The sequence below is a fragment of the Hymenobacter daeguensis genome (assembly GCF_054780555.1).
Map to the genome: position 1 here is coordinate 57672 of NZ_BAAGWC010000012.1, position 99619 is coordinate 157290.

A 99619-nucleotide genomic window follows, 5' to 3' on the forward strand; every position below is an offset into this window, starting at 1 on the left:
CAAGCGCACCCGCATGGGCTGGACGCAGCCGGTGCCGCAGGTCATCAAGGACTTCGTGAACCTGGACAAGGAGCACGTCGACTTCTTCCAGGCCACTTCGGGCAAAGCCATGCTGATGGCCGTGGAGCGCCCCGACGGCATGGGCGGCCAGGACATCTTCGTGAGCTTCCCGGTGCCCGAGCAAACCAACACCTGGAGCAAGCCCAAAAGCCTCGGCCCGAACGTAAACACGGCCAAATCGGACTTCGCGCCCTTCCTGGCCGCCGATGAGAAGACGCTCTACTTCGCCAGCGAAGGCCGGGGCGGCTACGGCAAGTCGGACATTTTCTACACCAAGCGCCTCGACGATACCTGGACCAACTGGAGCCCGCCCCGCAACCTGGGCCCGGTGGTGAACTCGCCCGACTTCGACGCCTACTACACCATCTCGGCCGCCGGCCAGGATGCTTACCTGGTGTCGTCGCGCAACGGCGTGGATGGCTCCAAGGACATTTTCCGCATCTCGCTGGCTCCCGCCTTCCAGCCCGAAGTGGTGACGCTGGTAACCGGCCGTGTGCTCGACGTGAACACCGGCAAGCCCATCCGGGCCATCATTCACTACGAAAACCTGCTCACCGGCGAGGAAATCGGCGTGACCGAAACCGACCCGGCCGACGGCTCCTACACCATTGTGCTGCCCAGCGGCGTGCAATATGGCTACCGCGCCGAAGCCAAAGGATACATCGCCGAAAACGCCAACCTCGACGTGACGGCCAAGGACAAGTATTCGGAGGAGAAAAAAGACCTGTTTCTGGTGCCCTTCAACGTGGGCCAGACGGTGAAGATGAACAACATCTTCTTCCCCCAGAGCAAGTACTACCTCAACACCAGCTCCTATCCGGAGCTGCTGCGCCTCATCCGCATCCTGAAGGACTACCCCACGGTGGAAATCAAGCTCTCGGGCCACACCGACAACCAGGGCGACCCGGCGCTGAACCTGAAGCTGAGCCAGGACCGCGTGAACGAAGTGAAGAAATACCTCGTCACTCACGGCATCAAGGGTGAGCGCATCACCACCGAAGGCTTCGGCGGCACCAAGCCCATTGCCAGCAACGACCAGGAAGAAACCCGCTCCAAAAACCGCCGGGTAGAATTCACCATCACGAAGAAATAGGCGACCCGCCGCTCATGCAAAAGGCCCCGCATCCAGCTGGATGCGGGGCCTTTTGATTGGTTGCCCGTCAGGCTGAGCGCCGCGAAGGGCCTTGGCACGTTGGCGGCGCTCAGCCTGACGGGCGTTTGCCTACTTCTCTGCCTTCGGCTGGCTCACGAAGGCGGCCAGCTTTCCTTCCGAGCTTTCCAGGCCCACGATTTCCATCAGCTCCTGGAAATACTCGGCCACCTGCTGGCGGTCCTGCACACTGTTGGTGAGCGGGGCCACGCGGGCCAGGCCCTTGTCGATGCACTGCAGGTATGCCTCTTTGGTCGGATTGTTATTGGTGACCTGCAAAAAGTCGTTGGTCGAAATCACGAGGTAGCGGTTCAGGTCGGGGCGCACTTCGGCGTGGGCTTTGGCCTTCACCTTGCTCGTCTTGGCCACCTCCGCCTTGGTCAGGTCCATGAGGTCGGCCAGCTGGCTGGATGCCTTGGCCGGCACCTGCATCTTCGTTGCCTGCGCGTGCCCCGCAAGCGCGGCACAGCTCAAAAATCCAAGTAGTAATAACTTCTTCATAGCAAAGCCAGACATGTTATGTATTGATTGTGAAAATATTACTAAAGCCGCACGTTGCTTTTCCCGCTTCAGAACTAACCCCGAAGTTAGCACTTCAGGCCGTGCCGATGCTACTTAGCAGCGCACTTTTTTGATTTGCACTTCGCTCAAAGCGAATTCGTTGCCTCTTTTCAGCGCATTTTGCCCCGTCATTTCCACCAAAAAGCCGCCCCGCTTACGATAAAGCAGGGCGGCTTTGGGGGGAGGTGCGGCTTCGCTAACGCGGCCTAGTAGGCGCGGGCGAAGTAGGCGCGGCGCGGGCTGGGCTTGCCCGTCACCATGCAGATGCCTTCCTCGTCGGGCTCGGCCAGGGCCAGGCAGCGCACGGTGGCCTTGGTTTCTTCCTTGATGCGCTCCTCGGTTTCGGACGTGCCGTCGTAGTGGGCCAGCAGGAAACCGGGCTCCTCGTCCAGCATCCGCTTAAACTCGTCGTAGCTGTCGACGCGGGTGGTGTGCGTGTCGCGGAAATTGCGGGCCTTGTTGTAGATGTTGGTTTGAATATCAACCAGCAGCTGGTCCACACTTTCCACAATGTTGGCCAGCGGCAGGCTCATTTTCTCTTTGGTGTCGCGGCGCACCACTTCCACGGTGCCGGCATCGAGGTCGCGGGCGCCGATGGCCAGGCGCACGGGCACGCCCTTCAGCTCCCACTCGGCAAACTTGAAGCCGGGGCGCTCGGTATCGCGGGCGTCCAGCTTCACCGAGATGCCCCGGGCAATCAGGCCCATCTGAATGGGCTTGATGCGCTCCAGCAGGGCATCCAGCTCGCCGGTTTTGTACACGGGCACGATGACGCACTGAATGGGAGCCAGCTTGGGCGGCAGCACGAGCCCTTCGTCGTCGGAGTGGGCCATTACGAGGGCGCCCATCAGGCGGGTGCTCACGCCCCAGCTGGTGCCCCACACGTGCTCGCGCACGCCTTCCTTGTTGGCAAACTGCACGTCGAAGGCCTTGGCGAAGTTCTGGCCCAGGAAGTGGCTGGTGCCGGCCTGCAGGGCCTTGCCGTCCTGCATCAGGGCTTCGATGCAATAGGTATCCTCGGCCCCGGCGAACCGCTCGTTGGGGGTTTTCACGCCTTTCACCACGGGCAGGGCCATGTGCTCCTCGGCAAACTCGGCGTACACGTCGAGCATCTGGCGGGTTTCGGCCACGGCCTCCTCGGCGGTGGCGTGGGCGGTGTGGCCTTCCTGCCACAGAAACTCGGCGGTGCGCAGAAACAGGCGGGTCCGCATTTCCCAGCGCACCACGTTGGCCCACTGGTTGATGAGCAGCGGCAGGTCGCGGTAGCTCTGCACCCAGTTTTTGTAGGTGCTCCAGATAATGGCTTCGGAGGTGGGGCGCACCACCAGCTCTTCTTCCAGCTTGGCGTTGGGGTCCACGCGCAGCTTGCCCGGCTTGTCGGGGTCGGTCTGAAGGCGGTAGTGCGTGACCACGGCGCACTCTTTGGCGAAGCCCTCAGCGTTTTTTTCTTCGGCTTCGAACAGGCTCTTGGGCACGAAGAGCGGGAAGTAGGCATTTTCGTGGCCGGTGCGCTTGAACATATCGTCCAGCTGGCGCTGCATTTTTTCCCAAATGGCGTAGCCGTAGGGCTTGATGACCATGCAGCCGCGCACGGCCGAATTTTCGGCCAGGCCGGCGCGCTTCACTAACTCATTGTACCAGAGGGAATAATCTTCCTGGCGGGTAGGCAACTTTTTGCTCATGGGAGGCATCTATGGGGTAATTGGAAAAGTTCCCAACTCTGGTACAGGATTTGACTTCGTCCAGGGGCACCGTTTCGGGTTCAAATTACGTTACTAATGCGCGGACCTCGTATGCAAAGCGCAGTTGACCCCTGGCGGCATCTGGTAGCTGGTTTCTGGCCGGCTCCGATTAAACCACCGCTGATTATTAGCCTCTTCATCCCGCTTCCACCGTATAGTTCGTTACTTTTACAATAGGCTACCCACCCATACCTTTTTTCCGTCATGAAAAACCTGCTCACCGCTTGTTTGCCCGCTTTTGCCCTGCTTGCGCTGGGCGGCTGCGCGGGCACGTCGGCCCTCACTTCTTCGGAAGACGACGGGGTTTATTATTCCTCCAAAGACCGCACCTCGCTGGTGGTCAGCCAGGCGCCCGCGGCAGCCCCGGCCACCACCGATGAAGCCGCCAACCCCGACTATAACGGCAACACCACCGGCACTACTGCCCGCCAAAACAGCCAAGGCAGCAGCTCCGACCAGTATTACGACAATACCTACACCTACATGCGCGGCGTGCCGAGCTACACCTCGGCCCCCTACTACGGGCCGGGCGTGAGCTACTACACCCCGTATAGCCCCTATACGAGCCTGAGCTATGGCAGCGGCTGGGGCTGGGGCGGTGGGGCCTGCGGATTTTCGCCATACGCCTACGGCGGCTACGACCCGTTTTACAGCTCTTTTTATAGCCCGTACGGCTATGGCTACGGCTCGGGCATAAGCCTCAGCTTTGGTTTTGGTCGGTCGTGGGGCTATGGTGGCTATGGCTACGGCGGCTATGGCTACAGCCCTTACGGCTACGGCTATGGCAGCTTCTACGACCCTTACTACTACAATAGCCGCTTCTACGGCGGCTACTATGGCGGTGGGGGATACTACGGCAGCAGCTATTACGGCAGCGGCTACTACGGTGGCAACAGCTACTACGGTGGCGGCTACAGCGACAACGGCCGCGGCCGCACCTACGGGCACCGCACCGACCGCACCTCGGAAGGCCGCACGATGTCGGGCAGTGGCGGGGTAACCGGTACGGGCACCTCGGGCACTACGGGCGGGGGCCGGGTGCGCGCCGAGCGCATGGCTCCCGATGGCGGTACTCCGCAGTCGATGCCCTACGGCATGGCCGAAGGTGGCCGGGTACGCTCCAATGGCGTGACCACGAAGCCCGATGCGGCAATGGACCAGGCGGCCGGCGCATACAGCAACCGCCCCCGGCGGATGGATGCCACCGTGCAGCCCCAGTACAGCAACATGACTCCCGCTACGGCCTCGCCCGATGCCAAGCTGGTGGAAGGCCAGACGGCGCGCGATGAGAGCCGCGGCCGCTGGCGCAATGCCACCCCCGCCGATGCCCAGCCCCAGAGCACGCCCGGCCAGATGCAGCAGGCCACCAGCCAGCCGCAGGAAGGCCGGCGGCGTGGCGGCTTCTTCCAGAACGTGTTTGGCGAACCCGTCAACAACGGCGGCCAGGGCCAGGCCACCGATGCCTCACAGACGCGCCAGCGCACCTACGACCAGCCGCGCCAGCAAACCTACAGCCAGCCTCAGCGCAGCTACGAGCAACCCCAGCGCACGTATGAGCAGCCCCAGCAACGCTCCTACGAGCAGCCGCAGCGCTCCTACAGTCAGCCTTCGTACTCGGCTCCGTCGTATGGCGGCGGAGGGGGCGGTGGTGGGGGCGGCGGCGGTGGCCACAGCCGTGGCCGTGGCAACTAGCCAGCAGCCTTCTTTTTACGGAAAAACCCCTCGAATGAGCCGGCCCGACGGCCGGCTCTTTTTCTTCCCCATCCCATGAAAAAACGGATTATTCGGCTTAGCCTGGCCCTGGTAGTGGGGCAGGCCGGCCACGCCTTTGCCCAGGGTGCCAGCGACGCGCTGCAGTATTCGCGGCTGCAGTTTGGTGGCCCGGCCCGTACGCAGGGCATTGCCGGGGCCAACGTGGCCCTGGGGGCCGACTTTGGCAACCTGACCAGCAACCCCGCCGGCCTGGGGCTATACCAGAAATCGGAAGCCCACATCACGCCCGGCATTGGCCTGGGGCAGAGCGATGCGCGCATCGACGGCAACTCGGCGGCCGCGGTGAACGAAACCAAGAACAGCTTCCACCTGGGCAGCGTCGGCCTGGTGTTTGCCACCCGCCGGCCCGACGATGACCAGAGCAGCAACTGGCGCGGCGGGGCCTTTGCGATGGGCTTTAGCCGGGTGGCCGACTTCAATACCGCCTCACGCTACCAGGGCTCGGTGGCCAGCAATCAGTCTTACCTGACCTCGCTGGGCGGCACGGCCGGGTTCGATTACTACATCAACATCCACCGGCAGGGCGATTCCGGCAACTACAATACGGTGGATTATGGCCTGGACGGGCTGGCCTATGGGGCTTACCTGACGGATGTTCGACGCACCCGCATTCCCGGCAGCACCGACTCCACCACCACCATTTCGCCACGGGTGCAGCGCGGGGCCATTGGCCAGTCGGAATACGTGACCTCGAAAGGGTCGATTTCGCAGTTTGACCTGGGCTACGGGGCCAGCTACCGCGACCGGCTGTACCTAGGCTTTGGCCTGGGCATTGTGAGCTCGAACAACACGGTGGTGAAGGATTTCACCGAGACCGAAACTGACCCCACCACGCACCTCGGCAGCTATACGCTGCACGAGGACTCCAAAACCACCGGCACTGGCATCAACGCCCGTATCGGGGCCATTTTGCGGGCCACGGATGCGCTGCGGATTGGCGCCTCCATTCAGACGCCGACCTACATGCGGATGGCCAATACGTATAATGCCACCATCACCACCACGTTCAACGCCCAGGGCAACGATGCGGTGCCGGCCTCTTTGCCGATAGGGACTTCGTCGGTCGATGCGCTGCCCAACGACTACGACTATGCCATCACCACGCCGCTCCGGGCCAACGGCGGGGTGGCCTACACGCTGGGCAAGCACGGGTTTGTGACGGGCGATGTGGAGTACGTGGGCTACCGCCAGGCCCGCCTGCACAGCACGCCCGATGCCGCCAACGGCGACAGCTACTCGTTCACGTCGCAGAATCTCGACATTAAGAGCCTGTACAGGAACACCGTCAACCTGCGGTTTGGGGCCGAGGGGCGCTTCGATGTGTTTCGGGTGCGGCTGGGCTACGCCCGCTACGGCGACCCCTACTACGCCGATACCAACAACGAGCGGGTGCAGAACTTTTACACCGCCGGGGCCGGCATCCGTCAGGGCAATTTCTTCCTCGATGCGGCCGTGGTGTACACCACTTTCGACCGCACGTACACGCCCTACTCGCTGGCTGGCCAGGAGCCCCTCATCAAAGTGAACAACACCCGCTACACCACGGCCGTGACGGCGGGGGTGACGTTCTAATCGACCGCTGCCAAGCCACAAAAAAGGGCCGCTCCATTTCGGGGCGGCCCTTTTCGTTGTGTATCCAGGGGGTTATTTCTGCACCTTCACCAGACAGGTAATGCGCGGGTTGCTGCCGAACACGAGGTCCGAAACCAGCAGCAGGCCGGTGTAATTCTGATTGTTTTCAACCACCCGAAAGGCGATGACCTGGCCTTTGGCCAGCGGCGTCGTGCTGAGCGAGCTGTAGGCTAAGCCCCCGGCAAAGGCCTGCTCGAAGGCCTGGGTGGTGGCGGCATTGGCAAAGTCGGTGTCGCTGAGGTTGGTCGCGTGCAGCTGGGTGGCGTGGCGGTTGTCCACGGGCCAGGTGGCGGAGTTGAGGCGCAGATTGGCGGGGTTGGTTTCGGCCGGAGCGGCCAGGATAACCGTGGTGGTGTTTTTGGCCACGCAAATCAGGTCCACCAGCAGCTGGTTGCTTTGCAGGTCTGGGCTCTTCTCGTTGTTGATGAGGGCGTACTTGGGCAGCAGCAGGCCCGTGCGCAGGTTCAGAAACACGAGAGCCCCATCGCGCACCTGCGCCGAGTCGGCCGTGCGGGTGCTGCGGCGTATCACGGGGCGCAGCCGGGCCGTGTAGCTGTGGTACACCAGGGCCGAATCCCGGTTGCGCGCCGTGAGCCGCAGCACGCGCGCGGCCGTCGCCTGGTTATCGTCGGTGGCCGTGTACTGCCAGCGCTCGGTGCCGGAAGTGGTGCGGGCGCTGAATTTATTGTTGAACAAAAATGCGCCGCCGCGGGGCACGCCGTTGCCCGTAGCTACGCGGCTGTTGGCAATCACCGAATCGGCATACACCAGTTCGTCGTCGTTCGGGGTGGTGGTGGGGTCGTAGCTGGTGATGGGCAGCGGGTAGAGGAAGGGGTAGCGCGTGGGCTCGTACTTCACCGTAATGCGCATGTGCGTCAGGCTGACATCGTTGCCCTCGGCATAGGCCCGGGTAATGAGGGTATCGCTCACGCCCACCACCCGGTTGCCGGAAATGAGGCCGGTGGCCCCGATGAGGTCGAGGCGGACGGGCATTGCCGTTTTAGAGCAGGCCACCAGCAGCGCCGGCAGGCAGAATAACAGGAGGCGAAAACGCATGATGCAAAGGTAACGGCGGGCAGGGCCTGCAACCGTGCTCCGGGCAGATGTTACCTTTAACGTTCGATTGCCCCCCTTATTTCGCCCCTGCTCTCTCTTATGCGTTTTCGCTTCATTGTTTTGGCGGCCCTGCTGGCTGCCAATGGCCCGGCCCTGGTGCCAAGCCTCACGCCCACCCGCGCCCTGGCGCAGCAAAAGCTGCCGCTCACGCTGGAAGATATCTGGACCAAGCCAACCTTCCGCACGGCCAGCGTGCCGGGCTTCGACTGGATGAACGACGGCCGCTACTACGCGGCCCTGGAAAATGGCAGCCTGGTGCAGCACGAAGTGACCACCGGCAAAGCCGTGCAAACCCTGGTGACCGCCGCCGAGCTGCAGCTGGCCGGCGCGCCGCTCAACGTGGACGGCTATTCCTTCAACGCCAACGAGCAGAAAATCCTGTTCACGACCGGCACCGAGCCCATTTACCGCCGCAGCGCCCGCGCCAGCTACTACGTGTTCGACCGCGGCAGCAAGAAGCTGGTGCCGCTGAGCGCCGGCGGCAAGCAGGGCTACGCCACCTTCTCGCCCGATGGCCAGCGCGTGGCCTTCACCCGCGACAACAACGTGTACGTGACCGACCTGGCCACGATGAAGGAAACGGCCATCACCGCCAATGGCGTGAAGAACAACCTCATCAACGGCTCGGCCGACTGGGTGTACGAGGAGGAGTTTGGCTTTGCGCAGGGCTTTTTCTGGTCGCCGGATAGCAAGCAGATTGCCTTCTACACCTTCGACGAAAGCCAGGTGCCGGAGTACGACATGCAGGAATGGGGCGGCCTCTACCCCCGGGAATACCGCTTCAAATACCCCAAAGCCGGCGAGAATAACTCGGTGGTGAGCGTGAGCAGCTACGACGTGGCCAGCGGCAAAACCACCCGGCTGGACGTGGGCCCGAACCCCGACCAGTACATCCCGCGCGTGATGTGGACGCAGGTGCCCAACACGCTCAGCATTCAGCGACTGAACCGCTTGCAGAACAAGCTGGAAATCCTGCACGGCGACGTGAACACCGGCAAAACCCAGGTGGTGCTGACAGACACGAACCCGGCCTACGTCGAAATCAACGACGACCTGAAGTACCTGGCCGGTGGCAAGCAGTTCATCTTCACCAGCGAGAAGGACGGCTACCAGCACATTTACCTGCACGAGATGAGCGGCAAGCAAGTGCGCCAGCTCACGAAGGGCACTTGGGAAATTTCGGCCATCAACGGCTTCGACGCCAAAACCGGCAACATCTACTACACCAGCACCGAAGGCTCGGCCCTGCAGCGCCACCTCTACCGCATCAACCTGAGCGGCAAGGGCAAGCAGCGCATCAGCGAGGCCGGCAACGGCACCGACGTGGTGAACATGAGCCCCGACACCCAGTATTTCCTCAACACGCATTCCTCGGCCGGGGTGCCGCCGGTGGTGAGCCTGCGCGAAGGCAGCAGCGGCAAGCTGGTGAAAACCTTGGAAGACAACGCCAAGCTCAAGCAAACCTTGACGCAATACGACCTGGGCAAGCACGAGTTTTTCACCTTTAAAAACTCTGATGGCATCGAGCTGAATGCCTGGATGATTAAGCCCAGCAACTTCGACCCGGCCAAGAAATATCCGGTGCTGATGCACGTGTACGGCGGCCCTAGCTTCGGCACCAGCAGCACCCAGACGGTGCTGGACAATGCCGGCGGCGGCACGGCCTTCACCAACTACCTCTGGCACCAGCTGCTGGCCGAGAAAGGCTACATCGTGGTGTCGGTGGAAAACCGGGGCACCTCGGGCCGGGGCTCGGCCTTCCGCAAGGCCACCTACGCCAACCTGGGCAAGTTCGAAACCATCGACCAGGCCGACGGGGCCAAGTACCTCGCCACCCTGCCCTACGTGGACAAGGCCCGCATCGGCATCTGGGGCTGGAGCTACGGCGGCTACATGACCTCGCTGGCCATGACCAAGAACGCCGACCTTTTCAAGATGGGCATTGCCGTGGCTCCGGTCACGAACTGGCGCTACTACGACTCGGTGTACACGGAGCGCTACCTCAAAACGCCCCAGGAAAACCCCGGCGGCTACGACGACAACTCGCCCGTGCAGTTTGCCCAGAACCTGCGCGGCAGGTTCCTGCTGGTGCACGGCACCGGCGACGACAACGTGCACTTCCAGAACTCCATCGCCTTCGTCGATGCCCTCATCAAGGCCAACAAGGACTACCAGACGCTGTATTACCCCAACCGCAACCACGGCATCAGTGGCGGCAACACGCGCCTGCACCTCTACCGCCAGATGACGAATTTCGTGACACAAAACCTGTAGCGCGTAACCCGCCCCCCCAAAAAAGCCCTCTCTGCACGCGCAGAGAGGGCTTTTTTGCGGGTGCTGCCAAATAGGTGGGCCGCTCCTACAGCTTCAGCAGGCGCCGGGTGAGGCTGCGGCCGGTGGTGCGCACCTGCAGCAGATACACGCCAGCGGGCAGGGCGGGCAGGCTCAGCTGCTGAGTGGTGCCAGCGGAGGCGGGCGCGGTCAGCAGCAATTGGCCACTCAGGCTGCGTATTTCCAGGGCCGTGGCCGGCTCGGTCAGGTTTTCGAGGGTCACCTGCACCACGTCGGCCACGGGGTTGGGCGCGAGGCTGAGGCCGGCAGCGCCAGGGCGGCTGGCCAACACCACCGGCGAGTACGTGGCCGTGCCGTCGGCATCAACCTGCCGCAGGCGGTAGTAGCCCGGGCCGGCCAGCGGCTTGCTGTCGGTGGCCTCGTAGTCGGTGGCAGTGGCGGAGCTGCCCTGTGCCTTGACGGTCAGCAACGGCGCAAACTCGCGGCCATTGGCGCTCCGCTCGACGGCGAAATAGGCGCTGTTTTTCTCCGAGGCCGTGGACCAGCGCAGCGCCACGCGGCCAGCGGCAGCCGTGGCGGCAAAGCGGGTGAGCTGCACCGGCAGCGGCACGGCCGAGCAGATGGTGCCGGCCGTGCCCACGGTGCCGCTCTGCACATCGAAGCCGCCGCCCTGGGCCGGCGTGGTGCTCGAATCGCAGAAGTTCAGCCGGTTGGCGGAGGTATTGCCGCCGAACGTGCCGCTGTTCACCGAGGCCCCCGTCACGGTGAAGCTGCCGCGTAGCGGCGCGGCCGGCCCGCTGATGGCACCGCTGTTGGTGAAGGAGCCCGTGGTGGCCACGGTGCCGCTGTTGAACACGGTGCCGCTGTTGGTGAAGGACGACGACACGTTTACCTGGCCGGGGCGGTTGTTGGTGAGGCCCCCCGTGTTGGTCGATGTCTGGTAGGTCGTCACGTTCAGCGTGGCCTGGTTGGTGATGCCGCCCTTGTTATCAACCCCCGCCGGCAGGCTGAGCGTGCCCGCCAGGTTGCTGATGCTGGAGCCGGCCGGCAGCACAAACGACGACTTGCTGATGGTGAGTGAGCCACTGTTCTGAAACGCCGTGTTGCCGTTAATCACCATCGAGTTGCCCAGAGTGGTAGTGCCGCCGGCCAGGGTATTGAAGGCATTGGGGCCGGTGGTGGGAAAGCCCACGTCCAGGCTCCAGCTGCCGCTGTTGTTCACGGTCAGGGAGCTTTCGTTCACGGGTACGCCTTTCCAGGTATTCGCCGTCGTGTTCGAATGGTTGATGGTCAGCGGGCCGCCCACGCTGACCTGCGTGTTGTTCCATACTCCGCTATTCGTGATGGTTGTTGCTGAAGCCGTTAGCTGGCCAAACCCCACGGCGCCCCAGGTTCCCGAGTTCGTAATATTGGCGGGGCCATTCACGGTAAAGCCACCGAGCGCCGCATTCCAGGTGCCCTGGTTATTCACCGTGAATCCGGCAAGCGTGCCCAGGGCCAGGCTTGCGCCCCAGGTCTGGGCACTGGCATTGGCAATGCTCAGGTTGCCCGCAAAATTGGTGCCTACCTGCCCGGTCCAGGTGCCGGAGTTGGTCAGCGCGAAAGCCTGGCTGGTCAGGCCCGCTTTGCCGTAAAACGTCACGTTATTAACCGAGCCGGTATTGGTAAACGTCAAATTATCCCACGCCTCCAGTTGGGTGTTGCTGCCCCAGGTGCCGGCATTGTTCACGGTCAGGGGAGCCGTAATCCGGCCGCTGCCATTATAGAAGTTCCCGCTCCAGGTAGCGCCGCTGTTGTTATTGATGGCAGCAATCGCGCTGATGGTATTCTGACTGCCGGATATCGTACCGCTGTTGTTGATTGTCAGGTTTGCCCCGGCACTGCTGATGATGCCCGTCAGGTTGCTGCCGCTGCTGTTCGTAATGGTGCAATTGGTTGCGCTGGCCGCCACGCTCAGCGTGCCGCTATACGTGTTGCCGCTGAAAATCACTGTACAGTTCTGGCCCGTAATGGTAATGTTCTGGCTGTAGTTGTTCGCCGTGATGCAAACCACCGCGTTGTTGGCCGCGATGGTCGGCAGCGTGGTTCCGTTGCTGGCCGCGCTATTGGTGCAGGTTTGTGCCTGCGCCGTGCTTGCGGCCAATGCTCCAGCTATCAGCAATGCCACCCAGGCAGCGCCGTAACCCGGCAGTTTGCGAAGAATTTTTGAAAGCGTAAATGGTTTTTTCACAGAAAAAGGGCAGGTATGTTACAAGCTTTTGCCAAAGGGTCCATCTTCAGCAATAATTCTATCAACAGCCAAAAGCAGCCGCCGCAAATTTACAGGCTAACCGCCTGACTATATGGCATCACCTCGAATTAATGACGACTTTTAATCGTCTGCTCCCCTCGAATGCCGCATTGCCGGCACCACACCAGCGCCGGGCCACCGGCGGCCCGGCAGCCCGCCTTTTCGTGCCCGCCAAACCACTTGGGTGGGCCCAGCCCCGCAGCCCGCAATGGCAACGGCCCGAAGGCGCGGCACGGCCAGACTGCCGTTGCCGGCGTCATCCTGTCTGATACTGCCGTTGCCGACGATGCCGGCCGGGCCACCCGGAAAACCAGTTGAAAACAGACTCCCCTTACGCTACCGTCCAGGTACCGCGCACCATGCGCGCCTTCCCAAACATATCGGGCAGCACCTTAACGCCGGTGAAGCCCTGCGCGGCCAGCAGCGCGGCCGTTTCCTTGCCCAGTGCTTCGTTAATCTCGAGGTAGATGCTGCCACCGGGCTTCAATAGCTCCGGTCCCACTTCGGCCAGGCGGCGGTAAAAGAGCAGCGGGTCTTCATCGGGCACGAACAGGGCCGTGGCGGGCTCCCAGGCCAGCACGTTGTCGCGCATTTCGGGCCGCTCGCTTTCGCGCACGTAGGGCGGGTTGCTCACCAGCACATCAAGCGTGCCGGGGGCAATGCCTGTGGGCAGGCCCGCGAGAATATCGACCTGTTCGAAGGCCACTTCCGGCGCAAACCGGGCTGCGTTGCGCCGCGCCACGGCCAGCGCCTCGGCCGAGATATCCACGGCCAGCACCTGCGCGGCGGGCAGCAGCCGCGCCAGCGCCAGCGCCAGGCAGCCCGAGCCGGTGCCCACGTCGAGCACTGACAGCGCCGCGGTGGCGGCCTGCTCCTGCTTGATGAGGTGCACCAGCTCTTCGGTTTCGGGGCGCGGAATGAGGGTGGCGGGCGTTACTTCCAGCTCCATGTCGGCGAAGTAGGCGGTGCCCAGCACGTACTGCACCGGCTCGTGGGCCAGCAGGCGCGCCAGCAGCGGCGCCAGGGCTGCCTCGGCCCCTTCGGCAATGGGCTGCTGGGCCTCCATCATCCGCTCCAGGGCATCCATTTGCAGCAGCTGCTCCACAACCAGCGCCGCAATGGCCTTAGCCTCAGGCTCGGGGTAGAGGGGGCGCAGCGCCGCGACAACCGAGGTGGTAAATTGGCGTACGTTCATCGGTGCAAATGTAGGTCAGCGGCCCAGCCGAAGCTGGTTAATTACCTTCACGCTCATGAAAAACGATGATGCGCTGTTCATGCGCCGGGCGCTCGACCTGGCCCTTCTCGGCACCGGCTACGTGCGGCCCAATCCATTGGTAGGCTGCGTGGTCACGCACGAAGGCCGCATCATCGGCGAGGGCTGGCACCAGCAGTACGGCGGCCCCCACGCCGAGGTAAACGCCCTGGCGGCGGTAGAGGACCAGGCATTATTAAAAAAATCGCGCGTGTACGTGACGCTGGAGCCCTGCGCCCACCACGGCAAAACGCCGCCCTGCGCCGACCTGCTCATCGCCAAAGGGGTGCCCGAAGTCGTGATTTGCAACGAAGACCCGTTTCCGCTGGTGGCCGGGCGCGGCATCGATAAGCTGAAGGCCGCCGGGGTGCAGGTCGAAACCGGGCTGCTGGCCGAAGAAGGCCGCTGGCTGAACCGGCGCTTCTTCACGTTTCACGAAAAGAAACGGCCTTACCTGGTGCTGAAATGGGCCGAAACGGCCGATGGCTTTTTGGCCGGGCGCTACTTTCAGCCGGTGCAAATCAGTGGGCCGCAGGCCAATATGCTCACCCACCGCTGGCGCACCGAGGAGCAGGGCATTCTGGTGGGCACCCGCACGGCCCTGCACGACAACCCGCGCCTGAGCGCCCGCGAGTGGCCCGGCCAGCAGCCCACCCGCCTAGTCATCGACAAGAACCTGAGCCTGCCGCCCACCCACAACCTGCTCGACGGCTCGCAGCCCACCCTCATCTACACCTACCGCCAGCCCTACCACAAGGCCAACCTCGACCTCGTGCACCTTTCGGAAGCCGACGACCTGCTGCCCCAGGTGCTGGCCGACTTGTACCAGCGCAATGTGCAGTCGGTGCTGGTGGAAGGCGGCCCCACGGTGCTCAATGCGCTGATAAGCGCCGGGCTGTGGGATGAAATCCGCATTTTCCGCTCGCCCATGAAGCTGGGCCAGGGCATTGCCGCCCCACGGCCGGGCTTCGGCGGCCTGCGCGAGCGCACGGCCGTGGGCCCCGACGAGCTGTTCTGGTACGTGAATGCGTAACTTGGCGGCCGTTCCGCCTCTCTTTCCGTGTGCGTATGGATGCCCAAGCGCTGCTTTCCAGAATCCTCGCCTCCCGCCAGCCGGACGACGTTTTTAGCCGCGCCAATTTCCGGAAAGAGTACCTCGCCTACCTCAAGCTGCTGCACCCCGACGTGTGCCACCTGCCCGGCGCCACCGACGCCGTGGCCCGCCTCAACGCCTATGTGGAGCAACTGGAAGCCGCCCTGCGCCTCACCGACGATGCCGGCCCGCTGCGCGTGCTGCCCAACCAGCAGGTGCGCTTCGACGGCGACCCGGCTCTGCTGCGCCAGTCGCAGGCCAACTACGAGCGCCTGATGGCCCTGCGCGCCCCGGCCGACCAGCATTTTCACAAGTATTTACCCGGCAGCCTGGCCTGGGATGGGCCCAGCCTGCTGGCCACCACGCCCGCCCGGGTGGTACCGCTGGCCGGGCTGGTGCTGCCGCCCCACCACGTGGCCTGGGTGCTGAGCCGCCTGCTGGAGTTGGTGGCCTGGCTGCACCAGAGCGGCTTTTGCCACGCCGGCCTCAACCCCGAGGCGCTGGCGCTGGTGCCCGAAACGCACGGGCTGGTGTGCCTCTCGTTCTACCACCTGGCGCGGCTGAACGGGCCGCTGAGCACGGTTTCGGGCAAGTACCGGCTATGGTACCCCGACGCGGTATTTGCCGAAAAGCGCGCCCTGCCGGGCATCGATTTGGCCCTGGCCCAGCGCACGGCCGTATGCCTGCTGGGCGATGCCTCGGGCAATGGCGTGCGCCTGCGCGCCACCGTGGACGAGCGGCTGGTGGACTTCCTGCTGACGCCCCGGCACAATGCCTACACGGCCTTCACCGATTACCGCAAATTGCTGCAACAGCTTTATCCCAAACGCGAATTTCACCCTTTAAATCTTTAAGCTCATGGGTTACTCCAGATGGTCGGACGATGCGTATGACTTCCTCAAAGACACCCGAGTGGGGGCCAGCGCGGACGATATTTTCACCAACAACCGCACCGGCCGCGCCAGCGACCAGATGCTGCCCCGGGGCGTGAAATTCCGCGAAAGCCGCGACTCCGACATTCACCCCGAGTCGCTGGCCATTGCCGTCTTTCTGGACGAAACCGGCAGCATGGGCCGCATCCCGGAAGTGCTGGTGCGCGAGAAGCTGGGCCCGCTCATGAACACGCTCATCGACCACGGCGTGCCGCATCCGCAGATTCTGTTCGGCGGCATCGGCGACCATCATTCCGACAGCTACCCGCTGCAGGTGGGCCAGTTCGAGAGCGGCACCGCCGAGCTCGACCAGTGGCTGACCGGCATTTACCTGGAAGGCAACGGCGGCGGCCAGAGCCGCGAATCGTACACGCTGGCCTGGCTGTTTGCGGCCCGCCACACCTCGTGCGACTGCTTCGAGAAGCGCGGCCAGAAGGGCTTTCTGTTCACCATCGGCGACGAGGCGGCCTGGGACGTGCTGCAGGCCAACGCCCTCAAGGCCCTCATGGGCTACCCCGAAGCCCAGGACCTGACCGACGCGCAGCTGCTCGAAGAGGTGCAGCGCACCTACCACGTTTTCCACATTCATGTGAACGAGGGCAGCTACCGCAACGACACCAGCATTCTGGGCTACTGGAAGAAGATGCTGAATGAGCGCCTCATCGTGCTCGACGATTACAACGCCATTGCCGAAACCATTGCCACCGCCGTGGCCCTGGTGCACGGCGTGGAGCTGAAGGACATTCTGGCCTCGTTCGATAAGCGCACGGCCGGCACCGTGCAGCACGCGCTGGTGCACGTCACGCAGGGCCTCGCTACGACCGATAAGAAAAGCGGCGGCTGGCTCAGCGGCATTTTCAAGCTGTAAACATTACGCTAGGATAAAGGACCGTCATGCAGAGCGCAGCGAAGCATCTTTACCGCGCAAGTAACTGACTTTACTACCGCGGTAAAGATGCTGCGCTGCGCTCTGCATGACGACCTATAATCACCCATTCGTGACGAAAGAGGCACACATTGTGGTCGGCCTGGGGTTTGGCGACGAGGGCAAGGGCCTGGCCACGGACTGGCTCTGCGGCCGGGCGCTGGCGCGGGGCCGCCGGCCGCTGGTGGTGCGCTTCAACGGCGGCCACCAGGCCGGCCACACCGTGACCACGGCCGCCGGCCAGCGCCACGTATTCTCCAACTTCGGGGCCGGCACCCTGCGCGGCGTGCCCACCTACTGGTCGCGCTACTGCACGTTTTCGCCCGGCTCGGTGCTGAAGGAATACGCCGCCCTGCAAGCGGCCGGCGCGCAGCCGCGCCTGCTGGTGGATGCGCTGTGCCCCGTGACCACGCACTACGACATGCTCTACAACCGCGCCCTCGAAACCACGCGCGGCGCGGCCCGCCACGGCAGCTGCGGCCTGGGCTTCGGGGCCACCATTGAGCGGCACGAGCAGACGCCGCTACGCCTCTACGCGCAGGACTTGCGGTTTCCCACCGTATTCGGCCACAAGCTGCGCCAGATTCGGGAGCACTACCGCGTAAAGATTAAAGACGAAACCAGCATCGATTTCGACCAGCTCGACCATGAGGCCGAGGACCGGCGTTTCGCAGGTTATGCGGAACAACTAGGCAGGCTAAATGCGCAGAAGACTGTCCAAATAGTAAACGAAGCTAACGTTTTCGACCCGGCATCGCCCTGGCAAACCTACGTTTTTGAAGGTGCGCAAGGCATTTTGCTGGACATGGATTTTGGCCTGTTTCCGCACGTCACGCGCAGCCGCACCACCAGCGCCAACGCACTGGCCTTGCTGCGCCGCACGCAGCCGGCCCTCGCCGCCCAGGCCGAGGTGCACTACATCACCCGCGCCTACCACACCCGCCACGGCGCCGGCCCGCTGCCCCACGAAGCCGCCATTGCCCTCATCAACACAGCCGCCGAAACCAACCAGCTCAACGACTACCAGGGCAGTTTCCGCACCGGCCCGCTGTCCATCGAGCTGCTCAACTATGCCCTGGCGTGCGATGCCAGTGCTTCTGCGGGCCTGTCAAAGCATTTGCTCGTCACCTGCCTCGACCAGCTGCCCGACGGCCTGCTGCCCTGCTGGCACAACGGACAACTGCAAAAAATCCCGCCGGCAGCATTAGCCGGGCTACTCGAAACCGAGTTTACCAGCTGTCGGTTTAGCACCAGCAGCGCCAGCGCCGGGCTGGATTAGCCGCACCGCCCCTCACTCATCAAGTTCCCTCTCCTCATGGCCGAAACCCTCGCCCTCGACACCACGCTCACCAAAGCCGCGCAATACCAGCAGCTGCTGCCCCAAATCGAAGCCCTCACCACCGGCGAGCCCGACCTCACCGCCAACCTCGCCAACACGGCCGCCGCGCTGCGCCAGGCTTTCGGCTTTTTCTGGGTGGGCTTCTACGTGGTGAAGGGCGATGAGCTGGTGCTCGGCCCGTTCCAAGGCCCCATTGCCTGCACCCGCATCCGGCACGGCAAGGGCGTGTGCGGCGCCAGCTGGGCGCGGGCCGAAACGATTCTCGTACCCGACGTGGAAGCCTTCCCCGGCCACATTGCGTGCAGCTCCGAGTCGAAATCGGAAATTGTAGTGCCCATCCTGAAGAACGGCCAGGTGGTGGCCGTGCTCGATGTGGACAGCGACCAGCTCGACGATTTCGACCAAGACGACCAGGCCGCGCTGGAGCAGTTGATGCAGCTGGCCGCCACCTGGTTTTAGGCCGAAGCCGCCGCCGTACCATGCGTCATCCGTTAATGACATGTTGCTTCGCCCTGTTGGTTAGCACCTTGGCAGGCTGCCATTTAACGCATCCCCAAAGCCCTGATTTCAAGCATCAGAATGACCAGCTGTTTGATGCACAAACGCAGAAACTAGCCGCCGATGATGTCAGGCTGAGCACGGAAGTCTTCACTGCGAATGACTCGACCCGCAGGTACCTATCCCTGCTAATACTTAACCCCACTAACCTTCCAACGCCGCCCGATAGCCTCAACCTCTGCCTGAAGAATTTAGCGCGGCTGCTGGTTGCCGATTTGAGAAACCCGCGCGACTATGACGCCGTCACCGTGCGCGTTCAGACCGACCGCAACTACCTGCTTGCCTCAACGAGTGAAGCCCGGAACTTTGAGTATCCGCTTGCGGAGCTGCAATAAGGCAGACTGCACCACCCGCTACGATACCTTCAGCTGGCAAATCACGGTTTCGCCGCCTTTCACTTTCTGGCCCAGCTCTACCTTCACTTCCGTGTCGAGCGGCACGAACACATCGACGCGCGAGCCGAACTTGATGAAGCCGAACTCCTCGCCCTGGCTCACTTCGTCGCCCTCGTTCACGTACCACACAATGCGGCGGGCCATGGCCCCGGCAATCTGCCGGAAAAGCACCAGCGGGCCGGCATCGGACTCGACCACCACCGTGGTGCGCTCGTTCTGGGTGCTGCTTTTGGGGTGCCAGGCCACCAGGTAGTTGCCGGGGTGGTACTTGAAATATTTCACCAGGCCCGAAATGGGGTTGCGGGTGACGTGCACGTTGATGGGCGACATGAAGATGCTGATTTGCTTGCGCTCATCCTCAAAATACTCGGGCTCAAACACGTTCTCGATAACCACCACCTTGCCGTCGGCGGGGGCCAGCAGCAGGTCTTCGTGGGTGAACATGTGCCGGAACGGGCTCCGGAAAAATTGTAGAATCAGCAAAAAGATGATAACCGTGGCCCCGGCAAACAGCCGGTTCACGAGGTCAGCCCCTTTGTTGAATTGGAATACGAGCAGATTGAGCGCCAGCAAAATGAGCAGCGTAACAAACAGGATGCGTCGTCCTTCTTTATGAATCTTCATATACGGCGAATCGAAGCAGGTTTTAGTAAACTCTGTTTCAAATAAAAAAGCTAGGTGGCAGCGTTAAAACGGGCTTGCGCGGGCAAAGGTCGGCACAGAAATCAGAAAGGCACGAACCGAGCGGCCCGTGCCTTTCCAGAAAGCAATTACGGAAGAACGCGCAAAAGATATGCGCCTTCCGGAAAATCTGTTGAAATTCTGATTGTGGCTTAGAAGCCGCCGCGGAATTTGTAGGTCTGGGCCACTTTGTCGATGCTCACCACGTAGGCCGCGATGCGCATCGGAATGTTGTATTTCTGGCTCGTGGCGTACACTTTGTTGAAGGCATCGGTCATGATGCGGTCGGCGCGCTCGGTCACCATTTCCTCGGTCCACTTGAAGCCCTGCTTGTTCTGCACCCACTCGAAGTACGACACCGTGACGCCGCCCGAGTTGGCCAGAATGTCCGGCACCACCATGATGCCCTTTTCGTTGATAATCGGGTCGGCCGAGGCCGACGTGGGGCCGTTGGCCCCCTCCACGATGAGCCTGGCTTTGATATCGCCGGCGTTGTGCTCGGTAATGACGTCCTCCACGGCGGCGGGCACCAGCACTTCCACGTTGGTCGTCAGCAGGTCGTCGGCGTTTTCCATCAGCGTGGCGCCGGTGAAGCCGTCGAGGCGGCCGTTGTGGGCATTCTTGTAGGCAATGGCCTCGTCGATGTTGATGCCATTCTCATTCCAATAGGCGCCCGACACGTCGCTCACCGCCTTGATTTTCACCCCTTTCTCGCTCAGCAGCTTGGCTGCCCACGAGCCCACGTTGCCGAAGCCCTGCACGGCGGCCGAAACCTCCGTGGGCTTCAGGCCCAGCTTGCTCAGCGCGGCCAGCGCCGACACCATTACGCCGCGGCCGGTGGCCTCGGTGCGGCCCAGCGAGCCGCCCATCACCAGGGGCTTGCCCGTCACCACGGCGGGCGAGGTCATGCCCACGGTTTTGGAGAATTCGTCCATCAGCCAGGCCATTTCGCGGGGGCCGGTGCCCATGTCGGGGGCCGGAATGTCGCGGTCGGGGCCGAAAACGTCTTTCAGGGCCAGCGTGTAGGCACGGGTGAGGCGCTCCAGCTCGCCGGGGCTCATGGTGGTGGGGTCGCAGATGATGCCGCCCTTGGCCCCGCCGTAGGGAATGTCCACCACGGCGCACTTCCAGGTCATCCAGGCCGCCAGGGCCTTCACCTCGTCGATGTGCACGTGCTTATCGTAGCGGATGCCGCCTTTTGAGGGGCCGAGGATGGTGTTGTGAATCACGCGGTAGCCTTCGAACACGCGAAGCTTGCCGTTGTCCATCGTCACGGGCAGGTTCACAATCACCTGCTTGTCGGGCGCCTTGAGGACGTTGTAGGTTTCATCATCGAGGCCGAGGATTTCGGCCGCGATGTTGAAGCGCGACATCATGGATTCGAGCGGATTTTCGCGGTCCATCAGCGGGGCCGGCTCTTTATAAACGGTGTGGGTTGCCATTCGGGATGGGGGTTGGTTGGGAATCTGTTGGGTGGGATTAGTGGGTACGATTCAGGGCCGCAAAGGTATTGCTTTTGTGAAGAAGAGGAATAATATAGCTGCAAACGTTTGGGGAAGTTTCTTGGACTATCCGCCGAACATTTTGGCTTTCGGGTGGCGCGCACCGGCAGCCGGCAGTCGGTTCCTCCACCCGCAATGACAGACGCACCTATCCGGCCAGCAATTGCAGCAGCGCCAGCACCGGCAGCACCAGCAAAAACGCATCGAACCTATCGAGCAGCCCGCCGTGGCCCGGCATGATGCTGCCCGAGTCCTTCACCCCCACGCTGCGCTTTAGCATAGACTCCGCTAGGTCGCCCAGCGGCGCAAATACCGCCACCACCCCGGCCGCCACCAGGCGGTGCGTGAGCGGCATATCGGGCAGCATAAAACCGATGGCCCAGCCTACCACCAGCGTCATCAGGAAGCCACCGGCCCAGCCTTCCCAGGTTTTGCCGGGCGAGATTTTGGGGGCCAGCTTGTGCTTGCCGAAGGTGCGACCCACGGCGTAGGCACCAATGTCGGAAGCCCAGATGAGGAAAAGCAGGGCGAAGACGCGGCGGTAGTCGTAGCCACCCGGATGAAAGGCAAGTACAATCAGTGCTGTCATTGGCACACTGATGTAGAGCAGTCCAGTTAAAGTAGCCCCAACGTTGGCAAAAGGCTGGCTGTATTTAGGCCATAAAATCATTTCCCGAACCATGAGCAGCACTGTTACAACAGTAAGCAGGCACCCAGGTACTGCAAACAGATTTAGCCAAGTTTGCGACTGCCAAAAAGATGAGGTGATGTGTTGAGCAAGTTTATTTCCCTCGGGAGAGCCGTCTGTTTTCGCCAACGATAGAATGCTGTCACCCATCATGTAATAAGTTGCGAATAGAATGAATCCAAACAGAATCAAACTTGCCCCCACCCCAAGCCACGTTGCCGGCGCGTAGCCGCCCGCCCGCATCATGCGGTAAAACTCCCACAGCATCACGGCCTGCACGAAGGCGAAGAACAGCCCGAACGTCCAGGGGCTGAACCAGACGCTGCCCAGCAGCAGCGCGGCCCCGATGACGCCCCAGATGACACGCAGGCGCAGGTTGCTGGGGCCGGATTTCTCGGCGGGGGTTTCGGGAGTGGTGGGAGTAGTCGGAAGCGTAGAGTCGGCCAATGCGGAAAGGGTGTTGAGACGCGACACTTCGCGTCTTGGCGTTAGAGGTTGTTTCGGGCAGTTACGGTTGTTTCAGCGCGTCGTTCAACGAGAAGACGCGAAGGGTCGCGTCTCTACGCCGTGCGCTTCACCCCGTCGCTGCTGAGGGTGAGCATTTCGGTGGGCGGCGTGGGGGCTGTGAGGCGCTGGTGCAGAAAGTAGAGCAGGCCGATGGAAAGCACAGCCGACGGAACGGCCAGCGTCCAGGGCAGCGCCTCGTTGGAATCGGGGTCGAAGCCCCAGCCGAACTGGCCGCGCTGGGTGAGGAAAAGGATGAACAGCTGAAAGGCATTCTGGGTGAAGTGCGCCGCCATGCTCACCAGAATGTTGCCGCTCCAGAGGTACAGGTACCCCAGCACCAGCCCCAGCACAAAGCGCGGCACAAACCCAAAAAACTGAAAGTGAATAGCCGAAAACAGCGCCGCGCCCAGCCACACGCCCACGTGCGGCGAAAACCAGCGCACCAGGTTTTTCTGAATCACGCCCCGAAACACCAGTTCCTCGCTCACGGCCGGCACGAGGGCAATAACCAGCACGCCCACCGCAAACCGCCCGGCCGAATTGAACCGCGTGAGGAATTTGGTGAGGCCGGCCAGCCGGTCCTCACTGTCCCGCGCCCACGCCTCAAAATCGTGCAGCGCCGCCGGAAAGTGCGCCCCCGCATTCCAGGCAATGAGCGTGGACATAAAGGGCAGCGTGACGATGATAAGCAGCGCCGTCACGAGCAGCCACCAGGCCGCCCCCAGCCGGCGCGGGCTGAAATACTCGGCCCAGCCGTAGCCCAGCGCCGAGGCCAGCAGCAGCGCCCCGCCGGCAAGAGCCGTGAGCATGATGATGCCCTGATAAAAATTGAAGAAACCCCAGGCCGACGGAAACTGCGTGGGCCGGGCCGTGGCGGCCGGCACGTCGGCAATGGTCATGCCGAACAGCGGCTGGCCCAGCAGACCCACAAGGAACAAGCCCACGCAGAAGCCCGCGCCCATTGTCACCAGCAGCAGCAGTATCTGGAGGCCGGGGTGCAGCGTGCGGGGCAGGAAACCTTTCATGGCGGGGTGCTAGTTGGGAAGGGCGTAAATTTACCGCAGTTTTTAACTTAGGGCTGTCTGTCATCCTGAGCGGAGCGAAGGACCTTGTCACGCTGGAACGGTTTGCCGTAAATCTAACGGCACAAACGCGACAAGGTCCTTCGCTCTGCTCAGGATGGCAGCTTGCCTCACCAGTTTATCCCTATTTCCCGTGGTCAACATAGGTCCCAACATCTCGCTGCCCGATTTCCCGCTCCTGCTCGCGCCCATGGAAGACGTGAGCGACCCGCCCTTCCGCGCCGTGTGCAAGGCCAACGGCGCCGACCTGATGTACACCGAATTCATCTCCTCGGAGGGCCTGATTCGGGCCGCCGCCAAAAGCCGCAAGAAGCTGGATATCTTTGATTACGAGCGCCCCATCGGCATTCAGCTGTTCGGCTCTGATGTGGAAACGATGGGCGAGTGCGCGGCCATCAGCACCGAGGCCGGGCCCGATTTGATTGACATCAACTACGGCTGCCCCGTGAAGCAGGTGGCCTGCCGCGGCGCCGGCGCGGCCCTGCTCCAGGACATCCCTAAAATGGTGGCCATGACGGCCTCGGTAGTGAAGCACACCCACCTGCCCGTGACCGTGAAAACCCGCCTGGGCTGGGACGAGGGCACCAAAAACGTGGAGGAAGTGGCCGAGCGCCTGCAGGACGTGGGCATTGCCGCCCTCACGGTGCACGGCCGCACCCGCGCCCAGCTCTACAAGGGCGAGGCCGACTGGCGCCTCATTGCCAGCATCAAAAACAACCCGCGCATCAAAATCCCCATCTTCGGCAACGGCGACATCGACTCGCCCCAGAAGGCCGTGGAGTATAAAAACCGCTACGGCGTGGACGGCGTGATGATAGGCCGGGCCAGCATCGGCTACCCCTGGATTTTCCGGGAGGTGAAGCACTTCGTGAAGACGGGGGAACTGCTCGCGGCGCCCACGCTGGAGGAGCGGGTGGCCGCCTGCCAGATGCACTTTGACCGCAGCATTGAGTGGAAAGGGCCGAAAGTGGGCATCTTCGAGATGCGCCGCCACTACGCCCACTACTTCCGCGGGCTGGAAGGCGCGAAAGCCTGGCGCACCAGCTTGGTGAACGCCGAAACCCCCGCCGACGTGCTGGAAATTCTGGCCGAGATTGCCAGCAGCGACGCCGTGCTGGTGGGGTAAGGAAGTAGCGCGAACTTTGTAGTTCGCGTCCCTGCGCCGTTTGCCGCAATTACACTTTAACGATTGTCGTTCGGAGACGCGAACTACAAAGTTCGCGCTACTACATGATTCCGATTTACGAAAAGAAAACCCGCGTTAAAATCCTGGTGGCGGTGCTGGCGCTGCTCATTGGGGCCGCCACGGTGGTGTACACCAACCTGTTGGTGCAGCGGGTGTCGGAGCGGGAGCAGCAGCAGATTCGGCTCTACGCCAGGGCCCAGGAGTTCATTGTGAACTCGGAAACCGAAACCAATCCGTTTGTTTTCGACGAAATCATCAACGGCAACACCACCATTCCGGTCATCCTCAGCAGCGATGGCAAGGACATCATCGCGGCCAAAAACATTGAGATGCCGCCGCACCTGCCCGAGGCCGACTCGATGGCCTGGCTGGCGCGCGAGCTGCTGCTGATGAAGGAAAAGCATCCGCCCATCGTGGTGAAGTTCGGGGCCGAGCAGGTAAACTACATCTTCTATCGCGACTCGCCGCTGCTGCGGCAGCTGCGCACCTACCCGCTGGTGCAGATTGTGGTGATTGGCTGCCTGGCCGTCATTGCCTACTTCGCGTTCAGCTCCTCGCGCCGGGCCGAGCAAAACCGCGTGTGGGTGGGCCTGGCCAAGGAAACCGCCCACCAGCTGGGCACGCCGCTCAGCAGCCTGGTGGGCTGGCAAAACTACCTGCGTGACTCGGACCGATTTAAAAATGAGCCCATTGTGGACGAGCTGGGCAAGGACATCCGGCGCCTGGAAATCATCACGGAGCGGTTCAGCAACATCGGCTCGGTGCCGGTGCTGAAGGACGAAAACCTGCTCCAGACCACCCGCAACGCCATCGAATACCTGCAAAGCCGGGTGTCGAAAAAGGTGAAGTTCACCATCGAAACCGACCTGCCGCTCGACACGCCGGCCCGCATCAACGTGCCGCTGTTCGACTGGGTGGTGGAAAACATCTGCAAAAACGCGGTGGATGCCATGGAAGGGCGCGGCTCCATCACGCTGCACCTGCGCCGCGTGCGCACCCGCCGCAGCTGGTACCGGCGCGGCGCGCCCGCCCGCCAGGTGGCCGTCGACATCACCGACACCGGCAAAGGCATTCCCAAAAACAAGCTCGAAAGCGTGTTCATGCCCGGCTTCACCACCAAGAAGCGTGGCTGGGGCCTGGGCCTGGCGCTGGCCAAGCGCATCATCGAGAACTACCACGAGGGCAAGCTCTTCGTGAAATGGAGCGAGCTGGGTCGCGGCACCACGTTCCGGGTGGTGCTGAACCAGTAGCGTGGACCTCACCCCCGGCCCCTTTCCCCAGGAGAGGGGAGCCTTACCACCGTTTGCTGACGCCTGGCCCCCCTCTCTTGGGGAGCGGGCCGAGGGTGAGGTTAGCGCCTACCGATTCGTAATCTCTACATACGCCTTACCCGTCACGGGCTGGCCGTTGTGCGTGCCTTTCACGCGGCACATTCCTTCCCAGTAATACATGGTGAAGGCGTGGAAGAACCGTAGCGCCAGCTCCTGCTGCGGCACCAGCGGCTCCACGGTGAGGTCGTAGCCCTGGCCGGGCACCTGCACGCGCCAGGTGGCGGGGTACTTTTTCTTCGAGGCTGGGCTGGTCCAGTACGTGAGCGGCGTGAGCGTGAAGTCGGGCCCGGAGAGGTGCAGGTCGGAGCCGGTGGCGCGGCTGAAGGTGCCGTTGTTGAGGCTCTGGCCGGTGGCGGAGTTGCGCAGGGTGTTGAGCATGAACTCCTCGCGGGGCTCATCGAGCTGAATGCTGAGCCAGTCCCAGCCCACGTTCTTGTCCACGATGCTGGTGCAGTTCCACTGCCGGTCGTACCACAGCTCGCCGGTCACGGGGTGGGCCCGGCCGTCTATTGTGAGGGTGCCCGTAGTGGCCAGGCGCGGGTAGGAATAGTAGCCGGCCACGATGCCGTTGCCGTAGTTTTCGTAGCCGGTGCCGCTGTGTAGCACCACGGGCCGCGTGGGCCGGGTAGTGAGGTCGAGGGCGTAGCCGGCGTTGGCTTTGCCGGTGAGGGCGGCCTGCAGGTGGTAGGCTCCCTCCTGCCCGTCGAGCTTCCAGACCTGGCCGCGCTGCTGCTGGCGAAGGCGCACGGGCAGCGAGTCGGTGAGCAGGCGCGGCAGCGGGCCCAGCTTGTAGTCGTAGTGAAACTGCTGGTTCTGCGGGTCGGTCAGGGCCACGTTCACCATTTGCCAGTCCTGCTTGCCATCCTTCAGGTTGAAGTGGAAGAAAACGTACTCCACGCCGTACTGGTGGCCGGTGGCCTCGTCGCGGAGGTGGCCGGTGAGGTACCACCACTCCAGCGAGTTTTTGGGGTGCGCGGCCTCCTCGTGGGGCAGCTCGGCGCGGGTGGCCGGGGGGTTGAAGCGGGTGGTGGGATGGGGCGTAGCGCAGGCGGTGGCCAGCAGCAGCAGCATTGCAAAACGAAACACTTTCATACCCTTCCACAAGGTTTTTGGGGAGGGAAAGGTTTGGGCATGGCGTGCGGGCGCTAACGAAATTTCCCCATTGCATGAATGCGCCGTCTTCTCAGGCGGGTCTTCAGCTGAAGCCGGTATTGCTGGTTGCTCGCCAGGTCGACATCGGCTCCGGCGTACTGATAATACAGGTGCAGCGGCGCAAAACGCATAATGGCCAGCGAGGCATATTCGCCCAGAATATCCTTCTCTATCACAAACTGAAAGGCACCGTCCTCGTTCGTGGTGGCAGACATTTCCACCTCCGAGCCGCTCAAATCCACTTCGATTCCGCTCACCGGTGCGCCATGAGCGTTACACACAATGCCGGCTATCACGAACGGGTGCGCCGCCGGGCTGGGCGCTGTTGGCGGGACCAGGGCCGGCGAATCGTTGGGCGCCTTCGCTGCGGCCGCCGGGCCCGGCAGCACTACGTTTTTCGGCACCGGCCCGCCCCAATACGCAGGCGGCGCCGGCTGCCCCTGCGCCCTGGGAGCCAGCAGGGAGCTGAAGCCCAGCAGCGCCACGGTGGCCCCCAGCCAGCGCCGCCAGCCAGTCATCGGCTCGGCGGCGGGCAGCGGCCGGCCGGTCTGGCTCGGCCGGAAGCGCCCGCAGGCCACGCTTGGGTAGCGGCGCAAAAACGCCACCACTTCCGCATCGGTCATGCGGGTGAAGTCCACCACCGTTTCCTGGCAGCGGGCGCAGTGCCGACCGGTGGCAACCGGAGTCATGGCCGCCCAGCTTTCATGGCAGGCGCTGGGGATGTTGATGGTTGCGTGACGCATGGGCCAGAAGCTTTGTCCAACAGGTTTTAGCCCTTCGGCGGCGGTACCGGCGCTTCCGGCATCCGGATTTTGCCCATCACTTGGCCCCGGTTGGGGACGGAGGCCAGCTGCACCACCAGCGGCGCGGGCGCGGGCGTGGCGTGGAGGTCGATGGTGACGGTCTGCTCCTGGAAATCAAACGGGTTGCCGAGGAATTTCAGTGTCACCTTGCCGCCGGCAATGGGAGCCCAGGTGCGGGGCATCGTCAGCTCGAAGTTGCCTTTTTCGTCGGTAGTGGTGCCGTACTGGGTGTCGTTGATGAGCACCCGCACGTCGCCGGCCGGCGTGCCATTGGCCTTGTCCATCACCCGGCCCCGGATGATGACCTGCCGGGCCTCAGGCGCGGCGGCATCGGTAGCGGCCGAGGCCGAGGCCTGCGTGGGCGGCGTTTGAGGTGGTTTGGTAGCGCACGACGTGGCCGAATGCCAGCCCAGCAGGGCCAGCCCGGCCACCAGCCAGCGCCGCCAGCGGCTGGCCGGCGCAGGCACCAGCTGCGTGGCAAAGGCATTGGCGCACACCGGGCGGCCGCCCTGCCGCGCCAGAAACGCCAGAATCTCGGCGTCGCTCAGGCGGGTAAAATCCACCACTTCGGTGGCGCAGGTGGCGCAGTGCCGGCCGGCTTCGGTGGGCGTCATGCCAGCCCAGCTCACGGAGCAGGGCTGCGGAATGGAGATGTCGAGGCGAGCAGTCATGCGGCTAAAGTAGCGGGTTCGGGGTTATCAACGGCGGAACGGGCGGGTCAGTTGGTATCTGGTCCAGTGGTAGAGGCCGCGCGGGTGCCAGGGCTTGGGCTTGGGGCGTTGAATGATTAGGCCTGCGGTGACGGTTACTTCGGCAAATCCTTTCGCATCCGTCTGCAGGAGAACTGGCTTACCGGGCTCACCAATAACGAACTGGCGTTCTTCGGTCACATACCCCAAGAAGCTGATTTGCAGCGTTGCTACGCCATTCGGCGCATAGCCGGCGGGCAGCGTCAGCATAAATGCGCCTTCCGCATCGGTGCTGTATTCGACGGCCGAGTCTTTGAGGCGCACCAATGCCCCCGGCAGGGCTTCATGGCTGGCAGAATCCAGCACCACACCGCGCACCATCGTTGTGCCGCCGGCACCCTCATAATCAGGCCGCCGCGTGGCACGCAGCTGCTCCGGCACCGCTTTGTCAGCCCTGCGCTGCATCTCCATCGGGGCCTGTGCTTTGGTCGAAATGCCGGCGGCCTCCCGCACGCTCCATACCGCTGCGACGGCCGCCAGCCAGGTGCGCCACCTGGCTGGAGGAGCAGGCGATATGGCCGGCTGCAGCGGCCGGTCCAGCTGCGCGGCCGCGAAACGGCCACAGGTACTTGCTGCGGCCGCTTTCGCCAGGTAGGCCAGGATTTCGGCATCGGTTTTCAGGGTGAAGTCGACCACGGTTTTCTGGCAGGCGGCGCAGTGGCGGCCGGTGCTGGTGGGCGTCATGGCGTCCCAGCTTTCGGCGCAGGGCTGCGGAATTGAAATCAGGTGCGAACCCATAGAGCGGTTGTTTTTTTAAGGAATGACCGGGCCGAAAAGCCGCGTTAATTGCGCCGGAATGGGCGCGTAATCCAGTATTTACCCCAGCCATAGAACCGGCGTGGATGCCACGGGGCCGGCGGCATCTTGCGGTACATGGCGGTAATTATTACCTCTCCCGTTAATTGTCTCCTATCGACTTCGAGGTTGAAGACCTGCGAAACGGCTGCCGCTTCGGCATTTAGCAGCCGGCGCTGCGGTACGAAACCAATTGAGGACGCGACAATTTCTACCCCGGCCGGCCCGGGCGTCAGAGCAGCCAGGTCCAGCTCAAACGTCCCGTCCGGCTGGCTGCTGCACCCAATGGTGGTGCCGTTTGCCAGGATGGTTACTCCCGGCAGGCCTGCCCCCGTAGCGGCATCAACTACCCTGCCGCGCACCACACCCACGCTGCCCGCGCCCTCATAATCGGGCTTGCGCGTGGCCCGCAGGTTGCTGGTCATAACTGGCTTGCCTATTTTGCGCTGCATCTCCATCGGTGCCTGTGCTTTAGCGGCAACGCTCAGCGTTTCCCGCACGCCCCACACGGCCACGACGGCGGCCAGCCAGGCCCGCCACCGGGCCGTTGGGGCAGCCGGGGCGGCGCGCTGCAACGGCCGCTCCAGCTGCCCCGCCGCGAAGCGGCCGCAGGTGCGGCCGCCCGCGGCCGTGGCCAGGTAGGCCAGGATTTCGGCATCAGTTTTCAGGGTAAAGTCGACCACGGTTTTCTGGCAGGCGGCGCAGTGGCGGCCGGCGCTGGTGGGCGTCATGGCATCCCAGCTTTCGGCGCAGGGCTGCGGAATGTGGAGCAACGGAGAATGGAGCATAAGCAAAACGGGCGAGGCGACATCAGCCTTGATGCCGGCCCCGTCCGGATTGCACACGCCGACGGCTAGTAGCCGCTCATTTCCACCCGTTGCAGCTCCTGCCAGTTCAGCGCGCCGGCATCGAGCGGCACGCTGCTGCCGTGCAAGGCGCCGTTGCGGTCCTGGTACACGTGGCTGTATCGGTCATCGATGCGGTAGCGCTCGCCGGTGGTCGTGTTGTCGTAGCGGGCCTTGCCGCTGAGCACGTCGCCCCGGCCTTCGGCAATTTGCCGCTGCGACCGTTCCCGGTCGGCTGCCATCTCCTTGCTGAGTTGCTGCTCGTGCTGCTGAAACGCCTCATAGGCCGCCTTATCCTGTTGCGTAATGCGCTGGTTGGCCGCCTGCCCCTGCTGGCTAAGCTGCTGCGACTCGCGCTGCCACGCCGGGTTGACGATGAACGACTTTCGGGCCGCCTGGGTATGGGCGTAGGTGGCGGCCAGCTCGCCGGGGCCGGCCTGGGTGATGGCCGGCAGCGCAGCCCAGTTGTAGTAGGTTTCGCCGTTCATGTTCCGGGCCTGCGTATTCAGCACTACTTCTACCCGCGCCACGCGGCCATTGGGCAGGCGGCCATCGACGTAGCCGGTGGCCGACACAACCCCCGGCCCCGTGGCGTGGGCCGGCTGCTCGTGCGAGCCGGTGGGCTGCAGCGTGAGGCCCTGCTGCGCCAGGTTGGGCAGCAGCACCTGCCGGATGTACACCAGCGGCGACATGGGCGCCAGCTCGTACTCGTCGTGCGGGGGCATGGCCATGCCCATGCTGGCCGCCTGCTGGCGCAGGCTGCGCGAGGTAGGCCCGTCCTGAAAATAGTAAGGGCGCTCGGGCAGAAAGTCAATCTGCCGGGCATCGCCCGGAGCCAGCAGCTTCAACGACACCTGGTTGACGGGCTGCGAGCCGTTCCACTTGCGGGTGAAGCGCTGCATAAATTGCCAGCCCCGGGGCACCTTTATGGCAAAAGCCACCATGTTGTGGATGCCGGGGTCGATGACGCCGCGGACGGTGTAGGGCGCGGCGGGCGGCGGTGGGGTTTCGGGCGTCATGGGTTCGGGGGAAGTATTGGCTGCCGTTGCCAGCTGCGCCGGGCCAGGGGAGGAAACGGCCCGGGTCGAAGTAGTGGTGGCAGGGCCGTCGCAGGCCGCCCCAGGGCTTGCCAGCAGCACGAGAATGACAAACCGTTTCATAATCCGGGTTTGGAGGGAAAAAGCTGGTGAGGCGACAGCAGCCGCGCAGCCGTCATTTCAGCATAAATATTCAATTTTTTATTTATTTTATTCACACTCCCCGCTCGCATTTTTCGCAGTGCTTCCTCCCAAAATTCTGTACCTTGGGTATTCCTCTTCCACCTCACCCTCCAGCCATGCCTCCGTTGCTTCGTTTTGCGCCACTGGCGCTGCTCGCTTTGCCCGTTCTCAGCCATGCCCAGGCAGGTGCGGCCAGTGCCATCGGCCTGGAAATTCCGGCCCCGGCCCCGCCCGGCAAAGGCCATTTTCTTACAGGGGCTTATGCCGTAGGCGCCTACTCGCCGCTGTCCGCGCCTGGCGGCTACGGCTATGGGGCTCAGCCGTTTCTGCGCTACCAGCTGGGCAGCAGCGCTAAGGGCCGCCTGCGGCCATACGTGCAGTACAGCTTTGCGCCCTACCTGCTACAAGCCTACCGGGCCGGCTCGATTTACGGCGCCGACGCGCCCTTCCTGCCCGTCAATCCAGGGTTTGCGCCGCTGGCTCCGCGCAACGTGCCCTACGGCTATCCTTACGCCGGCAGCTACGGGAGCCTGGGTGCTTTCTCGGTGGGGATTCCGATGCGCGTCGGCAACGGCTCGGCCATGCTGAACGTGGGCGGCAGCATCGTCGGGGGCTTGCTGGGCGGCGGGTTTCGCTAGCCCGAAAGGCAGGTAGTGGGCCGATAACCCGCGCCAAGGCGCTATCTTTTGCCCTTCAAACCCGCCCCATCCACCTTACATGCGTTCCGATAAGTCCCTTTTCCGCCGCAAAACCATTGCGGCCATTCTGCAGAATCCTCCGGCCGACCACGAGGGCCACAGCCCCGGCGGCCTCGAGCGCCACCTCACCGTGCGCGACCTCACGGCGCTGGGCATCGCGGCCATCATCGGGGCCGGTATTTTCAGCACCATCGGCAAGGCCAGCCTCGACGGCGGCCCGGCAGTGTCGCTGCTGTTTGTGTTCACGGCCGTGGCCTGCGCGTTTTCGGCGCTGTGCTACGCGCAGTTTGCGGCCACCATCCCCGTCAGCGGCTCGGCTTACACGTATGCCTACGCCTCGTTTGGCGAGCTGGCGGCCTGGATTATCGGCTGGGCGCTGATAATGGAATACGCGGTGGGCAACATCGTGGTGGCCATTTCCTGGTCCGACTACTTTACCGGGCTGCTCGATGGCATCGGGATTCACCTCCCGCTCTGGCTCACGATGGGCACCCAGACCGGCCACGCCGGCTACGAGGCCGTGATGACGCTGATGCAGGCCCACCAGCCGCTGTCGGCCGCCACGCCGGCCCAGCTGGAAGGCTACAAGGCCTGGACCACCGCGCCGGAGCTGTTCGGGGGCCTGCACCTGGTGTGCGACCTGCCAGCCTTCCTCATCACCGTCCTCATCACCGCGCTGGTGTACGTGGGCATCAAGGAAAGCAAAAACGCTTCGAACCTGCTGGTGCTGCTCAAGCTCATTATCGTCTTCATTGTCATTGCGGTGGGCGCGTTCTACGTGCAGCCGGCCAACTGGACGCCCTTCGCCCCCAACGGCGTGAGCGGCGTGCTCAAGGGCGTGTCGGCCGTGTTTTTTGCCTACATCGGCTTCGATGCCATCTCGACCACGGCCGAGGAATGCAAGAACCCGCAGCGCGACCTGCCCAAGGCCATGATGTACGCCCTCATCATCTGCACGGTGCTGTATGTGCTTATTACGCTGGTGCTGACGGGCATGGTGAGCTACAAGGAGCTGGGCGTGGGCGACCCCCTGTCGTTCGTGTTTGCCAAGGTGGGGCTGTCGCGCCTGTCGGGCCTGGTGGCGGTGAGTGCGGTGTTTGCCATGGCCTCGGTGCTGCTGGTGTTTCAGCTGGGCCAGCCGCGCATCTGGCTCACGATGAGCCGCGACGGGCTGCTGCCGTCGGTGTTTTCCAAGATTCACCCGCGCTTTCATACGCCTTCGTTCAGCACCATCATCACGGGCTTTTTTGTGGCGGTGCCGGCGCTTATTCTGAACATGGATTTGGTGGTGGACCTCACCAGCATCGGCACGCTGTTCGCGTTTGCGCTGGTGTGCGGCGGCATTCTGATTATCGACCCCTACGGCAAGTCGGAGGCCCGGTTTAAGGTGCCCTACCTCAACGGCCAGTGGCTGGTGCCGCTCATTCTGGCCATCGGCATTGCCTTGGTGGTGCGCTACAACACGGCCAGCAACCACGAGTTCTGGCTCGATGCCACCGGGGCCCACGGCTGGCTGCAAACCGATAAGCTGACCGGCAAAGTGACCGGCGGCTTCGCCCACCAGATTCCGACGCTGGTGTTTTTCCTGTTCTGCATTGCGCTGTGCGTGTTGTCGTTCCGCAAAAAGCTTTCGCTGCTGCCGGTGCTGGGCCTGCTCATCAACCTGTACCTGATGACCGAGCTGGGCATCAGCAACTGGACGCTGTTCTTCGTGTGGCTGCTGATTGGGCTGGCGGTATATTTCGGCTATGGCTACAGAAACTCCAAGCTGAACCAGATGGCCGGCTAAGTAGTTGCAGGCCGGCCCGGCGTTTCGCCATTGGTAATTTCTTCGCGCTGCCCTATGACTCCCACCGCTACCCTGCTGCAACAAGCCCTCGACGCCAACCCGCAAACCTTCTTCCTGTACGATGCCGACGCAGGCCAGGTAGTGTTTGTGAGTGCGGCCTACGAGCAGCTTTTTCCCGGCCTGCGGCGCGAAAACGCCACCGCCGACCTGCCCCGCCTGCTGGCCCACCTGCCGGCCGAAGACCAGAAATACGCCCTGCACTGCCTGAATGAGCTCATTGCCGGGCACCACTGCGACGACCTGCTGCTGCGCCTGCAGCCCCGCCCCGATGTGCCGCTGCGCTGGCTCTCGCTGCAGGCCCAGCGCAGCCGTGGGCCGGAGGGCCAGGTGCTGCTGTCGGGCACGCTGGAAGACGTGACGGTGGAGCAGGAGTACCTGCGCAACGCCGACAAGTACATGGCCAAGAAGAACACCACGCTCGAAATTCTGTCGCACGACCTGGCCGGGCCGTTCAATATGCTGCAGCAGCTGGCCGGGTTTCTGGAAGAGAAAACCAAAACCCTGCAGGATGCGCAGGTGCAGAAGATGCTGCGCGTCATGCGCGATACCTGCCGCGACAGCGTGAGCCTCATCCGCGACTTCGTGGACGGCGAGTTTATGGATTCGGCCAACGTGGATTTCAAACCCATCCGCGTCGATTTGGTGCAGAACATCGGCCAGGTGGTGGACATGTACCAGCAGGGCGAGCACTTGGTGGCCAAGCACTTCTATTTCAGGCATTCGCAGCCCACGGTGTATGTCGAAATCGACAACAACAAGTTTCTGCAGGTCATCAACAACCTGATATCGAACGCCATCAAGTTTACCCGCGAAGGGGGCCACATTACCGTAGGCCTGGAACAGCACCCCGACTACGTGCTCGTGACCGTGGCCGACGACGGCGTGGGCATTCCGGCCCACCTGCTGCCCGTGCTGTTCGACCGCTTCACGCCGGCCCGCCGCCCGGGCCTGCTGGGCGAGAAAACCACCGGCCTGGGCATGCACATCATCGAAACCATTGTGCGCCTGCACCACGGCCGCATCTGGGTGGAGAGCCAGGAGAACGTGGGCACCACCTTCTACATCCAGCTGCCCATGCCCAATGGGGCGGCGGGGTAGCCGCACTGCCAGGCGAGCGCCGCCCTCGCTGCCCCACGCCATGATTTCGCTCCTCACCTTCCGCCTGCACGGCACTATTCCGGCCGCCACCGGCCGCGAGCTGACGGCCGCGCTGCGGCTGGCGCAGGAAGCCGGCATCGGGCACCGCCGCGCTCAGAAGCAGTTTTTTGCCCGGTTCGATGCCGTGCTGGACCGCGCGCCCATCGGCCCGCGCTACTTCGAAAACGAGAAAATGGCCGAGGTGCTGGCCGGCGAAATCATGATGCTGGAAGAAACCGGCTTCACGGTGCACGGCTTCGCCATATTGCCCAACCACGCGCACCTGGTGCTGGAGCTGCCCGATACCAGCCCCCTGTCCTTTGCCAAAGCCATCGACCTGCTGCACCTGCGCACCAGCACCTATTGCCGCCGCCTGGTGCGCCCCAGGCTGCCGCCCGAAGCCGAGTTCTGGCAAATCGGCTGGCACGAATACGGTGTGCAGGACGCCGCCGAGCTCGCCCGCCTGCTGGCCTACGTGCGCGGCAACGCCCGCGCGGCCGGCCTGCCCGCCCGGTTTCAGGACTGGCCGTATGTGCAGGAGCAGTGAGCAACTGAGCGTTGGGCCAGCCGGATTTCTTTTCGGCGTGTGCGGGGCAGGGCTGCAATCCCCGTCAGCCGCCAGCCCGTAACTCCGGCCACTTATGCGCCTGCTGCTCCTGCTTTTTCTGTGCTTGCCCGGCCGCGCCGCGCCCGCGCCGCCCGATACGCTGCGGCCCCTCAGCCCCGCCCGCCTGCTGCGCTACACCTACGCCAACGACCTGTTTTTCCGCACCGATTATTACTTCACGCAGGGCATGACGCTCACGCTGGTGCATCCGGTGCTGGCCCGGCTGCCCACGCGGCACCTGCTGGCCGGTGGCCCGGCTGGCAGCACGCAAACGTATGGCGCTACGCTGCGCTATGATGGATTTACGCCGCTGCGCATTCAGGACGCCTTTATCCGCGTTGGCGACCGGCCTTACGCGGCGTACCTGTACGCCTCGGTTTTCCGCGTCAGCAATGCCCCCGACCAACACCAGCAACTCACTACCGCCCTGGAGCTGGGCTTCATGGGCCCGGCGGCGGGCGGCAAAGCGCTGCAAACCGCCATCCACCGCATCACCGGCAATGCCGAGCCGCGCGGCTGGGACTACCAGGTTCGCAACGCGCCCATTGTCGGCTACCGGGTGGCAGCGGAAAAGCGGCTGGCCGCCGTCCGATATGCCGAGCTGCTGGGAGCGGCCGAGGTTTCGCTGGGCACGCTTTACTCGTATGCCGGCACCGGACTACACCTGCAAACCCGCCATTCGCCCGCCCACGAATCGCGCCTGAAGCTCTATGCCGCGGCCACGCTCGATGGCCGCCTCATCGGCTACGACGCCACGCTTCAGGGCAGTCCGCTCTCGTCTCACAACCCGTACACGCTGGCCGCCGGCGCAGTGCGGCGGGCCGTGGTGCGCAGCTCCGGCAGCGTGGCGCTGGGCCGCGAAAGACTTCGGTTTGAGGCCACTGCCACTTGGGTTTCGCCGGAATTTGCGGGCGGCCGGTCGCACCGTTGGGGACAGCTGGGCATGACGGTGGGGTTTTAAAACCCTCGGAATGTTGCCCTTATTTAGCCCGGTGAATAATCAGCACGCCCGCCAGAATCACCACCATGCCCACGAAGTGCCACACATTGAAGGCCTCGCCATCGAGCGCGCCCAAGGCCAGCGCCACAATGGGAATGAGGTAGGTGCTCGACGAAGCAAACAGTGCCGTTGATTGCTGAATCAGCTTGTTAAACAGCACCATGGCCACGGCGGTGCTCATGGTGGCCAACAGCGCGATGTAGCCGAACGCCGTCCAGGCCCCCGGTGCGGTGGCCAGCTTGTGCAGAAAATCGGTGCCCAGCAACAGGTACGCCAGCGCCGGCCCACCAATGAGCATGAGCAGCACCGATGTCACCGTAATCGGTGTCAGCCCGCCCAGCTTGTGCTTGATAACGTTCACGCTCAGGCCGTAGCCGATGGTAGCCGCCACAATGTAGAGGCCGTACCAGGCATTGCCCTCGCCGGTGGGCGTGGCAGCGCCGCCGCTGCCGCCAAGCTGCAGCATGACCACCGTGCCCGCCAGCCCCAGCCCGATGCCCAGCACCCGCAACCCCGTAAGCCGCTGTCCAAACAGCAGCGCCCCCACCAGCAGCGTAAACACCGCCGTAAGGGCATTGAGCACCCCCGCCAGCCCCGAAGCCAGCCGGGTTTCGGCGTAGGCAAACAGGAAAGCCGGCAGCAGCGTGCCCACCACGCCACTCAGCGCCAGCCACTTGAAGCGGCTGCGCGCTACCTGTCCCACTTGGCGCAGGGCAAACGGCAACAGCAGCGCCGCCGCCACGCTCACCCGAATGGCCCCCAGCTCCAGCGCCGAAAACACCACCAGCCCCTTCTTCATCAGAATAAACGAGGTGCCCCAGATGCAGGCCAGCACAATGAGCAGCGCCCAGGCCATGGGCGTGGTGGCGGCCGGCGCGGGCGCAGCCAGGGCTTCGGCGGCTTCCAGCGAGGCACTTTCGTCGGCCGTGCCGGGCAGGGAATTTTCGCGCAGGCCGGGGGCCGAAGCAGGAGTGCGGGCGGGGGTGGGAAGCATGGCGCAAAGGTACGCGGCCCCACCCGGCGGCGGCCCCGGCCCATGCGGCCCGCCGCGCCACCTGATTTTTATCAGCCGGATTCCCGACACCCGCACCTGTTGGCTCCTGAACCCACTCAGCAGCCTGATATTCGTCAGTTTTCCGGCCGAACCCTACTTATGCCTCGGCTGTTGTGATATCCTACCGAAATCCTGCCGTAATTTTGTCGTCCGATTTCGTGTCGATTTACGCTATGTCCCATCCGTTCAAGGCCGTCAGCCTGTCGTTCAAAAAAGCCCCGCTCGCCATCCGCGAGTTGCTTTCGCTGGACGAGGCCGCCTGCCGCCGCTTCCTGCACACACTGCACAATGAGCTGGGTCTGAACGACCTGCTGGTGCTGAGTACCTGCAACCGCACCGAGGTGTACTACGCCGCCGAAGACAACCGCAGCCGCGAAATCATCCTCGCCCTCGGCAATTTGAAGAACCGCGCCGACATCGGCCAGTTCCTGCCCTACTTCGACCTGCTGCCCACTGCCGATGCGGCAGTGCAGCACCTCTTCGAAGTAGCCATGGGCCTTGACGCGCAGGTGGTTGGCGACCTGCAAATCAGCAATCAGGTGAAGATGGCCTACCAGTGGTCGGCCGATGCCGATGCCGCCGGCCCGTTCCTGCACCGCCTGCTGCACACGGTTTTCTTCACCAACAAGCGCGTGCAAACCGAAACCAGCTTCCGCGACGGCGCCGCGTCGATAAGCTACGCCGCCCTGGAGCTGGTGGAAGAATTGACCGCCGACGTGGCCAACCCCAAGGTTTTGGTGGTGGGTCTGGGCGAAATCGGGGCCGATGTGTGCCGCCACCTGGCCGCCAGCAAGGCGTTTGGCGAAGTGGTGCTCTGCAACCGCACCCGCGCCAAGGCCGAGGCACTGGCCGAGGAGTGCGGCATGCGCATCGTGGATTTTGAGGAGCTGGTGCCGGCGCTGAAGGATGCCGATGTCATCATTTCTTCCATCAACCGGGCCGAGCCCTTTTTCACCAAAGAGCTGGTGCAGCACCTCGACGTGCTCAGCTTCAAGTTCTTCATCGACCTGAGCGTGCCCCGCAGCATTGCCGCCGATGTGGAGCAGGTGCCCGGCGTGCTGGTCTACAACATCGACGCCATCCAGAGCAAGGCTTCGGCCGCGCTCGAAGTGCGCCTGGCCGCCGTGCCGCAGGTGCGCGCCATCATCGGCGAGAGCATTGCCGGGCTGCAGGAATGGAGCAAGGAAATGATGGTGTCGCCCATTATTCAGAAGGTGAAAGCCAGCTTGGAGCAACTGCGCCAGGAAGAGCTGGACCGCTTCCAGAAAAAAGCCACCCCCGCCGAAAGCAAGCTCCTCGACGATGCCACCCGCTCGCTGATGCAAAAAGTGCTCAAGCAGCACGTACTGCAGCTGAAAGCTGCCTGCAAGCGCGACGACGCCGGCCAGCTGGTGGAGCTGCTGGGCGAGCTGTTCGACCTGGAGAAGCACAACGAGCCGGCGGCGTAACGCCTGCCAGCCCACCTTACACGCAGAAAGCCGCTCATCGAGCGGCTTTCTGCGTGTTATAGCCCGCGCCTGGCCTCACGGATGGGCCGCCACCCACTCGGTGCCGTCCTCGTATTCCTCGCGCTTCCAGATGGTTACCACCTGCTTCAGCGTGTCGATGATGTACTGGCAGGCGGCGAAGCTTTCGGCGCGGTGCGGCGTGGCCACGGCCACTACCACGGCCACGTCGCCCAGGGCCAGCGTGCCCTTGCGGTGCACCACGGCCACGGCCTGCAGCATGGGCCACTTTTCGTAAGCCTGGTGCACAACGTGGCCGAGCTGGGTGAGGGCCATGCTGTCGTAGGACTCGTAGTGCAGGCGGCGCACCGCCCGCCCGCCCGACTGGTTACGCACCGTGCCGATAAAGGAATTGACCGCGCCGGCGGTTTCGGTTTGCACGGCGGCCAGGGCGGCGGCCACTTCAATGGGCTGGTCGGTGATGGATAGATGAGGGGTCATCAAGTCATTGATATTAAAGAATTAGCATCCGTCATCCTGAGCACAGCGAAGGACCTTACCCCAGCCGGACAGCTTGCGCTGGCGTGAGAAGGTCCTTCGCTGCGCTCAGGATGACGGACAACAAAATACTAGCCGCCGGCAACGGGCGGAATGAGGGCAATTTCATCGACGGTGCGCAGCGGCTGGTCGAGGCTGGCGTACTCGTTGTTGACGGCCACGGCGCAGCTTCGCAGCTCGCCCAGGGCGGGGTACTGCCGGCGCATCTCGGCCAGCAGCTCGCCCACGGTAGCGGGGGCCGGGGCCGGCAGCTCAATCACCGACGTCCCCACTATTTCGCGGGTGATGCCGTAGAGGGCGACTTTTAAAGACATATCTTTCGACGTAAATGTGGCGGATGGCGGCAAGGAGCAGCTCTGGCTACGGGCCCTGGCCCGCCGCCTGAACACCTTTCCCGCTTCCCGGGTTTACCATAGACTGGCTGTCTTACGTACAGCCGAGCAAAATTGGTGATAAACGTGCTTCCATCCGTACCTGCCCCGGCTGCATCGCCGGCCGTTGCCCCGCTCTACGACCAGCACGGCCGCCCGCTGGAATACCTGCGCCTGGCCGTGACGGACCGCTGCAACCTGCGCTGCTTCTACTGCATGCCCGAGGAAGGCATCAAATACATGCCCAAACACGAGCTGCTGAGCTACGAGGAAATGCTGCGCCTGACCGGCCTGCTGGCGGGCCTGGGCGTGCGCAAAGTGCGCCTGACCGGCGGCGAGCCCTTTGTGCGGCGCGACCTGGTGCCGTTTATGGAAAAGCTGGCCCAGCTGCCGGGCATCGACGATATTAGCCTGACCACCAACGGAGTGCTTACGGCGCCGCACGTACCCGCCCTCGCTCGGCTGGGCGTGAAAGCGGTGAATCTCAGCCTCGATACGCTGAACCGGGAGCGGTTTTTCCAAATTACGCGGCGCGACGAGCTGCCCAGGGTGCTGGACACCCTGTACGCGCTGCTCGGTGCCGGCATTCAGGTGAAAATCAACGCCGTGGTAATGGACGGCCAGAACATCGATGACCTGATTCCGCTGGCCGGGCTCAGCCGCGAGCTGCCGGTGGATGTGCGCTTCATCGAAGAAATGCCCTTCAACGGCGGCAGCCACGCGGCCGGCCCGGCTTCGCTGCCGTGGAACCACGTCCGCATTCGCCAGCACCTGGAGGCGCATTTTGGCCCGCTCGCCCCGGTGACCATGGCGGCCGGGGCCACGGCCGCCGACTACCGCATTGCCGGGCACCAGGGCCGCGTGGGCATCATTGCAGCGTATTCGCGCACCTTCTGCGGCACCTGCAACCGCCTGCGCCTCACGGCTGAGGGCGGCATCAAAACCTGCCTCTACGACCAGGGCGTGCTCGACACCCGCGCCCTGCTGCGCGGCGGCAAAACCGACGAGGAGATTGTGGCGGCCCTGGCGGCGGCCTTCCGCTTCCGGGCGGCCAATGGCTTTGAGGCCGAGCGGCAGCGCCCCCTGCACCAGCTCAGCTTCGAGAGCATGGCCACCATTGGCGGGTAAGCCGGCAATGGACGCTGGCAGCGGGCCTGCTACCTTGTGCCTGGGCGGGGCCAGTACCCCCGCCGCTCAGCCAGATGAAAGCCGTCCTGATAATTATTGGTATCCTGACCTGCTTGTATGTGCTGCTGTGCGCAGCGCTGTATTTCAAGCAGGAGAAGCTGCTTTTTGGCCCCACTCCCCTGCCGGCCAGCTACCGCTTTCACTTTCCCGGCCGGTTCGAGGAGCGGTGGACTACGGCTGCCGATGGCACCCGGCTGCACGGCCTGCTTTTCCACGCGCCCGATACCAAGGGGCTGATTTTTTACCTGCACGGCAACGGCGGCGCGCTCGATAGCTGGGGCGAGGTGGCGGCCGTTTACACGGCGCTGCACTACGACGTGTTTCTGCTCGACTACCGGGGCTACGGCAAGAGCGGCGGCACCATCAGCAACCAGGCGCAGCTGCTGGACGATGTGGATACCGCCTACCGCCAGCTGCAGCCCGAATATCCGGAAACCCGCACGGTGATTTTGGGCTACTCGCTGGGAACCGGGCCGGCCACCTGGCTGGCCGCCCGGCACCAGCCCCGGTTGCTGGTGTTGCAGGCGCCCTATTTCAGCATGCGCGACATGGCCCGCCAGCGCTACCCTTTCGTGCCGGGCTTCGTGCTGCGCTACCCCATGGCCACCAACGAGCTCATCGGGCAGGTGAAAGCCCCCATCTTGTTGTTCCACGGCGACCGCGACGAGGTGATTCCCCACAGCGCCACCCTGCGATTGAAGGCCCTGCTCAAGCCCGGCGACGAGCTTATTCTCTTGCCCGGGGCCGGGCACAACGGCATGACTGACAACGTGCAATACCGCCGGGAGCTGGCACGACGGCTCTAAGCCGGTGACAGCGCAACGGCGGTTTCTCACCAGCGGCCATTATTTTTTGCCGGTTTTTCTTCTTCTACCGGTTAAATAATTGGCGGCGAATAGCAGGTCTGCCCGCAAAATCGCGGAATACCGGAATCAACTACTCGCTAGATTCCCAAATAATTACAAATTCAATGCCTTGATTTATGCAAAACCATGTGGCAATAATAAAATTATATTATCAATAATTTATCAACAAAACACAATTTAAATACTGTTTAATTGTAAGTAAACAGGCTTTTTATCGGTGATAATTAAGGTATATTTGCTAATCGCCTGATATCGTTACGTGCTATTATATGTCCGAATTTTACAATTTAAACAACTCTGTATCTACCTCTCCCCCGCCAGCTGCAGAAACGTGCAGCGAGTGTTCATCTCCGGAGTCCGAGCTTGAGCAGCTACAGCAGCAGTTGGCCGCTGCCCAGGCCGAGCTGCGGGCGCAGCGCGCACAAATTCAGGAACTGGAGCTGCGCCTGGCCGAGCAACGGGAAATGTATACCACCGTACTCGACCAGCTGAAGGTTGAGGTGGTGATGTTTGATGCCGAGCACCGCTACCAGTATGCCAACGCGCAGTGCTTCGGCGATGCGGAAATGCGGCAGTGGATGATTGGCAGGGATGATTTTGCTTATTGCGAACACCGGCAGCGCCCCCTGGACCTAGCCACCATGCGCTGGGAAAAGTTTGAGGAAGCCGTGCGCACCCGCGCCGAAGTGGCCTGGGAGGAAACCTTCCCCACTGCCCAGGGGCCGCAGCAGATGCGGCGGCACTTCATCCCGGTGTTTGCCGCCGACGGCGCTTTGCGCATGATGGTGGGCACGGGCTCCAACGTAACCAAGCGCCGCCTGGCCGAGCAGAAGCTGGCCGAGCAGCGCGAATTCTACGAATCGGCCCTCAACCACATTCCCAGCGACATTGGCGTGTTTGATGCCAACGGCCGCTACCTGTTTGTGAACGCCAGCGGCATTAAGGACCCATCCAAGCGGGAATGGGTGATTGGTAAAACCAATTTCGACTACTGCGCCCAGTACGGCATTCCGATTGAGCTGGCCGAAGAGCGGCAGGAACGCCTGAACGAGGCCTTCCGCGAGCGCAGGCTGGTGACGTTTGAGGAAACCTTTGACCGGCCCGAGGGCATCCGCCACCAGTTCCGCTGCCTGCAGCCGGTATTTTATCCCGACGGCTCGCCGCGCATGGTGGTGGCCTACGGCCTCGACATTACGGAGCGCGTGGGCACCGAGCGCGCCCTGCGCCACGCCAAGCTGGCGGCCGAGAGTGCGGTGCGGGCCCGCGAGATTTTCCTGGCCAACATGAGCCACGAAATTCGCACGCCGATGAACGCCATTCTGGGCATGAGCCAGCTGCTGGCCAAGACCGACCTGGCCCCCGACCAGGCCAGCTACCGCCAGGCCATCACCACTTCGGCCGAGCATTTGCTGGTGATTATCAACGACATTCTGGACTTGTCGAAGCTGGAAGCCGGCAAGATGGCCCTGGAGCAGGTGGGCTTCACGCCCACGCACCTGCTGGCCGAGATTGAGCAGACGCTGCATTACAAAGCCGAGGAAAAGGGCCTGCGCCTGCTCACCCGCGTGGCCCCGGGCGTGCCCCGCGTGCTGCTCGGCGACCCCTACCGCATCCGGCAGGTGCTGCTGAACCTGGCCGGCAACTCCATCAAGTTCACCGATTCGGGCTACGTGGCCATTACCTGCGATTTTGTGCCCGAGGCCGACGGCGGCACCGGCAAGGTGATGTTCCGGGTGGCCGATACCGGCATTGGCATCGAGCCGGAGTTTGTGAAGCACATCTTCAACGAGTTCAGCCAGCATGACTCGTCGGTAACGCGTAAGTTTGGCGGCACGGGCCTGGGCCTGAGCATCACGCGCAACCTGCTGAAGCTGATGGGCAGCGACATTCAGCTCGACAGCACCCTGAACAAGGGCACCGTGATGCAGTTTGCCCTGAGCCTGCCCGTGGGCAAGACCGAGGACCTGGCCCCCAAGGTGCTGCTGCCGGCCGACAGCCCGGCCCGCCAGTTCCTGCGCGACAAGCAGGTGCTGCTGGTGGAGGACAACCGCTTCAACCGTCAGATTGCCAAAACCTTCCTTAGCCACGCCCAGGTGCAGGTGACCGAAGCCGAGCACGGGGCCATGGCCGTGGAGCTGGCTCAGCACACGCGCTTCGACCTGATTCTGATGGACATTCAGATGCCGGTGATGGACGGCTACGCGGCCACGGCGCTGCTGCGCCAGCAGCTGGGCCTGTCCACGCCCATTGTGGCGCTCACGGCCAATGCCGTGAAAGGCGAGCGCGAAAAATGCCTGTCGGCGGGCATGAACGGCTACCTCGCCAAGCCCTTCAAGGAAGAAGAGCTGCTGCGCGTGGTGGGCGACTGGACCATCACCATGCCGCTGCCTGCGCTGGAGCCCGAGCCGGAATCGGCGTCCGACCTTCTTCAGCCTCCCGCCGAGCCCGCTGAAGCGCCTGCCGTGAAGCTTTACGCCGTGGAAGACCTGCTGCAGGCCGGGCAGGGCGACCTGGAGTTTGTGTCCTTTATGCTGGAAACCTTCGTGGAGAGCTGCGAGGAAGCCATGAAAAGCCTGGCCATGGGCATGCAGGAGGAAAATATCACCATTCTGAAAACGACGGCTCATACGCTCAAGCCCAACCTGGTGCACCTGCACGCCCTGAACCTGCTGCCTCCGGTAGAGGCCCTGGACCAGTGGCAGGGGCCTTTCGAAGCGGCAGGCCTGAAGCCGCTGGTCGATTCCATCCGGCTGCTGCTGCACGATGTGGTGGCCCAGATTCGGCTGGATATGGCGGCGTAGTGCCGGCCCTGATTCAGCCAGCGAAAAGCCGCTTTACGACCATCGTAAAGCGGCTTTTCAACTTCAGAAACCGTTGGAAACGTTTGCTGGAATCCTCGCTGAAATTTAAAATCTGAGGCAACTTCTGCGGGTAGCCGGCTGTTGCAACGCCTTACTTTTGCCGCAACCCGGGCCTGCTTTGGGGCTGGGAAAGCACGCAGAAAAGCGCTTGCCCCCTATGAGTTCACTGGCTTCCTCGTCCCCGTTCATTTCCCGCAAAGCGCACCGCGTTGCGGTGGGCGTCTTGTTTTTTCTGCTGGGGCTGTGCTTTGCTACCTGGGCTTCGCGCATTCCGAGCATTCAGCAGCGCATGGGCATTTCGGAAGCAGGGCTGGGCGGCGTGCTGCTCGCCATTCCGGTGGGCCAGCTGCTGACGCTGCCGCTGGCCGGCTGGCTGGTGGCCAGGGAGGGCAGCCGCAAGGTGGTGCTGTATGGGGTGGCGTTCTACGCCACGGCGCTCGTGGGCTTGGGCTGGGCCAGCAGCCTCTACCAGCTGCTGCCCTGCCTGGTGCTGTTTGGCGTGGGCGGCAACCTGACCAATATTTCGGTGAATACGCAGGCGGTGGGCGTGGAGCGGCTGTACCAGCACAAGCCCATCATGGCCTCCTTTCACGGGCTGTGGAGCCTGGCAGGCTTTGTGGCGGCGGCCGTGGGCTCGTTCATGATTGGCCACGCCGTGGTGCCGGGGCTGCATTTTATTTTTATTGCGCTCTTTATTCTGGCGGGCCTGGCGGTGGCGGCCGGCTACACCGTGCGCGAAGACAGCGGCTCCGACCCCGACCAGCCCATTTTCGTGAAGCCCGACAAAGGCCTGCTGGGCCTGGGCATCATCGCCTTCTGCGCCATGATGTGCGAGGGAGCCATGTTTGACTGGAGCGGGGTGTATTTCAAGAAAGTTATTCTGGCCGATAAAGCCTGGGTGGGCGCGGGCTACACGGCTTTCATGAGCACCATGGCGCTGGGCCGCTTCGGGGCCGACTGGCTGGCGCACCGCATCGGACCGAAGCGCGTGATTCAGCTCTCCGGCCTGCTCACGGCCACGGGCCTGACCATTGCGGTGCTGCTGCCCGAGCTGCCCACGGCGCTGCTGGGCTTTCTGCTGGTGGGCTTTGGCACGTCGGCGGTGGTGCCGCTGGTGTATAGTGCGGCGGGCAAGTCCACGCACATGTCGGCAGGCATGGCGCTGGCGTCGGTATCGACTATCGGGTTCTTCGGCTTTCTGCTGGGGCCGCCGGTGATTGGCATGGTGGCCGGCATCACCAGCCTGCGGGTTTCGTTCGCGTTTGTGGCCTTTATGGGGCTGTGCGTGTCGGCGGTGGCCAGCCGGGTGCGGGTGTAGGCTTTTATCGAAAGCCGTCATGCTTCGGCTGCGCTCAGCGCGACGGCTTTTTTTAGTCCTTTGTTTTCAGCCCACTACCGGCGCTGCACGGCGGCTACGGCGGCCAGGTACTTCTCCAGCACCAGCCGCTCGTCGAACTTGGTTTCGGCGAGGTGGCGGCTGGCACGGCCCATGGCTTCCAACTCGGCTTCGGGAAGCTGAAGCACTTTGAGCATCTTGGCCGCCAAATCCTCGCCGCTGCGCACCTGGCAGAGGTAGCCGTTGAGGCCGTCGACCACGGTTTCGCGGCAGCCGGGCACGTCGGTGGTCACGATGGGTTTGCCCACGGCGGCGGCTTCGAGCAGGGTTTTGGGCGTGCCTTCGCGGTAGCTGGGCAGCACCACGCAGTCGGCGCGGTGCAGGTGGGCGGCCACATCGTCGGAACGGCCCAGGTACTCGATGTCGCCGGCTTTCAGCCACTCCTCGAACGTGGCGCGGGGCACGCCCACACCGCCGGCCTCGTCGAGGCCGCCGAGCAGCTGGATGCGCGTGCCGGGCAGCACCGAGCGGATGATTTTGGCGGCTTCAAAATATTCGACCACGCCCTTCTCATAGAGCACCCGCGCCACCATCAGAAACACGAACGGAATCTGGCGCGTGAACTGGCCGGCGGGCCGGAACCTGCGGGTGTCGACGCCGGAGCCGGGCAGCAGGTCGGTGATTTCGGGGCGCACGAGGCCGTTGTCGAGGAACAGCTGGCGGTCGTCGCCGTTCTGAAAGAATATTTTGGCCGGGAAGCGGAAGGCGAAGCGGTAGAGGCCCAGCGCCACCTTGCTCACGAAGTTTCTGATGATGAACACCGTGCCCAGCCCGCTCACGTTGTTGATGCTGGGGATGCCGGCCAGCCTGGCCGCGATGCTGCCGTAGATGTTGGGCTTGATGGTGTAGTGGAGCACTACGTCGGGCCGCTCGCGCCGGTAAATCTGGTAGAAGCGGCGCGTGAGGGCAGCGTCTTTCACCGGGTTGGTGCCCTTGTTTTCCATCAGGATAGGCACGAAGCGGCAGCCCAGCTCGGTTTCGAGGCGCGCCGAGTAGTCGTCGGGCGGGGCAATGGCCAGCACTTCGTGGCCGGCCGCCTGCAAGGCGCGCACGAGGCTGGCGCGAAAATTCCAAATGTTCCAGCTGGTATTGATGACGAGGGCGACGCGCACGGGTAATTTAGGGTAAGAGGGTAAGAGGGTATGGGGGTAGGAGGGCATGGGCTGGCAAAGGTCGGGCCTACGGCGTTATGTCGGCCCGCTTACCGGCCAGGCCCCCTCCTGCCCCCGTGCCCGCTTGCCCTCATTTCCTCATTATTCCGGTACTTTGTGGGCTCTTTGCGTGTTATCTCAGCCATGAACCTTCGATTTTCGGCGCTTTTGCTCCTGCTGCCGCAGCTGGCCCTGGCCGGGCCGCCGCAGCTGCCGGGCCAGGCCCTTTTTCAGAAAAACTGCGCCCGCTGCCACGGGGCCAACGGCAAAGCCGGCCTCAACGGCGCGCACGACCTCACCAAAAGCAACCTCAACGCTTTCGGACGCACCTATATGGTTACGAAGGGCATGGGCAAGATGCCGGCCTTCGAAAAGGTGCTCACCCCGGCGCAGGTGCAGCAGGTGGTGGCCTATTCGCTTACACTGAAGTAGGGTGCGGGGCTTGCCCCCGCCCGTCGTTGCACGACCTCCGTTGGGTTTGCAACGTACCCTTTATTTGTTCAACGACGGGCGGGGGCAAGCCCCGCACCCTACTCTGATTTCAATACTCATGGCAACAACCCAATCCGGCGGCCGCAAGCCCGGCAACAGCACCCGCCACGTCGGCGCCGTCGATGGCGTGAAAGGCCGGGCCGGCCGCATTCTTTTGAAAGCCGCCGACAACGGCACCTACGAAACCGCCAAAGAGCAGGAAACCGCCGTGCTGGTGTCGGTGCCCCCGCGCCGGCAGTCCGAAGCCCAGACCACCGAATACCTCGACGAGCTGGCCTTTCTGATTGAAACGGCCGGCGCCACCGCCACCAAGCGCTTCGTGCAGCGCCTCGAAAAGCCCGACATCCGGACCTACGTGGGCGAGGGCAAGCTGGCCGAAATAAAGGCCTACGTGCAGCACGAGGGCACCAGCATGGTGGTGTTCGACGACGACCTGTCGCCGTCGCAGCTGCGCAACCTGGAGGCCGAGCTGCTGGTGAAAATTGTGGACCGCTCGCTGCTCATCCTCGATATTTTCGCGCTGCGGGCCAAGTCGGCCACCTCGCGCACGCAGGTAGAGCTGGCGCAGTACCAGTACCTGCTGCCCCGCCTCACCGGCCTCTGGACTCACCTGGACAAGCAGCGCGGCGGCGTGGGCATGAAAGGGCCGGGCGAAACGGAAATTGAAACCGACCGCCGCATCGTGCGCGACCGGATTGCCTTCCTGAAAGAAAAGCTCGAAGACCTGGACAAGCAGAGCCACACCCAGCGCAAGGCGCGGGGCGGCACCATCCGGGTGGCGCTGGTGGGCTACACCAACGTGGGCAAAAGCACGCTGATGAACGTGCTGGGCAAGGCCGAAGTCTTTGCCGAAAACAAGCTTTTTGCCACCGTGGACGCGACTACGCGCAAAGTGGTGCTGGACAACACCCCGTTTCTGCTGTCGGACACGGTTGGGTTCATCCGCAAGCTGCCCACCAAGCTGATTGAGAGCTTCAAGAGCACGCTCGACGAAATTCGGGAGGCCGATTTGCTGCTGCACGTCGTGGACATCTCGCACCCTGGCTTCGAGGAGCAGATTCAGGTGGTGAACGACACGCTGGCCGACATTGGCGCGGCCGACAAGCCGGTGCTATTGGTATTCAACAAGATAGACCAGTACAAGCCCGACGATGCGGAGCAGGACCCCTTCGGCGAAGTGCTGGAGGCCGAGGACGACGGCACCGCCCCGCGCCCGCCGCTGGCGCAGCTGCAGGCCACCTACATGGCCAAGCTGCACGACCCGGTGGTGTTCATCTCGGCGCAGGAGCGCACCAACCTGGACGAGCTGCGCGAACTCATCGGCAAGCGCGTGGCGGCCCTGCACCAGCAGCGCTACCCGTACCAGTCCAACGCCTGGGCCACCGAGTAGCCGGTCGGCCATTACCAAATGATTACGGCCGGGCACAGGCCGTGAACGTTGAATGAAGAATTGCGTAAGGGCGAAGGCCGTGCTTATTCAGGCACGGCCTTTTTGCTTATGCGTTCAATCAACTTACTCCGCTTCGGGCTGCCGGCATTGCTCCTGAGCATGGGCCTGGGAGCAGCCGCGCAGGACATTCCCGTGTACCCGCCGCCCGCCCCGCTCGACACGGCCGGCCTGGGCAGCACCGACCGCCAGACGTTTGCCAACTCGCAGGTGGTGGGCATGGGTCCCAGCAAGGGCCTGATTGTGAAATACGAGCGAATCCCGGGCAATTTCAGCCTGAAGAGTACGGCCGTGAACGCCGGCGTGCCCGACTACCGCACCGAGGTGAGCAAAAACGCCAACCTCGTCATCAAGGCCTACGCGCCGCTGCTCAACCACCCGCACCTCAAGCTCATTCTGGGCCTGAACTACGACCGGCAGGAGTTCCAGTTCAGCACGCCCGCCACCACCGACCAGTACGGCCTCTACAGCAACATCGAGAATAAGGGCCTGAGCATCATCGGGGCGCAGCTGGCTGTGATTCGGCCGGTTGATGCGGTGCACTGGTACATCTTCCGCACCAAAACCGAGCTGAACGGCGACTACAATTCGAATGAGCTGAACGTGAGCGACTACCTGAAGGTCACGTCCGAATTTATCTACGGCTGGAAGCGCAGCCCCACGTTTGCCTGGGGCCTGGGCGTGCAGCTGGGCTACACGCTGGGCCGCCAGAGCATCTACCCGGTACTGGTGTACAACCGCAGCTTCAACCCGCGTTGGGGCGTGGAGGCGCTGTTTCCGGCGCGCGTGCTGGTGCGGCGCAACCTGTCGTCCTCGTCCTTGCTGTTTGCCGGCTACGAGGTGGCCAGCAACAACTACAACCTGAAGCTGCGCACGCCCTTTGCCGCGCCCAACAACCCCACGGTGCGCTCGCTGGAGCTGCGCCAGATTGACCTGAAATTCCGCCTGCGCTACGAGCAGGAGCTGCTGTCCTTTCTCTGGACGGGCATCGAGGCCGGCTACCGTTACAACTACCAGCTCAACGCCTTCGACCGCACCAACAGCACCCGCGACCGCATCATCGACAGCCAGCTGGGCGGCGTGCCCTACGCCAGCCTGGATTTGTTTATCGTGCCGCCTAAAAAGCTGCTGCAGAAGGCCGAGCGCAGCCGCAAGTAGAGCTTTCGAGCAATAAGGACGTCATGCCCCGGCTGCGCTCGGCATGACGCTCTTATTTCATCTTGCTCTTCGCGTGCGCTTGTGCGCGCCGCTTCACGCCCTTCAGCCACTTGTAGGTGGCTTCCTGGGCCTGCAGGGGCTTTTCGCCTTCCGCGGCGGGAATAAAGGCATTCGCAAAATCGCGGGCCTTCACGTTGTCCTGGCGCTGGAAATCGAGCAGCTGGCGCACCTCGGCGCGCAGGCTCTCGTCGAGAATAGGGAAGGCGACTTCCACGCGGCGGTCGAGGTTGCGCGTCATCCAGTCGGCGGAGGAAACGTAGACTTTCTCCTGGCCGCCGTGCCCGAAAACGTACACCCGGCTGTGCTCCAGAAAGCGGTCCACGATGCCGCGCTGGTGGATGTTGTCGCTCAGGCCCGCCTCGCCCGGCACCAGGCGGCCAATGCCGCGCACGATGAGCTCGACGCGCACGCCGGCCCGGCTGGCGTCGTAGAGCTTGCAAATCATGGGCTCGTCCTCCACGGCGTTCACCTTGAGAATGATGTAGGCGTCCTTGCCTTTTTTTGCCTGCTTGATTTCGTAGTCAATCAGCTCGTTGAGGCCGGGGCGCAGGCCGAAGGGCGCCACCAGCAGCTGCTTCAGCTCGGGCACCACGCTTTGGTCGCGCAGGTAGCCAAACACGGCGGCGGCCTCGTGGGTCAGCTCCGGGTTGGCGGTGAAGAGGCCGTGGTCGGTGTAGAGGTCGGCGGTGCTTTCGTTGAAGTTGCCGGTGCTGAAGTAGGCGTACTGGCGGGTGGTTTCGTCGGCCTCGCGGCGGGCAATGAGCAGCAGCTTGCTGTGCACCTTCAGCTCGGGCGGCGTGAAGATGACGTGGGCGCCGGCCCGCTTCAGCTTGTCGGCCCAGAAGAGGTTGGATTCCTCGTCGAAGCGCGCCTTCAGCTCCATCACCACCGTCACCTGCTTGCCGTGCCTGGCGGCTTTGATGAGGTTTTTTACCACGGCGCTTTTGCTGGCCACGCGGTAGAGGGTGATGCTGATGCTGGACACGCGGGCATCGGTGGCGGCTTCGCGCAGCAGGCGCGTCACGTAGTCGAAGCTTTGGTACGGCAGGTGCAGCAGGTGGTCGCGCGCGCCGATGGCCGCCAGCAGGCTGCCCGAGCGCGGCAGCGTGGGGTGCGGCAGCGCGGGCCGCTCGGGGTAGTGAAACGCGGGTTCGTCGAACGCGGGGAAGCCGAAGAAGTCGCGGAAGTTGTGGTAGCGGCTGCCTTCCACCAGCTCTTCGTCAGTGATGCCGGTTTTTTGCTTGATGGCGCGCAGCACTTCCTTCGGCATCTCGGGGTCGAAGAGCAGGCGGGCGGGGAAGCCAGTGGCGCGCTTGGCCAGGCTGCTGCGGATTTTCTCCATCAGGTCGCCCGACACCTCTTCCTCGATGTCCAGCTCGGCATCGCGCGAGAGCTTGATGGCGTTGACCGCGACCTGCTGGTAAGCCGGAAACAGCTCGGCCGCCCCCACCCGAATGACATCGTCCAGAAACAGCACGTAGCGCTCGTCGCCCTCGTCGGGCAGGCGCACGAAGCGGCCGCCGTGGCGCTTGGTGGGCAGCTCCATCACCATCACGCGCTCAGCTTCCAATTTGGGCTTCTGGGCTCTGGGCTGGGTGAGGAAGAAGGTGAGGTACACGGTCTGGTCCTTCAGAAACAGGTGGTGCAGCGTCTCATCGAGCACCACGGGCGAGAGCAGGTTCTGCACCTTGTCGCGGAAGTACCGGGCCGTCCACTCGCGCTGTTTGTCCGTCAACTCGGCCTCGCTCAGCAGGTGGATGTGCTGCGCGTTGAGGGCGGGCAGCAGCTGCTCGCGAAAGGTCTGGCCAAATTCTTCCTGCTGGCGGGCTACCTCGGCCAGCACTTCCTTCAGCAGGCGCTTGGGGCTTTCGCCGAGCTTGGCGCGGGTTTTCTTTTTGAGCTTCACCAGCCGCCGCAGCGTGGCCACCCGCACCTTGAAAAACTCGTCGAGGTTGCTGCTGAAAATGGCCAGGAACTTGAGGCGCTCCAGCAGCGGCACGGTATCGCTCTGGGCTTCTTGCAGCACGCGGGCGTTGAAACGCAGCCAGCTCAGGTCGCGGGAGAGGGTCTTCAAGAGAGTGATGAGTTTTGAATTATGAATTATGAATGGGCGCTGATATTGCTTGTCAGCCATATCATCCAAGCGCTTCGCGAGTGCTGCAGCGGAGTAAAGGCCTTGTACGCAAACTTCGCGAAACCCTCCAGCTCATCAATTCATAATTCAAAACTCATAATTATTAATTGACATTGCGCGGGTAGTCGTAGAAGTAGAACTCGGCGTTCGCCTTGCTCACTTCTTCCCACTTCTCGCACTCGAAGCGCAGGCAGACCACGGCCGCCGTGGGCATCTCGTTGATGCTGGACGGCGACAGCGCGTTGGCCGTTTCGGTGATGGTGGGGTTGTGGCCCACCAGCAGCACCGAGTCGGCCGAGTCGGGCAGGTCCTTGATGATGGTGAGCAGGTCGTCCGTATCGGCGCCGTAGATGCCGGACTCGACCGAGATTTTATCGTGCGGGTACTGCATTTCGCGGGCCACCAGCACGGCCGTGCTCATGGCGCGCACGGCCGGCGAGCTCACGATGAGGTCTGGGCAGATGCGGCGCTTGGCCAGGGCCTGGCCCATGGCGGGGGCATCGTCGCGGCCCCGGTCGTTGAGCGGGCGCTCCTGGTCGCTGAGCTCGTCGAAGCTCCAGCTGGATTTGGCGTGGCGAAGGAGATAAAGGGTTTTCATAACGGCGAAGCTAACGGGGTTTTGCTTACCCCCGAGGTTAGGAAAAGGTTATGACGGGCAGGAATGCTGTTTTGCCTGCCAGCCCAGGCCCGCCCGCCGGACTTCTGGGGAGCTTCCATGGCAAAAAGCCCCGCCGCCGGGTTGGCGACGGGGCTTTCTGAACAGCTGCCGCTGTTATTCCACCACCAGCTTCTTAACAACCATTCCGGCTTCCGTACTCAGGCGCAGGGAGTAGAGGCCGGGCACCACGCCGGGCAGGGCCAGCGCGTGGGCCGCCAGGCCGGCGGGCAGCACCTGCTGGCGCACCACCCGGCCCAGCGCATCGACCAGGGCCACCACGACCGGCTGGCGGCTCAGGCTGAGTGGCAGCTCGATGGCGACCTGATGCCGCGCCGGGTTGGGGTACACGGCCACCTGCTGCGCCAGCGCCGCCGACGCAACCGCCAGCGCCGACCGCGCCGCAAACACCAGCTCGAAGCGCGTGGTGTTGAGCGCAGCGGCGTTGGCTACCGTGAACGGGTAGCTGGGCTGCTGGGCCAGGTCGGTGAGGGTGCCGAGCTGCACGTCGTGCAGGTACACGGCGGTGGCGCTCAGGTTCAGCAGCTGGCTGGCGGCGAGGGTGTAGCTACCGGCCTGGGGCACGCCCACGGCCAGCGGCACGGTGCGCCGGCCTTGGCTCAGAGCCGGCTGGCCGTCGATGCTGAGCCGGTGGCCCGCCGTGCTGGTGGCAAGGTTGAGGCCCGTGGGATTGGGCAGCTTTTCCGCATCGTAGGCCGCATCGAAACCCGCGGCAGCACCGCTTTCGAAGTACACCGTGGCCTCGTCCACCAGCGGCCGGCCCGCGCCCTGCAGGGTGAGCTGCACCAGCGGGCGCACGTCGGTGGTGCGCTGGAAGGTGGTGCTGGCGGGCACAGCCAAGCGCTGGCTGTTGCGGAAGGTGAGGCTGGCCGAGCTCTGGCCGGCCGCCACGCGGGCAAAAAACGCCTGCCCCAGCGGCAGCACCGGGTTGCCGATGCCGTTGACGTAGCTGCGGTACTGCCCCGCGTACTGGCTGCTGCTGCCAAACACGTAGATGGCCGCTTCCAGGCCCGGGCGGTCGGCGGGCGCCACCAGCGAGTAGTCGAGCGGGGCCGGGTACGGGTTGCCGAGCAGCTGCCAGCCGCCATCGGGGTAGCTGGCGCGGCTGCTGAGCAGGGTGAGCTGCTGGTCGCCATCGGTGAGCGTGCCCTGAAAATCAACCAGCTCGCCGGCCCCGATGTTGACGGTGTAGCCCCGGCCCACGGCCAGCGCATCGCTCAGCGCGGCGGGCGAAAACCAGCCTTTATCGAAGCTGCTCAGGTTGTTGGCGAGGCCCAGGCGGCTGTCGTCGTAGCCATATACCGTGGGGAAGGACGCTAGCAGATTGGGCGTGGCCGAGCTGTTGTAAGCCGGATTCACGACGGGCGCAAAGCCCGCGGTAGCCAGGTCGGCCACCGTGGTGTTGCCCACCGGCGCGGCATACTGGCGGTAGCCCATCCCGGCGTTCTGGCCCGGGTCGATGGCGCGCTGCACGGTGGCCGTGCCCAGCACTGCGCCGCCGCTGTTCACCACCAGCCCGTCGGTGGCCACGCCGTTGCTCACGCTGGAAAGCAGCGTCAACGGCTGGCCGTTGGTGCTGAGGTTGCCGAGCAGCGTGAGCACGCCCCGGAAGCGGGCGGCGCTGCCCAGCGTGGCCCCGGCCGGCCCCACGGTCAGGCTCTGAAGCGTGAGCCCGCCGCTGCCGCCCAGCAGCTGGCTGGTGGCGCCGCTGGTCGCCAGCGTGCCGCCGGTAGCCGCGTAGCTGCCGTTGTTCATCAGGTTGCCCGTGAGGCTAAGCGTGCCGCCGCTTTGGCTGAAAGTCGTTTCGGCGTTGATGGTGAGGGTGCGGGCCGTGGCCGTGCCGGTGCTCAGCAGCGGGTAGCGGCTGCCGGCGTTGGTGGGAATGAGGGCATCGGTGGTGGCGGTGGGCACGCCGCCGGTCCAGTTGGCGGCATCAAACCAATCGGTGCTCACCGCGCCGGTCCAGAGGGTGGCAAACTCAAACGCCCCCAGGTCGGGCGCGGCGCCGCTGTAGGGAAAGCCCACGTCGATGCCGGCATCAATCAGGTCGCTGCCGGGAGCCAGGCGCAGGGTCTGGATGACGGGCAGGCTGCCGTCGGCCTGGCGCGGCGCCCGCAGCAGGGTGGTGTCGAGGCTCACGAAGTCGCTGGGGTCCACCGTCACGGCGGGGTTCAGAAAGGTGTTGTGGTCGGTGGTGTTGGCCCCGGGCGTGGCGTCGTAGTTGTTGAGGTCGCGGGTGGCGGCGTTGGTGGAGCGGGGCAGCAGGCTGATGTTGTTGCGCAGCGTGTGGTGGTAGCCGGGCACGTCCACGAGGTAGTCGGCCGTGGTCCGGCCCCGGCGGTTCAGCATGTCGTAGTTCACGGCGTTCTGGTAGGCCGTGTTGTTGAGCCAGGTGCTGCCCTCCAGGTGGTGGTTGGAGTAGAAGCCGTTCGAGCGGTTGCGCACCGACATGCAAAACCGGACGGTATTGCCGGGCACCGTGGCCGGAATCCCGGTCAGAGCCGTGCTGCCGTAGCCGCCCGCCTTGAAGCCGTTGCCATCGCCGCGGGTCCCGAAGTTCTGGGTATAGCCGTTGTAGAACGCCCAGCAGTTCTCAAACGTGGTGGCCGTGAAGGCCGAGATGCAGTCGTAGCCGTCGTCGCTGTTTTGCCAGGCGCGGCAGCCGCGAAACACGTTGTTGGTGTAGTTCGCATTGTTGGGGTGGCAGCCGAAGCCGTCCACGTTGCCGCCGTTGGCGGTGCCGGTGGTGTTGGCCGTGTTCACGTTGTCGTTGTTGCGGTAGGCATCGCAGTTCAGCACCAGGGTATTGCCGCCGCGGGTCAGGTAGAAGCCAATGGCCTGCCCGTCGTGCATGCTCAGGCGCTCGAAGATGTTGTTGCCGGTCGCTCCGCTCTGCGAGAAGCAGATGGACAGCGTGTTGGTGCCGGTGCCCACCAGCGGCACCCGCACGCCCACCACTTCCAGCCCCCGGATGTGGATGTACCCGCCCGTCACCTCAAACGCGCTGAGGCGGTAGGGCCCGGCAAACGGGGCCCCGGCGTTGGTCACGTTGGGGTCCACGTTGGCGTAGTTGAACACCGGCCGCTCGCCGGGGTAGGCCCAGTAGTTGATGCGCCCGGCCGCGGCCGAGCCGCTTTTGTTCAGCAGCGTGACGTAGGCATACGGGCTGGCGTAGCCCGCTATCTGCGCGTTCTGCATCAGGTAGGTGCCGCCGCGCACCCACACCGTGTCGCCGGCCGATACCGCCGTCTGGCCCCGCTGAATGGTCAGGAAGGGCGCGGTAATCGTGCCGCTGTTGGTGTCGCTGCCCGTGGGGGCCACGTAGTATTTCGCGGAAAATGCCGGGCCAAAGCTCAGGGCCAGCAGCAGGGCTAGTAAGTAGGTTTTGAGCATATTACGGGATGGGAAATGGTTTGAATACGAACTTACCCGCCCGGTTTTCCGGCACCCTCCTGCACTGTTCTGCGCAGCGGCAACGATTGCGGCAGTCGACGCGGCCAAACCGGCCGATTTTACCAGCTTTCCAACCCTTGAAAAATCGACCCGACGCACCTTTTCGCGGCCTCTGCCCGCTTCTACCTGTACCCTCATGCTTCCCTGCTGCCGCTCCCAGCGGCCCGCCACGTTGTGCCCCGGGCCGCGAGCCACCACAACGCGCCGCCCGGCTTATGGCCTCTCCCAAAGCCGTGGGAGAGAACATTCTCACGCCAGAACAAGAACTGCTCAGACAGCATAAGGTCCTTCGCTGCGCTCAGGATGACAGCTATGCAAAAAGACCGACTTTCTGCGAAGCTTCAACTATGTGACGTTCACGAAATGCTCAGAGGCGACACGCTTCCTGAACCCGGTGGGCGCCAAAAAAAGCAGCCCCGGCCGAATGGCCGGGGCTGCTCCAGTTTGAAAGAATAGCTCAGAAAGACAGATTTGGAAAGGCTTACTGGAGCACCACCTTGCGGGTCAGCACCTCGCCACCGCCCTGCACGCGCAGCGTGTAGAGGCCGGCGGCCAGGCCCGTCGTGCCGATGGTTTGCTCGCCGGCAGCCAGCGGCTGGCGCTGCACCACCTGGCCCAGGGCATTGAGCAGCTCCACGGTACCGGTGCCCAGCGGGCGGGCCACCTGCAGCATGAGGCTGCCGGTGTTGCTCGGGTTCGGGAACACGGTGAGGGCCGCGCTGTTGGTCTGGGCTTTGGTGCCCAGCACCAGGCCGGTAGCGCTGATGGTGAACTGCCCGCCCGTATCGGAGCTGCCGTAGCCGCTCACGGCCACGTAGTAGCGCTGGCCAGCCGTCAGGCCAGCCACGGTCACGGTGCCCACGCTGGTGTTGCTGGTCCCGCTGCCGGCGCAGAACACCTGCGTAAACGGCCCGTTGGCGCAGGTCACGGCCGTAAACACGCGCACCATGCCGGCGGCAGCGCCGGTCAGGGTGAGAGTGGTGCTGGTACCGCTGGGCGTGAAGGTGAACCACACGTCTTTCGGTAAGTTGGCCGGCGAGCAGGCCGGCGTGATGATGGTGGGCTGCACCGTGGTGCTGGCGCCGCTGTTCGAGCCGGTCGTCGGGCCGTTGCCCAGAGCCACGGCCGTGCAGGGCTCGTCGTTGTCGGGCGTGGGCTGCGTGAAGGTGGTGGTCAGGGTGTTGTCGCTCGGGTTGCCGTCGGCCTGGCCGTTGGGCAGGCTGGCCGTCACGGTCAGGGTGTTGGTGCCGCTGGGCACTGCCACGCCCTGCCCGAAAGTGAACTGCTGCGAAGCCCCGGCCGCCAGCGTCAGGCCATTGAAAGCCTGCGTAACGGGCGTGCCGCCGTTCAGGGCGTAGCTCAGCGTCACGCTGGTGAGCGACACCGTGCCGCCGTTGCGGATGGTCACGATGACCGGGTTCACGCCCGGCGTGGCCGTGGTGGCCGGGCCGTCGATGCTCACCACCTGCACGTCGTTCTGGGTCGGGGTAAACTCATACGCGCCCATGTCGGGCGGGCTGGTGCGCAGCACGCCGGCCAGGTCGCGGGGCACGGTCACGATGGTGGTGGGGGTGCCGGTGTTGTTCAGGCCCACGTTGGTGGGGCGCACGTCGGTAACCGAGCGGAAGCGCGGGTCGAGCGACAGCGAGTTGGCGTCATACGCGTTGCTGTTCAGTGCCTGCCAGGCCGCGAGGGTGGCCGCCCCGCCCGAAGTAGCCGTGCTGCTGGTGCCGAAGTAGCCGATGAAGGCCGTGCTGCCCGTGCCCACGTACAGGTCGTTGTAGTTCGAGGAGAGCGTGAGCGCCGTGGCCGCCGTCTGGTACACGTAGATGGCGTAGGAGGCCGTGCCCGGCTGCGTCACGGAGAAGATGTTGTTGCGCAGGGTAGTGTTTTCCGACATGTACTGGTAGAACGCCCGGACGCTGGTGCCGGTGGTGGCATTGTCCAGCGAAATCGTGTTGTGGAAGTAATCCACGTAGTCGGAGTAGTAGTGGTACACCCCGTACACCGTTGATGCTCCGGCCACGCTGTAAATGGCATTGTTGATAACCAGGCTGTGCGCGGCGGCCGTGCCGTCGCCATAGCTCAGGTACAGGCCGTAGAACGTGGAGGCCGTGGGCGTAATGAACGGGTCGTGAATGCGGTTGGCTTCCACGCGCACCCCGCCGTTGTAGTACAGGTACATGCCGTAGAAGGTGCCGCCGCCCCGCGTGGCGCGGTTCACGTCGTTGCCCACGTACTGCGCCCCGGTCTGGTAGTAGCCGTACACGCCGTAGTAGTAGAAGTCGCGCACGGTGTTGTTGCGCACCACGTTGCCGGTGCCCCGCACGGTGGTGCTGGTGCCCATCAGCGTGATGCCGTAGTAGCCGCCGATGACGGTGTTGCCTTCCAGCAGCAGGCTGTTGGCCGAGTTGCCGCTGGTGGTGGCGCTGGTAGCGCTGCCGCTGGCCACAATGCCGGCGAAGTTGGAGCTGGTCGAAGTTTCCGAGCTCGTCACCACGCAGCGCCGGATGATGTTGTTATCGGCCCCGCCGGTCAGCAGCACGCCCCAGCCGTAGGTGCCGGGGCTGCCGCCGTTGGTGGCGTCAATCTTCAGGCTGTCGATGGTGATGTAGTCGGCCCCGTTCAGGGCAATCACCGCCCGCTGGCCCGTGGTGTTCGAACCGAACTGAATGGTGCGCCCGTTGCCGTTAAACGTCACGCGGTTGGTGGCGCTGCTGCCCGTGAGCGGGCTCAGGCTGATTTGCTCGGTGTAGGGGCCGTTCGATACGTTGAACGTCACCGGTCCGGCCACGCCGCCCTGGCTGAGGGCCGCCGCCGCCGCCGTGAAGCTGGCAAAGTTGGTGCCGCCCGTAGGCTGCTGGTTGTTGATGGTGAACGTGCCCGCCATGGCCGTGCACAGCGTGCTTTCCACCGTGTTGTTGCTGGCGTTGGCATCGGCACCGCCGTTGGGCAGGCTGCCCGTCACGCGCAGCGTGGTGCAGCCGCTGGCGAAGGCCGCGCGGGTCGTAAAGGTGAGCTGGGCGGTATCGCCGGAGGCCACGTTCAGGCCCGTGAAAGCCTGAGTTACGGCCGTGCCGGCGTTCAGCGTGTAGGCCAGCGTGACGGAAGTCAGGGCCGTGCCGCCGTTGTTGCGAATGCTCACCGTGACGGGAAACGTGGCCGCCGCAATGGGCGACATCGGCGACACGATGCGGCGCAGCGCCACATCATTCGCCGCCGGCGTAAACTCAACCGCCCCGATATCGGGCGGGCTGGTGCGCAGCACGTTGTTGAAATCGCGCGGCACCCGCGTCAGCGTAACTGCCGAGCCGGCCCCGTCGAGGGCGGCGGCGCTGGGCGTCAGGTTGCCAGCCGCGGCGTTCAGGAAGTACGGGTTGGCCGACTGCGAGTTCTGGTCGAACAGGTTGCTGTTCGAAGCCTGCCAGGCCGTGAGCGTGGCCGCGCTGCCGGTAGTAGCCGTGCTGCTGGTGCCGTAGTAAGCCACGTAGGCATTGCTGCCCGAGCCCACGTACAGGTTGTTGTGGTTCGAAACCAGGGTGGGCGCGGCCGTGCCCGACTGGTACACGTACAGCGCATGGGCCGACGTGCTGGCCGGCTGCGTCACCGCGAAAATGTTGTTGCGCAGCGTGGCGTTCACGGCCATGTACTGGTAGAGGCCCCGCACCGTCGTGCCCATGGCCGCATTGTCCAGCGTCACCGTGTTGTGGAAGTAATCCACGTAGTCGGAGTAGTAGTGGTAGATGCCGTAGGTAGTACCGGTGCCGTCAATGTTGTAAACCAGGTTGTTGGCCACCAGCGCCGGCGCGGCCGCCGTGCCATCGGAGTAGTAATAGTAGATGCCGTACATGGCCGAGGTCGACCCGCCCGCCCCCGTGAAGGGGTTGTGAATGCGGTTGCCCTGCACCACGCTGTTCAGGTTGTAGTAGATATACATGCCGTAGAAGGTGCTCACCGCCGTGCGGTTCATCCGGTGCACGTCGTTGCCCACGTACTGCGCCCCCTGCTGGTACGAGCAGTACAGGCCGTAGAGGTAGAAGTCGCGCACCGTGTTGTTGCGCAGCACGTTGCCGGTGCCCCGCGTAGTGCTGCTGGTGCCCGTGAGGGTGATGCCGTAGTAGCCGCCGCTCACGGTGTTGCCTTCCAGCAGCAGGTTGTTGGCCGAGTTGCCGGCCGTGGTGGCACCCGTGGCGCTGCCGCTCACCACAATGCCGGCGAAGTTGGTGGTAGTGGCGTTGTCCACCGCCGTCACCACGCAGCGGCGCACAATGTTGTTGTCGGCCTGGTTGGTCAGGAATACGCCCCAGCCGTAGGTGCCGGGCGTGCCGCCGTTGGTGGCGTCCACGTTCAGGCTATCGATGGTGACGTAGTCGGTGCCGTTCAGGGCAATGACGGCCCGCTCGCCCGTCACGCTGGCCCCGAAGCGGATGGTGCGCCCGTTGCCGTTGAACGTCACGCGGTTGGTGGCGCTAGTACCCGTCACCGCGTTCAGCGTCAGCTGCTCCGTGTAAGGGCCGCCGCTCACGTTAAAGGTCACCGGGCCACTCACGCCCGAGCCATTGAGCGCCGCCGCCGCCGCCGTAAAGCTGGCGTAGTTGGTCCCGCCCGTGGGCTGGGCACTGTTGATGGTGTAGGTGCCGCTCAGCTGGGCAAAGGCTGCCGGGCTGGTTAGCAGCAGGCAGGCGGCCCCCAGCCAACGGCCGAACCGGGCCATGCGGCCGTGCAGTTTTCGCCCGTGGTCAGGCAGCAAAGTAACTGTTCTCATAAGATAAGAGTGTGGTAAAAAAGTAAGCGCAAAACCTCGCGCAGAATTTGCAAAAAGTGTAAATTCTACCACCCTAGTTACTCAATATTTGCCAATATCTCAACAAAGCATCGTTTTAATCTTATTTTAATATTAATTCCGCAAACGTTTACCCCTTAGATATTCATAATTATTTCACCTTCTGCCAACGCTTGCCACGCCGATACCGACCATTTTCTGCCAAAAGCGCAACACCAACATTTTTTTGGCTTTGTGAAAAAAAATTCAGCAACATGAAGAACCCGTTCATTTTCCGGAGCAATTCCAGGATTTCAGCCAGCCCTGAAACAGGTTCAGCGTGAACGATGTAGGCGCCAGAGTAAGCATTACCCCGGCATCAGCCGGCACAAAAAAAGGCCCCGACTTATCGTCGGGGCCTTGCTGCTACTCAGTGCCTAAGGCACTCGCTTCCTTATTGCTTCACAAAGCGCTGGTGCGTGGTCGAAGCACCATCTTTCAGCGTCAGCATGTAAATGCCGGGGCGCAGGCCCGACACGTTCAGCTGGCCTTCCTCGCTCATGGTGAGGCCTTTTACCTCGCTGCCGCGCAGGTCGAACACGCGCACCGTGAAGGGCGCTTCGGGGTCGGCGCTCAGCGGACGAGCAATGCTCAGCACGTCGGTAGCCGGGTTGGGGTACAGCGTGTACTGGTCGGCGGCGGCGTTGGGGTTGCCGGTGCGGGCGGTGCTGCCGTCGGTGCGGGCCACGCCGCCGCTGATGGTCACGGTGTAGTCTTCGGTTTCGCCGTAGCTATAGCTGCCGCAGCTGGTGGTGGCGCTGTTGTCGCTCATCACCACGCGCATGCGGGTAGCGCCGTTCTTGGCCGTGGTGGGCACCGTGAAGCTGCCCGTGCGGGTAGTAGCCACGCTGCTGCCCGCAGCCGAAACCACCGTTTCGCCAGCGTCGGTAAACACGCCGTTCTGGTTGTAGTCGATGTACACCTTGAAGTATTCGGCGTAAGCCGAGCCGGTGAAGCCGGCCGAGAAGCTGATGGTCTGGGCCGAGCCGGCGGCCAGCGTGGTGCTGCTGGCCGTGCCGTTGTAGTAGCCGGCATCGGCGCCCGAAGTGCGGCTGATGCTGCCCAGGGCCACGTAGTCGATGTACTCATAGCTCACGCTGGTGCCTTTGCTGGCACAATACGTCACGGCCGTGCCGCCCGTGGTGGTGAACGATGCCGTGGCGCTGTAAGCGCCGGTGCTGCCGCTGCACACCGTCTGCACCTGGTACTGGTAGGTGGTGCCGGCGCTAAGGCCGGTCAGCGACTTGCTGGTGGCCGTCTGGTTCACGGTGGTCCAGGTGCTGGCGCCCGAGGCGCGGTATTGCAGGTTATAAGACACCGCGCCCGAAGCTGCGGCCCACGATACCGTGGCCGACGTATTGGTGATGCTGCTGGCTGCGAGGCTGGCAGGCGTGGGGCAGGTGCCGCCCGACGGTGCCACGCCGCCCAGCGACGAGAGCAGGCCCACGCGGGCCCCGCCGCTGGCAAACAGCGCATTCATGCGGGTGCTCTGGCCGGTCGAGAACATGAACATGGCGTTGTCGTCCACATAGTCCATGTAGTTCATGAACATATCGCCGTTCGGGCCGTTCGAGCACGACACGTGCGGGAAGGTGGGCTTGCCGTAGTTTTCCGAAGCCTGGTTGGGCGTGTCGCTTACGTTGTCGGTGCCGGTGCAGGCCCCGTTGTCATCGCCCCAGATGTGGTTCAGGTTCAGCCAGTGGCCCACTTCGTGGCTGGCGGTGCGGCCCAGGTTGTAGGGCGACGTCACGGTGCCGGTGCGGCCAAAGTACACGGGCGAAATCACCACGCCGTCGGTGCTGGCCGCGCCGCCCGGGAACTGCGCGTAGCCCAGAATGCCGCCGCCAATGGTGCCCACCCACAGGTTGAGGTACTGGCTGGAGTTCCAGGCGTTGAGGCCGCCCGTGCTGGTGCTCTTGATTTTATCGGCAGTACCCCAGCTGGTGGTGGTGCTGCTCTTGCGCTCGATGCCCGTGGTGGCATTGCCATTGGGGTCGCGCTTGGCCAGCACAAACTGAATGCCCACATCGGCCACCTGACTGGCAAACACGCTGGGGGTTTTGGTGTAGTCGGAGTTGAGCTTGTGGTAGTCCTCGTTCAGTACGTCAATCTGCGACTGAATCTGGGCATCGGAAATATTTTCCGACGCTGTGCTGTAGAGCACGTGCACCACCACCGGAATAGTAACCGTGATGGCTGACGTGCGCTGGGCCGTGCCGACCTGCTGGGCCGCCTGGCTGGCGGCAAACTGCATTGCCTGGTTGTTGATGGCGACCATGCGCTGGGCCATGCCGGGGTCGGCGGCCAATTGCGCCTGTAGCACCTCCACGCTGGCGCAGGTGCGGCGAGCGGGCGCCTGCGCATTTGCGGAGAAAGATGAGAGCGACAACCCTGCAAGGCCGAGCGCTGCTGCGTAAACTTTTGTTTTCATGTAAACGGGTTTTTGTTAAAAAATTGGGACTTGGACCGGCAAGCTATTAAAAATTTCGCATCATTATGAATAAAATTATGGCATTACATGCAATAAATACATTATCTGGTATCATTTTAATAATTTATTAGGCATCAGGCAGAAAATTCACCATTAGCTCATCTTCAGCTTTCCCTATAGCTGTGCTGCTCAACGAAAAAGAGCCGCCCAATCGGGCGGCTCTCAGGCGGATGTTGTTGCAATGCGCTGTCTGGTGCGACAGGGCCGGGCAACGAAGGATGGCAGGTAGTGCTACTGCTTCTCGAAATGCTGGCGGGTTGTTTCGCTGCCGTTGGTGATGGCAATGTAGTACAGGCCTTTGGGCAGGGAGCCTACCTGCACCTGGCCGGTACCGTCGTAGCGCACACCGCTCATTTCGTGGCCGGTCAGGTCGTACACGTGCACGGCGTACCGGGCTGCTTTTGCACCGGCGGGCAGGTCTAGGGTCAGCACATCGGTGGCAGGATTGGGGTAGAACGAAACGGCAGACGCAACGGCTGCACGCGGCGCAGTGCCCCCCAGCGACGTGGCGATGCCCGCCCGCGGGCCGCCGGCGGCAAACACGGCGTTCATACGGGCGCTCTGGCCCGTCGAGAACATGTACATGCACCGGTCGTCGGTGTAGTCCATGTAGTTCATGCTCATGTCGCCCGAGTTCGAGCACGATACGTGCGGGAAAGCGGGGCAGCCGTAGTTTTCGGCGCCCTGGTTGGGCGTATCGGCCACAAGGTCGGAGCCGGTGCAGGCCCCGTTGTCATCGCCCCAGATGTGGCGCAGGTTCAACCAGTGGCCCACTTCGTGGGTGGCGGTGCGGCCCAGGTCGTAGGTGGTGGTGTAGGTGCCGGCCGGGTACTTGGCGCGGCTGCCGAAAGCCGAATACAAAATCACCACGCCATCGGTGGCCGTCGCGCCGCCGGGAAACTGCGCGTAGCCCAGCAGGCCCTGGCCCAGGTTGCAGGCCCACAGGTTGAGGTACTGGGTAGCGTCCCACGGGTCGTCGCCGCCGCGCTTCGATTTCTTCACGGCATCGTCGGTGCGCCAGGAAGTGGTTTTGGTAGCTTTGTGGATGATGCCTGTGGTGGCGTTGCCGTTGGGGTCGCGCTTGGCCAGCACAAACTGCACGTTCACATCGGCGGCCAGACCGGCATAAATGCTGGGCGTATTGCCGGCATCGGCGTTCAGCTTGCGGTAGTCTTCGTTCAACACGGCAATCTGCGACTGCACCTGGGCATCGGAAATGTTCTGCGCGGCAGTGCTGTAGAGCACGTGCACCACTACCGGAATGGTGATGGTGCCGGCCGTGGTGCGCTGCAGCGCAGGGTTGGCCAGCATGCGCTGGGTGTGCGCCTCGATGGCGGCCATGCGCTGGGCCTGAGCCGGGTCAGCATCGAGCTGAGCGGCCAGCACCTCCATGGTGCCGCAGGCCCGGCGGGTGATGACGGGCGCGGTTTCCGCTTTGGTATCGAGCACAAGGCGGCTCTGAACGTTCTGGGCAAAAGCCGGAACGGCGCTACCCAGCAGGGCCAGCGCCGAAAAACAAAGTCTGTTCATGTAGTAGTGGGACAATAAAAATGGGAAAAGTGGTGAGTGATGGCGTTAAGCTGTTGGCAAGCTAACCGAAATAGCTGGGCATATCAACCGCTACGCTCAAAAATATTTAATGTTTCGCCAATAAATCTGCATTTATCGCAACAATTATTTCATTTATATACAAAAAGCAAAATGTTTGATAATAGACCTTAACACCCGTACTGTTCTGATAATGTCCTTCAATTCGCGGCGGCGGCCCCGGCAAAGACAGTGCCCCGCCGGAGGGCGCTGAGCAGCCTTACGCCACTCAGCGCCCTCCGGCGGGGCACCAGAAAAAGCCCGCTTAAAACAGGAAGTCGAAGCCTACGAAAATCAGCTTCTCCTCTCCCACCGAATACGTGGCGTTGATGACGGCCGCCTTGAGAATATCGACGTAGATGCCGCCGCCGAAGCCGCTATGGAAGGCGTTGAGGCCGGTGTAGGTGCCGGTATCGTTGTCGGAATACACGCGGCCGACGTCGGCCAGGCCCATCACGCCGAGCTTGCCGGGGAAGAGGTAGGCGTTGAAGGAAAACAGCTCCAGACGCGGCTCGAAGTTGGCGTAGATGGCGGTGCGGCCCGCGAAACGGGTGCGCCGGTAGCCGCGCAGGTTGGTGGTGCCGCCCAGGGTGTTGGCTTGGTAGAAGCGGTAGTCGCCGTAGTTGTGCTGGTAGCCGATGCGGCCGGCGTAGGTGAGGTGGAAGGGGAAGTTGGGCGTGAGGTAGGCCCGGAACTCGGTGCTGAAGCGCCCGAAGCTCAGGCTTTCCTGGTTGAGCTGCCAGTTGTACTGGAACTCGTTGTACCAGCGCAGGCCGATGCGCGGGTTTTTGGCCGAGGAGCTGGCATCGAGGTTGAGGTACATCAGCCCGCCGAGGTACTGGTTGGTCTGGAAGTCGGAGGAGCGCACGCCGAAGCGGCGGTTCTCGTAGGTGGTCACGCCGGCTTTGTTGGTCAGGCTATCCTTAATAACCGAGCCGATGGGGTCTTTCTCGATGCGGAACTGGTCGTACTGCGGCCCGATGCCAAACTTGAGGAAGGTGAACAGCTTGCGCTCGAAGGTGGGCGCGATGGTGAAGCGCTGGAAACGCACACGGTAAGCGCTGTTCACGGTGCGGTTCGTGACCACGCCACGGTTTTCGTCTGCCGTGGCCAGGTTCACCGTGTTGTTGCCAATGCCGAAGAAGTTATACAGCAGCTGCGGGCCGTAGTACTGGGCCGCGATGTGCAGGTCGGTCTTCTTGAAAATGCGGGTGAACTGGCCCGTGTAGCGGATGTTGTAGGCCTCGCGGGCCGGCGCGAAGTTGGCCGTGATGGTTTGCTCCCACGAATACGGCTCGCGGCGGAAGCCGTAGTGGCGATACGTCACGCCGCCGCCCAGCAGGATGCCATCGTCGATGTTATAGCCGAAGTATAGGGCCGGGCCCACGTAGTCGAGGCGGTAGTCCTTGAGGTCGAAGCGGTGGGGGTAGTCGTAGCGGCTCACCTCGTAGCCGGGCTCCAGGCGCTTGCGGGCTTCGGTGCTGGCGTTGATGACGTTGCCGGTGTCGGCGTCGTAAATCTGGGTTTTGTGGAGCAGGCCGCCCACGTGGTCGCGGGTGGTGATGGAGTCGCGGCCCGTGCCGGCAATGATGCGCAGCTTCACGCCGCGGTTCACGTCGCCGCGCACGTCGTACACGTCCTTGCCGCTGATGCCGTAGAGGCGCACCTCGTCAGTCACAGCGTCATCAAACGTGCGGTCGTAAAGAATTTTGGTCAGCTTGCCGTCTTTGTTAATCTTCTGCATCACCACGTGGGTTTTGCGGTTGTTGAGGCGCTCCACGGTGAATTTCTCGTTCTTCCTGGAGCCGCGCACCTCCACTATCTCGGCCAGCACGTCGGCATAGTCGCCGGCCAGTTTGGGCAGCAGGTCGCGGCGGCTTTTCAGCTTGGCCACGATTTCCTTGCCGTGCAGGTCGTAGATTTCCTTGGGCCACTTCTCACGGAAAGCCTGCTCAATCACCGCATCGGTGAGGTGGCTTTTCATGTATTCGGCTTCCTTAATCCAGTCCTCGCGGGTCACGGCGCTCATGAATACCCGGTCGTTGCTCATGCCGGTCTGGTTCAGGCCCCGGAAGTCGGCGTAGTCGTAGCCAAAATTCTGGAAGTTGCGGATGGCGAACTTGCGCGAAATCAGGTAGGGCAGGACGCCATCGCCCTTAAAGAAGGCAATGTCGCGGTCTTCGGGCACGGCCGTGAAGGTGCGGTCGCCGTCCTTGTTCTTCTTCTCGCTCCAGCGCCACTGGTCCTCGTGCCGGTCCCAGTCGCCAATCCACATATCGAAGAGGCGCGAGCGGGCGAAGGCCTTCTGGTTCACCTGGTTATCGTTGTCGTCGAGCAAGCGGTCGAGCATCTTCTCGGTGCCCACCAGGTTTTTGGCGTAGCCGAGGCTTTCCACGTTGTCCTGGCTGTCCTTGGCGTCTTCTTCCAGGGCGGCGGGCAGGTTGGCAAACTGCGCGTAATACTGCCCCAGCAAGGGGTCCTGCGGAATGTATACCGGCACCGGGTTGGTGTGCAGAATGCCGGCCGCCGTGCCCAGCGGCGGCAGCACAAACGAGGCGTACGGGTGCTGGGCCGAAATCTGGTCCTGCAGCACGGCCTTGGCCAGGCCGGTGCGCAGCTGCTCGGGCAGCACGGCAGCGGGGTCTTTGTCGATGCCGCGCAGCGTGAAGTTGTAGCCGGCCTCGTTGCGGACTTTCAGCGAGGCGGTTTGCTTGCCGCCACCGGTTTTGTAGGGCATCAGGCCGCCTTTGTCGTTGGCCAGGTCCAGGGTTTTAAACTTCACGGCCGTGGCCCACTCCTTGCGGTAGTGCTCGCCCAGCAGCCAGTTGTGAAAGCCGCCGTGCTGGTTGTATTTCGGGTTGATGGCCACCGTCACGGAGCTGTCGCGGAAGTCGGGGCGCTTCGTCGGAATGGGGGCTTTGGCAATGGCTTCGGCGTTGGCCTCCTGCTTCTTGTCCTTATCTTTCTCCTTCTGCTTGATGGCCTCTTCGGTCTGCGGCAGCTTCTTGCCGCCGGGCTCGCCGTTGGTGGTGGTCAGGGCCGTTTCCGAAATGGGCTGGGCTTGCTGCGTGGCAATGGCTCCGGTGGTTTTGGCGTACATGGGCGTGCGGAACACGCGGCGGGCCGTCTGGCCATTGCCCTGCGGGATGAAATATTCCACCCACACCTGGCCATCATCGTAGTAGTTCACCTCGGCAAAGCCCTTCTCCTTGTCCGAAAAAATGGCCCCGCCGCCGTCGCCGGGCTTCACGTGCTGGGTTTTGCAGCCCGAGCCGCTCACGATGAAGTGGGCGCTGCCTTCCTTATAGTACTGCAGGTTGTGCTCGTGCCCGGCCGAGTAAACAACGTTCGGGTACTTGGCAAAAATATCGAGCAGGCCCTTGCGGTAGGCCTGGTACATGGGGTGCGGAATGTCCTGGTTGATTCCGCCGTACTTGCGCGCAAACGGGTAGATGGAGCCAATGACCGGCAGCGGCAGAAAGGCGTACTTGAAGACGATGCTGAGCGGAAAGATGTGGTCGGCCAGCGTGAAGTAGCCGCCGTGAATGCCGTCGCTGAACAGCGGGTGGTGGGCAAACACCATGATGTGCTTGTCCTTGTTGCGGGCAATAATTTCTTCGAGCGCCGCGAAAACGTCGTCGTTGTTGTCGGCCCCGCAGCTGCCGTTCAGGCCGAAAGGGCGGTTGGCCGGCAGGGTCAGAAACCACTGCGAGTTGAGGGCAATGAGCACCAGGTCGTCCTGCACGCGCACTTCAAACGGGCCGGGGCAGCCGTCGCGGGGCAGGAAAAAGTCGCCGGTGTAGCTGAAGGAGGTCGAATCCTTGCGCATGTACTGCTCCACGAAGGCCTGCTCGCGGTTCACCTGGGCCAGGCCGCCCACATTGCCCTGAATCCAGTCGTGGTTGCCGGGCGTCATGTACTTCTCGCCGGGGTAGCCCTTGAAGATGTCGAGCTGGGTGGTGAGGCGCTTTTCGGCAATCTTGCGGTCGTAGGAGCCTTCGGGCGGCATCCCGTAGTTGTAGATGTTATCGCCGAGGTAGATGGTGGTGCTGTTTTTGCCCGCCTTCATCATTTGCTGCCGCAGGAAATTGAGGCTGGGCTCGCCGCCCTTCTCGGGCAGAATGGGGTTGCCCACGTCGCCAATCAGGAACACGCGGTAGCGGATGCGCGAAGAATCGGGCGGGATATTTTTCTGCCAGTTCACCCCCGACTTGCGGTAGTTGGGGCGCGAAACGTGGGGGTTCTGGTCCGATTCGCCCGGCGAGGGCATTTCCTTCTGGGTTTCCTTGGGCGGTCTGGGCGGTTTGGGTGGCTTAGGGGCCTGAGCAGCAACGGCCAACGGCAGCCAGCAGGCAAGCAGAAAAGTAAGGCGGCGAAGTAGGGTCATGTAAGAAGGTACGAAACCCGGCCACAGGGCGGCGGCCGGGCATTAAGGTAAATTTACGCGCAGCGCCGGAGCGGCCGGCTAGCGCCCGTTACGCAAAGCGCGGCAGTGCGGTTAGGGCCGGCTGTTTAACTTACAGCCGATGCTTCGCGTTGAAAGCCGGCGGGCCCGCCGGATGCGCGGGCCGTAGCTTCGCCTCTCATGAAAGAAATTACTCCCGAAACCGCGGAATCGTCGGCCGCGCCCGCCCCGACGGCGCAGGTAGAAAAGCCCGTGGTGGCGCCTCCCCAGGCGGCCAGCACCGAGCTGCCGCCCGATTCTGAGGGCGACAAGAACCCCAAAGCCAAAGCCTCGGCCCTGGTGAAAGAGGCCCAGGCCTACATCACCGATTTGTTCGGCAAGGAGCTGAGCGCCAAGCTTACCTACCACACCCTGAGCCACACCGAAACCGTGGTGAAGGAGTGCCGCACTCTGGCCCCCGCCGCCGGCCTCAGCGCCGACGACGCCGAAGCCCTGCTGCTGGCCGCCTGGTTTCACGATGCCGGCTACCTTGATGTGTACGACGGGCACGAATTCCGCAGCATGGAGCGCGCCGGGGCCTGGCTGACCGAGCACCAGGTGCCCAAGGCCCGCATCGAGCTGGTGCAGGGCCTTATCAAAAGCACGCACCGCGACTCGCCGCCCGAAACCGAGCTGCAGAAAATTCTCGTCGATGCCGACATGAGCAACCTGGCGCGCGACGACTTCCGCTCCCGCGCCGAGCTGCTGCGCACCGAGTGGGAGCTGGTGCTCGACAAAACCTACACCACCCCGGAGTGGACTGAGCTGCAGCTCAACTTCATGCTGGCCCACAAGTACCAGTCCGAAGCCGGCAAGGCACGCTACAAGAAGGACCTCAAAAACAACATCGAGGACCAGCGCGACCACCTCAAGAAGAAGGAGAAAAAGGACAAGAAAAAGAGCAAGGAAAAGACCGATACCTTCGCCGAGCCCAAGCGGGGCATCGAAACCATGTTCCGCACCATGTACTCGAACCACATGAAGCTCAGCGACATGGCCGACAAAAAGGCCAGCATGATGATACAGCTCAACGCCGTGCTCATGTCGGTTATCATCACCTACCTGGGGGCCAAGATGGGCAAGGCCGGCGCCCTGGGCCCCATGATGAGCGGCAACCCGGTGCTGGGCATTCCGATGGCCATTCTGCTGGTGACGGCCCTGGGCTCGGTTATCACAGCCATTCTCTCGGCCCAGCCCGATGTGACCAGCTTTGCCTGGCTCAAGAAAAGCCCCGAAATTGCCACCAACCGCCGCGTCAACCTGCTGTTCTTCGGCCAGTTCACCAAGCTCAACCTCGACAACTTCCAGAACGGCATGCGCGAGCTGATGCGCACCAAGGACATGCTCTACAACAACATGGTGACGGACATCTACTACCTCGGCGAGGTGCTCACGCGCAAGTACCGCCTGCTGCGCACCAGCTACACCATCTTCATGGTCGGGCTCATTCTCACGGCGCTGTCGTTCGGCATTGCGCTGCTGTATAAGATGTAGCAAGGCCTCGTATTGGTAGACTTGCCTTATCTTTGAGAAGAAGTTTATTACCCGGGCCTGTAGCTTAACTGCATAAAGCAAGCCTCTCCTAAGGGCTAGAGTACAGGTTGGATTCCTGTCAGGCTCACATAGTTACACCCCGCACCGCTTGCTTTAACTAGCTGAGTAGTGCGGGGTGTTCTGTTAGTAGGCCGTGGTCGTACTCCCAATGGCAGTTGGGGCACAGTACCAGAATATTTTCCGGCCCCGAAACGACTTGTACGGCAACAGAATCAGGAAAATCCCCGATGGGCCGTTTGTGGCAATACTCTACATGCTTGTCATAGCCGCACACTTGACAAACCCGCAGACGGTGCGCATTTAGCAGCCGCGTAATGCTGTTGAGGTAGCCCCGGTAGTAGCTGGGGTGCTTGATGGCATCTTTGGCCTTGAGCTGCGCCACGGTTAGCAACCGGTAATCGGCCTTGCGCTTGCCATGCGCGGCGCAAAACTGCCGGCTGCCGGGAATCAGGGTATCGCATTCTGCGCATTTGCGCGTTAGTTGCCGCTTGGGAGCTTGCTGATTGGTATGGATGGCAGCGTGAGAACGGGAGCAATACTTCGCGTTAGCTGTTTCGACGCCGCAGTGCAGGCAGTTATTCATGGCTCAAATTACTGGATATTGCTTTCGCATTTACTACCCCGCATGAAGAAGCTGGCGAACCTCCTGCACCTGCTGCTGCTCGCCGCGCCGGCCCTCGCCCAGAAGCCTGGCGCCGCGCCGCCCCCGGATGCGTGGACGCAGTTTGCCATCGAAAAAAAAGAAGATTATGCGTATGGCTACAAGGATGCCGACGGCCACATCCGCATCCCTGCAATGTTTGGCAGCTTCACCAACGCGCAGCGCTTCCGGCACATCATGGCCGTGAGCGAGCGTGCCACCCTGCAGCAGTATTACCTGCTGAAAAACGGCCGGCAGGTGGGCCGCGACAGCGTGTATATGTTTGATTACACGTTTGATTGCGAGAGCGAAGGCAAAATCCGCTTTCGCGACCGAAAGCGGAACCGCGTGGGCTTTTTCGATAGCGCCGGCCACGTCTGCATTCCTGCCGTCTACAACAGCGTGATGCCGTTCCATAACGGACTGACAGCCGCCCGGATGGGGGCGCATCTTAAATGCCTGAGCGGGGAAAAGGACACCACTCAATGCGAGCACGCCATTTGGGTCGGCGGCCGGAACGTGCTCATCAACCCGAGCAACGAAGTGCTGGCCGACAACCTACCCGAGGACCAGTTGACCAACCTCAACTGGTATTCGCTGCGCATCAACGCCCCGGCCATCGACACCGCCACTACCCGCACGTTTCGCGCTGTGAACGACGACCAATACACGTTCACGGATTACGAAAAAGAATTTACCCGCTGGTTCTACACCGTATTCGTGCCCGCTATCCGCACCGGCGCGGCCGGGAAGGCCGCCCCCTTCTGCTACTCCGAGCTGGTGGCCTCCGGCAAGCCGTTCCGCGACTGGCAGCACTTCGAACGGGCTGCCTTCGTCCGGCAATTCTACCAGTCTGCACTGCTTTCGAAGCTGAGCACCCTCCGTTTCGGCGCCAAAAACGTCAGCATTTTCTCCGAAGACCTGAACACGCTCATCTTCAGCGGCCCGCGCTTTCAATCCTTCCTCACCGACTGCAACGAGCATTTTCGGGAAAAATATCCGGTTTTCAATGTGGTCATCAGTCCGGTTGACGCCTCCGGCCAAAGCCGCGCGGGGCGGCAGGAGCATTTTGCCTTTATCCGGACGGCGGAAGGGTACCGGCTTTTCAGCGTGTCACTTTAGCTTCCGTCGGGCCCGCCTGCCCTACCACCCGCGCCGCCGGGGCTCTCCTGTTCCCAGGGAGAGGGACTGCCCTGGAGGGGTCTCGTGAGGGGCGCTATCTTGGCGGCATGAAGCAACTTCTGATGCCTTTGCTGCTGCTTGCCGCCGCCGCCCACGCCCAAAAGCCCACTGCCCAGTCCGAAAACCTCGTGCCCTACGCGCACCCGCTGGTGGGCACGCAGAAGATGGGCCACACCTACCCCGGCGCCACCGTGCCCTTCGGCATGGTGCAGCTCTCGCCCGATACCGACACCATCAGCTACGAACTGAACGGCAAATACAACCCCGACATCTACAAGTACTGCGCGGGGTATAACTACGACGACCGAACTATCGTCGGCTTCAGCCACACGCATTTCAGCGGCACGGGGCACTCCGATTTGGGCGACTTCCTGCTCATGCCCACCACCGGCCCGCTCCAGCTCAACCCCGGCACCGCCGACCACCCCGAGCGCGGCTACCGCTCCGCCTTCTCGCACCAGAACGAGGTAGCCGAGCCAGGATATTACAAGGTGAAGCTCGACGACCACAACATCCTCGCCGAGCTCACGGCCACCACCCGCGTGGGCTTCCACCAATACACGTTTCCGGGCACCGAGCCGGCCCACATCATCCTCGATATGATGGCCGGCATCTACAACTACCCCGATAAGAATGTGTGGAGCTACGTGCGCATCGAAAACGACTCGCTCGTGACCGGCTACCGCCAAACCACCGGCTGGGGCCGCACCCGCACCGAGTACTTCGCCATGCAGTTCTCGAAGCCTTTCAAAACCTACGGCGCCCGCAAGTACGACCCGAAGGAAATCTACCGCGGCTTCTGGGGCCGCTTCGACCAAACGAAGAACTGGCCCGAGCAGGCCGGCCGCCAACTGCGCCTCTACTTCGATTTCAGCACCGTGGCGGGCGAGAAAATCAAGGTCAAGTTTGCCCTCTCGCCCGTGAGCGCAACCGGGGCGCTGGCAAACCTGCGCGCCGAGCTGCTCGGCTGGGATTTCGACCAGACCCGCCGCGTCGGCCAGCAGCTCTGGCAGCAGGAGCTGAGCAAAATCACCATCCAGACGCCCAACCGGGCCGATAAGGAAAACTTCTACACGGCCCTCTACCACGCCTGCCTCAGCCCCACCGTGTACCAGGATGCCGACGGCCAGTACCGCGGCCTCGACCAGCAAACCCACCGCGCCGAGGGCTTCGTGAACTACACCACCTTCTCGCTCTGGGATACCTTCCGGGCCCTGCACCCGCTCTTCAACCTCATCCAGCCCAGCCGCAACGCCGATATGGTGCAATCCATGCTGGCCCACTACGACCAGAGCGCCGAGCACATGCTGCCCGTCTGGAGCCATCACGCCAACGAAAACTGGTGCATGAGCGGCTACCACAGCACCTCCGTGGTAGCCGATGCCGTGCTGAACGGAGCCGTGCCGCCCGCCCAGGCCGAGCGCGCCCTGGCCGCCTGCGTGGCCACCGCCCGCCACCGCTGGTACGACGGCCTCGGCGACTACATCGACCGGGGCTACGTGCCCAACGAGCGTAGCGGCACCTCCGTGTCCACTACCCTCGAATATGCCTACGACGACTGGTGCATCGCCCAGCTCGCCCAAAAGCTCGGCCACCAGGACCTCTACCAGGAGTTCAGCAAGCGCGCCACCAACTGGCAAAACGTGTTCGACCCGCGCGCCAACGCCATGCGCCCGCGCCTGGCCGACGGCAGCTTCCGCCCCAAGTTCGACGTGCTGAGCACCAACGGCCAGGGCTTCATCGAGGGCAACGCCTGGAACTACACCCTCGCCGTGCCCCACGACCCCGCCGGCCTCATTGCCCGCATGGGGGGCAACCGCCGCTTCGTGCCCCACCTCGATTCCCTCTTCACCATGCACCTGCCCGATTCGTTCTTCGCCGAAACCGAGGACATCACCCGCGAGGGCATCATCGGGGGCTACGTGCACGGCAACGAGCCCGCCCACCACGCCGCCTACCTCTACAACTACACCGACCAGCCCTGGAAAACCCAGGCCCAGGTCCGCAACATCCTCGCCCGCCAGTACCACCCCACCCCCGACGGCCTCGGCGGCAACGACGACTGCGGCCAGATGAGCGCCTGGTACCTCTTCTCGGCCCTCGGCTTCTACCCCGTCGCCCCCGGTTCGGGCCAGTACGCCCTCGGCAGCCCCCTCGTGCACGGAGCCGTCCTGCACCTCGAAAACGGCCAGTCCTTCACCATCCAGGTCAAAAACCAAAGCGCCAAAAACGTCTACGTGCAGCAAGTCACCCTCAACGGGCAAAAGCTGACGCAGCCGTTTCTGGCGCAGCAGGACGTGGCGAAAGGCGGCACGCTGGTGTTTGTGATGGGGGCAAAACCAGCGCGGAAATAGTGTTCGCTGGAATCTAATTACTTATCTAAAACCAATATGCAATATAATGGAAACTAATAATCACACTTCGTTTCTAGAGCTAGAAATAGTATGGAAGGATGAGCACATGTTTGAGTTGAAAGTCACAGCCTCTAACGGCCGTTATGCCGGCACGACAGAAGTTTATGACACAAGTGAAGCACTAATTGCTTTTGCGAAATCCTTACTTGGGTACTCAAGTAACAGCGAAATGCTAATTCACGAAACAGGCAAGAAAGACGGTTACGCCTATTTCGCGATGCTCTTTTATCCATTTAATAGCTTCGGCTATATTGGCCTACTAATAAACCTGGAAGAAAATGTAGCAACAGATTTTCGGGAAAATGAAAAGGATAAACTGAAATTAGAAATCATTGTAGAGCCAAGCGCAATTGATAATTTCCAAAGACAATTGTTACGGCTTGCGACAGAACAGAATGGGAAAGCCATACTTTATGGCAGAGATAATTAATTAAGCAGAATTATTTGCTACATAAAAAACCCGCCCGCTCCCCAACCGGAAGCGGGCGGCTTCATTTCCAATCCGGCCGAAACTTAGGCCGCGGCCGGTTTCTCCTTGCCGCCGCCGGAGTTGAGTAGCTGGAGGGTTTCTTAAAGCATAAGTGTCTTCATAAGGAAACCTTCTATATCTTCGTGCTGTATCCTTCCACAGCATCAGCTTCTGAGTTTCTCCTGCTTCTACCATGTCCAAGCCCATTATTGCGGTGCTCACTCCCGAAGCGCGGGACTTCCTGAAAGCGCTGGAGAAAGACACCCGGCAGGAATTCGGGGCCAGCATTCGCAAGCTCCAGAGCGGCCAGCCCGTTCAGAATTTCAAGAAGCTGGTCAACACCGATGGCATCTATGAATTCAGCGTCAGTGCGCCCAACCATACCTACCGCCTCTTTGCCTTTTGGGACACGCGCGGCGCCGTCGAAACCCTCATTGTCTGCACCCACGGCCTGGATAAGAAAACCCAGAAAACCCCACCGCAGGAAATCAAGAAAGCCGAACAGATGAAGCGCCGGCACTTCGGCAAATAAGCAACCTTAACCTATCCTCATGATGGCCACTGCCCCTATTTCCTATCAGGACTCCCCGCTCCAGCTCACCGCCTTCAACGACGTCGAAGACGAGCTATTCGGCGCGCCCGGCACCCCCGACCGCGCCGAGTACGAAGCCCGCGTAGCCCTCGAGCTCCTGCCCCAGTCCATCCGCGAGTACCGCCTGCGCAACCACCTCACCCAAGACCAGCTGGGCCAACGCCTCGGCGTACAGAAGTCTCAAATCAGCAAGCTGGAGCGCAACTCCTCTAACGTCACCCTCGATACCCTGCGCCGCGTCTTCAAAGCCCTGAACGTGGAAGTGAAGATTCTCCTGCAACCCGCGCTGCCCCAGGCCTAACCCGAAGCGCCAAAAACGTCTACGTGCAGCAAGTCACCGGCAACGGGCAACCGCTGACGCAGCCGTTTCTGGCGCAGCAGGACGTGGCGAAGGGTGGGGTGTTGGTGTTTACGATGGGGCCGCGACCGGCGAAGTCATACCTAACAAGCCATTGAGTCTTTTATTAAAAAGGACTAGCACCGCCACCCCGATAAATAACACACCAGTGGCACCTAACATTGCCTCTGTGCTAAATAAATGGAACATATAGTGAGGCAAATTGGTGATTGCCAATACGAAGCGAGAGTGATAAAAACCGCTCTTGCTTATCAATATTGAGCATAAAAAAAGGCCAATTGGCAGTAAGCGCGTTACTGCACTACGCCAAATTATAATTGCTGACAAGAAACAGCCTACTACTATTGCGAGTGTGGTCGCGTAAGCATCTCGCGTCATCATAGAAGCAATTTTCTCACTCATTGCATCTCCATATTTCACTTGAAGATGCTTTGCCACTTCTGATACTCCGTATCGATTTGCCAATTCAATGGCGTCAATATCCCGAATCAGAAAAAGCTGCCTCACCCCAATTACCAGCAATACCACTGCGATGGTTTGCACAGCCAGAACTCGTACTGATTGATTTGAAATCTTACTTATCATATCTGAAGTAACTTACAAAAAGCCGCCCGCTCCCCAACCGGAAGCGGGCGGCTTCATTTCCAATCCTACCGAAACTTATGCCTCGCTCGGTTTCTCCTTGCCGCCGCCGCCGGAGTTGATAATCTTGCGGGCCTGCGTGTAGCCGTCGTAGAGCGGGCGGTCGAGCAGCTTGAAGGCTTTTAGGTCCTCGTCGAGGGTACGGAGTTCGTCCATCAGGTCGGCGAGCAGGTCTTCGAGGGCCGCGCCGGCGCGCACCCGTTCATCAATGGTTTTGCGGGTGGCGGGCTGTGCGGTGCGGAAGGCGTCGAGCGCCTTGCTAAGGGGGGCCAGCGCCTTGGGCGTGAGGCCCTGCTTGGCCAGTTCGGGGGCCACGTCGGCGCGGGCAGCGCTTTGGAGCACCGCGCCCACCACCCCAATAAACGCCAGCGGCCGCAGCTTGCGCAGCTGCTTGTTGCTGAGCGCCACGGCGGCTTGCAGGTTGGCATCGCCCAGACGGGCCGCCACCCGGCCCAGTGGGCCCAGCAGCGCCGGCAGCAAATCCAGCAGCTCCTTTTTGGCAGCGGTAGCCGCGTCGGTGAGCTTGTTGGTGCGGGTGGCAGTACCGCCCCGTGCGCCCGCCACTTGGCTGTAGGCCGCTGTCACCGCGCTGGCTTGCTCGGCGGCTACCGGGCTATTGGCCAGCTCCGTTGCGTGGTCGGTGAGGTAGGCGGCCACGCGCCCGCACATGGCCAGTTGGTCTTCTTTCTCTTGTTTCATCTGCAGTAGGGTAGATAATTGACAGAACCGCTCTGCCCGCGTCGCAAGCCCGGCTTACGGTCCCCAATCTACATGTTATTGCCGGCAAACCAACGGCACCCCACACGCACTTCCTCCCCCCCCTTCGCCCAGTAGCAAAACACCTCCTCCCCTCGCCCCAACACCCCCCACTTTTTCCGCAACACCCTCCCCCCTCGCCCCAACACCTCCGCCCCTCGTCTCAATACCCTCCTCCCTCGCCCCAACACCTTCGCCCCTCGTCCAAACACCTGCTTCGGCTCCCCCAACACCCTCGCCCGTCGCCCCAACACCCGCGACCACCGGCCCAACACCTGCCGCCATTCCCCAAACCCGCCCCCTCTGAGTCACCACACGCTCGCCGGTTTTCCGCCCGCCGCAAACCGCATCAGCGCGATGCTGGTTGCACAGAAAAGCAGCCCCCGCGCCCCCCCGCCATGCTCCTAGCCGTCCTCCGCTCCCTCTTCGACCGCGACTTGCGCAAGCTGCACCAGGAAATCGAAGCCTACCAGAACGAAGCCGCTATCTGGCGGGTCGAAAAAAGCATCCCCAACCCGGCCGGCAACCTCTGCCTGCACCTGGTGGGCAACCTCAACACCTACATCGGGGCCGTGCTGGGCCACAGCGGCTACGTGCGGCACCGGGAGCTGGAGTTTTCGCAGCGCGACGTGCCCCGCGCCGAGCTGCTGGCGAGTATCGAAGCCACCCGCCAGGTGGTGGCGGCCACCCTGGCCCGGCTGCCCGACGAGCAGCTGGGCCAGGAATACCCGGTGCTGGTGTTGGAAACCCCGCTGTCCACCGGGCATTTCCTGACCCACCTGGCCACGCATCTGGCGTACCATCTGGGCCAGGTCAACTACCACCGCCGGCTGCTGGACAACTAGCGCAGCTGCTCAGGACGATGTAGGGGCGGGGCTGGCCCCCGCCCACGTGTTCGCACCAGTCCACCGATTTCGTCAAACGGCGGGCGGGGGCCAGCCCCGCCTCTACGCCTTCATTCCATCCCCGCCATGAATACCTTCTGCCAGCAGCTCGGCCTCGCCCACCCCATCGTTCAGGCCCCGATGGCCGGCGTCTCGACGGTGGCGCTGGCCGCGGCCGTGTCGGAGGCCGGGGCGCTGGGCTCCTTTGCCACCGGCGCCATTCCCGATGCCGAAACGGTGGCCCGGCAGCTGGCCGAGCTGCAGGCGGCCACCGCCCGGCCGTTCAACGTGAACGTGTTTTGCCACCAGCCGGCCCCGCCCAACCCCGCGCACGATGCCCGCTGGCTGGCCTACCTGCAGCCGTTTTTTGCTGAGCTGCACAGCACCCCGCCGGCCAGCCTCGCAGAGTTATACCCCAGCTTTCTGGTGAATGATGCCCTGCTGGCCGTGCTGGTGCAGGCGCGGCCCCGCGTGGTCAGCTTCCATTTTGGCCTGCCCACCGCCGCGCAGCTGGCCGCCCTGCGCCAGGCCGGCAGCCTGCTGCTGGCCTGCGTCACCTCCCCCGCCGAAGCCCGCGCCGCCGAAACCGCCGGCGTCGATATGCTGCTGGCCCAGGGCGTGGAAGCCGGCGGCCACCGGGGCACTTTCAACCAGGATGTTGAGCCCGGTATCTCCACCCTCGACCTTACCCGCTACCTGGCGCGCACCTCCACGCTGCCCATCGTGGCCGCCGGCGGCCTCATGGACGGGGCCGACATCGCGGCGGCCCTGCACGCCGGCGCCGTGGCTGCCCAGCTCGGCACCGCCTTCGTGGCCTGCCCCGAGTCGTCGGCTTCGGCCGCGTACCGGGCGGCGCTGCTGCACCAGCCGCCCCTGCCCACGGCCCTCACCGCCGTCATTTCGGGCCGCCCCGCGCGGGGCCTCGTCAACCGTTTCGTGCTGGACGTGGACCAGCCCGGCCGGCCGCCCGTGGCCGCCTACTCGCGGGCCTACGCCGCTGGCAAGGCGCTGGTAGCCGCCGCCCAGCAGGCCCACGCCCCCGGCTTTGCCGTGCAATGGGCCGGCACCGGCGCCGGCCGGGCGCGGCCCCTTCCGGCCGCCGAATTGGTGCGCATTCTGGCCGCTGAGCTTGAAGCAGCTCTCGGCTGATTTCGAGGCGGGTAGCGACACGCGTGCTACTCCGGTATATTCGACAGCGCATGACTACCTACACCATTCCCCACGACCTGCTGCCGGCGGGCAGCCCCGCGCCCACCGGCACCCACTTCAGCAGCTACGTGTCGCGGCAGCCCACCGTCAAGAACAAGATTGTGCTGAAGTGGCACATGCTCAACCTGCTCATCGACGGCCGCAAAACCATCATGCAGGCCGCCGATACCGTTACCGTTTATCAGGACGAGATTCTGCTCATGGCCGCCGGCAACATGCTCACCAGCGAGCTGCTCTCCGACCACGGCCAGTTTCGCAGCATTCTTATCTACTTCAGCAACCAGGTGCTGGAAGATTTTCACGTCCGGCACGCGGCCCTGCTGCACCAGCCCGGCGCGGCGGGCCCCGGCGCGGCGCTGGTCACCTTTGCCAAGGACGATTTTATTCGCAACTACATCGAGTCGTTGCGCCTGCTGCTGCTCGCCCCCACGCCCCCCGGCCCCGAAATTCGCCTGCTGAAGCTCGAAGAGCTGTTGCTTTACCTGCTGCACACCAACCCCGCCGGCCTGCGCACCTTCCTGCGCCACCCGCGCACCACCGGGCCCGCCCTGACGCTGCGCCAGGTGGTGGAATCGCACCTCAACCAGCCCATCACGGTGGAGGAGCTGGCCTTTCTCTGCCACATGAGCGTGTCCACGTTCCAGCGCAGGTTCGCCGGCATCTACGGCCAGTCGCCCCAGAAATGGCTGCTCCACCAGCGCATGCAGCGCGCCGCCACCCTGCTGCAGCACCAGCACCAGCACCCCAGCGACGTGTACCAGCAGGTGGGCTACGAAAGCCATTCCAGCTTCTCCGAAGCGTTTAAGAAAACCTTCGGCGTGTCGCCCCGGGCCTTCAGGCAGCACGCAGGTCTGTTGTCATCCTGAGCGCAGCGAAGGATAACAGACACTCCATTGCCTCACCTCCCGTCCAAACCTGACCGCCCCGCCACACTTTCTGACCGAAACGCCCTAACCCGCGCCCCGCGCCGCCGCCCAATTTTGCCTCATACTATTCACCCCCAAAAAACCTGCTGGTATGAGCACCCAAACCGAAGAAAACAAGGCCATTATCCGCCGCTACAACCACGAGGGCATCGCCCAGGGCAACGCCGACACCCTGAAGGAACTGCTGGCGCCCGACTTCATCAACCGCACCGCCCCCGCCGGCATGGACGCCGGCCCCGGCGGCATGCACTACTTCTTCCTCCAAATTCTCCAGCCCGCTTTCTCCGGCCTGCACGTTGAAATCTACGACCAGGTGGCCGAGGGCGACAAGGTGACCACCCGCAAAGCCATCAAAGGCACCCACAGCGGCGAGCTGTTCGGCCTCGCCCCCACCCAAAAGCCGGTTGTTATCGACGTCATTGACATCTTCCGCCTGCGCGAAGGCCAGCTGACAGAGCACTGGGGTCTCACCACCCTGGCCGACGTCATGGCTCAGCTGGCCGCCAACTAACCGGCCCATTCACGCCCAAACCCGCCCGCTTCCTGCCCGGAAGCGGGCGGTTTTTTTTCAGTCCGGCCGCGGCGTAGCGGGGGGCCTGCCATCGGTTTCGATGGTCGCTTCATACACCCGCTCCATCCCGAAGGGGCAACTTCATCACCTGCATCGGGGCGTTTTCTGGTGCACCTGGCCACTCACCTGGCCTGCCACCTCGGCCAACTCAACTACCGCCGCCGGGCGGGGCTGGCCGCTGGCACTGCTGGCCAGCAGCGAGATACTCCTCTTTCCGGCTTGCCTCACCCGGCCCGCCAGCGGTGCCGCGCGTCCTGCGTTCGTTGAGTCGCATAAAAGAAAAGTCATGTTTCATTGAACCTTAATTGATTCGCACTTAACTTAGGCTCCGAAACCAATTTCCCTTACCACCACCCTTATGAGAAAACTCGTACTTACCACTGCCCTGGCCGCCCTCAGCAGTATGTCGCTCCACGCCCAGAACCGCCTCGCGCTGTACGAGGAGTTTTCCGGCGAAAACTGCGCGCCCTGCGCCGCCTCCAACCCCGGCCTCAACGCCCTGCTTGCAGCCGGCACCAACCCATCCAAGGTGCTGCTGATTAAGTACCAGAGCCCCATCCCGTCGGCGGGCCCCATCTACAACGCCTACACCACCGTCACCAACGCCCGCCTGTCGTACTACAGCGTGCCCTTCGCCCCCTACGGTCGCCTCGACGGCACCGGCCTGGGCAGCGGCACCGCCGCTTCGAGCAGCCCCGGCCACATTGCCAACCTGCTCCAGGCCGACATCAACAACGCCTCCAGCCTCACGGCTCCGTTCAGCGCTACCGTAGCGCACCAGTGGATTGCCAACGGCGACTCCGTGCGGGCCACCATCAACCTCTCGGCCCTCACGGCCTACGCTCCGGCCGGCGCCAACCTCAAGCTGCGCGTGGCCCTCATCGAGCACCTGCGCTACGCCACCGCTCCCGGCACCAACGGCGAAACCGAATTCCACAACGTGGTGCGCGAGATGTACCCCAACGCCGCCGGCACCCAGCTGCCCAACGCCTGGACGGCCGGTCAGACCCAGACCATCACCCTCAAGGGCCGTGTGCCGTCTTACGTAGACAAGGCCGCTGCCAACGAATCCCGCCTCGTGGTTTGGGTGCAGAACGACACCGACAAGTCGATTTCCTTCGCCATCCCCACCACCTACGTAGCCGTGCCCCTCGACATGGGCATCAGCCAGGTGGGCCTGCCTTCGGCGCTTACCTGCGCCTCCGGCTCGGCCTCCGTTGCCCCTTCGGTAACGCTGAAAAACACGGGTACTACCACCGTTACCTCGGCCCGCATTTACTATAAGGTTGATGCCAACGCCTGGCGCCTCTACAACTGGACCGGCTCGCTGGCCGCCAACGCCACCGCTGCCGTAACCATGCCCAACCTCAACGTAGCCCCCGGCTCGCACATTCTGGCCGACTCCGTGGCCCTGCCCAACGGCACCGTGGACGTGAACGGCGGCAACAACAAAGCCACGGCCAGCATTGTGGTGTATAACAATGCCGGCGTGGTATTGCCCATCTCCACCGACTTCGAAACCAGCGGCACCCTCCCCGCCAACTGGGTGCTTTTCGATGCTAACGCCAACGGCCGCAACTGGCTCCTGACGCGCAGCACTACTTCCAACATCGGCCACAACGCTAGCACTTACCTGCTCTACCACAACAACTTCGACTACCCTTCGGGCGAAGCCAACTACGCCATTCTGCCCGCCGGCATTCTGCCCACCACCGGCACCAAAACGCTGGAGTTCTGGCAGGCTTATGCCCAGTATTCCAACGAGCAGGACCGCCTCGAAGTGGTGTACTCCACCGACTGCGGCACCACTTGGACCTCGATGTGGAACCTAGTTGGGGCCAACCTGGCCACCGCGCCGGCCACGACCACCCGCTTCGTGCCCACGCAATCGCAGTGGGTTATGCGTACTGTCGACGTAACGGCCGTGCCCGCCGGGGCCATGATTGCCCTCCGCGCCACCAGCAACTATGGCAACAGCCTTTTCGTGGATGACGTGACGCTCCGCGCTTCCAACGCCACGGCCGTGACCAACGTGGTAGCGGCTACCGGCACCACCCTGGCCCCCAACCCCGCCACCAGCCGCGCCGAGCTCACGTTCGAGCTGCTCAAGGCTGCTGCGGTGCGCATTGACGTTGCCGATGCCCTCGGCCGCATCGTGGCCACGCCCGCCAACGGCAACCTCGCCGCTGGTGTGCAGCACGTTGCCATCAACACCGCCGACCTCGCCGGCGGCGTTTACAGCGTCACCATCCGCACTGCTGAAGGCAGCGTTACCAAGCACCTCTCCGTAGTGCACTAATCGGTTTCGGCCTGCCCTAATCGGGTTTTTAAGAAAAGAGCCTCCCCCCGGGAGGCTCTTTTTGCTTTTCAGCCCTTCGCTGAACAGAAAGCCGGTGTTGTGCGAAGGCTCGGCCGCCCGAATAGCCTGCGCCTGTGAGCACCGGGCCTGCTCAGCCATAGGCCCAGGCCGTGACCAATTCGCCTCGCGCAGACGAACATTTTCCCGGCATAATTAAATTTTAATATTCCGGAGAGGGCTTTCTGCAAGTAGCCTGGCCCGAATTCTGCATTGCCATACACGGGCTACTCCACCTGCCGACAAGGCCCCTGCTCGATTCTGGATAGCTATTTTCGAGTAACCGGGCCGGCAGCTGCCTGAACTATTTGGGCCGGCGCAATTACTTATTCATCGTTTTTTTCAACGCCTTTAGCTGAAAAAATCATATTTGACCCTTGTTCCTTATTTCAAATTCCTACCTTTAACCCAGAAAGCCGTTGCCCTTGTTAGCCGGCGTTCTTTTTCTATCCTCCTTGTACCCACCCACCGTGTCCATCGAACTAGAACAATCGGCCCATCTGGCCGTCCCCCGCGTTTCGCCTGCCGAAACCGCCCCCGCCCGCATATCCTACGACCACGTGGTACTGCCCGGCGACTTCCCCGACCCCACCATCACTAAAATCGGCGATACGTACTGGGCCAGCGCCACCTCCGCCGAGTGGGGCGCTATCTTCCCCATTTTCAGCTCCAAAAACCTGCTCGACTGGGAGCTGGTTGGCCACGTTTTCCCCGAAAAGCTGCCCGACTGGGCCAGCTCCAACTTCTGGGCCCCCGAGATTTACCACGAAAACGGCCGTACCTACATGTACTACACCGCCCGCAGCAAGCAGGGCGGCATGCTGTGCGTGGCCGTGGCCAGTGCCGACCACCCGGCCGGACCTTATACCGACCACGGCCCCCTCGTGGGCCAGGCGGCCGGCTCCATCGACGGCTTTGCCATGCCCGATGAGCACGGCGACCTCTACCTCGTCTGGAAGGAAGACGGCAACTCCTGCCAGCAGGAAACCCCCATCTGGGCCCAGCGCCTGAACGCCGAGCGCACCGCCCTCATCGGCGAAGCTACGGAGCTGTTCACCAACGACGCACGCTGGGAAGGGCCGCTGGTCGAAGGCTCGGCGCTGGTGCGGCACAATGGCTGGTTCTACCATTTCTTCGCCGGCAACAGCTGCTGCGGCAAGGGCTGCAGCTACGCCACCGGCGTGGCCCGCTCGCGCTCCCTGCTCGGTCCCTGGGAGAAGCACCAGCAAAACCCCATTCTGGACCGCAACAACGTGTGGAAGTGCCCCGGCCACGGCACCGTGACCGAAATGGGCGGCCGCTGGTTTCTGCTGCACCACGCTTATGCGGCCGAAAGCCACGAGTTTGTGGGCCGCCAGGGCCTCCTCAGCGAGTTCACCTGGAACGCGCAGGAATGGCCGGAATTTGTGAACCGCAGCCCCCAGGCCCCCGCCCTCACCGACATGGCGCAGTTCAACATTGCGGAAGAGTTTGAGGGCGATGCCTTGGGCCTGGAATGGCAGTGGCCCATCACCGCGACCAGGCCGGCGGCCACTGTGCGCCAGGGCCAGCTGCACCTGCCGGCCAGCGACTCGCGCCTGGGCTCCATTGTGGCCCGCCGCACCCATGCCGCTACTTACAAGGCTGCCACTACGCTTGACTTTGCCCGCCTGCCCGTCGATACCTTCGCCGGCCTGGCGGCGGTGGGCGACCCCTACAACGCGCTGGCCCTGATGGCCGGCAACGGCCAGGTGCAAATCTGGCACGTACGCAGCGGCAAGCAGCAAACGCTCGCGCAGGTGTTCATCGAGCCCTGCGATACGCTCACGCTGCGCCTTGAAGTATGGGGCGGCCAGCGCTACCGCTTCGCTTTCAGCACCGACGGGGCCACCTGGCAGCCGCTGCCCACCGAGAGCTTCTCGCTCAATGGCACCTACCTGCCGCCCTGGGACCGGGGCGTGCGCGTGGCCCTCATTGCCCAGGGCGCAGACGGCACGGCGGCCACGTTCAACAATTTCATTGTGCGCAATAAGCGGTAAGCAGCGCGGACGCTGTGGTTTGCGCTACAAAAAAACGCCCGATACATCTGTATCGGGCGTTGTTGCTTTGTAGAGATGCTACCGGCTTAGCGGCGGTGCTTCTTGCTTGTGCTCTTCGATTTCGAAGGCGTGCTTTTCTTCTTCGAGGACTTGTGCGAAGAGCTGCTCTTTTTGCTGCTGCTTTTCTTGGCGCTGCTGTGGCTGCTCTTCGACTTGCTTTTGCTGGTGTGCGAGGCGGATTTGGATTTTGCCTTCGACTTGCTCGACTTCGATTTGCTGCTGTGCGAAGTGGATTTGTGGGCTTTCGACTTGCTCGACTTCGACTTGCTGCTGTGGCTGCGGGCCGAGTGGTGGCGGGCGGCGCGGCGGGCTTCGGCTCTTGCCTCGGCGCGGGCTTCGGCCCGGGCCTCTTCGCGGCGGGCGGCGGCCCGGCGGGCGGCGGCGCGGGCTTCGGCGTGGCTGGCTTCGTAGCTGCGGGCGGTGCGGGCCGTGAGGGCGGCCGATTCGTCGGTGGCCTCGGAGTAGTGGGCAGTGGCGTCGGTTTCCGGGGCGGCCGTGTTGTTGTCGTCGGCCGTTTTAGGGGCTTCCGTCACGATTTTCTTACGGCGCACCGGCATCAGAAAATCACGCTCGGCGCGCTCGCGGAGGCTCAGGTTTTCTTCGCCGGGAAGCTTGGTAACAGGTGTCTGCGTGGCATTTTGGGCTTGCGCACCACCCCACGACAGGAGCAGCGACAGAACAACTAACAGATGCTTCATAGAGGAATAATATAAAATCAACAGAAGACAAATCTACACCCTACCCCGCTGGCATGCAAGCCGAAACCGGTTTTAAACACTATAGGGGCCATTTCTGAGGCTCAGGGCGACATTTCGCCCCCTGAGCGGCTACGGCGCTACCCGCAGCCGCACCCCGGCTGAGTGCGCCCCAAACTCGGGTGCATATAGGCACTGCATCTGGCTGAGCCCGCCCGAAAAGTCGCCGGCCTGGCTGGCCCGCAGGCGGTATTCGAAGACGTGGGTGCCGCGCGGCACTTCGCCCAAAAAGAAGTTGGTGGCCGCGTCGCGGGGCGACTCATAGTAGCCCAGGCCGTTCTGGTAGCGGTAGCCGCTGGTCTGGCCGATGGGCTCGAGACCGGCGGCGCGCTGGTCCTTGAGGTGCACGTATTCGAGGGCGCGGTCGGTGCGCAGCACGAGGCGCACCACCAGCGCATCGCCGATTTTGAGGGGTGCGGTAGGCGTCAGCTTTTCCAGGACCAGGCCGGCGGCGGTGCGGGTTTCGCGGTACAGCTCGCGCTCCAGGCTGAGCGGCGTGGCGGCGGCCGTCACCTTATCAATGTCTTCGAAATACTGCCAGTAGAGCGCGCCCCAGGCCACGCCCGCGTCGGGCTTGGTGAGGGTGACTTTGCCTTGGGCGGGCTGAATTTCGGTGGCTGGCCAGCTGGTTTTGAAGTAGCCGGTGCCGGCCTGTGCGGCGGCGGGCTGCACGGCCTGGCCACCGACGGTGACCTGCAGGGGTTGGGTGGAGGCGAGCCAGTCGGAGCCGCGCAGCAGCAGGGCGTAGCAGGCATCGGCAGTGGCGCGGGTGCTTTCCCAGCTGTGGGTCTGCTTCTGCTTGAGCAGCCAGAGCTTCAGCTCATCGACGGATTTCTGGTCGTTTTTCACTTCATCGAAGGCTTCGATGAGGGTGGCCTGGGTTTCGGTTGGGGCTTCGCGCCAGTAGTAGCCGCCGCGCACTTCCTTCCAGTACATGCCCAGTTCGGGCGAGTGCAGGGCGTTTTCCGCGAGGGCGCGGAGGATTTCGGCGGCGGCGGGCGCGGCTTTCTTTTCGCGGAACAAGCTCAGCGCAATTTGCGCTTGCAGGTAGCGCGTTTGGGCGGGCCAGTAGGTGGCGGCCTGCTCACGGTAGTAGGCGTAGGCTGCCTGCTCCTTATCGTCTGGGTGAGGATTGGGCCAGAAGCTGCGGGCGTAGAGGGCCTGAATCTGCTGGTCGCCGAGGTGGTTGTCGGCCAGCTTCACGCCTTTGGCTTTGCGCAGCTCGGCATAGTCGCGGGCCGTGGCGGCGTCGAGGTAGCGCAGGCAGTTGAGCATTATCTGGCGAGCTGTATCGTCCTCATAAGCATCGAAAGCGCCTAGCTTTTTGAGCTTGCCGAAACCGGCCACAATGAGCTGGGTGATGTAACGGTCTTCCGGCATCTTCTCAAACCAGGGGAAGGCGCCGTTATTGAGCTGCATTTTCTGGAGCTTGAGCAGGGCGTGGCTGGTTTCGGCTTTGAGGCGGGTTTCGTCAAACAGCTCGGTGAGGCGGGCGAGGCGGGCGGTTTCGCTCTGGGCATCGCGCACCCAGGGCGTTTCCTGGAGCAGCAGGTTTTTCAGCTCCTGGTTCTGGGCCAGCTTGCTTTCAAGGGCATTTTTCTGCGCGGCGGGGCCGCTTTGGGCTTGGCGCGTCCATTCGGCCAGGATGGTTTTGAAGCGGGGGTTGGCCTTGAGAATCTGGGCGGCGAGGAGGTTGGCGTAGAGGCGGCTGAATACCTGCTCGGAGCACTCGTAGGGGTACTCCATCAGGTAGGGCAGGCTCTGCACGGCGTACCAGGCGGGATTGGCGGTCATTTCCAGCGTGAGGCCGTAGTTGCGCCGTGTGGGGCTGCTGGTGCTGGTGAGCTTCTTCAGCTCGAACTCCCGCGTGCCGGGGCCGACGATGGGCAGCGGCAGGCTCTCGGTGAGGAGGAGGCGGTTGGGGAGCACGGGCAGGGTGTTTTCCTCGCCGTCGGAGAACCTCACCCCCGGCCCCGAAGAATGCTTTGACGCATTCCCTACGGAGAGGGGAGCCTGACGACCTTTTTTCTTTTTACCCTTGTCTTGGCTCTTGTTTCCTAGCTCTTGGCTCTCTGCCTGCACCACCACCCGGTACGTCACGGCGGCCGGCGCGAAATCACTCGGCAGCGCGATTTCCCAGCCCAGGGCGGCGCTTTGGTGCGCGGCGGCGGCTACCGGCTGCTGCGCCGGACCCTTCAGGAGTTGGGCGGTGAGGTCCTGGCCGGTGGCGGCGTCGAGCAGGAAGAGCTGGGCGGTGCCGCTGGTGGCGTGGTCGGTCAGGTTCGAGAACTTGGCGGGGAAGGTGAACGTGTCGCCCTGCCGGAAAAAGCGCGGCGCGTTGGGCGTAACCTGTATTTCCTTTTGGGTGACGAGCTGCCGGGCGAGCTGGCCGCTGTGCAGAGTGCGGTCGTGGGCCAGGGCCAGCAGCTGCCAGCGCGTCACGGCCTCGGGCATCTGGAATTCGAGCACGATGTCGCCGTTTTTGTCGGTGCGCAGGGCCGGCTGCCAGAAGGCCGTTTCGCGGAAATCGGTGCGGGTGGGCACGGTGGAGAGGTCGGGCGCGGCGGCTTGAGGTTTGGGCGCACCAGAGCTGGGGCCACTAGCAGCCACTACCACTTCGTTGAGCTGCTTGGAATCAGCCATTGCGGCCGAAGCCATTGGAGCAGGAGCTGCCATAGCTTCTGGTGAAGCAGTACCCCTAACCCTGATATTAATTCCAGCAGCACGGCCGCTCAAGGCTCGACTGATGCCTCCGCCACCATAGCCAACCATTACAGCGCCTTCTCCCATATTCCAGGTATTTAACTCTGGATAATCTAAAGCCAGCGGCCCGGGTCCATTATCTGTAATAGCAAAAGAGGTCGAATTCACCTCCCCAAACTCCCCCTGCCATCCAAACCGCGCCGGGTAATACCCCGCGCCCAATTCCAGCCCCATGAAGCGGTGCGGGCGGAAAATATCCAGGCTCTGGTCGTAGAGGGTGGCCAGCAGCTCGGCATTGGCAGCTTGGCCGTTGGCCTGGCGGATGGTGACGCGCCAGGTTTCGCGCTGGCCGGGCTGGAGCTTGTCGCGGAAGGTGGCGATGGACAGCTGGAGCGGCTGGGGCTGCTCGGCCACCTGCACGGTGGCGTCGTGGCGGTAGAGGCGGTTGTCGCGCACCTGCGTGGTGTGGATGTAGAGCGGGCCGAGGGCCGTGGCCGGGCCGCTTTCGATGCGCAGGCGGCGCTGCTCGTTGGCACGCAGCGTCAGCCACTCCTGGCGCAGCAGCTGGCCTGCGCGCTCCACTTCCAGCAGGATGCGGGCGCCGGCTTCGCTGCTGCCCAGCAGGATTTCCGTGGCCTGGCCGGGGGCCACGGTATCGGCCAGCGCCACAAACCAGTCGGGCGTGGCATAGGGCACGGTGGCGGCCTGCGCGTCGTAGAGCGTGAAATCGAGGCGGGCCGTGTCGGTTTCGGCGGTGAAGGCTTCGAGGCGGTAGCGGCCGGTGGGCAGGGCGGCCAGCGTGGCGCGCAGGTCGAGCACCGGGCTGGCGTTGGTGTCGAAGGCCAGCGTTTTCACCAGCTCCGGCCGGGCCTCGTTCTCGGGCGTTTCGGGGGCGGGGCCGGGCACGCCGGGCGGGTTGGGGCGGTAGCGGCGGGCCAGCAGGCGCAGGGTGCCGGCGGCGGGCAGCGGCTCGCCGGTGGCGTTGGTGCTCAGCAGCGTGAAGGTGGGCAGGTGGGCTTTGTCGGCCGCATCGGGGCCGGTGAGGCGCAGGCTGAGTGGGTTGCGGCCGATGGGCACCGCGCAGGTGCCGGTGCGGGTTTCGCCGGCCGCGTCGGTCACGTCGGCAGTGATTTCGAACAGGTAGCCCGGCTCCCAGCCGCGCCGACCGCCCGGCGCTTTGGGCAGCAGCGGCGGCGTGAAGGTGAGCGTGAAGCGGCCTTCGGCATCGGTGGTGGTGGTGCCGTGGGCAATTTCCTGGGTGCCCCGGTTGCCGCCGGGCACGAAGCGCCCAGCGCGCCCGCCGTAGCCGTAGTCAAACAGCGGCCACATCTCGCGGCGCGTGACGCGGTAGCTCACGGTAGCGCCGTCGGTGGCCTGCCCGGCGTAGGCGCGGGCCCGGCCGCTGATGGTGAGCGGCTGGCCCAGCTCCGGCCGGCCGGGCACCGAGTCGAGGCTGACGAGGAAGGTGGGCCGCTTGTAGTCCTCCACCGCGAAGCTGAGGCTGCCATGGTCGGTTTGCAGGCTCATTTCGCCATTGAGCAGGCCCGTGGGCAGCACGATGGAGCCGTTGAAACTCCCGAACTCCGAGGTGGTGAAGGGTAGGGTCTGCACGGTCTGGCCGTTCACGTCCACCAGCCGCACGCTCATTGACTGGCCGGTGACGAGGCTGCTTTTGGCCCGCAGCGTTTCGGTCAGAATGCCTTTGAAATACAGCGTCTGGCCCGGCCGGTAAATGGCGCGGTCGGTGAAGAGGAAGGCGCGGCGCTGGGCTTCATCGTGTACTGCCCGGCCAGGTTGATAATAACTGTTGACGTTGTTGATTTTCAACGTGTCGTTGCCCCGCCAGAGTTGGACGCCCGCTAGCCTTTCATTGCTCCACTCTTCGTTATTAGGTGCCGGCAACTTTATCTCGCCTGATGTATTCGTCAGTAGTACTGCACTTGAGCGAGTTTGCTGCTTCCGGGTTTTTGGGTCGTAACGGCTATAGAATGCCTGCCCTTTTACCTGCGCTAACTGCATACCACTCTGACGATGCAGTACCAATAGATTAGTTTCAAACTCATCAGGTGCGTGTCGCCATACTGCACTCAGCTCACTCGCCCCCACAAACCCGTAGCTCGTCAACACGCCCGGCCGTTGCTCCGTAGCCTTCGCCGCCTGGTTGCTGATGACCACCAGGTAATACCCCACGGGCAGCGCCTCGCCCGCCGCCGTCAGCTTCTGCTCCTGGTAATCCTGCGGATGCGTGGGCACCGGCACCGCCCAGCTGGCGGCCGGCGCGGCCCGCAGGGCGCGGGCGTAGCGCTGGGCCACAGTGCGGTTTTTCTCGTCGTACTGGCCCGAATTTTCCCACTCCTTCAGCGAAATGCGGTAGGCCCAGGCGTGCAAGCTGGTCACGTTGCGGGCTGTCACATCCAACCGCCAGGGCTGGTTGGGAATCACGATGTCGGCCGCCGTAAACGCCAGCTCCGACTGCTCCAGCTGCTCGCGCAGCTGCCGGGCCCGCGCCGCCCCGCGCGACTTCGGGAACCGCGCTTCGGCCTCCCGCGCCAGGCGCACGGCGGCCACGTTGTCGCCGGCTTCGCGCACGGCTTCGGCCCGCCGGGCCATAAACTCCGTGCTGATGGGCAGGGCCTTGTAGGTTTCGGCCATTCGCTCCAGCGCGGGCTCATACTGCGCGGCTAAATCCGTGCCCTGCGTGAGGCTGTGCAGGTAATCCAGCCGCTGTAAGTCCACGTCGGCCAGCGCGGCCACGTTCTGCGGGGCCAGCTGCTGGCGCGAGGCGGTGAGGCGCTGCAGCAGGTGCAGCGCGTGCAGCTGGCCGTTCAGCGAGTCGGCCTCGGGGGCCAGCAGGCGCAGGGCAGCAAACTCGGCGGCGGGTCCGAACAGCTTGGGCTCCGTCAGCTGGAACTGCTGCTCGGGGCGCGTCACGTACAGCTCCTGGTTTTTCAGGCCCTCAATGGCGCGCTGGGCCAGCAGGTCGTAGAGCGTGGGGCGCAGGGCGCGGCCTTCGGCGTCGCCGCCCACGGCCAGGTCGCCGAGGTCGGCCAGGGTGGTTTTCAGCTGGCGCTGGGGCTCGTCTTCCACCGACTGGTAGTAGTGGCGCACGATGGCCGCACCCAGCCGGCCCATGTCCCAGGTGGCGAGGCCGGTGCCGCCGTCGGCCGTTTTCTCGTCGTCCATGGTCGGCTTGGCGCCGGCCGTGCGCTGGTACAGGCGGTAGCGGTTCTGGTTGAGGTACTGCGTGTAGAGCTCGGCCAGCAGCGAGTGCAGGATGGGCCGGGCCGGGAACTGCGCCGTTTTCACATCCTGCTCCAGCAGGGCAATGCTTTTTTCCTCGGCATCTTCCTCCTTTGCCTCCAGCAGCCGGATTTTGTAGAGCAGCGCCCGCACGTAGGCGGGGCTGTTATTCCCCTTTTTGGCCTGCTGGTAAATGGCTTCCACCAACGGCGCCGCCGTGGCGGTCTGGCTTTTGGCCAGCAGCGCGTCGATTTTCTTCCATTGGGCGGCGTAGGGGCCGGGCGGCGGGGCGGGCGCGGCCGAGTCGGAGGTAAAAATCATGGTCAGGAGCAGGCAGGAAAGCAGGAATAAACGCATAGGCAGGACGGGCAAAAGACCGGGTTGGCTAAGTAAAGATGCCCGCTGCCGTTTTATTGCACACGGCGGGCCAGGTTTTGGCGGTGCGCGGCCAGAGCTGCGGCCCGCCTTTATCTTTGTCCCTATTCATTAATCCGGAAAACCCGGCCAACCATTTTTTTCACTTCTTTTCCCCATTGTCCTTTCCATGAAAAACCTGTTTACCGCGCTGTTGCTCACGGCTGCCACGGCTACCACCGTGCAGGCGCAAACCGCTGTCACCTTTGGCCCGCGCCTGGGCCTGAACGTCACCACCTCGGCCAATAGCGGCACGCCGTCGGGCTTCAACCAAGGCACCAAATCCGTGGTGGGATTGCAGTTGGGCGGCACGCTCAACATCGGCCTGGGCGAGCACCTGGCCTTCCAGCCCTCGCTGCTGTTCACGCAGAAGGGCATGGAATCGACCGGTTCCGAAACCGATTTAACCAACCCGCCTTATAAGACGACCATCACCATCTCGGCCACCACGCATTTCAACTACCTGGAACTGCCCCTGAATTTTGTGTACACCACGGGCGGTACTGATGGCTTCCAGGTGTTTGCCGGGCCCTACGTGGCAATGGGGGTGGGCGGCAACGGCTCCTACAAAGGCAGCCTCAACAGCACCGACCCCAACCTCTCGTTTTTCAACGGCGACTACCCTGGTTCGCTCACCATTGAGTATGGGGATAAGCAGAACGATAACTCGGCGCTCAACAACGGCAACTCGACCAGTCCCACCATCGTCGTGACGGCCCGCCGTTTCGATGCCGGTCTGAACGGCGGGGTGGGCTACCGCGTGGGTCCGTTTCAGGCGCAACTGGGCTACGGCCTGGGCCTGGTCAACTTCGTACCCAACGACTCGGACGGCACCGACACGGGCAGCAAAAGCTACCACCGGGGCTTCCAGCTGTCGGCCAACTATTTCTTTGGCGGCAAATAAGCAGCCCGACGCAACTGCCTTAGAAGCTGTTTGGAAAGTCAAAATCGTTGTCATCCTTCGCTGCGCTCAGGATGACAGACGTGTTGGAAAACCAGCCTTTCTAAACAGCTTCCTGGCATAAAAAGACCGCACCGGAGCTTCCGGTGCGGTCTTTTCTATTTAACACTTCGGTCGTTCGGACTTCTGCCGCGTGGCCCTCGGATAACTTAACCCGCCGAAGCCTTCGCCATCACGCCATTGCCCACCAGCACGGCTTCGGCCTGGGCTACGTGGCGCTGAATGTGTACCACCAGGAATTCGAGCTGGTCGGTGAGGCGCAGCAGGAGCAGCGGAAAAATAGCGTTGGGAATGCGCACGGCGTTGGCATTCACCTGCCGGGCCAGCAGCACGAGGCGCAGCAATTCGTCAATCTGCCGGCTGAACACCTCCGTGACCGTGCGCGGCAGCCGGGTGCCGGTGGGCGCATAGCGCTGGGGCGACACCGACGACTTCACGCTGGCCGGCGTGCGCATGGCCTCAATCATCTTGCGGCCAAAGTAGCCGCTTTTGGCCACCGGCGCAGGTTTGGAGCCCCGTTCCTGTGCTTTCTTGATGCGGGCCGCGATGCTGGGCAGGTAGTACCCGCCCACAATGTTGAGATGCTCCAGGCACTGCCCGGCACTCCAGCGGCTGGGGCTGGGGCGGCGGTTCAGCGCCTCCGCGCTCAGGGGGCGGAAACGCTGCTGCGCCGTTACCCGCAGCACCAGCAGGTCGTTGGTCAACTGGTCGAAAAAATCAGAAGTGGCGCGGGCGGCAGCGGGCATAGTGCAGGGCTAACAAGTCGTAAACATACAATTTAGCAGCGGATTCCGAATAGTTTTCGGTAAACCTGCCCTGGCACCCGCGCCACGCAAGCTCAGCATTTGTTTTTGCGTGGGTAACTTGGCCGCATGGTAAAACACGGATTTCGGTATAGTAGTGCGCTGGTGTTGTGGTGCGCCGGCCTCGCAAACAATGCACAGGCCCAGGCCGTGCCCAACGCCGGCGAGCGGGTGGAGAGTTTGGTGACGTTCGGGGCGCAGTCGGATAAGATGTGGGGCGACGACGACTATACGCAGACGTTTTTCTTCCTCATTCCCGAAAAGCAGCGCACCCCCGTTTACATCCGTGTGTGGGACCCCGACTGCGGCGGCAAGAACGACGACCTGAAGGGCGCCGCCAACACCACTACATCGTTCAGCCTGTACGGCGGCGCGGGCACCTTCAGCGGCCCGCAGGCCCGCGACCCGCGCCCCACCAACCCCACGCCGCCCGGCCGCCTGCTCAAGAGCGTGACCTTCGGCGCCGACCCCAGGTACGACGGCAAATGGTACACGTTCGGCCCGCTCAATCCGCTGGAAGGCGAGATGGTGGACGAGTTCAAAGGCCGCGTTTTCAAGCTGGTGGCCCGGGGCCTGACCGGCAACGACGGCAACCTGTACCGCTACTTCTTCAGCACCAGCCCGACGGAAAACGTGTCGGTAGAGGGCGGCAACGCCTTCACCTACGAGTACTGCTTCCGGCTGCCGGCCACGGCCAGCAAAACCACGGTGCACCTCTACCCTTTCGTGAATGACAAGGTGGTGAGCATCAAGCAAAGCAACTTCGACGCGGACAACGCGGCCACGCTCAACGTGTTCAGCATTGCCAAGAATGGCCAGCCCGGCACCATGAGCGGCGACGGCGAATGGACCAGCAGCGTGTTCACGGTTTCGCCCAAAGAGCACGGCCTCAGCCTCGATTTCCGCCTCACCTCCACCAAGCCCGCCCCCAACGACCTGGTGTTTTACGTGACCGACCAGTACGATACGGCCATGCCTTTCTTCGCCATTCCGCTGGGCGGCCCACCGCGCTACCAATACGACATCAAGGTGAAGGTGCACCGGTAGGACGAATGGGCCGCTACCACAGAAATTGCCTGTCACCCGGAGCGCAGCGAAGGACCTTATCAGGGTTGAACGGCCAGCAGAAATAATAACGCTGCAAGCGGTTCAATCCTGATAAGGTCCTTCGCTGCGCTCCGGATGACAGGCGTTTTTTACTGCCCCTACTCGTCGGCATCGCCGGCGCGGCCGGCGTTGCGCTGGGGGGCGCCATGGTCGGCGGCGTTTTCTTCGGAAGTGCGGTTTTCGGCGCGGGCACCGGGGCCGTAGTTCTGGCTGCGGTCTTCGGCGCGCTCCTCGCCTTTGGCGGGCGAGCCGGCGCGGCTGTTAGGCTGGCTATCGTCGTACTGGTCGTTGTACGAACCGCCTTTCGAGCCGATGCCTTTGTTTTCATCGCCCTTGTTCGCCTCGGCGCTGTTGTAGCCGTTGCGGGCATCGCCGGTGCTGGCGTCCGGGGCTTCGTTGGGCTGGTTGCGGCCCCGGTCGCCGTAGCCCGAGCCGCCGACGGGCTGCTGGCTGCCGGCTTCGGGGTTGGCGGTGCCGGCGGTGGCGTTGGCGGGGCTGGCCGGCGCGGGCATGTAGTCTTCGGTCTGGTTGCGGCGGTCGAGGCCGGTGGCATCGCCGTGCGGAGCGGGGCTTGGCGCGGCCGGGCGCGAGGTGTGGCCGTAGTCGGTGGCGTAGCCGCTGTCGGTGCCCTTCGGCGAGCCGTTGTCGTTGGTATCGGCCGTTTTCCCGCTGGGGGCAGCCGCAGCACCCGCTTCGAAGCCATACCGGGTGCCGGGGCCGGGGCGCTCGTCGCGGCCATCGTAGCTGCGGTAGGAGTTGGTTTGCTCGCCGGGGGCACCGGGGCCGCCGTAGTAGCTGTCCTCGGCAGTGTTGTTCGGCTCGTAGTCGGCCAGGCGGTTCTGGTTGCCGAAGCCGCCGTGCGTGGTGCCAATGCTGCCCTGGGTGCCAAACTCGCCGCGGTTGGGGTCGCTGTCCTGGTTTTCGCGGCGGTCTTCGTCGCGGTAGCTGCCCTGGGTGCTGTTGCCGAAATTGCCGCCGTAGGTGTCGGCAGGCTGCAGGTCGGCGGGGTCGGCTTCCTTGTTTTCCTGGGGCTGGGCCCCGCCTTCCACCGCGCCCTTGCCCACGCTGGTTTCGGAGGCCGCCAGCGACTCGCTCGAAGCCGGGGAGGCGGGGTTTTCGGTATCATGCGGGCCGGCCGAAACCGGCGCGGCCGTGCGCGGCTGCCCTGCGCCGGGCCCGCCGTTGTGCTGGGCAGCAGTGTTGCCGGCCGGCCCGTCGATGCGGTTGCCGGCGATGTCGTTGGATTCGGTGTTGAGGTTTTCTTCGGCGTTTTCCATGGCGGATGCGAGCGGGATAAGGAGCGGCACCAGGGAGTTTCCCGGGCCGGTTGTGCCTCTACATACGCGCACCTCAGGCCGTTGTTTTGCGGGGGGCCGCACGGCGCGGAGGCCGTGGCCCGCCGGCCGATTTCGGCGGCGCAATTTTACCTTTGCCGCACCCTGTGCTTTCGCGGCAGCCAACATCTTTCCGACGCGCTACGTTAGTCCGAGGCCCGATTCAATTCTTTTAATACCCTCCCGCACATGCTTACCGGCACCGTTAAATTCTTCAACGACTCCAAAGGCTTCGGCTTCATCATCGCCGACGATACCCAGGAAGAAATCTTCGTTCACCAAACCGGCCTCGTCCACGAAATCCAGGAGGGCGACCGGGTTCAGTTCAACATCAAAGCCGGCAAAAAAGGCCCCAACGCCGTGGAGGTGACCCGCATTCAATAGCCATTCAGCTCAAGCCCAACCCAAAGACCGTCATGCTTCGACTGCGCTCAGCATGACGGTCTTTTTTATGCAGGCTTCTGCCCGGTTCATCCCCGGCTACTTTTTCACTTCATGCTTTGCCACGCGCACGCCCACGGCCATGAGGCCGGGCAGCTGGTCCTGGCGCATGTACTGCTCCAGCGTCAGCGTGTAGCTGCCGGCTTTGGCGAAGTGCTGGTTGCGCAGCGCCGATACCTGCAGGTCGTAGATGTCGCCGGTGCCGCTGCCTTTGGGCTCGCCGGTTTTGGGGTCCATCAGCAGCACCTGGTGCAGCAGCGGCTTGCCCACCGGGCCACCGGGACCGGTCAGGGTGTGCTTCATATACAGGTTGTAGAACCCGTAAGCCGAAGCGTAGCGCACGTTGAAAAACACGTCGTAGCTGGCCGTCGTGTCCTGAATGGTGAAGGTGAAAGCGGGTTTCTGCTGCACGTCCCAGGAGTAGTTGGGGAAGTCCGTGTTCTGCTCAAACACCTGGTTGGGGTCGCAGGCGGTGAGCAGGCTGAACATTCCCAAAAAAAGGGCCCAGCGGAAGGCAAAGCGGTGGTTCATGCGGATAGGTAGCATTCGAAAACGAAACGGCACAAATTAAGCGCCGGCGGGCGCCGGGGCCGCACCAGGCGCCGCGCCGCCCTCGCCGGCCGGGCCCCGGCCA

At 63.2% G+C, this 99619-nt stretch carries 75 protein-coding genes and 1 tRNA gene (1 of these 76 running past the window's edge); 42 read left to right on the forward strand and 34 right to left on the reverse strand.

From position 1 onward, the window contains the following. On the forward strand, positions 1-1153 hold the 3' portion of the coding sequence (locus tag ACYVHT_RS14205; protein ID WP_460552917.1) for an OmpA family protein. The gene continues 911 nt to the left of window position 1, outside the view; 1153 of the gene's 2064 nt are visible here — the last part of the coding sequence; its start codon lies beyond the left edge, outside the window; its stop codon occupies positions 1151-1153. Positions 1154-1282: 129 nt separating this feature from the next. Here ACYVHT_RS14205 and ACYVHT_RS14210 read toward each other — a convergent pair whose 3' ends face one another. Further along, on the reverse strand, positions 1283-1726 hold the full coding sequence (locus tag ACYVHT_RS14210) for a DUF4844 domain-containing protein (RefSeq protein WP_460552920.1): 444 nt from the start codon (positions 1724-1726) through the stop codon (positions 1283-1285). 251 nt (positions 1727-1977) lie between these two features. Further along, the gene (proS, locus tag ACYVHT_RS14215; RefSeq protein WP_460552923.1) at positions 1978-3453 is read right to left on the reverse strand and encodes a proline--tRNA ligase; all 1476 of its coding nucleotides are present in this window, start codon (positions 3451-3453) and stop codon (positions 1978-1980) included. A 264-nt stretch (positions 3454-3717) separates the two neighbouring features. Here proS and ACYVHT_RS14220 point away from each other — a divergent pair, with 264 nt between their 5' ends. Continuing rightward, positions 3718-5205: a hypothetical protein gene (locus ACYVHT_RS14220; protein ID WP_460552926.1), complete on the forward strand. Its 1488-nt coding sequence runs from the start codon at positions 3718-3720 to the stop codon at positions 5203-5205. 75 nt (positions 5206-5280) lie between these two features. After that, positions 5281-6858: an OmpP1/FadL family transporter gene (locus ACYVHT_RS14225; protein WP_460552929.1), complete on the forward strand. Its 1578-nt coding sequence runs from the start codon at positions 5281-5283 to the stop codon at positions 6856-6858. A gap of 72 nt (positions 6859-6930) precedes the next feature. Here the strand turns inward: ACYVHT_RS14225 and ACYVHT_RS14230 are convergent, their stop codons facing one another. Then, positions 6931-7974: a hypothetical protein gene (locus ACYVHT_RS14230; RefSeq protein WP_460552932.1), complete on the reverse strand. Its 1044-nt coding sequence runs from the start codon at positions 7972-7974 to the stop codon at positions 6931-6933. A 99-nt stretch (positions 7975-8073) separates the two neighbouring features. Here ACYVHT_RS14230 and ACYVHT_RS14235 point away from each other — a divergent pair, with 99 nt between their 5' ends. Continuing rightward, entirely contained in the window at positions 8074-10308 is a 2235-nt protein-coding gene (locus ACYVHT_RS14235; RefSeq protein WP_460552935.1) for a S9 family peptidase, read from the forward strand. Between the two features lie 85 nt (positions 10309-10393). Here ACYVHT_RS14235 and ACYVHT_RS14240 read toward each other — a convergent pair whose 3' ends face one another. Continuing rightward, on the reverse strand, positions 10394-12469 hold the full coding sequence (locus ACYVHT_RS14240) for a T9SS type A sorting domain-containing protein (RefSeq protein WP_460552938.1): 2076 nt from the start codon (positions 12467-12469) through the stop codon (positions 10394-10396). A gap of 478 nt (positions 12470-12947) precedes the next feature. Further along, a complete protein-coding gene (gene prmC / locus ACYVHT_RS14245; RefSeq protein ID WP_460552941.1) occupies positions 12948-13811 on the reverse strand; it encodes a N5-glutamine methyltransferase family protein in 864 nt (287 codons plus the stop codon). A gap of 55 nt (positions 13812-13866) precedes the next feature. Here prmC and ribD point away from each other — a divergent pair, with 55 nt between their 5' ends. From ribD to ACYVHT_RS14275, 6 genes are all read left to right on the forward strand, one after another. Then, positions 13867-14901 (forward strand): bifunctional diaminohydroxyphosphoribosylaminopyrimidine deaminase/5-amino-6-(5-phosphoribosylamino)uracil reductase RibD, encoded by a 1035-nt coding sequence (gene ribD / locus ACYVHT_RS14250; protein ID WP_460552944.1) that lies wholly within the window; start codon positions 13867-13869, stop codon positions 14899-14901. A gap of 35 nt (positions 14902-14936) precedes the next feature. Continuing rightward, entirely contained in the window at positions 14937-15815 is an 879-nt protein-coding gene (locus ACYVHT_RS14255; protein ID WP_460552947.1) for a protein kinase family protein, read from the forward strand. 4 nt (positions 15816-15819) lie between these two features. Beyond that, positions 15820-16761, forward strand: a complete 942-nt coding sequence (locus ACYVHT_RS14260; RefSeq protein ID WP_460552950.1) for a hypothetical protein — start codon at positions 15820-15822, stop codon at positions 16759-16761. Positions 16762-16867: 106 nt separating this feature from the next. Further along, on the forward strand, positions 16868-18097 hold the full coding sequence (locus ACYVHT_RS14265; protein WP_460552953.1) for an adenylosuccinate synthetase: 1230 nt from the start codon (positions 16868-16870) through the stop codon (positions 18095-18097). A 36-nt stretch (positions 18098-18133) separates the two neighbouring features. After that, positions 18134-18616, forward strand: coding sequence for a GAF domain-containing protein (locus ACYVHT_RS14270; RefSeq protein WP_460552956.1), 483 nt, complete (start codon positions 18134-18136; stop codon positions 18614-18616). 20 nt (positions 18617-18636) lie between these two features. Continuing rightward, a complete protein-coding gene (locus ACYVHT_RS14275) occupies positions 18637-19050 on the forward strand; it encodes a hypothetical protein (RefSeq protein ID WP_460552959.1) in 414 nt (137 codons plus the stop codon). Between the two features lie 18 nt (positions 19051-19068). On the opposite strand, the gene ACYVHT_RS14280 is transcribed toward ACYVHT_RS14275, so the two are convergent. The 4 genes from ACYVHT_RS14280 to ACYVHT_RS14295 all read right to left on the reverse strand — a co-directional run bounded on the left by ACYVHT_RS14280 (position 19069) and on the right by ACYVHT_RS14295 (position 23513). Then, positions 19069-19734 (reverse strand): phosphatidylserine decarboxylase, encoded by a 666-nt coding sequence (locus ACYVHT_RS14280; protein WP_460552962.1) that lies wholly within the window; start codon positions 19732-19734, stop codon positions 19069-19071. A 209-nt stretch (positions 19735-19943) separates the two neighbouring features. Further along, positions 19944-21233: a Glu/Leu/Phe/Val family dehydrogenase gene (locus tag ACYVHT_RS14285; protein ID WP_460552964.1), complete on the reverse strand. Its 1290-nt coding sequence runs from the start codon at positions 21231-21233 to the stop codon at positions 19944-19946. A 208-nt stretch (positions 21234-21441) separates the two neighbouring features. Beyond that, positions 21442-22428: a phosphatidate cytidylyltransferase gene (locus ACYVHT_RS14290; RefSeq protein WP_460552966.1), complete on the reverse strand. Its 987-nt coding sequence runs from the start codon at positions 22426-22428 to the stop codon at positions 21442-21444. Positions 22429-22541: 113 nt separating this feature from the next. Next, positions 22542-23513, reverse strand: a complete 972-nt coding sequence (locus tag ACYVHT_RS14295; RefSeq protein WP_460552968.1) for a CPBP family intramembrane glutamic endopeptidase — start codon at positions 23511-23513, stop codon at positions 22542-22544. Positions 23514-23703: 190 nt separating this feature from the next. On the opposite strand from ACYVHT_RS14295, the gene dusB reads away from it, so the two are divergent. Continuing rightward, positions 23704-24696 carry a tRNA dihydrouridine synthase DusB gene (gene dusB, locus ACYVHT_RS14300; RefSeq protein ID WP_460552970.1) on the forward strand — a complete coding sequence of 331 codons (993 nt, stop codon included), beginning with the start codon at positions 23704-23706 and terminating at the stop codon, positions 24694-24696. A gap of 104 nt (positions 24697-24800) precedes the next feature. Continuing rightward, positions 24801-26006, forward strand: coding sequence for a nitrogen regulation protein NR(II) (locus tag ACYVHT_RS14305; RefSeq protein WP_460552973.1), 1206 nt, complete (start codon positions 24801-24803; stop codon positions 26004-26006). A gap of 108 nt (positions 26007-26114) precedes the next feature. Here ACYVHT_RS14305 and ACYVHT_RS14310 read toward each other — a convergent pair whose 3' ends face one another. The 6 genes from ACYVHT_RS14310 to ACYVHT_RS14335 all read right to left on the reverse strand — a co-directional run bounded on the left by ACYVHT_RS14310 (position 26115) and on the right by ACYVHT_RS14335 (position 31591). Next, complete coding sequence (locus ACYVHT_RS14310; RefSeq protein ID WP_460552976.1) at positions 26115-27179, reverse strand: lipocalin family protein; 1065 nt, start codon at positions 27177-27179, stop codon at positions 26115-26117. A gap of 53 nt (positions 27180-27232) precedes the next feature. Then, the gene (locus tag ACYVHT_RS14315) at positions 27233-27982 is read right to left on the reverse strand and encodes a carboxypeptidase-like regulatory domain-containing protein (protein ID WP_460552979.1); all 750 of its coding nucleotides are present in this window, start codon (positions 27980-27982) and stop codon (positions 27233-27235) included. A 26-nt stretch (positions 27983-28008) separates the two neighbouring features. Further along, positions 28009-28713 (reverse strand): peptidase associated/transthyretin-like domain-containing protein, encoded by a 705-nt coding sequence (locus ACYVHT_RS14320; protein ID WP_460552982.1) that lies wholly within the window; start codon positions 28711-28713, stop codon positions 28009-28011. A 27-nt stretch (positions 28714-28740) separates the two neighbouring features. Further along, positions 28741-29529, reverse strand: a complete 789-nt coding sequence (locus ACYVHT_RS14325) for a carboxypeptidase-like regulatory domain-containing protein (RefSeq protein ID WP_460552985.1) — start codon at positions 29527-29529, stop codon at positions 28741-28743. 44 nt (positions 29530-29573) lie between these two features. Beyond that, complete coding sequence (locus ACYVHT_RS14330) at positions 29574-30374, reverse strand: carboxypeptidase-like regulatory domain-containing protein (RefSeq protein ID WP_460552988.1); 801 nt, start codon at positions 30372-30374, stop codon at positions 29574-29576. A gap of 65 nt (positions 30375-30439) precedes the next feature. Continuing rightward, entirely contained in the window at positions 30440-31591 is a 1152-nt protein-coding gene (locus ACYVHT_RS14335) for a hypothetical protein (RefSeq protein WP_460552990.1), read from the reverse strand. A 176-nt stretch (positions 31592-31767) separates the two neighbouring features. Here ACYVHT_RS14335 and ACYVHT_RS14340 point away from each other — a divergent pair, with 176 nt between their 5' ends. The 5 genes from ACYVHT_RS14340 to ACYVHT_RS14360 all read left to right on the forward strand — a co-directional run bounded on the left by ACYVHT_RS14340 (position 31768) and on the right by ACYVHT_RS14360 (position 36903). Further along, the gene (locus tag ACYVHT_RS14340; RefSeq protein WP_460552993.1) at positions 31768-32289 is read left to right on the forward strand and encodes a hypothetical protein; all 522 of its coding nucleotides are present in this window, start codon (positions 31768-31770) and stop codon (positions 32287-32289) included. Between the two features lie 79 nt (positions 32290-32368). After that, positions 32369-34138: an amino acid permease gene (locus ACYVHT_RS14345; protein ID WP_460552996.1), complete on the forward strand. Its 1770-nt coding sequence runs from the start codon at positions 32369-32371 to the stop codon at positions 34136-34138. Positions 34139-34192: 54 nt separating this feature from the next. Next, on the forward strand, positions 34193-35296 hold the full coding sequence (locus ACYVHT_RS14350; protein WP_460552999.1) for a PAS domain-containing sensor histidine kinase: 1104 nt from the start codon (positions 34193-34195) through the stop codon (positions 35294-35296). Between the two features lie 40 nt (positions 35297-35336). Continuing rightward, complete coding sequence (locus ACYVHT_RS14355) at positions 35337-35882, forward strand: transposase (RefSeq protein WP_460553002.1); 546 nt, start codon at positions 35337-35339, stop codon at positions 35880-35882. Positions 35883-35976: 94 nt separating this feature from the next. Then, positions 35977-36903: a lipid A-modifier LpxR family protein gene (locus tag ACYVHT_RS14360; RefSeq protein WP_460553005.1), complete on the forward strand. Its 927-nt coding sequence runs from the start codon at positions 35977-35979 to the stop codon at positions 36901-36903. 19 nt (positions 36904-36922) lie between these two features. On the opposite strand, the gene ACYVHT_RS14365 is transcribed toward ACYVHT_RS14360, so the two are convergent. After that, positions 36923-37936: a DMT family transporter gene (locus ACYVHT_RS14365; RefSeq protein WP_460553008.1), complete on the reverse strand. Its 1014-nt coding sequence runs from the start codon at positions 37934-37936 to the stop codon at positions 36923-36925. Between the two features lie 233 nt (positions 37937-38169). Between ACYVHT_RS14365 and hemA the strand changes: the two genes are divergently transcribed. After that, a complete protein-coding gene (hemA, locus tag ACYVHT_RS14370; protein ID WP_460553010.1) occupies positions 38170-39444 on the forward strand; it encodes a glutamyl-tRNA reductase in 1275 nt (424 codons plus the stop codon). Positions 39445-39519: 75 nt separating this feature from the next. On the opposite strand, the gene ACYVHT_RS14375 is transcribed toward hemA, so the two are convergent. Continuing rightward, entirely contained in the window at positions 39520-39942 is a 423-nt protein-coding gene (locus tag ACYVHT_RS14375) for a molybdenum cofactor biosynthesis protein MoaE (RefSeq protein WP_460553013.1), read from the reverse strand. Between the two features lie 128 nt (positions 39943-40070). Further along, on the reverse strand, positions 40071-40313 hold the full coding sequence (locus ACYVHT_RS14380) for a MoaD/ThiS family protein (protein WP_460553016.1): 243 nt from the start codon (positions 40311-40313) through the stop codon (positions 40071-40073). A gap of 144 nt (positions 40314-40457) precedes the next feature. Here ACYVHT_RS14380 and moaA point away from each other — a divergent pair, with 144 nt between their 5' ends. From moaA to ACYVHT_RS14400, 4 genes are all read left to right on the forward strand, one after another. Beyond that, positions 40458-41498 carry a GTP 3',8-cyclase MoaA gene (moaA, locus tag ACYVHT_RS14385; protein ID WP_460553019.1) on the forward strand — a complete coding sequence of 347 codons (1041 nt, stop codon included), beginning with the start codon at positions 40458-40460 and terminating at the stop codon, positions 41496-41498. A 74-nt stretch (positions 41499-41572) separates the two neighbouring features. Continuing rightward, on the forward strand, positions 41573-42364 hold the full coding sequence (locus tag ACYVHT_RS14390) for an alpha/beta hydrolase (RefSeq protein WP_460553022.1): 792 nt from the start codon (positions 41573-41575) through the stop codon (positions 42362-42364). A 443-nt stretch (positions 42365-42807) separates the two neighbouring features. After that, entirely contained in the window at positions 42808-45225 is a 2418-nt protein-coding gene (locus tag ACYVHT_RS14395; RefSeq protein ID WP_460553025.1) for a response regulator, read from the forward strand. 124 nt (positions 45226-45349) lie between these two features. Continuing rightward, on the forward strand, positions 45350-46603 hold the full coding sequence (locus tag ACYVHT_RS14400; RefSeq protein ID WP_460553138.1) for an MFS transporter: 1254 nt from the start codon (positions 45350-45352) through the stop codon (positions 46601-46603). A gap of 74 nt (positions 46604-46677) precedes the next feature. On the opposite strand, the gene ACYVHT_RS14405 is transcribed toward ACYVHT_RS14400, so the two are convergent. Beyond that, positions 46678-47793 (reverse strand): glycosyltransferase family 4 protein, encoded by a 1116-nt coding sequence (locus ACYVHT_RS14405; RefSeq protein WP_460553028.1) that lies wholly within the window; start codon positions 47791-47793, stop codon positions 46678-46680. Between the two features lie 183 nt (positions 47794-47976). On the opposite strand from ACYVHT_RS14405, the gene ACYVHT_RS14410 reads away from it, so the two are divergent. The 3 genes from ACYVHT_RS14410 (at position 47977) to ACYVHT_RS14420 (ending at position 50929) form a co-directional block, all read left to right on the forward strand. Next, positions 47977-48264, forward strand: a complete 288-nt coding sequence (locus ACYVHT_RS14410; protein ID WP_460553031.1) for a c-type cytochrome — start codon at positions 47977-47979, stop codon at positions 48262-48264. A 118-nt stretch (positions 48265-48382) separates the two neighbouring features. Next, a complete protein-coding gene (gene hflX / locus ACYVHT_RS14415; protein ID WP_460553034.1) occupies positions 48383-49714 on the forward strand; it encodes an HflX GTPase family protein in 1332 nt (443 codons plus the stop codon). Between the two features lie 108 nt (positions 49715-49822). Continuing rightward, positions 49823-50929, forward strand: a complete 1107-nt coding sequence (locus ACYVHT_RS14420) for a hypothetical protein (RefSeq protein ID WP_460553037.1) — start codon at positions 49823-49825, stop codon at positions 50927-50929. A gap of 52 nt (positions 50930-50981) precedes the next feature. Here ACYVHT_RS14420 and ppk1 read toward each other — a convergent pair whose 3' ends face one another. The 7 genes from ppk1 to ACYVHT_RS14455 all read right to left on the reverse strand — a co-directional run bounded on the left by ppk1 (position 50982) and on the right by ACYVHT_RS14455 (position 70539). Continuing rightward, a complete protein-coding gene (gene ppk1 / locus ACYVHT_RS14425) occupies positions 50982-53063 on the reverse strand; it encodes a polyphosphate kinase (RefSeq protein WP_460553040.1) in 2082 nt (693 codons plus the stop codon). 163 nt (positions 53064-53226) lie between these two features. Then, positions 53227-53721, reverse strand: a complete 495-nt coding sequence (locus ACYVHT_RS14430; protein WP_460553043.1) for a SixA phosphatase family protein — start codon at positions 53719-53721, stop codon at positions 53227-53229. A 174-nt stretch (positions 53722-53895) separates the two neighbouring features. Next, positions 53896-57192, reverse strand: coding sequence for a right-handed parallel beta-helix repeat-containing protein (locus ACYVHT_RS14435; protein WP_460553046.1), 3297 nt, complete (start codon positions 57190-57192; stop codon positions 53896-53898). Positions 57193-57733: 541 nt separating this feature from the next. Next, complete coding sequence (locus ACYVHT_RS14440; protein ID WP_460553049.1) at positions 57734-62017, reverse strand: beta strand repeat-containing protein; 4284 nt, start codon at positions 62015-62017, stop codon at positions 57734-57736. 451 nt (positions 62018-62468) lie between these two features. Next, positions 62469-64505, reverse strand: coding sequence for a GEVED domain-containing protein (locus ACYVHT_RS14445; RefSeq protein WP_460553052.1), 2037 nt, complete (start codon positions 64503-64505; stop codon positions 62469-62471). A 291-nt stretch (positions 64506-64796) separates the two neighbouring features. Then, entirely contained in the window at positions 64797-66095 is a 1299-nt protein-coding gene (locus ACYVHT_RS14450) for a M43 family zinc metalloprotease (protein ID WP_460553055.1), read from the reverse strand. A gap of 322 nt (positions 66096-66417) precedes the next feature. Further along, positions 66418-70539 (reverse strand): metallophosphoesterase, encoded by a 4122-nt coding sequence (locus ACYVHT_RS14455; RefSeq protein WP_460553058.1) that lies wholly within the window; start codon positions 70537-70539, stop codon positions 66418-66420. Between the two features lie 198 nt (positions 70540-70737). On the opposite strand from ACYVHT_RS14455, the gene ACYVHT_RS14460 reads away from it, so the two are divergent. Next, positions 70738-72090: a Pycsar system effector family protein gene (locus ACYVHT_RS14460; protein ID WP_460553061.1), complete on the forward strand. Its 1353-nt coding sequence runs from the start codon at positions 70738-70740 to the stop codon at positions 72088-72090. 53 nt (positions 72091-72143) lie between these two features. Then, positions 72144-72217: transfer RNA gene (locus tag ACYVHT_RS14465), tRNA-Arg, on the forward strand. A gap of 30 nt (positions 72218-72247) precedes the next feature. Here the strand turns inward: ACYVHT_RS14465 and ACYVHT_RS14470 are convergent. Further along, the gene (locus ACYVHT_RS14470) at positions 72248-72733 is read right to left on the reverse strand and encodes an HNH endonuclease (RefSeq protein WP_460553064.1); all 486 of its coding nucleotides are present in this window, start codon (positions 72731-72733) and stop codon (positions 72248-72250) included. A 42-nt stretch (positions 72734-72775) separates the two neighbouring features. Between ACYVHT_RS14470 and ACYVHT_RS14475 the strand changes: the two genes are divergently transcribed. The 6 genes from ACYVHT_RS14475 (at position 72776) to ACYVHT_RS14500 (ending at position 77903) form a co-directional block, all read left to right on the forward strand. Continuing rightward, positions 72776-73912 (forward strand): WG repeat-containing protein, encoded by a 1137-nt coding sequence (locus ACYVHT_RS14475; protein WP_460553067.1) that lies wholly within the window; start codon positions 72776-72778, stop codon positions 73910-73912. Between the two features lie 107 nt (positions 73913-74019). After that, on the forward strand, positions 74020-76326 hold the full coding sequence (locus ACYVHT_RS14480; protein WP_460553070.1) for a GH92 family glycosyl hydrolase: 2307 nt from the start codon (positions 74020-74022) through the stop codon (positions 76324-76326). 46 nt (positions 76327-76372) lie between these two features. Next, on the forward strand, positions 76373-76816 hold the full coding sequence (locus tag ACYVHT_RS14485; RefSeq protein WP_460553073.1) for a hypothetical protein: 444 nt from the start codon (positions 76373-76375) through the stop codon (positions 76814-76816). Between the two features lie 232 nt (positions 76817-77048). Next, complete coding sequence (locus tag ACYVHT_RS14490; protein WP_460553076.1) at positions 77049-77387, forward strand: type II toxin-antitoxin system RelE/ParE family toxin; 339 nt, start codon at positions 77049-77051, stop codon at positions 77385-77387. 19 nt (positions 77388-77406) lie between these two features. Continuing rightward, positions 77407-77748 (forward strand): helix-turn-helix domain-containing protein, encoded by a 342-nt coding sequence (locus ACYVHT_RS14495; RefSeq protein WP_460553079.1) that lies wholly within the window; start codon positions 77407-77409, stop codon positions 77746-77748. Between the two features lie 23 nt (positions 77749-77771). Continuing rightward, a complete protein-coding gene (locus ACYVHT_RS14500; protein WP_460553082.1) occupies positions 77772-77903 on the forward strand; it encodes a hypothetical protein in 132 nt (43 codons plus the stop codon). On the opposite strand, the gene ACYVHT_RS14505 is transcribed toward ACYVHT_RS14500, so the two are convergent. Next, entirely contained in the window at positions 77857-78390 is a 534-nt protein-coding gene (locus tag ACYVHT_RS14505) for a hypothetical protein (protein ID WP_460553141.1), read from the reverse strand. The genes ACYVHT_RS14500 and ACYVHT_RS14505 overlap by 47 nt on opposite strands. A 75-nt stretch (positions 78391-78465) precedes the next feature. Further along, complete coding sequence (locus ACYVHT_RS14510) at positions 78466-79146, reverse strand: hypothetical protein (protein ID WP_460553085.1); 681 nt, start codon at positions 79144-79146, stop codon at positions 78466-78468. A gap of 455 nt (positions 79147-79601) precedes the next feature. On the opposite strand from ACYVHT_RS14510, the gene ACYVHT_RS14515 reads away from it, so the two are divergent. The 6 genes from ACYVHT_RS14515 (at position 79602) to ACYVHT_RS14540 (ending at position 87167) form a co-directional block, all read left to right on the forward strand. Continuing rightward, positions 79602-80048, forward strand: a complete 447-nt coding sequence (locus ACYVHT_RS14515) for a DinB family protein (RefSeq protein WP_460553088.1) — start codon at positions 79602-79604, stop codon at positions 80046-80048. 126 nt (positions 80049-80174) lie between these two features. Beyond that, complete coding sequence (locus ACYVHT_RS14520) at positions 80175-81236, forward strand: NAD(P)H-dependent flavin oxidoreductase (protein ID WP_460553091.1); 1062 nt, start codon at positions 80175-80177, stop codon at positions 81234-81236. A 50-nt stretch (positions 81237-81286) separates the two neighbouring features. Further along, entirely contained in the window at positions 81287-82162 is an 876-nt protein-coding gene (locus tag ACYVHT_RS14525) for a helix-turn-helix transcriptional regulator (RefSeq protein ID WP_460553094.1), read from the forward strand. Between the two features lie 151 nt (positions 82163-82313). Further along, a complete protein-coding gene (locus ACYVHT_RS14530) occupies positions 82314-82733 on the forward strand; it encodes an ester cyclase (protein WP_460553096.1) in 420 nt (139 codons plus the stop codon). Positions 82734-83151: 418 nt separating this feature from the next. Next, positions 83152-85092 (forward strand): choice-of-anchor J domain-containing protein, encoded by a 1941-nt coding sequence (locus ACYVHT_RS14535; protein ID WP_460553099.1) that lies wholly within the window; start codon positions 83152-83154, stop codon positions 85090-85092. 527 nt (positions 85093-85619) lie between these two features. Continuing rightward, positions 85620-87167, forward strand: a complete 1548-nt coding sequence (locus tag ACYVHT_RS14540; RefSeq protein ID WP_460553102.1) for a family 43 glycosylhydrolase — start codon at positions 85620-85622, stop codon at positions 87165-87167. Between the two features lie 86 nt (positions 87168-87253). Here the strand turns inward: ACYVHT_RS14540 and ACYVHT_RS14545 are convergent, their stop codons facing one another. Both ACYVHT_RS14545 and ACYVHT_RS14550 read right to left on the reverse strand, forming a co-directional pair. Beyond that, positions 87254-87925, reverse strand: a complete 672-nt coding sequence (locus tag ACYVHT_RS14545) for a hypothetical protein (RefSeq protein ID WP_460553105.1) — start codon at positions 87923-87925, stop codon at positions 87254-87256. Positions 87926-88054: 129 nt separating this feature from the next. Beyond that, positions 88055-94282, reverse strand: a complete 6228-nt coding sequence (locus ACYVHT_RS14550; RefSeq protein WP_460553108.1) for an alpha-2-macroglobulin family protein — start codon at positions 94280-94282, stop codon at positions 88055-88057. Between the two features lie 187 nt (positions 94283-94469). Between ACYVHT_RS14550 and ACYVHT_RS14555 the strand changes: the two genes are divergently transcribed. Continuing rightward, positions 94470-95243 (forward strand): porin family protein, encoded by a 774-nt coding sequence (locus ACYVHT_RS14555; protein WP_460553111.1) that lies wholly within the window; start codon positions 94470-94472, stop codon positions 95241-95243. Positions 95244-95449: 206 nt separating this feature from the next. On the opposite strand, the gene ACYVHT_RS14560 is transcribed toward ACYVHT_RS14555, so the two are convergent. After that, positions 95450-96046 (reverse strand): DinB family protein, encoded by a 597-nt coding sequence (locus tag ACYVHT_RS14560; protein WP_460553114.1) that lies wholly within the window; start codon positions 96044-96046, stop codon positions 95450-95452. Positions 96047-96172: 126 nt separating this feature from the next. Here ACYVHT_RS14560 and ACYVHT_RS14565 point away from each other — a divergent pair, with 126 nt between their 5' ends. Further along, entirely contained in the window at positions 96173-97150 is a 978-nt protein-coding gene (locus ACYVHT_RS14565; RefSeq protein WP_460553117.1) for a hypothetical protein, read from the forward strand. Positions 97151-97308: 158 nt separating this feature from the next. Here the strand turns inward: ACYVHT_RS14565 and ACYVHT_RS14570 are convergent, their stop codons facing one another. Then, positions 97309-98487, reverse strand: a complete 1179-nt coding sequence (locus ACYVHT_RS14570; RefSeq protein ID WP_460553120.1) for a hypothetical protein — start codon at positions 98485-98487, stop codon at positions 97309-97311. Positions 98488-98733: 246 nt separating this feature from the next. Between ACYVHT_RS14570 and ACYVHT_RS14575 the strand changes: the two genes are divergently transcribed. Continuing rightward, a complete protein-coding gene (locus ACYVHT_RS14575) occupies positions 98734-98928 on the forward strand; it encodes a cold-shock protein (protein ID WP_460553123.1) in 195 nt (64 codons plus the stop codon). Between the two features lie 96 nt (positions 98929-99024). On the opposite strand, the gene ACYVHT_RS14580 is transcribed toward ACYVHT_RS14575, so the two are convergent. Further along, on the reverse strand, positions 99025-99516 hold the full coding sequence (locus ACYVHT_RS14580; RefSeq protein WP_460553126.1) for a gliding motility lipoprotein GldH: 492 nt from the start codon (positions 99514-99516) through the stop codon (positions 99025-99027). Positions 99517-99619 lie beyond the last annotated feature (103 nt).

What these genes read in the sequence shown, in the direction of transcription:
- ACYVHT_RS14330 (WP_460552988.1), bottom strand. Translation starts at nt 30,374, where the DNA reads ATGCTCCATTCTCCGTTGCTCCACATTCCGCAGCCCTGCGCCGAAAGC.
- ACYVHT_RS14460 (WP_460553061.1), top strand. Translation starts at nt 70,738, where the DNA reads ATGAAAGAAATTACTCCCGAAACCGCGGAATCGTCGGCCGCGCCCGCC.
- ACYVHT_RS14505 (WP_460553141.1), bottom strand. Translation starts at nt 78,390, where the DNA reads ATGATAAGTAAGATTTCAAATCAATCAGTACGAGTTCTGGCTGTGCAA.
- ACYVHT_RS14525 (WP_460553094.1), top strand. Translation starts at nt 81,287, where the DNA reads ATGACTACCTACACCATTCCCCACGACCTGCTGCCGGCGGGCAGCCCC.
- ACYVHT_RS14515 (WP_460553088.1), top strand. Translation starts at nt 79,602, where the DNA reads ATGCTCCTAGCCGTCCTCCGCTCCCTCTTCGACCGCGACTTGCGCAAG.
- ACYVHT_RS14335 (WP_460552990.1), bottom strand. Translation starts at nt 31,591, where the DNA reads ATGAAACGGTTTGTCATTCTCGTGCTGCTGGCAAGCCCTGGGGCGGCC.
- hflX (WP_460553034.1), top strand. Translation starts at nt 48,383, where the DNA reads ATGGCAACAACCCAATCCGGCGGCCGCAAGCCCGGCAACAGCACCCGC.
- ACYVHT_RS14280 (WP_460552962.1), bottom strand. Translation starts at nt 19,734, where the DNA reads ATGAAGATTCATAAAGAAGGACGACGCATCCTGTTTGTTACGCTGCTC.
- ACYVHT_RS14560 (WP_460553114.1), bottom strand. Translation starts at nt 96,046, where the DNA reads ATGCCCGCTGCCGCCCGCGCCACTTCTGATTTTTTCGACCAGTTGACC.
- ACYVHT_RS14480 (WP_460553070.1), top strand. Translation starts at nt 74,020, where the DNA reads ATGAAGCAACTTCTGATGCCTTTGCTGCTGCTTGCCGCCGCCGCCCAC.
- ACYVHT_RS14430 (WP_460553043.1), bottom strand. Translation starts at nt 53,721, where the DNA reads ATGAAAACCCTTTATCTCCTTCGCCACGCCAAATCCAGCTGGAGCTTC.
- ACYVHT_RS14345 (WP_460552996.1), top strand. Translation starts at nt 32,369, where the DNA reads ATGCGTTCCGATAAGTCCCTTTTCCGCCGCAAAACCATTGCGGCCATT.
- ACYVHT_RS14350 (WP_460552999.1), top strand. Translation starts at nt 34,193, where the DNA reads ATGACTCCCACCGCTACCCTGCTGCAACAAGCCCTCGACGCCAACCCG.
- ACYVHT_RS14570 (WP_460553120.1), bottom strand. Translation starts at nt 98,487, where the DNA reads ATGGAAAACGCCGAAGAAAACCTCAACACCGAATCCAACGACATCGCC.
- ACYVHT_RS14510 (WP_460553085.1), bottom strand. Translation starts at nt 79,146, where the DNA reads ATGAAACAAGAGAAAGAAGACCAACTGGCCATGTGCGGGCGCGTGGCC.
- ACYVHT_RS14210 (WP_460552920.1), bottom strand. Translation starts at nt 1,726, where the DNA reads ATGTCTGGCTTTGCTATGAAGAAGTTATTACTACTTGGATTTTTGAGC.
- ACYVHT_RS14475 (WP_460553067.1), top strand. Translation starts at nt 72,776, where the DNA reads ATGAAGAAGCTGGCGAACCTCCTGCACCTGCTGCTGCTCGCCGCGCCG.
- ACYVHT_RS14230 (WP_460552932.1), bottom strand. Translation starts at nt 7,974, where the DNA reads ATGCGTTTTCGCCTCCTGTTATTCTGCCTGCCGGCGCTGCTGGTGGCC.
- ACYVHT_RS14355 (WP_460553002.1), top strand. Translation starts at nt 35,337, where the DNA reads ATGATTTCGCTCCTCACCTTCCGCCTGCACGGCACTATTCCGGCCGCC.
- ACYVHT_RS14455 (WP_460553058.1), bottom strand. Translation starts at nt 70,539, where the DNA reads ATGACCCTACTTCGCCGCCTTACTTTTCTGCTTGCCTGCTGGCTGCCG.
- ACYVHT_RS14470 (WP_460553064.1), bottom strand. Translation starts at nt 72,733, where the DNA reads ATGAATAACTGCCTGCACTGCGGCGTCGAAACAGCTAACGCGAAGTAT.
- ACYVHT_RS14340 (WP_460552993.1), top strand. Translation starts at nt 31,768, where the DNA reads ATGCCTCCGTTGCTTCGTTTTGCGCCACTGGCGCTGCTCGCTTTGCCC.
- ACYVHT_RS14485 (WP_460553073.1), top strand. Translation starts at nt 76,373, where the DNA reads ATGGAAACTAATAATCACACTTCGTTTCTAGAGCTAGAAATAGTATGG.
- ACYVHT_RS14520 (WP_460553091.1), top strand. Translation starts at nt 80,175, where the DNA reads ATGAATACCTTCTGCCAGCAGCTCGGCCTCGCCCACCCCATCGTTCAG.
- ACYVHT_RS14450 (WP_460553055.1), bottom strand. Translation starts at nt 66,095, where the DNA reads ATGAACAGACTTTGTTTTTCGGCGCTGGCCCTGCTGGGTAGCGCCGTT.
- ACYVHT_RS14265 (WP_460552953.1), top strand. Translation starts at nt 16,868, where the DNA reads ATGACGACCTATAATCACCCATTCGTGACGAAAGAGGCACACATTGTG.
- ACYVHT_RS14325 (WP_460552985.1), bottom strand. Translation starts at nt 29,529, where the DNA reads ATGGGTTCGCACCTGATTTCAATTCCGCAGCCCTGCGCCGAAAGCTGG.
- ribD (WP_460552944.1), top strand. Translation starts at nt 13,867, where the DNA reads ATGAAAAACGATGATGCGCTGTTCATGCGCCGGGCGCTCGACCTGGCC.
- ACYVHT_RS14420 (WP_460553037.1), top strand. Translation starts at nt 49,823, where the DNA reads ATGCGTTCAATCAACTTACTCCGCTTCGGGCTGCCGGCATTGCTCCTG.
- ACYVHT_RS14390 (WP_460553022.1), top strand. Translation starts at nt 41,573, where the DNA reads ATGAAAGCCGTCCTGATAATTATTGGTATCCTGACCTGCTTGTATGTG.
- ACYVHT_RS14575 (WP_460553123.1), top strand. Translation starts at nt 98,734, where the DNA reads ATGCTTACCGGCACCGTTAAATTCTTCAACGACTCCAAAGGCTTCGGC.
- ACYVHT_RS14295 (WP_460552968.1), bottom strand. Translation starts at nt 23,513, where the DNA reads ATGAAAGGTTTCCTGCCCCGCACGCTGCACCCCGGCCTCCAGATACTG.
- ACYVHT_RS14235 (WP_460552935.1), top strand. Translation starts at nt 8,074, where the DNA reads ATGCGTTTTCGCTTCATTGTTTTGGCGGCCCTGCTGGCTGCCAATGGC.
- ACYVHT_RS14285 (WP_460552964.1), bottom strand. Translation starts at nt 21,233, where the DNA reads ATGGCAACCCACACCGTTTATAAAGAGCCGGCCCCGCTGATGGACCGC.
- ACYVHT_RS14375 (WP_460553013.1), bottom strand. Translation starts at nt 39,942, where the DNA reads ATGACCCCTCATCTATCCATCACCGACCAGCCCATTGAAGTGGCCGCC.
- ACYVHT_RS14490 (WP_460553076.1), top strand. Translation starts at nt 77,049, where the DNA reads ATGTCCAAGCCCATTATTGCGGTGCTCACTCCCGAAGCGCGGGACTTC.
- ACYVHT_RS14535 (WP_460553099.1), top strand. Translation starts at nt 83,152, where the DNA reads ATGAGAAAACTCGTACTTACCACTGCCCTGGCCGCCCTCAGCAGTATG.
- ACYVHT_RS14555 (WP_460553111.1), top strand. Translation starts at nt 94,470, where the DNA reads ATGAAAAACCTGTTTACCGCGCTGTTGCTCACGGCTGCCACGGCTACC.
- ACYVHT_RS14440 (WP_460553049.1), bottom strand. Translation starts at nt 62,017, where the DNA reads ATGAGAACAGTTACTTTGCTGCCTGACCACGGGCGAAAACTGCACGGC.
- ACYVHT_RS14550 (WP_460553108.1), bottom strand. Translation starts at nt 94,282, where the DNA reads ATGCGTTTATTCCTGCTTTCCTGCCTGCTCCTGACCATGATTTTTACC.
- ACYVHT_RS14530 (WP_460553096.1), top strand. Translation starts at nt 82,314, where the DNA reads ATGAGCACCCAAACCGAAGAAAACAAGGCCATTATCCGCCGCTACAAC.
- ACYVHT_RS14275 (WP_460552959.1), top strand. Translation starts at nt 18,637, where the DNA reads ATGCGTCATCCGTTAATGACATGTTGCTTCGCCCTGTTGGTTAGCACC.
- ACYVHT_RS14310 (WP_460552976.1), bottom strand. Translation starts at nt 27,179, where the DNA reads ATGAAAGTGTTTCGTTTTGCAATGCTGCTGCTGCTGGCCACCGCCTGC.
- ACYVHT_RS14220 (WP_460552926.1), top strand. Translation starts at nt 3,718, where the DNA reads ATGAAAAACCTGCTCACCGCTTGTTTGCCCGCTTTTGCCCTGCTTGCG.
- ACYVHT_RS14305 (WP_460552973.1), top strand. Translation starts at nt 24,801, where the DNA reads ATGATTCCGATTTACGAAAAGAAAACCCGCGTTAAAATCCTGGTGGCG.
- ACYVHT_RS14225 (WP_460552929.1), top strand. Translation starts at nt 5,281, where the DNA reads ATGAAAAAACGGATTATTCGGCTTAGCCTGGCCCTGGTAGTGGGGCAG.
- ACYVHT_RS14270 (WP_460552956.1), top strand. Translation starts at nt 18,134, where the DNA reads ATGGCCGAAACCCTCGCCCTCGACACCACGCTCACCAAAGCCGCGCAA.
- ACYVHT_RS14380 (WP_460553016.1), bottom strand. Translation starts at nt 40,313, where the DNA reads ATGTCTTTAAAAGTCGCCCTCTACGGCATCACCCGCGAAATAGTGGGG.
- proS (WP_460552923.1), bottom strand. Translation starts at nt 3,453, where the DNA reads ATGAGCAAAAAGTTGCCTACCCGCCAGGAAGATTATTCCCTCTGGTAC.
- ACYVHT_RS14435 (WP_460553046.1), bottom strand. Translation starts at nt 57,192, where the DNA reads ATGCTCAAAACCTACTTACTAGCCCTGCTGCTGGCCCTGAGCTTTGGC.
- hemA (WP_460553010.1), top strand. Translation starts at nt 38,170, where the DNA reads ATGTCCCATCCGTTCAAGGCCGTCAGCCTGTCGTTCAAAAAAGCCCCG.
- ACYVHT_RS14565 (WP_460553117.1), top strand. Translation starts at nt 96,173, where the DNA reads ATGGTAAAACACGGATTTCGGTATAGTAGTGCGCTGGTGTTGTGGTGC.
- ACYVHT_RS14260 (WP_460552950.1), top strand. Translation starts at nt 15,820, where the DNA reads ATGGGTTACTCCAGATGGTCGGACGATGCGTATGACTTCCTCAAAGAC.
- ACYVHT_RS14410 (WP_460553031.1), top strand. Translation starts at nt 47,977, where the DNA reads ATGAACCTTCGATTTTCGGCGCTTTTGCTCCTGCTGCCGCAGCTGGCC.
- prmC (WP_460552941.1), bottom strand. Translation starts at nt 13,811, where the DNA reads ATGAACGTACGCCAATTTACCACCTCGGTTGTCGCGGCGCTGCGCCCC.
- ACYVHT_RS14315 (WP_460552979.1), bottom strand. Translation starts at nt 27,982, where the DNA reads ATGCGTCACGCAACCATCAACATCCCCAGCGCCTGCCATGAAAGCTGG.
- ACYVHT_RS14545 (WP_460553105.1), bottom strand. Translation starts at nt 87,925, where the DNA reads ATGAAGCATCTGTTAGTTGTTCTGTCGCTGCTCCTGTCGTGGGGTGGT.
- ACYVHT_RS14495 (WP_460553079.1), top strand. Translation starts at nt 77,407, where the DNA reads ATGATGGCCACTGCCCCTATTTCCTATCAGGACTCCCCGCTCCAGCTC.
- ACYVHT_RS14365 (WP_460553008.1), bottom strand. Translation starts at nt 37,936, where the DNA reads ATGCTTCCCACCCCCGCCCGCACTCCTGCTTCGGCCCCCGGCCTGCGC.
- ACYVHT_RS14445 (WP_460553052.1), bottom strand. Translation starts at nt 64,505, where the DNA reads ATGAAAACAAAAGTTTACGCAGCAGCGCTCGGCCTTGCAGGGTTGTCG.
- ACYVHT_RS14580 (WP_460553126.1), bottom strand. Translation starts at nt 99,516, where the DNA reads ATGAACCACCGCTTTGCCTTCCGCTGGGCCCTTTTTTTGGGAATGTTC.
- ACYVHT_RS14360 (WP_460553005.1), top strand. Translation starts at nt 35,977, where the DNA reads ATGCGCCTGCTGCTCCTGCTTTTTCTGTGCTTGCCCGGCCGCGCCGCG.
- ACYVHT_RS14320 (WP_460552982.1), bottom strand. Translation starts at nt 28,713, where the DNA reads ATGACTGCTCGCCTCGACATCTCCATTCCGCAGCCCTGCTCCGTGAGC.
- ACYVHT_RS14255 (WP_460552947.1), top strand. Translation starts at nt 14,937, where the DNA reads ATGGATGCCCAAGCGCTGCTTTCCAGAATCCTCGCCTCCCGCCAGCCG.